Raw genomic sequence first — 115,343 nt, forward strand, 5'->3', positions numbered from 1 at the left:
GAAAGGTTCACGTACGGTTCTTAGAAGGGGGGAAGAGAGTAATCTCTTCTTCCTATTCGACTATGAATCGTAAGGTTCACGTATGGTTCTTATATGGATTCATTTCTAGTTTTACCATGAAACCGATACTCGGCATGCATGCTTCATATTTTGGACAATTCAAACATCACTAAAAGCATATTTATTTTTTAGTAATGGCAAAGTTGGGTTAAAATCTTGATTCCATGGAATCAAGGTATTATTTACATCTATTTCCTGGAAAAAAAGGGTTTATTTAAAAGGTGTGAATGATAGTATTTTATTTTCGCGATTTATATTTATCTCGTGTCTAAATTTTTCAATCTCCATTAATTGATGTTGGTAGTCAGCATAATTGATGCCATTGATGGAAATCATTTTTACTAATTCAATAATCTCATATAATGTTTCAACTCGATAACCGATCTTGTACGAGGAGAAGTAATAATCGAAAAAAGTGTTCCCAATAAATATTATTGGTATTCTATATGATATTGCATCAAAAAATGAGCCGCTAGCAGTATATTTATATGAATCCCTATTATAAAAAAAAATCAAATAATCAACATCTCTAACATACCTCTCGATTTCGTTTCGAGAAAGGCGTTTTCCCTTTGATACACAGTTGATACTTGTAATATGAATTTTATCAGAGAGATATGTTGATACTTTGCTGGATATCGGGAGAAAACTAGTTAAAAACCAGTTTATTGTTTTACGATCAATAATAGAGATAAAACATGAGATAAGTTTCTTGTATTTTAGGTTTATTATATTAGTATTCCCACAATTCTCCCCAATGATGCGGAATTCATATTCTACCGTTTGGTTGGTCTGCATTTGAAGGGCTTTGGCGACACATTTCATAAGATATGGATTTCCTTGGCCTATTGTAGCAAATACGATTCGATTATCTGTTTTTGTTTTTGGTTCTGTATTATCATAAATATACGGAAGATCAATGGCTGTAAATTTATCAAATGGCGGTTTTGAAATGTCTGAAATAGTATTTAGAATTGAAGGAGAAAGAACAATATACTGTATATTGTCATTGTCCTTTTGATCTAATGCATAACCAAATTGTTTAATTCGGTTTAATATGAATGAAGAATTTGGGTTCTTAATTTCTTCCAATACTCCATGTACAATAATCTTTATCTGAAAGTGATTGTAATGAACCTGCTTTAATAAATATTTGAGAATGAGGAGATTATATGAATAAACTGATAAAAAAATAATCTTATTAATCTTTTTTTCATTCGCATACCATAATAAACGATTGATTAGCATGTAATATGTAACTATTTTCGATAGTCTCAATAAATTTTTCTGGGGGATTATTACTGGAAAATAATCAATATTTTGGATATCTATGTTTGTATCTGACAATATCTTCTTAATGCAACTAATGTGGCTCAAATCAGCAAAAAAAGAAATTTTTTCATTTTTATTAGCTATGGAGATGCTATAAATTAAAGATGCATTAACAATATCATGAGCACTTCCGATACATTGGGGTTCTAATACAATGATCATTTAATATTATTTCCTTTTATGTGATGTGATCTGGGTTTTTCTCAATTTTGTGTTATTATATACATTTAGTCTAAAAAAAATTATTTAAAATTGGAAAGATAATCCATTCGACTCTCATTATAATTATGATTCATTATTTATTTAATAAAACTACGATAAAGATAAAAAACTTCATTATAATAATATATACATATTGATCCAGTGCCTTGTTATTCAAGTAATAAATTTGGTTTTATCATATTTAATGGGAGATATGTTTGAAAATGATAGATGACTCGACAATTACTGAATTTATGGAAAAAGTTAAAAAATTAGTTGAAGAGAGAAAAAACCGTGATGAAATAAATACCAAATGTAATATACCCAAAAGAAAAAAAAAGTTGAATTGTTCGAACTATAATATAAAAAATACAGATTTTAACTTAGTATCTAGTCCTAATATACTTTCTAAAATTGCCTGTAAGGTTCGAAAATTTATAAATACTGAAGTCCGTAATTATGTAGACCCCAGTTTAGATAATCAATCAAAAGTAAATTTCGAACTATGCAAATCAATTGTGGAATTGGAGGGAAGGGTTTGTTTTCTTGAAAATATTACTGATATGATAAATGTCAGAGAGAATCTTGGAAGTGATAAAAAAAATGCTCCAATTTCTGACGGTTTAATTGAGAATAACTTCAATTTATGTATTAGTACACAATCCTCCTTAATCAGGATAATAGAGAACACAATAGATTTGAATAATTCTCAACATCATATTGCAGAATATGGCCTTTCAGATGGTTTTATCTCGATATATCTTTCAAAAAATTATGACTCCGAAATATATGGGATAGATGATAGTATTGAATATATTACTAAATGTTATTGTACAAATGAGAATTTATGCGGTTCAGTAAAATATCTATTAGCGGATAATAATACCTTAAATCTTATTAAATCTGGATATTTTGATATCATTTTTTCCATTGGTGTTCTGAATAATCTTTCCAGGATTGAATCTTATAATCTCCTGAATACTTTATTACGTATATCTAAAAAGGTTCTTTTCTTAGTATCACTTGAGGGTGATCCATGTTCTTCATTTTCTGAAAGACGATTAAACTCTATTGAAGATTGGAATGAGGTTTTAAATGACCTTATCTGTTGTAAGGAATATCTAAGTTATGATGATGATAATACTCATATTATTGGAATAATTTCAAATATAGGTATCATATGAAAATTGGTATCGATCTTCTACCTTTATCCATAGATCCCAAAGGAAGGGGTATAACAACATATATTCGGCATCTCATATATCGTCTGATTATTGATCATGATGCTGAATACTTTTTGTATAACTACAAAAAAGGGTCTGTTCCAAAAATTATAGTTAACCGAAAAAATGTCACGTGTATTCCTGAGAACATTAACAGAGATTTATCATCATCTCTGGATCACTTTGTTTACACAAGTTTCCTGGCCTTAAGTCATCCGATTGTGAATCCCGGTGATTTAGCCTGCTTATATTCGATTATTGTTTATGATATTATCCCAGTTGCATTATGGGAAAAATATATATCTCATTTTTCAGATAAAGTAAAAAATGATTATTTTAAAAGGTTATATCAGATCAGATATTGCCAAAATATTTTTGTCATATCGTCTTCAGTGAAACGAGATCTTGTTGAATTGTTGGAAATTGATCCTTCAAAAATCACGACTATCTTTGCTGGATTGGATCCTGATATTAACTATTTTGTGGACAATGAGGTTGATTGCCTATTTAAGAAACTAAAGATTACACAAAATTACTTCTTATCTGTTCCCAGTATGGACACAAGAAAAAATGTAGAGGGGATGATAAAAGCTTATGCAAGATTGCCTAAAAGAATACAAAATGATTATCAATTTGTGTTAGCAAATGAAATTACCCCTGATTATGAAAGAAAAATAACTCACTTAATCCATGAAGAAGGTATTCCCCCAAGAAAAATTCTTTTTACAGATTATTTATCCCGTCATGATTTGTTTTTGTTATATCAACATGCTTCACTTTTCGTATTTGTTCCGCACTATGAAGGATTTGGATTACCTGTAATTGAAGCAATGGCTTTTGGAATTCCTTCAATTGTATCAGACAATTCCTGCTTACCGGAAATAGGCGGCGATGCTGTTTTATATGTGAATTCAAATAATTATCAGGAGATTGCAGAAACTATTGGTTACCTAATTGACGATAAATCTATGCAAAATTCCCTTATAACGAAAGGAAAACAACAACTGGGTAAATTTACTTGGGAGAACACAGCAGATCTTTTATTTAATGGTATAATTTCCTTAAATAAATTAGCAATCAAATTGAGAATTGGAATTATCACTCCATGGAATTCAGGATGTGGCATCTCCGAATATTCTTATCATCTGTCAAATTCTCTAAATCATGATGTGACTATTTTTGCAAACATTATTGGGAAAGATGAAAAAGTCCGTTGTGATGGCATTGATGTTAATAGGTGTTGGAAAATTGGTCTAAACAGTTATGAACAATTATCAAGGGCAATTTCTGAACATTTAATTGATATTGTTCACATACAGTATCACCCTGCATTGTTCTCTATGGAATTTCTCAGAAAATTTATAACCCACTTAAATAAAAATAAAATTAAGTCGGTTGTTACATTCCATCAAAATCTCCAAAATGCCACCGGAGGCATCGAATATATATATTCAGATATAAAAGAGCTTGAAAAAATAAATTGCATTATTGTATCAAACAGTTCTGAATTATCACGATTACGATCAGTGGGATTAAACAACTCATTTTTTGTTCCAAATGGAATTATTGGGAAAGAAAAAATTAAACAAGATCTTGGTTTTAGCAATAAGATTGTGATTTGTGCACTATTTACCAATTTGGATTTAATTAGATTGAATGATGAGTTTATCGCCCTATTAAAATCAATCGTTCCCTTGAAACGCTTTTTTCCAGAAATTATTTTGTTAGTTCTTCCTTGTATTGACAAAGAATTTGTTAGCATTAACTTGGAGGAACTACTTTATAAATATAATCTGTCTTATGATCTGAAATTTTCGGTTATATTAATAAATGAATTCCTTAATGATGAAGAAATTGCATTATCTTTGTTTATTTCTGATATTGTTATTCTTCAAAATCATAATTCTAATACTAATTATTTAAAATATTTAGAAATTGCATTAAAATTGAATTCTCCGCTCATTTTAACAAAAAATCTTATGTTGGGAGATTCTGAGAAAAATGTTAAATTCTGTCAACCTAGTTGCGAGTCATTTTATGAAGTTATTTTTTACATATTATTCAATCACTCATATAATGAGGCCTCTAAATCTTTATCACTAAAAAATGAGGTATATGATACATGGGATGATGTTGCAAGAAAATATGAAAAAATATATAATAATATTTGACTCTCAACTCTCCTGATCATTCGAAGTATACATCTCCCAGTATTTTCCTTTTTGTTTTAATAATTCGTCATGAGTTCCTTCTTCGGATATTTCTCCCTTATCAATTGTAAATATTTTATCAGCATTCTTTATCGTTGTTAATCGGTGTGCAATTACTAATGTTGTACATTCTTTAGAAACATGGTCTATCGCTTTTTGGACTGCTGCTTCTGAAATATTATCAAGTGCACTTGTTGCTTCATCAAGGATTAATAACTCAGGACGACGAATCATAGCTCTTGCGATAACAATTCTTTGCTTCTCTCCACCTGAAAGGCTGATCCCCTGATCTCCCACAAAAGTATCATACCCATGAGGAAGATCTGAAATAAAATTGTGAGCATGAGCTAGTTTTGCAGCCCTAATAATTTCAACATCGGAATATTTTTCTCCAAAACAAATATTTTCCTTAATAGTGTCATTAAATATGAAAGGTTCCTGACTGATATACCCAATTAAATTGCGATATGATCCAATTTCAAAACTTTTTAAATCCTCATTGTTGATATAAATGCATCCTGATTTTGGATCGAACAGTCGTAATAAAAGACTTGTAATTGTAGACTTACCGGATCCAGAAGGGCCTACTAAAGCAGTCATAGAACCTTTTTTAATTATCATATTTACCTTTTTAAGGATGGGGACATGATTATATGAAAAATTTACATCCTTAAGAATAATATCTGACGAAATATTATTGCAATTAATATTTCCATTTACGATTTTTTCATATTTTTTATCGTTCAATGCATTATAAACAGAAACAATATGTGGGAGGGAAGCACTCAATTGTAATCGATAATCCCCAATATTCATAAACTTAGGTAATACTTTCATAGTACCCGCTGCAAATGTACCAAGAACTGGGATTACTGATATAAATTTATCTGCATAATATACATATAATATTAATACTATCCCTCCAATTGCAATGTAGAACAGAGAATTAATTGCAAGTATTGGAATTCTCTGTATAAACATTAGTTCAGCAAATCGGTCCCAGTATATCTTTAATGCATCAGAATATTGCTCATTCCAGTGATCAGCTGCATGAAGAGCTTTGATTGGTTTTACACCAGATATGTATTCAGTAATTACCTTATTTTCTGACTGTCCGGAAAGAATTTGAAGAAAACCTAGTTTTTCGGAAATATTCTTTCCAATCATATTGAGAAGCACATAAAACAATCCACCTCCTATTAAAACTAAAAGCATTCCTTCAGGAGAAATAAGAAATAACATAAATATAACTAATAGAGAACTGACTAAATCAGTACATAAACAAAGCAATTTATCAAATGTTTGTTGTACATTACTTGGGCTAATATTAAAAAGGGTTATCAGATCGCCTTGTTTTGTGTCAATAAAAAAATTGTAATCATTATTATTAATTTTATGGAAAATGGCTTTTTTGATGTTAATAATCACTTCTTTTTGAAAAATGAATGCTATTTTCCAATAAACCAACTGTAAAAACAAGCTAGTTCCAGTTAAAAAAATAAATAAAAACCCTAAATGAACAAAAGGAGAACCTATTGGTATTAATGAACCAAATTTTTCAATAAAATGGTATATTTGGTTTGTATTTGCATCTATCTGAAATCCAACCGACAGCATTGGATATAGTAAAGAAATACTTAAAGCGTCAATTATTCCTATTATCATCGCAATGAGAAAAAGGAATACTAAAAAAAATTCATAGCCTCTTATAAAAAATCTTAATTTATGGAAATATTCAGGCAAACTAATCATATCTTGTTATTAAGTTCATTTTCTTTGGTATTAACTTCTCTCTGGCATATACTATACTTAACAAAAACCTTTTAATAAAACTTGAGTATCAGTCCAGGATTTTTTTTCGTATTATGGACCAATTTGTGAACCCTCTAGGAAATTCAGGCATCTACCGTTTCTTTCCTATTTGACATATCTAACTTTCTAGAATTTGGTGAGTGGATAAAACGATTATAACTGAAGTAAGATTATTTTATAGATAGCCATAGTGGAATTTAAATTTGGTTTACTTCCAATAGGATAAACTCATCGTCCATCTGTTCATTTTTAAGAAATAAATGTGCTTTTGTCATATTTCATATTGTAAAGCACTTATATTAGTTTTCTAGAAGTTCTACTGATATATTAGGGAACTAACCTGATCTTTCATGATAAATTAATATTTACTTATATCTTTTCCCTTTTTAAAATTATTTTTTTTCCATCACGAACAAGATTTTGACTCTCAAACGAGGGATCGTAATATCCGATTTCCCCCTTTTTTAAATATACAATCTTTTAGTGAAGCAAAAACGACTTATTGGAAAATTCGTGCATATGGTGGATATTATCACGTTTTAACATGATATAATCTTTATTGAACGGGTAAGCATCACCTTGAAGTTATGTTTTTATTATGAATTTGGATCAAGGAATATCACTTTATAGGGGACCCCTATTACGGTATCATTTTTTTCCGAACAGGATGGATGAAATATTTAGTTGAGACTGGTCCATCGAAATAATTGATTCTCCGTATAGATCTGAATGAGTACACGTTTCTACCAGGAAATGTGAGGACTGATTAGGGTCAGAGTAAGAATCAGTTGGAGAATTATTAATCTTCTGATATTCGGTAACACCGTAAATATTATCAGCCATTCCCAGTGGGCATTCTATAACTCCAATGATTATTATCATTGCACAGATTATACACTGAATCGGAGTGCGAGATACCATATTATTATCAATCAATTGGTTTGGATCATTTTATACCTGACTCTCTTTCCTGCTGAAATGAGAGGTGGGATATCATTTCGAATTATAAACTTGTAATATGGAATATTCTGATCTCCTCACTTTCTTACTATTAATTCTCCTTATCTGGATTTCTTACTCATATTACCGGTTGAAAACATCGATTGAAGAACGGGCACGAACTCTACATAATCGGTGGCGTGATCAGGATCTCTCCCTTTTTCAATCACAGGTGGAGCAACAGGCAGATGAAAAGATCAGAATCTGGAAGAATGACGAAGAGCGAAACATCCGTCAGGATGCGATTAAACGATCACGGGAAGTGATCCACGGAAAAGTGACCGAACACCTGATACCCTTTTTTTCCTCGTTCCGGTGGAACCCTGCAGATGCAAGATTCCTGGGATCACCAATTGATTTTGTCGTATTTGATGGCCTATCTGAAGGTGAGTTAAGAGAAATAGTCTTTGTAGAAGTCAAAAGTGGTGTACGACCGACCTTAACTCCTCGCGAACGATCGGTAGAAAGGTGTATAAAGAGAGGAGATATTGATTTCACAGTAATACATCATATAAACCAGAAATAATCTTTACATCGTGATATTCATGAGTCTTATGCCAACATTGTTCACAGCGCATGGAAATCCTATGAATGCTCTAGGTGGAACCACATTCTCCCGGTTTCTTGAAGGGTGGGCAGAAGATCTTCCCCGGCCACGTGCAATTTTGTGCATATCTGCTCACTGGGAAAGACATGGGCTTGCAGTCACTATGTCTGTGAATCCAGAAACAATCCATGACTTTTATGGATTTCCTAAAGAGCTTTATTTAATTACATATCCGGCAAAGGGAGAACCTGAAGTTGGTGAAGAAGTTATCGCACTGCTGGGTTCAGGAGGATACATTGTAGATCGTGATAGATCCCGGGGGCTGGATCATGGTACCTGGGCCCCTCTCCGGTTTCTATATCCTGATGCAGATATCCCGGTTCTGCAACTGAGCCTTCCAATGGAGTTACCATTATCTGAACTCTTCACCATTGGGGAACTGCTTTCGCCTCTCCGAGAGTTGGAGGTTCTGATTATGGGAAGTGGAAATCTGGTTCATAATCTCTCTCGGGTAGACTTTGAACACCGGGATGCACGGGTTTTGGAATGGGCACATAGTTTTGATGATGATGTAAAAGAATGGGTTTTGACTCGGGATCATCAAAAACTTGGAGAACCATGGATGAGTAGTCCGGTTGGGAGAATAAGTCACCCAACTCTTGAGCATTATGCTCCACTTCTGGTTGCTATGGGAGCCGGAGGTTCATCACCTGTTACTTTCCCATTCGAGGGGTTTGAACATGGAAGCATCAGTATGAGATCAATCAGGTTCGGGTAAAAACCTTATAACCAGCGTTTTAAACTTTTTTGTACCGTTTTTTGTCCGAACAATCCTTCATATATCTTCTTTCCCGCTGAAATGCCCAAATCGGCACTAACAGCATATACGCATCTCTCATGTACCGGGCATCGTCTACATCTGGGGCCAGGGCTACAATAACTCATTCCAAGAACATAGAGTGGCCGATCTAATATCCAGGGATCTTCAGCAGAGATCATCTTTCCGAGAATTCTTGCCTGGTATGAGGTAAGGCCGGTTCCTTCTCCACAAGCAATTCTTCCCAAGACCCGTGAATCTACCACGTCACCAACAATATCAAAGACTCCCTCAAGATAGTGTTCATCTTTTAATGCACCGGTTATGAGGCAGGCAGTCGATCGGGGGACATTAAGAACCTTAATTCGTCTGAATACTTCCTGTGGACTTGAAAGATAATCTGCCCAAATCTGCCTGGCATCACCGTGGTAGTACCGAACCATCAATGAAGCGATCTCATAGAGACGGGCGTGAATAGCTGGTTCTGGATGAAGATCATACTCCCAGTACTGATCTGCCCATCCCTCCGGGGAGTGGAGAAGAATGCTGCGCCAGAGATTTTCCGGATTTTCTAGAATTTCCTGGACAAAGTACTCAATATTGGCCCAAACATCAGTTTTTCCTGCATTTAGTTCCAGGATGCACGCACAGAGAAACCGGTTTGCATCCTGCATTGTCAGGGTATCGGGCTTGGTACCTGATAGCCATGGCCATTCACTTGTTGAGAAACGTGGTGAAGACCGACGAAGATGCAGGAATGTTTCTCTGCTTAACCGCATAAGTTCAGGAAGAAGGAGTTGAATTATTTCAGTTTTATCCTGCACACTGATCTCTCTGATGAGGCAGATCAGGCGGTCTTGCCCGTATGTGGCTGAATCAGGCCTTGTTTCTTTGATGAACCTGTCTTCAGATAGTTCTCTGTTGTTCATACCTGCAGCGCCGCCACGCACCGGGTAAGAACGGCACTCCCATGTATTGCGTTATCTGTCAGAGCAACAATAAAAAAGCGATGATATGGATGAATTACTGGCTTTTGTATTCTGACCCTGACTCCATACACTCCATTCTGGAAACTAATTTCCTTCTCGATATGAGCACAGACATCTGGTGAGATTTCATGTGATGAATTGCCAGTGCTCATCATAATAATCCCTTCTGAATTCTCTCCAAGATCTTTAATGAGTCCTTCTTCTGTATAATAATCATCAAATGAAGAGAGGATTGAGATCACATCTTTTATCTCTGGATTTCTGATAAGGGCAGGAACATCGAGATCTCCAATAACTACCTTCTGAAAGGGAATGCTTTTAAACCCTTCAATAACAGCATATTTGATTCCGGTGTTGGAGAGATGATCAAGAGCAGAGGAAAGAGAAATAGTCCTCTTGGTGATCATTGTCTTCTCACAGTCTATCCCAACAGCAATGGATGCTCCGGCATCATAGTGTAGAGATGTATCCTTTCCTGTAGGAAGATCACAGACATGATCACCTATATGCTTGATCGTCCCAACAGGGCCTAATGGAGCCAGGGCGTCAACCAAATCACGAATAAAGGTTGTTTTTCCTGATCCTGACCACCCGGCTATGTGAATAACTTTCATAATACTGCAGGTTTATTGTAGTCAGTTCAGTGGGGGATGATGTCCCTTCATTTCCATATGCTGTATATATACTTTTGTTGAAAAGGTAATCTGGGAAGATTTCTACCCTTTTAAACCTGGATATCTATTCTTCCTGAAGTACCATGACCGCTATCTGATTAAGGTGCAGGATATTCCTTCCTGTTATTCTTCAAGCTGATGGGCCGTGTTGTAGGCATCAACTGACTCTGAAGTGCGGCCGAGTTTTGCAAGAACACTCCCCTTTCCCTTCCATGCAATGGTGAAGGTTGGATCGAGTTCTATTGCACGGTTGTATGATTTAAGGGCATCTTCATAATTTCCAGCGTCTGCCTGGATATTTCCTTTGTTGTACCAGGGGAATGCATATGCCGGATCCAGTTCAATTGCCTTCTCATATGCACTAAGTGCTTCATCAGTCCGGTTGAGTGTTGCCAGATTGGTTCCTTTGTTAAACCAGGCCGCTGCATTTGTCGGGTCTAATTTGCTTACAGTTTCATAAGCTGATATTGCGTCGCTATTCTTCCCTAGTCGTGCGAGAGTGAGGCCGGTATAAAACCAGGCATCAACATTTGTTGGATCCAGAGTTGTTGCATTTGTAAATGAAACGAGTGCATCATCGTATTGTTTCTCGTCCCAGAATGCCTTTCCAGCAGTCCACATCTGCTTTGAATCACTTGTGTTATCCGCATTTGACAACACTGGTAAAATAAAGGCGCTGATAAGAATGAGAGCAAATATACCCGGAAGATTCCTCATACAGAGGGTCTGATTGGTGTGAGTATAAGGATTCCGATGATCAAAAAAGGATCATACCGGATCACTTGTATGGAAATTACGATGAAAGATAGTCTTCTATCAAAGCACGTGCGATACTGAGTTTTCCTGGAAGTTCGGGCATACTATCACGGGAGAACCACTGAGCGTCCTCAATCTCTATACCGTCGCATCTGATCTCTCCCGAAAGATATTGCGCAACATATCCCACCATCAACGAATCCGGAAATGGCCAGGGTTGGGAGTTACAATACTGGAGATCAGAAATGCGCAGTCCCACCTCTTCAAATACTTCACGATGAACTCCTGCTTCAAGAGATTCTCCAGGTTCGACGAACCCGGCAATCAGACTATACATCCCCTGAGGGAATTGTGGGGATCTTGCGAGCAGTATTCGGTTTTCATCTGTTATCCTGACAATTATTGCAGGAGAGAGACGGGGAAACGTCAGGAGGCCACAAGCAGGGCATTGTTTAGCCAACTCATCCTCTTTCATGGCGTTCCTTTCGCCACATCTTCCGCAGAACGCAGTCGTCTTATTAAACCGTACCAATTGTACTGCCCGCCCAAGAATTGCCAGGAGATCGAAAGGAATAGAGCCCTCTATGGTGCGCAAGGAAATGAGATCAAGTCCAGGTGAAAGAGAACTGCCATTTTCTATCTGGTAGACCCACCAGTTCTTCTCTGAGTTCCCCCCGACAAATAGTGGACCTGTGACTTGATGGGGGAGATCACTCGCATTTTCAATGCCCGGATCCTTCTCTGAAATTATCGGGAAATGATTAGAACAGAGGACATTGCCATCTGTATCCACAATTACTGAGTGGAATATACCCGTTTTTGATGGTGTGTGGGTATCCAGATCAGATATTATATAGGGTAGATGAATCATGAAAATCAACAGGACTAATTATTCAGGGTCATATATGTATTCATTGAATATTAGTACCTGGTTTGAATGGTGAAAGATTAGAAGTCAAATATCCCTGCGGAACAGGTATTATCATTAAATTTGTACAGGCACCAAAAACGGTAGTGTTGGATGAATCAGGGGATGATCAGAATAAACGCTCATAAGGTATGATATAGGATGGATCTTCCTCAAGTTGAAGTCCGGCAGATAAGACCCTGTTCGGTATGTGCTTTTTTTGTCCACGTGTCTGACTCACAGGAAGGTATCTGTACTCTAAATAAAGGAGAGCGAAGAGGAACTGAGTACCCTCGCTGGGAGCGGGATGATCCGGAACATCTGTTATCCTGGACTTGTTGGTATAATATCACACCAGAAGAGATTGAAGGCACTGAAGATCCGTGGGTTAAGAGTATTGTAAATGAGTCTCTCCGGTTTTTCAACTCAGCTCATACCCGCAGGGAAATTACCGGTGGAAGGAAAATGAGGAGTAGGAGAAAATGATTATACCTGTTGCCCTCTGTCTTTCATATATAGTGTAACCCTTTTCCCTCTTTTCCTGTTATTGTACTCTCATCTCAAATTCTTTGGATTGTGGATTTCAATGTCGTGTTTATCTGATTTCTCCTGTACATCATTCACACTCCGTGTTAGTTTAATCGCGAGCAACTGAATCTGATGACCATTATGAGAGGGCTATGGATCAATGCTGAAGGAAAATGGTGATGAAGAAAGATCCATGGTTGGCTTAAGGTCCTCCCACCACTAATCCTCACGTTTCGGAAATTTTTCGTCAGACTTATATCTGGATTAATGATAATATCTTACCTGCACTGTGGTCGGGATACGATAGCCTATGCAGACTAGCGGGTAGTTTGTAAATTAGGAATTCCTGATCGCATGGCGGAATGTGCATGCCGGCAGTGCCGGTTTCTGAAATTGTGGTTTCTTTCACCGTTTGAACTCGGGTGAAATATGAGTGAAAATACTGAAATAATGAAATATGTTCCGACTACCTGCCCATATTGTGGTGTGGGATGTGGTCTGAACCTGGTAGTTAACGACGGGAAGGTTGTTGGTGTCGAGGCATACCAGCGAACCCCTGTGAACGAGGGAAAACTCTGTCCGAAAGGCATGACCTGCTGGGAACATGTGCACAGCCCTGACCGCCTTACCACTCCTCTGATCAAGAAAGATGGTAAGCACGTTCCCGCAACTTGGGACGAGGCTCTTGATCTGGTAGCCAAGAAGCTGAAAGAGATAAGCGACAAACACGGCCCACGTGGTCTCGGGTTCCAGACCTCATGTAGAACAGTCAACGAAGACTGCTATATCTTCCAGAAATTTGCCCGGTGCGGATTCAAGACGAACAACGTCGATAACTGCGCTCGTATCTGTCATGGACCTTCCGTTGCTGGTCTTTCCCTTTCCTTCGGTTCTGGTGCTGCAACAAATGGGTTCAGGGATGTTTTGAACTCTGATCTGATCTTAATGTGGGGTTCAAATGCAATGGAGGCACACCCACTCGCAGGACGACGTGTTGCAGAGGCGAAGAAGAAGGGTATTCCAATTATCGTGGTAGACCCACGTAAGACCATGACTGCCCGAATCGCTGATACCTGGGTGCGGTTCAACCCCTCGACCCACATTGCCCTGATCAACTCGATGATGTACTGGATCATCAAGGAAGGCAAGTATGACAAGAAGTTTGTCGAAGAGCGGACTGAACACTTTGACGAACTCCAAAAAACCGTCGAGAACTACGCAGACTGCGAGGCAATCCATGGGGTTCCCCTGGAGACCGTCAAAGATCTCGCATTCAGGTATGCAGATGTCAAGAACGCGGTGATCATCTACTGCCTTGGTATCACTGAACTCACCACTGGTACTGACAACGTTAGATCCCTCGGGAACCTTGCGATGCTTTGTGGAAACATCGGACGAGAAGGTGTCGGTGTTAACCCACTTCGTGGACAGAATAATGTGCAGGGTGCCTGTGATATGGGTGCATACCCGAATGTCTACTCTGGGTACCAGAAATGTGAAGTCGCAGAGAACCGGGCAAAGATGGAAAAGGCCTGGGGAGTTACCGATCTTCCTGACTGGTACGGTGTCACCCTGACCGAGCAGATCAACCAGTGCGGTGAAGAGATCAAGGGTATGTATATCCTCGGTCTGAACCCGGCTGTTACCTACCCGAACTCAAACCACGTCAAAGCACAACTCCAGAAACTCGATTTCCTCGTTATCCAGGATATCTTCTACACTGAATCATGTCAGTATGCAGATGTCATTCTGCCTGGTGCCTGTTTTGCAGAGAAGGATGGAACCTTCACCAGTGCAGAACGCAGGGTAAACCGTGTTCGCAAAGCAGTAAACCCCCCGGGTGAAGCAAAAGAAGATATCTGGATCATTGCAGAACTGGCAAAACGGATGGGCCTTAAGAACTTCGACCTCCCGACTGGAAACGCCGTATGGGATGACATGCGTGCAGTAACTCCGTCCATGTTCGGCTGTCTCTACGAGCGGATGGAAAAACCCGAGTCCGTCATCTGGCCTTGTCCAACGCCAGAGCACCCGGGAACTCCGATTCTGCACCGCGAGAAATTTGCAACTCCGAATGGAAAGGGTCAGTTCTTCGGTCTTGAATACCGGCCCCCGGCAGAGGTTGCAGACGCTGAGTATCCGTTCACTCTCATGACCGGACGTCTTATCTTCCACTATCACTCCCGGTCACAGACAGGCCGTAGTGACATGCACCGTGAGGTTCCCGAATCCTATGCACAGATTAATGTTGAGGATGCAGAGCGCCTGAAGATTAAGGACGGCGAGCAGATCAAACTGAAAAGCCGCCGCGGTGAGACAATCACTCATGCACGGGTCTCTGATGAGGTAGCACCTGGTGTGGTTTACATGACCATGCACTTTGCAGATGGTGTCAACAATCTGACCAACACTGCGCTCGATCCGCTCTCAAAGATGCCTGAACTCAAACATTGTGCAATATCTATCGAAAAACTCGGAGGCAACTAAGATGGTAGCAAAAGGCGATATGCTGTATGCATGGGCAAAGGACTCCGAGGTCCAGAAGAAAGGTGAGTGCGGAGGAGCAGTAACCGCTCTCCTGAAGCATGCACTTGAGACCAAGATGGTTGACGGTGTGGTCGCTATCACCAAGGGTAAGGATCTGTACGATGCAGTCCCAACCGTGATCACCAATGCCGATGATGTCATCAAGTCTGCAGGTTCTCTACACTGCGGTACCCTTCTCATCCCCAAACTGATCAAGAAATATCTGAACGGGGCAAAGGACAAGAAGTACGCTGTCACCTGCAAGGGTTGTGACGCGATGGCTTTCTATGAACTTGCCAAGAGGAATCAGATCAACCTTGACAATATCCTCATGATTGGTGTCAACTGTGGAGGTTCAGTCAGTCCGGTTGCAGCCCGGAGGATGATCAGCGAGAAGTTCGAGGTTGACCCTGACACCGTTCACAAGGAAGAGATCGATAAGGGTCAGTTCATCATCGAGTTCGAAGGTGGCCACAAAGGCATCAAGATCGATGAACTCGAAGAAGAGGGCTATGGACGCCGGTCAAACTGTCAGCGCTGCAAAATGAAAGTCCCCCGCCAGGCTGATATCGCAGCAGGAAACTGGGGAGTCATTGGAGATAAGGCAGGAAAGGCAACGTTCCTTGAGGTCTGCTCTGAAAAGGGTGCAAACCTGATCGAGAGTGCCAAGTCAAAGGGGGCTCTTGAGACCGAAGCTGCAAACCCGAAGGGTATCGAGATCAGAGGAAAAGTCGAGAACGCAATGTTCAAGCTCGGAGACTCATGCAGAAAGCGTGACTTCGAAGGACTTGGCACCGGTAAGGACCGACTGAAGCTGATCATGACAGAATCTGCCAAGTGTGTCAAGTGTTACGCTTGCGTTGAGAACTGTCCGATCTGCTACTGTATCGAGTGTTCAACGAAAAAGCCCTGGTATGTTGCACCTGGTGTGCTCCCCACCAGCTTCATGTTCCACCTGATTCGGTTCGCCCACGTCTCTGATTCTTGTGTAAACTGTGGTCAGTGCGAAGAACTCTGCCCAATGGAGATTCCAAATGCATTGTTCATGCACTCACAACAGACCGAGATTGAGAAGATGTTTGGGCACGTCCCTGGACGCGATATGAGCCCGCCAATCCATGCACTTGCAGAAGAGAAGGCAGAGCGTGCACGTCTTGAGGCAACCGGCACTGACTCTATCTACATCAACATCTTTGATGAAGAGTAACCTACTCTTCCCAGTATACGACATTAACACTCCATCGCAACAGGAGGTGGGAAGGACCAATCCTTCCCTTTCCTGGGAAATGCCGTTGTCTCTTTTATACAGGTTTACTTTTCGTTGATTGGTTGTCAGGTACCAATGGTTTCTGGTAGTGAATTTTCTGATGAAGTGAAAAAAGGTTATATGAGTTCATAGTACCGCAGGCTTCCGCAGGCGGCACAGTGATCACCCTCAATGAGGTATTCAGGGACCGGTTCTCCACAGGTTTTACAAATTGCTGTGTTCCATTTCTTTTTTTGTGTAACCGGGATTCTGACCTTCTGTACAGAGATGATAGAGCGTTTTGCTGCCAATATCTCATCAAGAAGTGCCTTTGTCATGGTTTTCTTAGAGAATTCAGGGCTGTTTGCAAACCACTTCTCCAATGTTGGCCATGCATGAAGTTTTACCGGGTCGATGTAAAGCCTGATCCCTTCAGCAGAATCGGTTTCACTGGGTCTGTTTATGGTGAAAGCAAACCTTCCAACTGGGACAACCGTAAGCCTGTGATTACCTATAGTACAGTGGGCGATAACCTGGAGGGGATCAGGAGCACATTTCTGGGTCTCACAGACTGCATATAACTTCTCACCGGGTTTTGCGCCAAGTAGTTCAAAAGCGTAATCAACCATTCCGATGGCGATCAACAGGCCGGGTGCAGGATAGGTATGGAATGGGATGCAACTTTTGTAGTATTCCTGAAACCTGGGATCATACCCGAGTTCCTGGAGTTTTCGCAGAAGATCATTCTGCGTATACTCATCATGGTGATCCATCTATAGATAATAGCAAATTGATATCTAAAGTGTTTGGTAACCTAAAGCACTAACCAAGCCGGAGAAACTGGAATATCATGAATTTTTCTGGTAAAACAGAAAAATCCGGTAGATTACATATTATTGCTTCACGAAGAATGATTTGCCTACTCCACATCTTGGACAAACCCATGAGGAATCAATATTCTCAAACGGAGTTTTCTTTGGGATGTTATGGGCTTCATCTCCGAATTCTTCGTTGTACACATACCCGCATTTTGTGCAAACCCAAAGTGCCATGTCAGTAAATAGACATTCAACACATAAAAAGAAATATGTCCCTGTCCATCTTTGTGGCTTATTCGAAGTGTTATGGCCCTTTATAATGAATCAGTTATTCCTTTTCTCTCTTGTAAATAAATATCCGCAATGGTAGAAAAGAATGTGTGGATATTAGTAATAGAAAAATAAGACAAGTATATAGTTTAGTTTATGTCGGCATGCAACGATGAAATTTGTCAGATAATGATAATAAAGTCCAAGTTTGTTTCATTGGCAATAATTCTTGCCATAGCAGTATTTCTTGAATTTATAATCCATTATTCGCTGAAAATATCCATTGTGTATACCCATCTTTTTTATCTCATCATTATCCTTGCAGCGATCTGGTTTCAACGATATGCAGTATGGATTGCACTATTTTTCGGGGTTCTTCATATTACTGTCTCATATCTTGTGGGGGGATACATCCCCGTTGATTCCGTTTTCCGGGCATTCATGCTCTGTCTCGTCGCATTTATTGTGGGATCACTTGTCAGATGTATGACTCTGTATCGGGATGAAGAGGTCCGCCAAAACCATGAACTTGAAAAAACTCAGGAAGCTTTTCAAACTGCTAACAAAAAACTCAACATTCTCTCAAGTATTACCAGGCATGATATTCTGAATCAACTGACTGCTCTTCTAGGATATCAGGAGATCGCAAGAGAGATGTGTAGCAATCCAGATCTTCTTGAGATTCTGAAGAAAGAAGAGAATGCTGCACAGGCTATCAGAAAACAGATAGAATTTACAAAAAATTATCAGGATATCGGTGTTCGTGCCCCTATCTGGCATAATCTAAAAGAAAAATTTGAGACTCTTAAGAATTCATATGACAATGATTCGGTCACTCTTCATTCAAGGCTAAGCAATCACGATATATTTGCAGATCCTTTGTTCCCCCTTATCTGTCAGAATCTGTTGGATAATTCCATACGTCATGGAGAACACGTCAAGAATATCACCTTCTCATCAGAAGAGCGCAATAACGAGTTGATCTTCGTTTATGAGGATGATGGCATTGGTATTTCTGATGATATGAAAACAATGATATTTAAGAAGGGATATGGGAAGAATACCGGGATGGGTTTATTCCTCTCACAGGAGATATTAGCAATCACAGGACTTGTTATGAAGGAGACCGGAGAATCAGGGAAAGGAGTCCGATTTGTAATACATATCCCTGAAGGTTCATATCGTTTATCCAGGGAAAATCAAGAGAATAAATCCGGGATCTGAAGCCCAATCAAGGTACATGTAAACAGAAACAGTTTTTCCTGAGTTATCACAAACTGTTTTAAATTTCCCGAATAAAACCCTCATGTTGAGGGACTGTTATCATACGATCATTGTTCAGTTCTTTCAGATGTTCTTGACAATATCTTTTTATCCTCATCTACTGATCCCCTTTTCAGGACAAGTGATAGTATGAGGATTTTCATTGTTTATTACTCACTGTATGGCCATATCCATAAGATGGCACAGGCGGTTTCGGAAGGGGTCAGTGATGCTGGGTATAAGGCAGAACTCTTTCGGGTTCCTGAAACCCTATCCGATGAGATCATTGGGAAGATGGGTGCAACAGCGTTTCAGGAAGAGTTTAGGAAACTGCCTGAAATAACAGCGGCTGAACTGGCTGAAGCAGATGCAGTAATTTTTGGAACGCCGACAAGGTTTGGCAACATGATCGGCCAGATGCGACAGTTTTTTGATTCGACCGGAGGTATCTGGAACAGGGGTGCTCTGGCAGGAAAAGTCGGAAGTGTTTTCACCAGCAGCGGAACCCAGCATGGGGGTCAGGAATCAACGATCCTTTCGGTTCATATAACCCTTCTTCATCACGGGATGATTATTGCCGGACTGCCTTACACCTTTGCCGGCCAGACCATTATACAGGAACTAACCGGATGCTCTCCTTATGGGGCTTCAACTATAGCAGGGCCTTCAGGAGAGCGGTTTCCATCAGAAAATGAACTAGCCGGAGCACGATATCAGGGTAAGTATGTGGCGAAGATAGCAGAACAGTTGGCCGGAAAACAGAAAGATCTCTTATCGCTGCCGTAGGGGCAGGAAAGGATCACACCTTTTCGCAACACCAACACCCGAATACGCTTCGTATATACTCATGGCATGGTTTTCATGCATAAAATTGTAGATAAAAATGGGTAATACTACTCTTCGTCTTTATTTTTTGAACGTACCACAACTTCCCGGTGTACAATTACGAGCCCTGCAAGTGATCCCAGAATAATATTCAGATAAAACGTTACAAATCGCCAGAGTAATACAAAGAAACCCAGTGTTGCTGATGGGACTATAAGGGCATACAGGGATGAAGTCGATATTTCAGTGATTCCTGAAGATCCGGGCGTCAGGGGGATCATCATGACAATCGCGATGATGATCTGGAATAAGAACGAGAGTAAAATATGGGGTTCAAGTCCTAGTCCCATTAGGATTACTGAAGCTACCATAAATTCTGTCACCCAGAAGAGAGCGGTAATACCTCCTCCGGCGATCAACCCCCATGCTGCAGGTCCTGCAAATTTTGAAAAACTTTCAAAAAAATTATCGATCTCTTCATCTGCGTGTTCCAGTATCCGCGAAGTCGAGAATCGGGTGCCTGATAATTTTGCTGAGATCCATGTTATCAGCCGCATTATGAGGGATTTCATCCTGACTGGATAGCGAAGCATCAAAATCGGAATCAGGGCGACAGAGATTAAACAGACCCACGCGATAATTATCAGAATAATCATTGAAAGGCTGAAGGTACTCCAAATAGAGCCTGTAATTGTCATGATTCCGATTCCAAGGATTGTCAGAATGATACCGTCAAGGATCCGTTCGGTGATAACAACCGCTGTTGCATCCCCAACTTTTACTCCTACCCTGTACAGTTCATGTATTCTGACAGGTTCTCCTCCAGACTGTCCGGGGGTAATAGTCCCTGCGAAGAGACCTGCGAGCACCATGTTTACTGCATGTGGCAGTGGGACCCGGTATCCAAGGGCCCGGGAAAGCACCTGGATTCTCACTCCCCAGAATATGAGAGCAAGTATCCTAAATCCAATACTTAAGATAAGGAAATAAAAATTGAATGCGAGGATATAACTAATCGTTTCTTTGGTAAATGTTGTGGCAAACACAATTGCCAATACAACAAGGCTGAAAAGGATTGAAATCGCGAAAAGAGTTCTGGATGAAAATTTCATCAAATAATAATCTCCGGTAATACGTGTTATTCACATATATGATGAGCCAATATGAAATACATTCCATTTAATGGGAAAAAGGTATAATTATACTGTCTGATAATTTTCGAAAGAACGAAATATGTGTCATTATCATGATTTCAGTCGTTATCCCTGCATATAATGAAGAAAAGCGAATCGAAAGAAGTCTTTCTGCATTAACGAGCCAGACCGTACCTCGCGAGATGTATGAGATCATTGTTGTGGATGGGGGTTCTAATGATAATACCCGTGAGATAGCAGAAAAATATGCGGATAAGGTTTTCATTCAGACTTCTCCGCGGGTTGCCGGTGCACGAAATGACGGCTTTATCTGTTCTCAGTATGATCTGGTTGCAACTACGGATGCAGACAGTGTTGTCTCATCGAACTGGGTTGAAAGTATAATCAAGTCATTTTCTGATCCTGATGTAGCCCTTTCGTACGGCCCGGTTACCTCTATTGAACAAGAATCTGGGAATAAACGTTATGTCTACCTGTTTAATGCACTGATATGGTTCGGGGCTCATTCCAATCTTTATCATTACACCCTAGGATGCAATACGGCGTTTAGGAAGGAAGCACTCATAAAGGCCGGAATGTACCGGATTCTTGATGCCGGAGATGATCTAGAGATCGCAGTCAGAATGCGTAAGATGGGAGAGGTCAAATTCTCACCAGATATGAAAGTAGGTTTTGATTTTCGTCGGTATGAGCAGTTCGGGTTCTGGAGAACGATTTACGAGTGGTACTCAATTGTGCTTCAAGGTGGTATCTCTGATAAATATACTTATACCCGCCGTCAGTATGATAAATATTAGATTACACTCATTAATCTCTGATATTTGAAACCTCATTTCGAAACCCCTTGAAAACAGGTATATAATGGGAGAGGGGCTTTCCATCCTCAATAACTGAACTGCCATACTCTGAGGTATACTATGGGTGTAAAACTTTCAAATCTGCCACAATTACATATACTTAAGACTTCTGCCATAACGGTTGATGATAATGGAGATATTGTATGGGATAATGGGAAGAGGCCTGTTACCAGAAGTGATGCAATAAGCCAGATCATTGAACGACTAAAAAGAGATTTGAAGAATTGGGATCATGAAAAAATCTCTACCCTTTATACAACTTTGCTAGACATTGAGATCGCTGGGCATCCAGAACGGCTACAGGATCTGGTAAATCTGTCTGAGCTTCCTACAGAGCCGATACCAACAGGAATGGAAAAATATCCAATCTGGGCATTAGATAAAGAAGGTTCCTGTCTTGTGGGTTCAGGTCAGTTATCTATCAAGAAATTAACTGAAGTTCACAGATGGTTTGTTACCAGAAAACCCGGTTATTGCACTAAACCTGATATAAAAGGGTGTTATCTGTGTAATCTTGCAAATTCGAAGAAAGATTGCAGGAACAATCAAATATTTTTCCCTCTCTAAAAAAAAGATCTTATTGTTGCATCATGAGATCTCTTGTTCCTTAATCCTGGTGAAGAGGAACATTATACCCGGACAGGTGTACCGGGGTATAACACTTTCCGCTTTTTTATACTATTCCTGCGATAGCAGCCTGTATATTGTGTAATCCTGTGGAGATCACAACCACGGGATCAACGCCGAGTACCGGGAAGAGAAACATGAAATAGAGAATCGTTCCCAGAAAACTTCCCAGGTTTGCAACTGATGCAACCAGTACAACTTTGAACAAGGGAATCTGAAACAGTTCTCTTAGTGATGTTGCCTCATAGATCTTCCTGAAATCAGAGACCGGAGGTTTTCGTGCCTTTGCTTCCACATATGCTGCAATCCACCCGGCATGAAGAAGTGGATTTAGTGATGTCATCCAGGCAACACAGAAACAGGTGATCACTGAATAGGGATGGCCACGGACTGCCAGAGTTGCTCCTGCAGATAAAGCTCCATGAATCAGAACCCAGAAGATAAATGCATGAAGAAGAACATCCAGCCCAACTCCTGAACACGCAATCGAGGCGAGCAACAGAAAGAACAGGGCTGTTACACAACTTCCAATAATCAAAGTCCAGGGATATCGTTTTGGCTCTTTTACAAGTGATTCTTTAGATGGAAGTAATGAGGGATCCTGCAGATACCGGTTTATACCCTGCATATGACCGGCACCAACTACTGCAAGGATTCGATGATCACCTTCCTTTTTTAGATAAATCAGGTTATGTGCAATGTACGCGTCCCGCTCATCGATGAGTGCATGTGCCCCCTGGGGTGAGAATTTTTTAAATTCCCCCATAATGACTTCGAGCATGTCCTCATTTTTAAGTTTCTCAATCTCTTCAGCATCAATATTTTCAACTTCAGAAATTGAGAAGATAAGTGAACCAACCATCTTGATCTTCCCGATAAAACCAAGTGATTGCCAGAATCTAAGGAGGGTAATTTTTATATCACGATCTACCAGTTCCACCCTGAGCCCTCTCTGCTGGGCCTCGACCATCGCGGCTTTCATCTCGGCCCCGGGTTCTACCCCGACATCTAAACCGATCTTTCGCTGAATATAGGATAAAAGCCATTGAATAAGGAGTTGGTCAAAATTCTTGAGTTCCAGGACATCATCAACAGATGGAGTAGCACCCTCCTTGTTGATGGCCTTACTTCTTCCTTGATCCAGTTCTACAGCAACGATGTCTGGATGAAATTGTTCGATTGATTCTCTGACTTCATCGACGCTTTTTGCCGAGATATGGGCAGTCCCGACAATTTTAATCTCACCCATGTATACTCCATATAGGAACCAGAATAATAAAAGGGAAGTTGAGCGGGAAAAGGATTTTTGGACGTATACCCTGCAAAAAGATTGGATGTTTTATGTCCCTCTGCAACACGCATGCATGCAGGAACTTTTTTTTGGAAAAACAGAAGAGGTTCTCATGTGAGTCTTCGCTATCAGTAAGACCTCTATTATAACAGGGAGTTACGTGGCCGTGCGATCACATCTAATCACTGCGTGATTGAGGCATGTTATCACAGAATGACTTGTTTTGTGCATTCTCTCCGGTATTTGGTTCTACGTGGATAGTAATACATGCACGGGGGAATTCAAGTTTTATATCCTCCTCAAGGTGATCAGTCAGATCATGCGATTGTTCTACTGATACTAGTTTATCAACAACAAGATGGAATTCGATAAATATTTCCGGTCCGGCTCTTCTTGTTCGTAGTCCATGATAACTGACATAATCCGATTCATGATCACAGATAATCCCTGTGATTCTCTGTACTTCATCGTCTGTAAGGCGGTAATCAGTCAGATCTTTATATGACTTCATGGTGAGTTCATATGCTGCTCTTATAATGACAAGGGCAACACAAATAGCGACGATTGAATCAAGAATTTTTATTCCGGTAAGCTGAATCAAAACCAGACCGACCATGACACCAACAGATGTATAAACATCTGTCCGCAGGTGCCAGGCATCACTTTCCAGGGCTATTGACTCTGTCTTTTTTGCAATCTTCATGAGCCGCGATGAAACAAAGGCGTTTGAAAGTGCTGATATTCCCATTACTGCAATACCGGCCATCATAAGCGTCGAATTCAGTGGTTCTGAAGTTGGTTCAATTATTTTTTGAGTAGCCTCATAAATGATCAGGGCTGCTGCAACGAAGATGAGAATAGCCTCGAAAAGACCTGAGATGGATTCATATTTACCATGGCCATATGAGTGCTCATCGTCAGGAGCCTCTGCAGATTTTCTAACTGAAATATAAGCTACAACAGAAGCAAGGAGATCCATACCCGAATGTATTGCCTCTGATATCATACTGATCGAACCAAGAGCTAATCCGACGATCAGTTTTAAAATAACAAGAAATGTGTTGGAAATTATCGAAAGCAGAGCTGTTTTTTCTTTTTCCTGATTTAATGATTGATAGATATCTGCCATATATTATCGAAAGGACTTAGAGAATAGGGAGAGAAAGAAGATAAGAGTATTTAAAATCATACAAATCAATGTTTTTTAAGTTTTGGGTAATAATTCAACAGATTCAAGATTATCAAATCAGAGTGATATTTTTTAGATCGATCGAAAATGATGTGTTAATAATCTAAAATTTCCAGATGAAGTATTAATAATTCAAAGTGAAAACCTGATGATTCTTGAATATTGCAGACAATAGAGTTCCATCTGGTTTTGGTTTAAGTGTACCTAAATTAGATAATATGGGTACTATATTGTCCCAAATTTTCCGGTGCATGGCATAATAGTCACTGAACTCCTGGGAATTTTTTTTTCAAGGGTGTTTTTAATCCGGTTGATTGTATCCTGAATCTCTGAAAACTTCTTCTCTCCATTGAATTCAAGGAAGAGTTCAATATAGATATTATTTCCACTTCTCCGGGATCTGACTCCATGAAATGCTTCATATTCGTCAAAATATTCAGCCAGAGCACGAACTACTTCCAATTGTAACTCTTCATCAATTGTTTTATCAAGCAGATCAGGAAGAGAGGAAGAGATGGTGCGGTACCCTGAAAACAGGAATGATCCAATAACAATAAACGAAGCTACCGGATCAATGTATATTGCCCATTCATATTCTGCCAGTAACATCACAAGTAATAGTGCAATGAGGACTGTAAGGTCAGTAAGAGCCTTTGTTTTAAAGAGCCTGACCTGTGATTCCATCACCGGTGAATACTCTTTTTTTGCAATATGGGATTTTTCTCTCCATAACCAGGTGTTTACACAAACACCGATAAACATCATACAGATAGCTAATAAAGTTCCTTCTTCATGAAGTAGGGAAGGATTGAGGAGCTTGTAACTTGTGATAGCGAAGACCAGGACAAGTGAGAGAAACATCACTGCACCGGTTATGATACCTGTCAGGGTCTCAAACTTGCCCATCCCATAATCGTATACATCCCCTCCACCTTTTGTAATCTTTCGCATGGCAATCCAGGCAAAAAAGGTTGAGAGGATCTCATTGCCACTTTTTATTACATCTGCATACAGGGTTACTGATCCTGAAAAGATTGCCAATAATATATCAGGTATCCAGAAGACGATGTCAATGATCAAACTTTTAAATATGACTTTTTCACGGGTCTGGTATGAATGAGTATCAGAAATGGTTTTTTCTTCTTCAGTCACTATATGTGGCATTGTCCTTTATACATGTGTGAAAAATCTACAAATATCATGCTAAGATCATAAGTAATTACTTTGTCAAATCAGTAAGATAATTTGAGTTATTGATAAATAAAGTCCAAAAAAGCATATGAACCTGAAAACCATAAAAATATGAATACATGGTGAAGAAAGTAGCCTCAACTTCAAATCCGGATATGGATGTATACCGGTGCAACCCGTGCCGGTATTATTATTATCCGGAGTTAGGTGATCCTACACAGAATATCCCGCCGGGAACACCGTTCACCAAGCTACCTGACACGTGGCGGTGCCCTCCATGCAAGGAACCCAAGTCTGCATTCGTGAAGGTTGAACGTCCAAAAAGCCGCCAGATATAACTCATGATTAATTCATGAAGGCAGCCAGAGGCTGCTTGATATTTCTTTCCTGCTGGATATGATAATTGTTTAACTTCTAGGGATTTAATAAAGACATTTCGCTAACGGACTCCTCTGGTTGAGCATATATGTACCCATGAAATCAACAATCTTCTCAAGCCATGCCGATTCCATGGACGATGTATCAGACGGAGACCCGTTGGGCTGATCAGTTTGTGTTAGTTAAATCTGAACCCAATCAGGCAAAAAGGGTCAATTCTGATACAGAAACAGTTCCCCTGGAAGAGGCAGTCCGTATCGTTCGTTCGATAGCCCATAAGACCGGGACCGAGACGATTCCGGTTGATGAAGCGGATGGTAGGACATTAAGTGAATCCATCTTTGCCCCTGATGATATTCCTGGATTTGATCGGGCCACAGTGAATGGTTATGCTATTATCTCATCTGATACAATCGATGCACAGATCAGGCCCATAAATCTTACAATTGTCGGTTCAATAACGAAAGGTCTCTCAAAAAATCACGAGCTCTCACCCGGTCAGGCATTCTCTATCCAGACTGGTGGAAAACTACCTGCAGGCGCAGATTCTGTAATTCTTGAAGAAGACAGCATTGTGCAGGGGGATGTAATATCGATTCAGCATCCTGTTCCTCCTGATGTTCATATCATCAGGAGGGATGAAGATTTTAAAAAGGGTGAGCCAGTATATCCCGCAGGATGGATCCTTCGGCCTCAGGATATTGCAGTCCTGGTGTCTATCGGTAGAATTCGTGTAAAGGTTAGGAAAAAACCGATAATTGGGATCATCTCAACAGGCAGGGAACTGGTTCCTTCTGAATCCATACCGAAGTCTGGAGAAGTCAGGGAGGTCAATTCGTACCTGGTTACTGCCTTCTGCAAACGGCAGGGTGCAATTCCTGTCAGGTATGGAATCATCAGGGACGATGCAGAAGAACTCACGAGACTGATAGAACAGGCTTCGCAGGAATGCGATGCAATCATCGTGAGTGGGGGAAGTTCAAGGGATGAGCATGATATAACGGCTCAGGTTATCCATAAACTCGGAAAAGTGTATACCGAGGGAATCTCTTTTGCACCTGAGAAACGGACCACCATCGGGCAGATTGATTCGGTCCTCGTAATAGGACTCCCAGGCCATCCGTCTGCCACCTTCATGGTACTGACCCTTGTCGTGATTCATCTCCTTCAGGCGATGAAAGGTTCTCCAAACCAGCAGGTTTACAGAAAGTATGTCCGGCTTACTGATACCCTGCATGCCAGTAAAGATAGTGACCGGTATATCAGGGTCACTATCACAGATGATAAGGCAACACCGGTCTTTGGAAAATCCGGTCTTATTCATATGCTTTCACAAAGCGATGGTATTGTGAAGATCCCGGCTGGAAGCAAAGGGTATAATGTCGGCGACCGGGTCGAAGTGATGATCTGGTAGGGATTGGAACTGGTTATATCCCCGCAGGTAAAAAAATAGATATGTACTCTGAACTCGGGTATAGGTATTTGAACCGGATATTTTTCCCTGTCTTATGTTCCTGGACTGGTTTAACGGCTGATGCTGCCATAAGAGCACAGCGCCGGATAATATATGTCTAAATCAGAAAATTCAGGTCCAAATGCTTCATCAGAGTATTATTTTGATGTAGTACCGATCGAGGAAGCGGTGCGGATCGTCAGGAGTATATCGCATCAGACCGGGACTGAAACAATACCGATCGATGATGGAGATGGAAGAACACTGAGTGAACCTGTTGTCGCTCTTACGGATATTCCCGGGTTTGAGCGGTCATGGCGTGATGGATATGCAGTCATCACCGATGACATTCATTCTGCCTCCGAATCTTCACCAATTAACCTCTCCTGCCTTGGAGCTGTACGGATGGGAACACCTTCCGATCTCACAGTCACTCCCGGGACCTGTATGTATATTCCAACCGGGGGTCAGATCCCGGCAGGTGCCGATGCTGTTGTGATGGTTGAGTACACTGAACGTTTAGGAAACACCATCCTCATAAAAAAGCCTACAATCGTAGGTGAAAATATCATCCGGCGTGATGAGGACTTCAAGGCGTCTGATCTTATTTATCCAGTCGGCTGGATTCTTCGTCCACAGGACATCGGGGTCCTGGCATCGATTGGGAAGACTCAGATTACCGTCAGAAAAAAACCGGTTATCGGGATCATCTCAACAGGTGTGGAACTTGTTCCTGCTGAAGCAATACCCCGGCCTGGTGAGGTCAGAGAGGTGAATTCATACCTCATCACGGTCTTTTCACGTAGACAGGGTGCAATACCTGTCCGTTATGGAATCATCAGGGATAATCCGGACGAGCTTCGTGAAACCATCTCCCGGGCTACACGGGAATGTGATGCCGTTGTGGTAAGTGGAGGAAGTTCCAAGGATCGTAATGACATCACTGCCAAAACCATTGGAGAACTTGGCGAAGTCTTTGTGCATGGTATCTCCATCGCACCCGGAAAACCGACTATTATCGGAAAGATTCAGGATGTTCCTGTCATCGGTCTTCCCGGCCATCCTGCCTCTACATTCATGGTCCTCTCCCTGGTTGTCATTCACCTTCTTCAGGCACTCAAGGGTTCGCCCTGTCAGAAGACATACAAACAGAAGATACGGATGGCAACAAGTGTTCAGTCAGAACAGGGGCGAGAGCATTATCTTCGTGTCAGGATAGAAGGAGATTATGCCACCCCGGTGCTGGGCAAGTCGGGTCTTATGAATACGCTGGCCTGGAGTGATGGAATTATCCGGATTCCTGCAGGAGATGAAGGATATGAGGCTGGTGACGAGGTTGAGGTGATGCTCTGGTGAAAAGGTATCTGAGTAAGATACCCCTGCCTGAAGCAATAACCATCCTGACAAAAACGTTTCCTCAACCTGATCAGCGTGAATTTATTCCCGCAGAAGAGGCGAATGGCAGAGTTCTTGCCTCACCTGTATATGCCCAGGCCACTATCCCTGCTGCAAGACTGGCTTCAATGGATGGGATTGCCGTCAGATGTCAGGAGACATTTGAAGCCAGGGATCAGAATCCGATCCTGCTCATGAATGTCATTAGCATTAGTACCGGTCAGGTAGTCCCTACCGGGTATGATGCTGTCATTGCATCAGAAGAGATCGGATTTGCCGGAGATGACAGGTATGAGATTCGGCGTCCCGCAAGGATGGGTCAGAATATCAGGGAGCCCGGTGAGGAGGTAAAAGCTGGGCGTCTTATCCTCCATCCAGGTCACCGGATCGAACCATCTGATCTTGGTGCACTTATCACCTATGGCATCAGGGAAGTTGAGGCCAGATCCCTTGTTGTAGGACTCATCCCTACAGGTGATGAACTAGTTCAGGGAGACCAGGAGCCAAAGCCGGGTCAGGTCAGGGAAAGCAACACTGCTGTCATTGCGGCATCTCTTGTCCAGGCTGGAATTACAGCGGTACGATACCCGATCACTCCCGATGAACCGGATTTAATCAGGAATGTAATCAGTATTGCTGCGCAGTCCTGTGATCTGGTTCTTATCTCAGCAGGTTCGTCAGGAGGTAGCCGCGATCATACCCGTGAGGTCATTGAAGAACTTGGAAGCATACTCTTTCACGGGGTTGCGATGCGGCCAGGTAAGACAATTCTCTGTGGAAATGTTGAAAGTACTCCGGTAATTGGTCTTCCCGGCCAGCCGATGGCTTCACTTACGGCGTGGCGTGAGATCGTAATTCCTCTTCTTCGCAGCTGGGAGTTTGACCTGCAGCAGATTCATGAATCTTCGGCGGTTACTGCTGAACCTATTCCCAGCGACGGCGGAATTGATGAGTTCATACCGGTATCAATAGTCAGAATACTTGGAGAGGATTATGTGTTCCCTCGGCCAAGGGGTGCAGCAGGTCAGATGCAGGCCGTTCGCTCCAATGCAGTTCTTCACATTCCAGCCGTAAAAGAAGGATACCGGGAAGGTGCTACTGTCACAGTACGACTGACCCGGCAGCACCGGGATGAGCAGGGTATTCTTATTGCAGGAATATCGGATACCCTGACTGATCTTCTCCAGGCTACGTTTATCTCCCATACCTATCATCTTATCATACGCCCTCTCTCTGCAATTGGGGCCGCTGCAGCCCTGTGTAAAGGAATGTGTCATGGTATCTTTATTTCCGGGTCTGCTACAGGTAAGGATAGCGATATCTCAAGGCTTCTTCAATCCGGATGCAGGGATCAGGTACGATCAATGCCGGTAGGATGCAGGGGCGGCGAACTGATCATGTTGCTCTTCAGGGACACCCCCCCGGTCCTCGGTGAAATCTCACCACTCATAGATTTCCTCTCTTCAGAAACCTGGAGGAAAGTAGTGGGGCTCCCGGAACAGGGCTGTACAGTTGAACCCTTGACATCAGAACCAGGGAATGAATATAGTGAACAGACAACAGGTCATACACAGAGGATCAGATCATGAAGGGGATTGAATTTATTGAGGCAACCCGGTACGGGGATGAACAGATAACAACTGATGAGATGAAAGGGCTTGAGCAGCCGGAAATTGAAGAAGGGCCTGTTGGAGATACCATACCCCTGCCTGACCCTGATCCCGAGGTAATTGGTGAACTTGATCTCTCAGAAGCGATTGAACTTCGGGAAAGTCGTCGGGATTACACCGATGAAGTACTGACACTTCCCGAACTCTCGTATCTCCTCTGGTGTACTGCAGGAGTAAAATGGGCATTTCCCGGTGGGGCATTCAGAACCGTGCCTTCTGCGGGGTGTTGCCATGCCATTGATACCTACCTTGCGATAAACAGGGTTGAAGGAATTAAACCCGGGCTGTACCGGTATATCGCAATGGAGCATGCTCTTGAGACACTCCCGGCATATCCGGATATTAGTGAGGACATGGGCACTGTCTGCTTTGACCAGCCCTGTGTAAAACAGGCAGCAGTAATCTTTATCTGGGCTGCTGATGCATACCGCATGACCTGGAAGTATGGAGAGCGGGGATACCGTAACATTTTCCTTGACGCCGGTCATATCTGTCAAAATCTCTATCTGACAGTTCAGCCGGTTGGATGCGGGTGCTGCGCTATCGGTGCTTTCAAGGATCAGAATCTCAATGATATGCTCAATCTTGATGGGATTGATCGGTTTGTGCTCTATCTTGCAACAGTAGGAAAAGTAGATCAGTCTGAAGAGGAAGAATCACCCTCTGCAGATTTTGGTGCTTGAACAGGAAAAAGTGATTACCGGGTAGTTAATACCCAGTTATAATCTCTTCTTCAGGAAGGGAGGCAACCACGTCTTCCTTGAATTTGTCAAATCCGATATCATCAAGTTGATCCGGGAGCAATGAGTCACCCCAGGCTCTTCGGTAAATCCAGTAGATGATCTTCTCAATGCAAAGATCCACAGTCTCCGGGCTTTTTACAGTGACAAAATGTTTGCCTATCTTGGGATGGCGACCACGTTTTCCTCCGACTGTGATGTGATATGCAGGAGGATCAGACTTGATGATATGGAACGGACAGCAGGCGATACACATACCACAATGAACGCATCGGTTCTCATCAAGATTAATCACACCGTTCCTGATGACGATAGCATTCTCTCTGCAATAATGAGTGCAGGTTCCACAACCCGTGCATGTACCTGGAATCCGGTATGGTCTGACCACTCCGGTTATCCCGATCTCATTTAGTTTTTCACTCATGCAGGAGTTTGGGCAGGCTGATATCGCAATTCGTGCCTTGACAGGCATATCCCTGCCAAAATGTTTTTTATCAAGGGCAAGTGCCAGAGAGATTGAGTCGAGCTGTGCATACTTGCACCGCTCAATCCCCGGACATGCCGTGACATTTACAATCTCTGACTTCTCGGCACCGAGGGGTGTCTCGTTCTTCTCAAGTGCAGCGACGATCTTCTCAAGATCCTCATATTTAACATGGATGAGTTCTGCAGTCTGTCGTGTGGTTAAGTGGATACCTGCTTTGAATTTGTCTGCAATCTTGCATATTCCGGACATTTGCTTGTTTGAGATTATTCCGGCAGGGATCCGGATACGGACGGTAAACAGTTCGCCGTCCATCTCCTGGATGATCCCCCCCTTTTCGTGGAGGGCAATTTTCCGCATGCTTTACTATGTGAATAGAGGATGAATGAATCTGTCGGGCCAGATGAATTATTGACTGAAGTGGTGTTTCCGCTCGACAGGTGATAATGAAGGAATCATGCCTCATTGAAACATGCAGTCTAATAATTGTTTGATTGCCCAACCAGTCAGTTCCACATTTTATTAATACTCGATTATCAGTGGTTTTCGACAGGCGCACTGGTAAATATGTAATCACGGCAGATGTAACATGGCCGGGTTATCAGGTTGGATCATCATGAATCGTCTGTTTTATTTCAATATTTATTATGGAATTGTCATATTGCTCTTCATTTGTGCTGTTGTCACTGTTTCTGCAGACAGTCTGAATTATCGAGAGAAGAGTGCAGACTCTGGAAAGAGCCTGCAGGTCTTGCCCCAGTATGCTGAAGATCGGATCATTGTCAGGTACAAGCCGGATGCCAGGGGACCTGATGATACTCTGAACTCATTCATGGAAAACACGAACAAAAAGGTAGGAGGTACAGTGATGGCAGACTTTTCTTCAATGGGAATATCTGGAATGCAGATCATCAGACCTCCTGACAGTCAGAGCGCTGAAGAAGCCATATCAGAGTATGCACAGCAACCCGATGTGCTCTATGCAGAGGCTGATCACCTCATCTCCTTATCACCAGATGAGTCTGCTGATTCGGTAAGCAGTTCTGTGAGCAATTCTGGCTCATCATCAGTGACTCCTGATGATCCGGGATATTCTCTCCAGTGGGGTCTTCATAACACTGGACAGTCCCCATTTTATGGAACAGTAGGTGCGGACATTGATGCTCCTGTTGCCTGGAATACCACAACAGGATCATCAGTTGTCATAGCCGTTGTGGATACCGGGGTTGACTATACGCATGAAGACCTTGCGGCTAATATCTGGACCAATTCCGGCGAGATTGCTGGGAATGGAATTGATGATGATGGTAATGGCTACATCGATGATGTGCGGGGCTGGAACTTTTATAGCAACACCAATGATCCCATGGATGATAACGGACATGGAACTCATTGTGCCGGTATCATTGCAGCGGTGGGAAACAACAATGTCGGCGTGGCCGGGGTGAACTGGAAGGCAAAGACCATGCCTCTCAAGTTCCTGAATTCAACAGGAAGTGGCTATACATCAGATGCGATATCTGCAATCCTGTATGCAGACAAGATGGGAGCGAAAGTAATTTCAAACTCATGGGGAGGATCCGGTGTATCACGATCTCTAAAAGAAGCAATAGATGCTTCTTCAGCAGTAGTTGTTTGTGCAGCAGGAAATGATGCTGAAGATATCGAAACAACTCCCCTCTATCCCGCATCTTATAATAGTTCAAATATCATCGCGGTCGCAGCCACAGATTATAATGACAACCTTGCTACTTTCTCCAATTATGGCGCCATATCTGTAGATATTGCTGCCCCTGGCGTTAAGATAAGAAGTACATACAAAGATGACCTGTATGCATATCTTTCAGGGACGTCGATGGCTACACCCTATGTCTCCGGAGTTGCGGCCCTTATATCTGCTGTCAACTCTTCACTCTCCAACACTGAAATAAAGGCAAAAATCCTGAATAGCGCAGATGCAATCAGTTCGCTGAAGGGCAAAGTTGTAAGTAATGGAAGGCTAAATGCTGCAAATGCAGTAGAAGCAGCTTCTGGTGGCGGGAGTACGGACCCCGTAGATAACGACGATCTGATTGTTTCATTCACCGCAGCTCCACGATCTGGAAACTCGCCACTTCCAGTTCAGTTTATGGATACATCATCGGCAGAAGTGACCGGGTGGAACTGGAATTTTGGCGATGGGAGTTATTCAATACTAAAAAACCCCCGGCATGTGTATCAGAACAAGGGTAAATATGCAGTGACACTAAAGATCACCAGTGGAAGTAGGAGTGGGTTACTGAAAAAAACCGGATATATTACTGTTCAATAACTTTTTTCTCATACAGAATAACTCATTTCGAATCCCGCAAAGTGAGAGGAGCCGGTTGTGATGAGACAAGTTCGATCAATGACCGCTGGATAAAGATGTTGTCATCCGGCCCCTCTCATCCCTCATGTACTGGATCAGATCGATGAAAACCGGTTACCCCGAGGGATATTGAGGAAACCAGTTGATTTGCGGGATTTGTGTGGTTGGTTTTCCATCTGCCTACCGTTGGATATCTGGTGGAGACAGGCGGAATGGCATGTTCTGTCTTCAAGAATCTCTGAAGGATGATTCTCAACTAATCGCCGAAGGAGCTCTTTCCGTCTGGAAAGAGTGGTGCAGACACTCGTTAGGTTTGACCGTATGAGCAGTTTACAACCAGATTGGAGTTTTCATATTACATGAATGCCCTGTTCTCCAGCTTATAGAAGTCCTGTAACATACCCTGATATGCACAGAACTTCTTACTCCGGCAAAGAAGTATTGGATATTATTGCATAAAAAGACTTTGACATTTATGTAAAATAAGCTATATTGTGTAAACATTTCCTGTGACAATTACACTCTGGCAGAATCTTCCCGTCATATGGGAGTTAAAGAACTATGCTATTTGGAGTAGTAATGTTTGAGAATACAATGATAAGAATTTAACTTAAAGAGGGAGTATATCTTAACTGAAAATATGAGCACTATCGATATCCTCTTACAGAAAGCCAAGGAATTTCACGGAGAAATCTGTCCAGGAATTGTTATGGGAACCAGGATGACCATAGCTGGGATGCGGGAACTTGACATGGACCCCCTTTTGAAAACTCAGGATCTTATTGTCTATGTTGAGATTGACCGGTGTGCAACCGATGCAATTCAGGCGATTACCGGGGTGTCCCTGGGTCACCGTTCTTTAAAATTTATGAACTATGGAAAATTTGCAGCTACATTCATTAATACTCAAACCGGAAAGGCGGTCCGGGTTTCCGCTCTTCCTAAAAACTCTGACCAGCCTAAAGATATGAAAGAGGTTGCAAAGATGATCTGTAATGCTCCTGAAGAAGAGATATTTAAAATTCAAAAAGTTCATGTAGATATCCCAAAAGAAGATCTGCCAGGATTTCCAACACACAAAGATGTCTGTAGCCGGTGTGGTGAGGGGATTATGGATAGTAAAGAGATTATTATCGAAGGAAAAGCGGTTTGTAAAAATTGTGCCCAGGGATCGTATTACACGATCATCTGATCATAATCAATCCTTTTTCCACCAGATCATTGCCCTTGGAGAGACACTGCTCATCGTGTACTGACCATCCTGATACAGCAATTTCTTCTCCAGATATTCTCTGAGTACAGTGTATTGCTCTTGAGTTTCAAGGTTGAGGCCCGCTCCCTGATCGCTGACTGCTTCATCCAGTGATGCAAACCTCTGCTGATGAATTTCTTTAGTTACCTCTACATTAGCATAAATGCCCATCTGGTGAAGCAGGTTAAATACGATATTTGGTTTCTGGTATTTTTTGAATGGAATTCCATATAGGGCCTCCCAGATATCCCCGTAATTCTTCTGCCATGGAGAGAGCATATCTGCAAACCAGAAGATATAAACAAAACCGCAGGAGATCTGATCCATCTTCTGGAGACCTTCCCGAAGGTCAGGAAACCCAAGGGAGTAGGATGCAATAACAACATCATACGGCCCTTTAAGATCCCTGGAAGTATCCACATCTTCCCACTTCTTGGGGACGATAACTACGTTTTTCAGATTATCCTCAGCAATATTTGCAACAAGACACTCTCGCATAAACACAGACGGTTCAACGGCCGTAACCTCTTTGACAAGCCCAGCCAGGGGAATTGTGAGAGTCCCTGGTCCTGAACCCACATCCAGCACCCGTGAATCAGGAGAAATATTCATTGCGTTTATTCGTGCACGGGAAGCCTGCCAATCATTCTCCCTTGCTGTTTTGTTGAACCGGTCACATCGTTCTTTTTCAGACCACCGGTCTGCACAGCTGATAAATATTTTTTTACCCTTCTCTCCCTCTTCAGGTTTTTTCCAGGCTTCGTTCCAGTCTATTGTGGTAACATCTATCATAATATATACATCCAGGGTGTCATGCTACGGTCAGCAATAACCGCAGTCGTTCGTGATATTTCAGAGTTGTTGCATACAACTATAATCAGGATTGTTAAATAAGATATGCAAATAATTACATGAATGTAATCTAAAATTACTTTGATCAAGACAAATATTCGCGTATTTTATTTTTACATTCCATGAAGATACAGGTACCATGACAAAAGCACCAAAGCCTGATCAGATCCTGAACGATACCATTGCACTGCTTCGGGACAGACTGCCTGAACCCCTGGAATCGATTACAATTGAGAGTGTTGTAGTCGGGGTTTTTTTCACCGGAGTGAAACTAAGCAATGGATACGGAGGAATCTGTTTCACACCAGTTGATCTCATCCCTGAATCCGTCTGCTGCACCATAGCCGCAAGTGCAATGCCCTATTGCGGAAATATGCAGGGTGTATCACTAGACAAGGTTCTGGATCATATCTCATCTCCTGCACCTCTGGTCAGAGCCGTGCTCATTAGTATCGTCAACGCCCTCTCTGCCTGGTATTTTGACATATGTCCCAAAGGAACCTATTGCATTGAGGATGATACTGATGCTTTTGATATTGTCGATGAAATCGATCCTAAAAAACCTGTTGTGGTTGTAGGGGCACTCTGGCCCGTGATTCACCGACTCAAGCAACGGGGAGCTTCCTACCGGATCTTTGAACTCAACCGGAATGCACTTCGCGATGATGAACTTCCATTCTTTGTTCCTCCAGAAATGCAGGATGCTGCTCTTGCAGAGGCAGGATGCGTAGTGATGACAGGAGCGACAATGGTAACCGGGACTACTGAAGATCTCCTCTCCCGGATCCCCAAAGGAGTTCAGGTTATCATAGGGGGACCAACCATTAGCATGATTCCCGATCTTTTCTTTGAGATGGGGGTGACTGCTATCGGAGGAGATATTGTAACTGATCCAGACAGTCTGCTTACAACTATCATGCAGGGCGGATCAGGGTACCATTTCTTTGGAAAATCTGCCCGAAAAATCCTGATCAGGAAGGCCTGTTGAATTAACAGCCCAGTGGTATGACACAACCAGACGAGAGAAGACGATATCAGCCCTTAGTTTTTCATCCTGGGATGCTTGACAGGATTGAACAGATTGAAGAATATGCGTCGCGTCTTCTCCCGTTCATTCCCCGTGGTCTGCCTGTATATCAGTCACATGGAGTCAAACACTCACTTTCAATCATCCACACAATCAATTGCCTGACAGAAGTACCAGATCTCCAGATTAATCAGGCAGAGGTTTTTCTGCTTTATCTTGCGGCATGGCTTCATGACCTTGGGTATCTTCATCCTCTCTCAATCTATGATCGTGGAATGCATACTGAACTCTCGCTGGATATGATAGATCGGGACCCTACAATTCAACGTCACATCCAGTCATCAGAACTATCTCTCCTTGGAATAATCATCAGATATCATGATACCCATACTGACCTTACAGCAATACGGGAGAGATCATCGAATGTCCGCATTTCGCTTATAACTGCACTCTTTCGTATCGCTGACGCCATCGATATCGGAACTGACCGCTGTCCTCCCGAAGTATTTGAACTCATTAGTGATGGTCTGAACGAGCACAGTAGAAGGCATTGGCAGGCTCATCAGAATGTAATCGGTATCAGAATATCATATCCGGTAATAATTATCATGGTTCGTGATCCTGAAAACCCCTTTTTCAGGAGGAGAGTTATCGCTCATCTTCAGGAGGATTGCATGACCGCTAACATGATCCTGAAAAGATTCAATCTTTCACCTGTGACAATCGAATGTAGGAAAGAGGAGGGGACCATATAATATGGGCTTATCTTATTACGCTGAAAAAAAATGGAATTTCGGGTTGTAAGGGCATTTTTGGCAGGGTAATTAAACTGACCCTGACTGGATAAACTGCCGGATGTCAGTTTTTATCAAATTTTAAACTTTGCCATCTCACCTGATACATTTTCGACGATTCCAACTACACCTGACATGATCTGTCCGATTTCATCAATTGAGGCACTTGCCTCTTGAGATGCTGCTGCAGCATCACCCGCCTCCTGTGAGGTGTTCTGGATCAGGTTGGCAACTTCCTGAATGCTTGCGGTCACTTCCTCTACCGATGCTGCCTGCTCCTCTGATGCAGAAGCCACTTCAACTGTATTGTTGTTTATCTCACCGATAGTATCTGCAATCCTGTTAAAGGCAGTAAGGGTCTCTTCCAAAGCATTGCTTCCCTCCATTACGGCAGTTGTGGATTTTTCCATCGCTTCTGTTGCCTGCTTTGCCCGGGCCTGAAGTTTTGTAATGATATCATCTATGGTCTCTGCTGATTTGCGTGAATCGAGAGCGAGGGATTTTACTTCAGAAGCTACAACTGCAAATCCTCTCCCTGCATCCCCGGCCCGTGCTGCCTCTATGGCTGCATTAAGAGCAAGGAGATTGGTCTGGCTGGCGATATCAGATATTAATCTGACGATCTTTCCGATCTCATCCATCTCTGAGTTGATTCCAGAAACAATCGAATCGACCTCCTCAGTTGAGAGTGTGATATCACCCATGGCTTTTTCAGACCGGTGAGCGAGAGTAATACCACCTTTTGCCAATTCGTTTGCCTGATTTGAAGAGACTGAAACTGATTCGGCCTTCCTTGATACTGCCCCGACAGTTTCATTGAGATCCTCCATCGCACGAAGCACCTGTGAGATTCCATCACCTCCTTGTTCTGAGTTTTGACTGACTTTTCCTGTATTGGTTGCAATCTGCTGTGCTCCGGTTATGACCTCTTCTATACTCACATTCGCCTGTTCGGCTCGTGTTGCCAGATCAGAGATATTCTTATTAATGAGAGATACTGCCTCTGAAACTTTTATACCAATATTGTTCAGTGCATTACGGAATTGTATCCATTCGCCTTTTACCTCTATCTTCTGATCAAACCGTATTGCAAAGTTATAATTTGCATATGCTTCAGCGATCTTCATCGATTCATAGACCGGAGCGGTTATTGAATCAAGGGTCTGGTTCATACCCTCTATGATAGTACGGTAATCCCCTTCATGAATTGAAGGATCGGACCTGTACTGGATATTTCCAGCTATCGCTGCCTTTGCAATGGCATCGGAATCAGAAACCAGACTTGTTATTGCCTGACGTGCTGTCTCTACTGCCTGTCCAATTTTAACAAACTGCTCCCTTGCCTGTGCAGAATGTTCATCTGCTTCCAGGATCTCCACACTAAATGTTGTATTTCCATTGGCAAGCGACCTGATATTCTGCTGTACCAGTTCAACCGATCGTTCTAGATATGAGAGGAGCGATCTGATCTCTGTCATATCAGAAAATATTTCGATAAACCGAATTACATCTCCTTTTTGATTCGTAATTGGAATGTAGACATAGTCCAGATTTTTGACTCCTTTTGGAGAATCTACAACCATTCTTCCTCGTGCAGCTTTTTTGGTTTCTAGTGCCTCTCTGATAGTTGGACCTACCCGCTCAGTGACATTGATGTCGCTGAGTTTCATTTTGAGACTCTCTTCATGGGTGTATCCCAATATCTTCTCGAATGCCGGATTGTTGTCTCTAATATGCTGATCTGTATCCACCATCAGGATTGCATTCGGATTTTCTTGGATAAACGTCTGGATCTCATCGATATATGCAACCTGTTCGGATATGTCGATGTACATTGCTACTACGTTGACAACATTACCATTTACATCAATAATGGGAATATACGTAAAATCAAGTGTCTTCACTGCCCATCCAAAGTCCACAACCAGTCTTCCTTTCCCCGGCTTCTTTAAGGTGAGAACATCACCAAAAGACTGTCCTTCACGTTTGGTGATATTAAACTCCTGTATTTTCATAGAGAGTAACTGTTTTTCAGGTAACTTACACAGATCCAGGAAAGATGGATTAACTGCAAGAATATTTCCCTGAGTATCCATAGTAATTATTGAAGCCGGATTTTCTTTAACCAGGGCATCAGATTCGTTGATCCTTTGGACAAGTTCGGTAAGATCAGCAAAGATATCATAAATTATAATAAGATTTCCTTCAGAATCAAAGACCGGAATATACGAATATTCCATATTTTTGATACCGGTGGGGAAATCTACTACAACCGTGCCTGATACAATTGATTTTGATTTCACAGCATCTTCGACTGTCAGACCTTCCCTTTTGATAGTTTTAAAATCAGCCAGGGTTTTACCAATCCAGTCTTCCCATCTATATCCTGATATCTTGGTAAAAGCTGGGTTAACTTCAGCAATTGTCAGATCTGGATTTAGTTTAAGAAGAGCATAGGGGTTCTGGTTTATAAGGGCCTTATTTTCTTCAATCCGTACCTGCTTGGACATATCAATAACGGTAGTCAGCAGGCATTGTTCTCCATTGTAGAGAATTGGTTTAAGAGTAACCCTTGCAGGAAATTGCTTCATCTTCAGGGTCATATGTTCCCAGTAAAATGAAACTGAACCTGTCGAAAATGCTTTATTTATAAGTCTCTCAACCTCAAAGGCAGTATCAGATCCGTTTTTTTGTTTTAAGGGTGACAATATACTCGGTTGTTTTCCGATGATCTCATTCCGGTCTGAAGCATCAAATATCCGGAGTGTTTCTTTGTTACAATCGATAAAAACCCCCTGCTTCCCTATAATAAGGGTCCCTATGGGTATTGAATCGATAATTGTCTGGAGCGACTGGGTATCTACAGCACTGATCACTGATTGATATTGTTCGGTCATGGTATCCTCCCTAAACCTGCCGATAAAGCAGAAGTACATCTTACTTTTTAATTACCCGTCCAAAGATTCGTTTTAATTGAGTTCAAGATACCAATAGGTACATCCCCACCACGCGGTAATCATGAAACAGGTAAGTCATGTAGGAAGTAAACTGCCCGTATATATATAATTATCTCGTATCTCCTGTATTTGTACTTCTCATTGTAATATCAGATGATGAAGAACGCAGAAAAACCCTGGTGTAATTATATCATCATCTGAACTCAGTGGCGTTTGGTCTGAGAGACCTGTATAAACTGAAAAAATGAAACGAATCATCTCTCTATGTCTGTACCTGCTTCCGATTTGAATCATAATAACTTCGTTAATTTGTTTTGATAGGTACATATTATTGATATTTAAATAATGTTTGTTTCTTTAGAAAAAGTAATAATTAGGCTTATTTTTAAAAATAAATCAAATTTTTAAAAATTTAAGTTCATGTTCGATTGGAAAATATTAACAAAATCTAAAACTTATATTATATTGTTAACAAATGGATGGTTAAAAGTATGAATTTGAGGAAAATTATAGTATGTATCCTCATGCTCATGGTGTTGAGCATACCCGTCTCTGTCTGGGCTGAAGCAAATCAGACACAAACAATTACTGATATGGCTGGCCGGACTGTTACAATCCCGGCACATATCGAAGGTGTTCTTGGAACTTCTCCACCAACAACCATGCTCATTTACATGATCGCACCCGACAAGCTGCTTGGATGGAACTCTAATAATACCGGATTCCTTCCTGCAAAGTATCTGAATTTGCCCGCTGTTGGAGGATGGTTTGGTGGGAAGGAAGGGAATTATGAATCGTTCCTTGCAATGCACCCCGATATCATTCTTGAAGGGTACAATCAGCAGGGTGATATGAAGTCCACTGTTGATGCACGACAGGATAAGTTCGGATCTCTTCCGGTTGTTGGTGTAGAGAACAGTGTTGACGCTTTGAGTTACGAAAAACCGATTAAGTTCATGGGTGATCTGCTTGGAGAATCAGCTCAGGCAGATAAGATGATTACCTTCTATAACTCTGTATTAGACCAGGTTCAAAGCAAGGTTTCAGCAATTCCAGAATCTAAAAAAGTTACTGTTTATCAGGCGGCCGGAAATGATGGACTAACCACTGAAGTCAAAGGTTCTCCTCATTCCCAGTTAATTGACATAGCAGGTGGGATTAACGTTGTTGATGAGCCCCTTACTGATGCTTTTGGCGAGATCAAAGTATCAATGGAACAGGTGATGACCTGGAATCCAGACGTGATCATTGTAGAGGATGCAAACCTGTACAAGAAGATGTTCACAGATCCGTCCTGGTCCCAGATTAAAGCGGTCAAGGATAAACGCGTATATCTTACTCCAAAAACCCCGTTCAGCTGGTATGACCACCCACCGGGTGTAAACCGGATCATTGGTATTCCGTGGACTGCCAAAATGCTGTATCCGGATGAATTCAAGGATCTGGACCTGAATCAGTTGATTAAAGATTTCCACTTGATCTTCCTGCACTTTGATATCACTGATGACCAGATTAAAAGTGCTCTGAATCCCGTTGCATCGTGATGGAGCAGAATCATCAAAAGGGGTTAAATCCCCTTTCTTCTAAGGGTCAGGCATGTGGTGAAGATTTTCATCGAATCGATGAAGTCATATCTGGATTCCGGCGGTATCGTGTTCTCACCTGGGCACTGGAATCTGGTATAGCCGATATTCTGTATGCTGTTGGTCCCCATGATCCAGATGTCCTGATACAAAAACTCGGATATCAGAGTTCTTTTGGAAAATCCTTTTTAGAAGCACTCGTAGAGATTGGCATTCTGGAAAAGAAAGAGAACAAAGTAGGATTGTGCTCAAAACTTGCTCCATATCTGGTATCAGAGAGCCCACTATATCAGGGAGATTCTATCAGGTCTTCATCTGAGGGTATATGGGGACAGAGTGAGGATTTCTTTAAAGAGAATTCCGAGTCTCAAAAGCCAGCCAGCCAGATGAGTCCAGATTTTCTTAAAGTGGTCTGTCAGCATAGTATGAGGGGAGAGATTCAGGAAATTACACGAATCTTAAGTAATATCCCGGAATTTCAATCTTCACACACACTTCTTGACATTGGGGGAGGACATGGTATGTATTCCATCTCATTTTGTCAAAAGAACCCGGGTTTGTCTGCAGTTATTCTTGATAAACAGTCTATCACTCCATTTACCCTGGAGATGGTTAAGCGGTACCAGATGGTGGACCGAATCTCAATCGAGACAGGGGACATGAATGTTGATATCCCAGGATCCGGGTATGATATGGTATTTGCATCTCATATTCTGTACCGGGCTGATGATCTTCATCTATTGCTCAAACGTATTGCGGCGAAGATAAAAACAAGAGGTCTTTTTATCTCAAACCACAAGTTTGAAGATGACTGGATCATCCCCAGAGAAGATGCCCTTAAAGCCATGGATACGGTTTTCATCAAAGGTCATCATCACATGGTGACGAGGGATGAGTTTAAAAATGTATTAGGATCATCTGGATTATCCGGGATCCAGTCTTTCAACATACGTACATGTACCGGGTTTTCCACACTAACCATTGCAACTAAAAATATGTAGGAGAATTCTTTGAATGAATGTCTCTTATCTTTTTTTAAATGTGATGGCTCATGTAGATATTTTTAATAATTTATTGGTATTATTAAGCCTAAGAAATACCAATTAATGATCTGATAAAAAAATGGCACTTACAAAAAATTGTTTAGTTAACCTAATTTTGCATATAAAAATCTGATATCGTTATACAAATAAATACTATTTGTCTGATTATTGTATCCCTATTTTTAATTACAAATCAGGAATCAAATCAAAAAAGGAAATTAAGAGAAAAGATTTTTAACAAAACCCACAATTTTTGCAGAGTCCTGCATGTTCCTGACATTCTTTAAAGTACTGATCAAGTATTGACTCTGTAGAACACTCACATCCTGTCCTGTATCTGACTGGAATACATACCTTTCTACCAGCTACTTCAATAAATTCAACTCTAACATCTACATGATACGTAGCTTTAAGATCTTCACTAGTAATGACCTCTTCAGCCGGGCCGATCTTCGAAAAAGAACCTTCTCGCATGATACCAACCATATCAGATACTATGAAGGCATGGTCCGGAAAATGGGAGGTCATAATTATTGAAATTCCCCTGTCGCGGAGCCGTTCAATCAGGGAAAGAACCTGCATCTGATTGCCAAAATCAAGGTGGGAAGTCGGTTCATCTAAAAGAAGAATTTCAGGCTCCTGGGCAAGAGCTCGTGCGATGAGAGCCAGTTGATGCTCACCTCCACTGATTTCATTCACAGGTTTATCTATTAAATGAAATACTCCCACTTCCTGGATTGCATCAATTGCAATTTTTATATCCTCATCTTTGGGAGACGAAAATGCAGAAATAAATGGAGCCCTTCCCATTACAACATAATCAATTACAGTATATGGAAATGAAACATCCCATCGTTGAGGAACAAATGCAATTTTCTTGGCAAGTTCCTGTCGTTCCATCTCTCTGATATCTATATTTTCAATCTGAACAGATCCATTATTTAGATCTAAAAGGTTGATGAGACACCGTAAAAGAGTGGATTTTCCTGTTCCATTAGGACCCAGAATACAAAATAATTCTCCGGGCTTCAAGGTAAAGGAAACATTTGAAAATACAGTACGTTGTTTATTCCAATTGAACTGGAGATTATGTGCACTAAATGTTATACCCATCCTGTTTTCCTCCTCCAAAGTAAGAACGCGAAGAATGGAGCACCTATAAGAGCAGTAAGGATTCCTAACGGAATTTCTGTGCTTATTAGCGTTCGTGAGATATCATCCATAACCAAGAGATATGACGCTCCCATGACTATTGTCATTGGCAGCAACTTGGAATAATCAGGACCCGTAATCATCCTTGCCAGATGAGGAACTACAAGTCCGACCCATCCAATAATTCCACTGATACATACTGCAGCTGCAGTAAGAAGAGTGGCACATAAGACGATTATTCTGGTAATCTGTTTGATGTCGATTCCAAGAGTTCTCGCTTCATCAGGACCTAGAGAAAGAAGATTTATTCTCCAGCGAATGAGCATCAGAATAAGTCCTCCGAGAAACATTGCCGGGGCTATCGACATAATATCGATATATCGTGCAGATGAAAGACTTCCCATAAGCCAAAAAACAATAGTTGGTAGTTTTTCATAAGGGTCTGCAACATACTTTGTTATTGAGAGCAGTGCACTAAAAAATGATGAAACAATCACTCCTGATAATACTAATACAAGAACCTGTCCGGTTTTATATAACCGGCTGAGAAGATATGTTGTGATGACTGCTGTAATTCCACCAATAAATGCAGAAACCTGTATATAATAGGTTGATAGTGATAACAAAATTGCACACGCTGCTCCAAACCCTGCACCCGAGGATACTCCCAGAATGTCTGGTGAAACGAGTGGATTTTTAAAGAGACCCTGATATGATGCACCAGCCATGGAAAGGGATGCACCTACAAGAACTGCTGCAATAATCCGAGGTAATCTGACCTGAAAAATAATTGTCTCTTCTGCACTCGACCATGTGTGTTCCATGGGAATAATTGGGGAGAAAAGGATTTTAAGAACATTTCCAGGTTCTACTTCAAATCTACCAATGAATAAGGACCAGATTATGATAAAAAAAGGGAGAATATAAAGAATTACTATTAGAGGAAGTACTAGCCTTCTTTTTTTTGTAATCTTATTAATCTCTTCGTTGCTCACATTATTCCTGATTGATTCCCTGGAGGAAGGTTCTGTATCAATCGGATGATTATCATTTGAATTATCCATTTTTACTCCTAGTTACAAATATGTATAATAAATCCGGATATCTGCGATGTATTTAAATACTGTACAATTGTGCATGTCTCTATATTATTCATTGCGTTTAGTTAAACCATTTAATTTAATTTAGATCAATTTCAAAAAAACGGACTGTAGCCTTATTTTTAAGATATTACTAAATTTTTAATCGAGTTACTCGAAGGTTATAAAAAATCTCATATACCTTGTTCTATACCGTTTTCTATGAAATCTGGCACAATTTTAATACATCATGAGTTGCAGAATTTTTCCTGTATTATTTAATTAAAAAATTAGATGGCAAAATCAGGTCTGAGAAGCCTCACTTCGACTTCATCTCCTGCCTGAAGATCTTTTGATCCAACCTTTTTATGAAGAACTGCATCCGCCCTGACACCCATCATTTGACCAAATCTTCTTTCAACCGGGGATATCAGGGTTTTTCCATTATTCTTGGTGACAGTTACCATCATGAAAAAATCAAACCCAGCAAATGATGACACCGGTTGGGTAATTTCTCCTTTGATATATGTATCAGGTGGAATTGGGACTCCCCATTGTTTCAGCAGGGGATAAACTAATTGATACAATGCGGTAAGAGAGGCAATAGATGGTCCTGGCATACCAAACACCGGCTTATTATTAACACTGGCCAGTGAAACCGGCTTTCCGGGACCCATTCCAACGCCATGAAACAGAAGAGATCCACTCCTTTTCAAGGCTTCAACAGCATAATCTTTAGATCCAGCTGAAGAGCCACCAAAGAGCAGAATCATATCACAATCTTTACATAACTGCTGGATCTCCTGTGCCATGCCTTCAGGTTCATCAGAAACAATTGGAGCGAGAACCGGAGTAATCCCAAACTGTTTCAGATAGGCAGATATCATATATGAATTACTGTCAATTATCTGGCCGGGCAGGGGATTTTTATTTGGTGGAACAATTTCATCGCCTGAAGCAATATGGCCTATTTTCCAGTTTTTTACGTGTACTTCCCTGATTCCATATGTGAGAAGAGCACCGATATCATAGGGTATGACATAATGGCCGATATCCATCACAATATCGCCTTTTCCGATATCAACTCCTTTTGGAACCGTATTTTGAAATGCGGCCATGGGGGTATGTATCTGATATTTTCCATTTGAAATTTCTGTGACTTCTTCAATTGGTATAACTGCGTCATACCCATCAGGCATGGGAGTTCCTGTATTTACCCGGGGGGCTTCAAGTTCAATAAGGTTGGTTTCACTTGCTCCAATGGTCATTTCGCTTTTTACAGCGATACCATCAGGTCCACCAAGAAGGAGTGGTGGATTGGTACGATTTGAGTGGACAGGATTTGTTAAAATACGGCCTGCTGCATCTGTCGTCGGAATACAGATAGTTGAGTCGCATGAAGGAAACGACTCCAACACAATTTTTTGTGCTTCTGCGAGAGAAATCATTTTTGATTGAACACTACTGCTGGGAATATTCATCACCTGGATTTAGCAGATTACCCCTGCTCTCCAGTACTATGGGGAATGAGGGTGTATTAATTTATCTTTAACAAATGGAAATATTAATTACATAATATTTCCAATATCTAGTGTCCAGTATGGAAGATAATCTTTCAAGTAGTCATTCCTATGATTACTAACGGAATAACTTCATGGTTGTTTACCTGAACATTATCTACAAATCTGGATATCAGGGACTTGGCGAGATCCGATCCAAACGATCACTCCATTCCCTTATTCATTCTTCTTTAAACCTTTGAAATCTGTTAAATGTAAGAACCAATAATTACTATAATGTTAGGTTCTTTTTATATCGTGTAGACTTATTTTTTAGCCTGTTTTGAACTATATTGACTTATGGTGTTAATAATTAGGTTCATTAAAATCAATGTAATTTCAGAATGATTAAGATATTTTTAATTATTCTGTTGATAAATATATGATATCCGGATTCCCGGATACTGAAACCTGAAGTGAATATATTTTATCCACTATACGGGATGGGTTAAGAAAATGAATCAACATAAAATGCAATTCTGGATCAATGTTGCATTGATTGCAACACTCGTGGTGAGTTGCACTGTTTGTATAGCAACAGCAGCAGACTCCACAAAAACGATCACTGACATGGCTGGCCGTCAATTAACAGTTCCTGATCCGATCAATTTAGCTATAGGAACAGCTCCGCCGGTTACTGTAATGACGTATATCATCGCTCCAGATAAATTAGTCGGTTTTAATTCTAACTATAACAGTTCGAAATATCTCCCTGACAAGTATAAGAATCTTCCAAATGTCGGCGGAACTCAGGGCCAAACAAAATTGAATGCTGAGAGTTTCTTTAAGTTTAATCCTGATGTGATATTAAACGGGCAGGTAATTTCAAAATTTAAGGATGCAAACGATATTGAAGATATTCAGACTCAATTGAATCCGATTCCGGTGATTGTTGTTGGGGATGTCACTAATCTCAGTAATTTTGCTCCGGGAATGACATTTTTAGGACAGTTGTATAACAATCCTTCAAAAGCAGAGGAGTTCAATACATTTTATCAGAATATTTACGATAAAGTAACTAAAACAACTGCATCCATCCCTGAATCAGAGAGAAAGAAGGTGTATTATGCAGAAGGACCTGAAGGCCTGATGACAGATCCCGCAGAGTCTAATCATGCACAACCTCTGAATGTTTGCAATGGAATTAATGTTGCAAACATTGAATGGACAAATATGGTTGGGAGAACCCCGGTTTCCATTGAGCAGATCATGTCGTGGAATCCTGATGTTATAATTGCAGCTGATAAACAGTTCTATAATAAAGTCTACTCAGATCCGAACTGGAAAGAAATTAAGGCAGTAAAAGATAAGCAGGTATATCTGGTTCCAAGTGATCCATTCAACTGGTATGATCGATCTCCGGGCGTTAATACTGTAATGGGAATTCCATGGACTGCAAAAGTTTTGTATCCAGACAAATTCACTGATATGGATCTGAAGGCCCTTACAAAGGAGTTTTACACAAAGTTCTATCACTATGATATGACTGATAAGGAAGCAGAAGACCTCCTATCCGCTTCAGGGTTAAAGGTTTAATCAGGTAACTGATTTAAAATGATGAGAATGGTATGAAACTAAAAAATTTACTCCTTATTTTTATCCTCCTACTCCTTTTAGTTCAAGTATTACCTGTAACAGGATTACAAGCATCTAACGCAGAAAATAGGACTATTACGGATATGGTTGGGAGAAGTATAGAGATTCCAACCCAAATCAATCATGTTTTAAGTACTGCACCACCTACTACCATGACTATCTACATGCTTGCCCCCGATACATTGCTGGGATTAAATTCTGCATCCAATACTACAAAGTTCATGGATCAAAAATATCGGGATCTTCCAAATGTTGGTGGATGGTATGGGACATCGACTGGTAACTATGAAACTTTCATTTCATTAAAACCTGACGTGGTTATTGAGCCAGACCTTGGGACAGGAGATCTCTCTAAAACAATCCTTGAGCGACAGGAAAAATTTAGTGAAATTCCAGTAATTGGAATCATGGACGCGAGAAACATTACCGGATATGATCCGTCAATCCAGTTTCTGGGATCCTTATTGAATAAAGAGTCTGAATCAAAATCCCTTCTAGAATTTTATCACCGTGTCCTTTCGCTGGTACAGAATAAGGCTTCTTCAATCCCTGATGATAAGAAAGTAACGGTATACTATGCTGAAGGACCAAAAGGCCTTAAAACAGATCCCGTTGGTTCATCCCATTCAGAACTTATTGAATTAGTTGGGGGAAAGAACATTGCGGATTGTAATATAACCCCTGGAATGGGTATGACTGAGGTATCCATGGAACAGGTACTGTCATGGAATCCAGATGTTATCATCGTCGGCGATCCCGGATTTTACAAGTCGGTGTATTCTGATCCAATCTGGGCAAACATAAAAGCGGTTCAGAATAAGCGGGTATATTTAGTACCACAAGCACCATTCCCCTGGTTTGACAGGCCACCTGGAGTAAACAGAATTATTGGTATTCCATGGGTAGCAAAGATTTTGTATCCGGATGTATATTCAGATATTGATATTACATCATTGGCAAAAGAATTCTATTCAAAGTTTTATCATTATGACCTATCAGATAGTGATCTAACCAGTATTCTTAACCCATAATGGGTTTTAAGAATTGGATAGATTCGAAATCTTTTTTTATATTGACAAGATTGCTTGATAGTACTTAACCCAAAAAGAAGAATTAAGATGATTTAATCATCTCTATAAATGATTCAACCCGGTTATGGGACTGCTCCAGTGACTCCATTCGTGTCAGTTCACCAACTTCAATACTAATTGCAGGAAGACCGGTCTCTTCTTTGATGTAATCAGTTATCATTCCGGCTATGGCACTCTGATAATTGCATCCCCAGTTGAACATGAATACAACACCATCTGCCCGGGATGCTTTTACCTGTTCTACGGTCCATTTTGCCCGTTCTTCTGTTGATCGCTCGTATGGAAGGGAGGCATATGAAACCGCAAGGTTCTCATACGGATCGCCAGTCTCTTTTACATTCATACAGATAGAACTCCAGACATCATCGCTACCAACAAGTACACCGCCTTTTCGGTCAACAAAGTTGGCATTAGGCATAACACACGATCCACAGACAAAGAGCCGTGCCGGATCATCAACAAGCCCAAAGCCTTTGACCCCATTGTTGACTCTGGTTTGCAGTTCATCTCTGGTTTCTTTGAGAACCTGGTTGGCTACTGGAAAATCAAAAGCGCCCATCATCCCGAGATGAGCAAATCCGCCATCAACGCTGTTTGTCGGGGGTACTTTCCCGCTCCACCATACCTGTTCACATTCCCGGACGAGAGATCGTGCTTTGTTTTGAATCTTTATTTCTTTACGGATATCGTCATCAGTGACTTCTTTTCCGGTTACCTTTTCTAATTGATGGACAAGGGAATGAAGTTCTTCCTTTATGTATTCAACTCTCCATTCTCCTTCTTCAAAATTACTTGGATAATCGATTAATATCGTTGGAATACTACTGGATTCACTTCGATATGCCTCAACTGCATATGCCATATCTGAGCAGCGTGAACAGAGACAGGGTGCTATTGCTGATATTGGAAGATCACGGGTTTTCAACAGACCAACGTTTGCGATAAGATTGCAGCACTCAAAAGAGAGATTCTGCCGTGCTTCTTCGAGAAGAGATGCCCCGGTGAGATTTGCATTTTTATACGCTCTCCCCTCCTGAGTATTCATGATCCACCCTCTTAAAAACATCGGACCAACTGAAATGCATCCCGCTGCCTGGTATAAGTCTGAAGTAATTCCTCCCTGTACGAGGATCAACGGTGTTTTATTTCTGACAAATTTCCGAAGTCTATCGATTCCGGTCATACCCAGGTAGTTTCTTCTGATTCCGCTGATAAGGGAAACATCCCCTGATAACTGATGACCAAATGCCGGGTTAGTTGAAAAAGCAAATGGAAAACGTTTGGGTCCGGTTACTGTCATAAAGTGCCATATCTGTTCAGCTGTAACCGTAGTTCCATCAGAAAAATTTAAATCCTCAGTTTCAAGAACCAATGGTTTAATCTCATCCGGGTATGTGAACGGTGGGTAATCAACTCTCATGCTCGTACCTCCGGACTATTTTGTCCTTTCAGAATCTCGAAGAATGCTTCAACTCTTGTCCTGATTGCTTCAACGTCAGAACCTGAGTATTCGGTATGAATTTCAAGTAAAGGCACTCCAACATTTTTAAGACGGTTTTTCAGCCCTGTTGTTTTAAAGGTTGCTGAATCACAGTAGCGTATTGTATGATAAATGACCCCATTTGCCTTGGTTTCAAGGACTGCAGACATCAGATGCTCAAACCTGGTATCATTATCCATTTCTAAACAGGGAAGAGTATAGTGGGGTATCCGGTTCAAATACGCATCAGCAATACTGGAAACAGAAGGATGTTCTATGTGCATATTCAGGGAAGGGTTCAGACCTGTCCAGAGATCATCCCGTACGATTGTTCCATTCATCTGCTCAATCAGATCTACCAGTTTCTCATCTCCTGGAGCGATAGCACTTCCTGAAAGAATAATCCTGATATCCTGACTTTTCTTACCGGAACTCTTTGGAGATGATTCAATTTCACTTAGTAACTCCTGTAAAAGGGAGAAGTAAATCCGTTTGTCAAGATAGTATCCTGCGTGAACAACCTCATTGGCTTCTTTCCAGTTGAGAGGGCAATCAGCAGCCAGAAGAGATTGAAACATCTTTTTGGTACTATCTCTGATGTTTTGAAAGAGATCTATCGACTCTGCCAAATTTAACGTATCAATTTTTCTGCCCGCAATAACCTCGAGATTCCGGGTAAAATGCTCTATCTCACCCCTGAAATATTTTTGAGCAGCGACTGAATGCGGATTTCTAGGAACACCAAGAAATAATGTTTTTTTCTTAAAATAGTACTTTGATACCTCACCTAGCCGGTAGATCTGCATGCAGGCATTGTCAAAAGCAACAACATCAGCAGCTCGGATATATGGGTCAGTGTTTTCTGCAAACATACCCATAGATCCACGAATAAAGGCACAATTCTGTGAGGATATGTATCGTGCCCCGAGTTCAACTAATCGTTCATCTCCTCCTTTGCCTAACCGGACAGGGATCATTCCAAGGGCATGAATTATCTCTTCTGGTATGAAATAACCAAACCATCCGATGACAATTTTCCCGTTATTTCTTTCAGATTCTAACGCACTTGGTCGTTGCTTTACTGCATCACGAATTTTCTTAAGTGCTGGTAAGGTCATGATGCATCACGTGAAACTTTTTTTTCTGCAATTCTTGCTGCCCCAAGAGCCCCGATAATCTGTGGATCAAAGTTCGGGACAATGATCGGTTTATTAAAGGCATCTGCCAGAGCTCTCCTCATTCCTTCATTCTTGGCTACCCCTCCGGAGAATAAAATAGCATCTTCAACACCGACTCTGATAGTCATCCCGGTAATGCGGTGTGCGATAGCATGATGAACTCCCCGAAGAATATTTTCCGGCTTTTCCCCTCTCGCGAGCAATGAAACGACTTCAGATTCTGCGAATACGGTGCAGGTACTGCTAATTGGGACGATATCTTCTGCCTTTAATGCCATAGGGCCAAGATTCTCAAGTTTTACCCTAAATACTGATGCGATGACTTCAAGAAACCGGCCAGTGCCTGCTGCACATTTATCATTCATGATAAAATCCGATACATTACCTGAATTATCAATCCTGATAACTTTACAGTCCTGTCCTCCCATATCTATCACCGTCCTGGTTGCCTGATTGATAGAATACGCTCCTTTTGCATGGCAGGTTATTTCTGTGACTGTTTCATCGGCATAGGGTGCTGATATCCTCCCATAACCGGTTGCCACAGTATATGTTGGTTTTTTCCCTGCACAGCCAATTGACTCCATGGCTTTCTCAAGTGCTTCCAAACCACTTTTTTCTGGAAAGATACCAGTTGGAATTATACATGATCCGATAACGGCTCCATCTGAAATTAATACTGATTTTGTCGTGAGGGAGCCTATATCTACACCTGCTGCTACTTTTTGATTTATATTATCATCTTCTGTCATTGTTGTCAGGAATTATAATTGCTTTAAAGATATTCATCAGATAATCGCATCTAACCTAGTAATTTAGATAAAATATCCAAATTAATTTTGAATTAACCTTCTAACGTCTGCATGTTCTTCATCTCTTTGTGAGTAATAGTGAAAATGACGGTACCAATATTTGATCCATGTTTGGTTTATTCAAAAAAATACAACCGTATTGATCTACATAAAAGTACTTTCAACTTGTTTAATTTGATTTTTAGATAAATAAATATTATCAATTTATATTTTTAAAATATCTACTTAATGTTGAGAACTGGATTCAATATTGAATCGCGATAATTAATTATGGCCCTTCAAAGGACCTAAAAAAGAAAAATGGTATTAAGTGGTTTTTGCTTTTTTAACCGGATTTATCATAGAATTAAAATCCTCATCACTTAAGTCATAGTTGAAGAACTTCTTATAGAATTTTTGTGCTTCACTCTTCAGAGTATCTACAGAGACAAGATCTGGGTAGAATTTATTTGCTTCCCATAGGAGAAACAGATTATTCTCTGAACCAGGTTTATCCCAATAGAATACTCCTGTTGGTACCTGATATATATGTCCTTCCTTTTTAGCCCTGACTGAATCCCATGCTGTACTGTTCATTATATCATTGTAACTGTTACCGCCAGTTGCAGACACCAGAATGATATCAGGATCCATCTTCAGTATCTGTTCCATATCAGTTTCAAGGAAGTATCCGGGCATATTGTCAGTAACACATATTCCTCCAGCCTTCTCTATAAGTCCACGGTTGAATGTGTCTGCACCCATGACGGTGATTGGATCACTCTTAGTCAGCAATAAAACCTTCTTCTTTTTATCCTGGGAGACGGTTGAAACTTTACTGTCGATCATCTGGATGGTTTCATTCAGAGTCTGGAGAAGTTCATCTCCTTTCTTTTCAGTTCCAGTGATCTTTGCAATACTTTTAATGGTCTCAACCATCTCGTCAAATGAATCAAGGTTTACAATAAAGAGATTTACACCAGCATCCCGAATTGCCTGTCCATTTTTAATATTAGTCCATCCAAATACAATATCTGCATTTTGCTTTACAAGATCCTCCACGTTAGCCTCCCCATTCTGAACCTGAAGCGGATCTATCTTCGCATAATCCGGTTGCAATTTTATCTGAAGTGGGGTTTTGAAACAAAGACCCTGAATGAGTTTGTCACCAATTCCTAAAGCACATAGGAGAGAAGGTACGTTACATGCCCCTTGTATTACAACAATTGTATTAACACTTTGAGGAATGGAAGCAGTATTACCATATCCGTCTATGATTTTATCTGAACCAGATGTTGAAGAATCTGCAGCCCATACTGGCGTTATTGCCAAAAGTATGAGCATAAGTGCTGATAATAACACTATTAACCGACGATGAATAGTTTGGTTCTTAGTCTGAATGCCAAAGCCCATAATAGGTATAATATGGACCAATAAATAACAATTGTTATTTATTATAGTATTTAATTAAGATAATATCTGTTCTAATATTCTTTGATCTAATTGGATATTATATATTAGTTTTAATTAGTGAAGAGTAGATATACAATTTGGTTACCCATCGTTCGATTTACAATCGTGAATAACAGAGTATAAATATCAATTATTTTAACAAAATGTAACTGTTAATTGCTACATTTATCAAATAGTACCTATCGGATGGATGGTCCCATCTGGTGTGGCTATCATGAAAGGAATATCGTTTGTAAAATATTTCGCAATATTATCCATTATTGGATTGATATGTATTGCCCCGGTTTTTGCTGAATCAGCCGGAACTCATACAGTAACTGATATGAGTGGCACAGAGATTTCCGTCCCTACAGATATTCAGAGTATACTTATTGCCTGTCAAGGGGGAGTCGCCCAGGAAATTGTCATAATGGGAGATCCTAAAAAAGTCGTAGGAATGTCAGCGATGAACCTTTTCCCGATGTTTACCAAGATGTTCCCTGAACTTAAGAACCTGCCAGATGCAGGAAGCTTTGATGATCTAAATATGGAGACCATTTTAAAATTAAAACCTGATGTTGTTATTAATAGTGTAACAGCAAAGAAAGGCAATCCTAAGATTACAGAGAATGGAATCCCGGTATTTCAGGCATTAACCGGGAAAGCTACTGCTGACACAATCTATAATGAATTCAGGGCTTTTGGAGATCTTCTCAACAACAAGGCAAAATCTGAAGAATTAATTGCTTACTGGGATGAGAAAAAGAAATTTATTAATGACAGGTTGAAATCACTTCCTGATGATAAGCGAAAGACAGTCTTTTATGCTTCCAACAAGGATTTAGGAACTGATACAAGTTGGGGTGTTTCATATGTCGCTACATCAGGCGGAATAAATGTAGCCAAGGATCTTGGCGATGCAAAAGTAAATCCAGAGAAACTTGCAGAATGGAACCCTGATGTGATTATTGTTCAGGGAAGTACTGATGGTAAGTATCCGGATAAGGATATAATAAATAATCCGCAGTTATCTGGATTATCTGCTATTAAGAATGGGCAGGTGTATAATGTTCCTAATGGAGGGTTCTGGTGGTGCCGTCCATCCCCTGAGAGTCCTCTTGGTTTCCTCTGGCTTGCAAAAACGCTGTATCCTGACACTTTCGCAGATGTTGATATGAAAAAGGAGATGAAGACATTCTTCAAGACCTTCTACCGGTATGATCTGTCAGATGATGAGGCTGATGCCATACTATCAGTAAATAAATAGGCGGGTTGTTGAAACGACCACCCAATCATCTGCATCTCCTTTTTCTCTAAAGATTACGGATGGATTTTCTCCTGCTAATCATATCATCCTGGTATAAACCTAGATGATCCTGATATATATCCAGAACATGGGAATGAAGTAGTCATGAAAGATAATATAATCCAAAATGAGGATAATTTCCTCTCAAAAACTGGTCCTGATGAAAAATTATATGAAAAGGGTTCAATTCTGGAAGAAACAAAAAACCGGTTAATTAGTCGATATGGGGACAGTCTTGCTAATCTGACGCTTGAACGTGTTGTTATCGGGATTTTCTACACCGGGGTAAAACTCTCTAATGGAGCATCAGGAATCTGTTTTACACCGATAAAAGAGATACCTGAGTCTGTTTGTTGTCCTTCATCAGCAAAGGCAATGCCCCGGGCCGGAAGACTGAAAGGGATGTCTGTTGCTGATACCTTTGATTACCTGTCTCAACAAGCACCCATCAAGCGTGCTATTGCAATAGCGACATTAAACGCTTTATCTGAAGATATCTGGAGCAGTAACCCAAAAGAAGGTTCAGAATTATATTCAATTGTAGAAGGGGATGATATTTTTGCTGATATCAATCTGGAAACGATCAAAAAGGCAGTTGTTGTCGGAGCATTGATCCCGGTTATCAAACAATTAAAAGAACACAAAGTGCCATACCGGATTGCCGAACTTGATATAAGAACCCTTAAATCAGAAGAATTGCCTTTTTTCGTGAATCAAAGTGATTTTCCTCATGAGGTTTCCACTGCTGATCTGGTGATAATATCAGGAACAACTCTCATTAATGATACCCTTGAGAGTATTCTTCAGTTGTGCAACCCGGATGCGTATGTTATTATTATCGGCCCGACTGCAACAATGCTTCCAGAGAGTTTTTTTGCCAGAAATATCTCCATGCTTGCTGGTAACCGGGTTGTGGAACCAGATGAGATCCTGGATGTTCTTGTTGAAGGGGGTTCAGGATATCACTTTTATGGACAATCATCACTGAAGGTTATCATTAAGAAGCAGAAAAATTAAGATCCTATTTTTTTATCATGGGTAAGATGGCACACAAACATTCCTCTTTACCTCTTCAATATAATGAACTCCTATGGTGATCTGATAGGTCTCTTCAAGTGAGTGATCTGTTACAACTGTTTCTGCATCTCCAACATGAGTTATAACCCCGTTTTGCATGATTCCAACTTTGCATGAGAGCAGGAAGGTATGATCAGGATAATGAGAAGACATGATGATTGAGATGGTTCGCTCTTTAGATAATTTATCAAGAATGTGAAGAATTCGTACCTGATTTCCAAAATCAAGGTGATTTGTTGGTTCATCAAGAACCAGGAGTGAGGGTTCCTGGGCGAGGGCACGGGCAATCATAGCGAGTTGACATTCTCCTCCACTGATTCTGTTGACAGGGGCATCCACAAGATGCTCAATTCCAACACCTTTCAAAGCTTCAATTGCAATTTCTGTATCCCTTTTTCCGGGCCTGGAATATGCGGATATATGTGGTGTTCTTCCAAGTAAGACCAGTTGAAGGACACTAAACGGAAAGACCATATGATGAGCCTGGGGTACATACCCTATCATTTTTGCCAGATCTGAACGATTCCACTGCTTCAGGTTCTTCCCATGTAACGATATTTCCCCTGATTTTAGAGGTAAGATTCGTGCACAACATTTTAAAAGTGTTGATTTTCCGATACCATTTGGTCCGAGAATGCAGAGAATCTCTCCTTTTTCAACAGAAAAAGATACATTATGAAATATTTGTCGATCAGTACTGTATCCAAATCCTGCATCTACTACTTCAAACATTATGTCCACCCAACATCCCGTTTTGCCATAATGTAAGCAAAAAATGGGACACCAACAATTGCTGTGAGAATTCCTAGTGGGATTTCTGCACTTGTAGCGTTTCTGGCAATATTGTCTATGAGTATAAGGTACGCGGCTCCCAGAAAAAACGAAGCGGGAATTAACCGGGCATTGTCAGGGCCGATGAGCATCCTACCAAGATGAGGTATAACCAAACCTATCCATCCGATTATTCCACAGATGGATACTGAATATGCTGTAATTAATGTTGAGATAAATATGAGGATATATTTCATTCGGGTAGTATCAATTCCCAAAGAGCCTGCTTCTTCATCACCTAAGGAAAATGCGTTTAATCTCCATCCAATTACCATACAATAGACTACACCCGGGAGAATGAATGGAATGGCGAGGAAAATATCTGACATTGATACTGCACTGAGAGATCCCATGAGCCAGTAGGTAATCGCAGGTAATTTTGCGGTTGGATCTGCTACGTATTTGACCAGTGAGATAAGGGAAGTGAACAGTGATCCCATTATTATCCCTGATAAGACCAGGACAAGGATTGATTCCCCTTTATATATTTTAGCAAGAGTTACTGCAAATCCAACAGATGCAAGACCAAAAAAGAATGCTGATCCTTCAATCATCAGTACCGGGAGTGAACACAATATTGCAATAGCTGCTCCAAAGCCTGCACCTGAAGAAACCCCAAGAATGTCAGGGGATACCATGGGATTTCGAAAAAGACTCTGGTAAACTGCACCGGCAACAGACAAGCCTCCTCCTATAAGGAATGCTCCGATTATCCTTGGGATTCGGATGTTAAATATCACATTTGCCTGTGCATCTGTCCAGGTCTGTTGAGTGTGAAGGAATGGTGATAATAAAATTTTAAAAATGGTGATTGGATCCAGAAAATATTGACCAAAAAACATTGAAAACCCTGCGAGAATAAATGGGGATAAAACTATGAGTCCTATCTCCAAAGAAATGGGAAAATGGCTTATTTTTTTGAAGAGAGGAACTGCCATTATTTAGTTAATTTATTTTAACTAGTATTATAATTAGTTATTGAAATATACCTATATTTTCTTATTACATGATTTTTTTATGTGGAATAAAATAACAATTGTGTATTACTTAATTCAATTAGTAAGATATAAGATGTAAACAATTTAAATAAGTTTGTAATTAGAAAAAATTGCGACCTATAAGAGCGATAATGTATGTCGAATAAATGGTTTTATTCTCTTCTGGTTGGACTGCTCCTATGTACAGCAGTAAACGGTTTAGTTTATGCAGATAATACCCGGACTATCACAGATATGACTGGTCGGACTGTTGTTGTCCCATCAGAAATCAAAAACGTTCTGTGCGACTGGATGCAGACTGTGGTTGTTGTGTATGGGGTTGCTCCTGATAAGCTTGAGGCCTGGCCTTCAGCCATGGCACAGACAAATGACACGAAAGAGTATTTCCCTGATACATATGAGTCTCTCCCTCTGGTTCCCGGGTGGAAAGGAGGAAATGGAGACGGCGGTAATTATGAAACATTCATTTCAAAGAAGCCTGATGTTGTCATTGTAAGTTATTACCCAAAGAGTCCAGATGACACATCGGCATTCTCTCTCGTATCAGAGCGACAACAAAAACTTGGTTCAATCCCTGTTGTAGCGTTATCAGATACCATGAACATCACCAACTCACCTGCTCTTATACAGTTTATGGGAGATCTTCTTGGTGAGCAGGATCAAGCCAAGGATCTGATTGGATTCTATAATCGCGTTGTTGATATGGTAACGAAAAAAGTAGCATCAATCCCTGAAGATAAAAAAGTAAAAGTTTATTATTGTATTGACAAAGATGGCCTGAGCACTTCAGGCAGACTATATTCTGATCTCATTGAGTTATGTGGTGGAATAAATGTTGCAACATATGGAAACCTGAGCGAATCTGGTGTTTCAGCGGGTTCTGTCCCCCAAGTATCAGTAGAACAGGTGCTAAACTGGAATCCTGATGTGATATTTGCTGAAGACCAGAGTTTTTGTTCAAAGGTGGGAACTGATCCAGCATGGAAGGATGTAAAGGCGGTAAAGGATGGCAGAGTGTATCATGTTCCCAAAACGGGATTTTCATGGTTCTGCTGCCCTCCCAGTATCAATAGAATCATCGGGATACCCTGGGCTGCGAAAATGATGTATCCGGACCTCTTTAAAGACATGGACCTGGAAGGGCTTATTAAAGAATTTCATACGCTCTTCTATCACAAATCAATTTCAGATGATCAGGTTAAGAAAATCCTGAATTCTTAATTTTTATTTTAGTTAATCTGAATTTTGTATAAATTTCAGTAAATTCGGTCCGGGTTTAGGTTTTCCCTTCTTATGTTAAAGTGTTTTTCAAAAAACAATAAGAAAAGGTGAGGATTCCACTCCGGTATGAGATTAGAAGATCCAATGATTGAAGGAATACTTTTAGGAGTGATATCGTATCCTGCAATAAGTAAGAGGGCTTATCATTAAAATTTGCGAGTGGAAAACCTCCCCTATGATTATTTATCATACTATTTTAAAACATATTGCCTTTATTTTTTTAATTATTAAATAAAAACATATATCTTTAAAGGGATCAAATTTATTTTATTCTTATGCAGAAGAAATTCCTGTTGGTTTTTTTGATTCTTGCAATATGCACAGTATTATGTACTATAGCATATGCGGAATCAGGTGCCAAAGAAAAGACAGTCACAGATATGGAGGGTAGAACTGTCTCTATTCCTGTTCCCCTTCAGCATGTGATCACTGTGGGCTCTGTTCCAGTACAAAATAGTTTCCTGTTTGCCCTTGGAGAGGGTAATACAATTAGTAATGATCTCCCTGAATCTTTTAAAAAGCAGGGTCGATGGAAATATCAGTATGTTTTCGCTCCGAACCTTCAGGGCGAACCATCGATTCAAACGACTAATAATCAGCCAAATGTAGAGGAGATTGTCAAATTAAATCCCGATGTTGTATTTACCATGGACAAGCCGACAGTAGATCTTCTGGAAAAAAGTAATATTCCTGTTGTCTATCTCTCCTGGGTAAATGATGATGATGTTAAAAAATTGATGACATTACTTGGTGAGGCATATAACAAGCAGGATGAGGCAAGTAAGTACCTGAAATACTTTGATGATACAGTAAACAAAGTATCATCTGTGGCCGCTACTATTCCAGATAGTGATCGCAAAAAAGTACTCTACCTGGCATATAGTTCAATGTCAGTCCCGCATAAGATCGGTGACTGGTGGATAGAGAAAGGTGGAGGAATTAGTGTTAGTAATGCGACACGGGAAACAGAATCTCTAAAGATTGATGCTGAACAGATTAACACGTGGAATCCTGATATCATCATCGTTTCAACACCAGACGAAATTGATGCGATACAAAAAGATCCAAAACTTGCTGATGTTACTGCCATAAAAAACAAGGCTGTATATATTGCACCAATGGGTGCTCATACCTGGGCTAACCGTGGTATTGAGACTCCGCTAACAGTAATGTGGGCAGCCAAAACAATGTATCCTGATAAATTCAAGGATTTTGATCTCGAAAAAGTGACTCATGATTTCTATAAAGAATTCTTTGGTGTTGATTGCACTCCTGACCAAATAAAAGATATTTTGAGTGGAAAAGCTAAAATTTAATTTCTCTTTTTTTATTAGTTGATATAGGCCTTAAAATGAAGGCTTATTGGTTGGCTACCTCATTTTATCCGGGCCAAATAAAAATGTATATCTTATTATATGAATAATGTTTATTTGTAAATTAATTTTTATGTTGTGATTGATGTATGAAATTTAACAATTCTATCCATCTTTTAAGTTCACTAACTTTAGCATTTCTTGTACTGGCAGTTGTTGTTATTTCATCTGCAAGTGCCAGTACGGTTGAAGTGCCGAAAGATGTAAACAAAATTGGTTGTTTATTCGGACCTTCATACGAAAAAGTCGTTATTTTAGGTGCAGAAGATAAAATAACAATGGCTTCTGATTCGCACCAGACTCTTTGGCCCTGGTCAAATATTGTTTATAAAGACCTTAATAAGATACCTGTTATAATTAAAAATGCACAAACTCCAAATATTGAAGATCTCGTCAAAAACAAACCTGATGTAATCTTTTTCTGGAATACTCCTGAAACAGTGCAAAAAATAGAAGATGCCGGAATTCCTGTTGTCCCAGCTCCGGATACGAAGAAATTTGAAGACGTTAAAACATCTTTAGATTCATATGCACAGGTACTAGGTCCTGATGCAAAGGCGATCTCGAAAGATTATGCTGATTACTTTGATAAAAAATTAGCATACGTGAAATCAAACATTGGAGATATCCCCTCAGACCAGCGACCATCGGTATATTTTGCAATTCGAAAACCTCTTCAGACTGCTGGTGCCAACTCAGATATATCTGAAATGATCTCTCTTGCCGGAGGAAAAAGTGTCACTGATGGTTTAGATGCGGGATTTGGGACCGATATTACGGTAGAGCAGTTGCTGAAATGGAATCCTGATTATATAATCATTGACCATTGTGGTGCCTCTAATCTTGGATCGAAACCTGCAGATCAAACGTTACAAGAGATGGTAAATGATACACGCTTTTCGGATCTTTCTGCAATGAAGAATCAGCATGTATATATTAGTCCAACTGGAGTATTTTTCTGGGATGCAGGCCAACAACAGATTCTTCAATTGATGTGGCTGGCAAAACTCCTTCATCCTGATAAGTTCCAGGATCTCAATATGAATAATGAAGTGAAAGAATTTTATAGTAAATTCTACCATTATGAATTAACTGACGATCAGGCTGATAGGATTCTCAAATTACTTCCCCCTGTTAAATCTGGTGGAACATAACCTCTTGAAAATCCTTATTTTTGGAATTTTTTTACGAATTTATATATTTTGTTGATACGTATGAGTGAAATTAACTGGGAAACAAAAGAAAGTGCAGAGTGGTATAATCAGAATTGTACCCACCAGTTTAGGAAAGGTGAGGTTCTCATAGACATGCTCCATATCCAGGAAGGTGATACCATTTTGGATCTGGGATGTGGAACCGGCCAACAGGCCCTGAATGTTACTGATAAAATTGGAAGCTCAGGAAGATTAATCTGTGTTGATCCTTCATCTGAACGAATTGAAATTGCCAAAAGTAAGTTTGAAAAAAGATCTGAGAATATTAGATTTTTTGTTGGACAAGCTGAAGATCTCTCGTATATATCAGACAACTCGATAAATCATGCTTACTTTTGTTCTTCATTTCACTGGGTGGATGATAAACAGAAGGCTCTACAGGAAGTTATGAGAGTATTAAAGCCAGGAGGGACTCTCGGAATGACAACTCCTGATAAAGATATTCCTGGAGGCATGCGACCAATTCTTGATGCTGTCCTTAAGAAATATGGCATATCAGATGTTCAGAATACGCGTCGGTTACTAAAAAAGGTCACATCAGAAGAGCTTCAGGTCCTCCTCCATAATGCAGGTTTTAAGGATATTACTATTGATCAGATAGTGATACCAAAAGAGGAGAATACTCCCGGAGATTTTATGAACAGGTTTGCAAAGGGAGGAAGGCTGGAAAGAATTCTCAAAGATGTGCCTGACGATGTAAAAGAGGACGTTAAACAGGATATTCTGAAAGAGTTACAGTCAAATGAGAAAATGCAATTGAACCATGAACATCATGTTTCATTGTTTACGATTGCAGCCAAACCCCAGAAATGAGATGGTTCATATGGATGATATACACCAAAAAAATACCCAGTACTGGAGAAATTACTGGGATGAGATAACTTCGAAGACTATTCGATACGGCCCAATGAATGCAACATTCTGGGATTCTATGTCAAAGCGGTTTGTCAGAAATAGAACTCCGGAAAGAGAGTCTGATCGTTTTAATGGATTCTTCAACCTGATTAAAACAACCGGACTGGATATTGATGGTGCATATGTTCTTGATATTGGGGCAGGAACTGGTTCCCTTTCAATACCTCTTGCAAAAATGGGTGCTAAGGTTACCTCACTTGACTTTTCTGAAGGGATGCTCAATAATCTCAAACAGCGTGCTGAAACAGAGAATGTTAAAATTGATAATATAATTCAGAGATCATGGGATGAGGTGGACCTTGATGCAGAGGGTTTTAGAGAGAAGTTTGATCTTGTCATTGCCTCTATGACCCCGGCTGTACATAATCCACAGACATTTGATCGTATGATGGGAGCCTCAAAAAAGCTCTGTTATTATAGTGGCTGGGTAAATAGAAGATGGGACAATGCGTATTATGATCTCTACCGGGAACTGTTTAATTCAGAGTTTCAGACAGGTAATCATGGTATATACATTCCATTCATGTACCTGTACCTCCAGGGGTATCATCCTGAGATCATACTAAAGAAAGATACATGGAGAAATGAATCAACGGTTGATGAAATGGCTGATACCATTGCATCTCATTTTTATAGCACCAGTACAATTGAACCTGACATAAAAAGTAAAATCAAGGGTTATCTGATTCACAACGGAGAGAATGGGAAGTACTGCGAAACATCCTGTTCCACATCAGCTATGATGGTCTGGGATAAGTTAAAAAAATAATTTTTTATATAGTCGGGATGAGGAGACAGGGGCCTCTGCTTAGAGGACCAGATAAACCTCGTCATCTGATTCATCTGATATATCATACCCATAGAACATGTTGAAGAACTTCTTTGTTTCAGTTATTACTCTCCTGTCAACCCTTTTTTGCTATCAGAATCATCCGTTTCGATTCGCTGTCCAGCAGTTTACCCTTCCAGTCACTATAGATATTCACCACTACAAGTCCCTCATTTTTAAAAATCCTGATGATCTCATTTGGGTTATAGAGCCGGAGAAAGAACGGAGTATCTCTCCGTTTCCCATCCCTCATAATGATACGAGAATTATAGAGCCTTCCAGTTACCGTGTCAAAACGGTTTCTGTCTATCATCAGGTCTGAATTCTTCTCCCTTACTGCAAACCGTGGATAATCCTTTAAAAAAACATCCCGGTTCAGAATATCAAGGCATACCATACCACCGGGGCGGAGGGAAGAAGCAATATTCCTGATCACGAGCTCATTCTCCTCGTCTGAAAAATATCCAAACGAACTGAACAGATGAATAACACAATCATAGGCTTCAGGTTCACAGTATTTCCTGGAATCAAAGCAGAGATATTTTACCCGGACACCTCTCTTATCTGCATCATCCCGGCCAATTGAGAGAAATTCCTGGCTTTGGTCGATACCTGTGACATCATGCCCGAATTCTGCAAGCCGGTTGGCATGTCTTCCGTGTCCACAGGCGAGATCAAGGATCTTTTTATTAGATTCAAGGCAGAGTTTCTGTATGAGAAATGCGACTTCCTCATCGGTATACTCATCTTTTATCATATCTCCGTAAAAATAGAGATAATCCTCTGCATCAAAGACTGATGCAGGATCGCAGCTCTGATTTGTCTTATCCTGAGCATCCGGGCAGTTCATGTAGATCCACACACTTTAGCTTCAGAAACAAATGTTTCCAGTCTGTTTTTTTCTTCTTCGAGTGAATAATTGATGATATCTGGATGAAGAATATTAGCCACATCCATCAGGCTGATAAGCCAGCCGAGATCGCCTGACGTAAATTCACTATTCATTGTAAACACATTTCTTTCAACAGTTGCCTTGCATGAGATACCAAGGTCTCTACAGGTTGTGAGAAACTCATCAATTGGCGGGGCGAAATGTCCGGATATCAGAATAATATCCGGATTAAGGTTGTTGAGTTCTTTAGCTGTGTACTCTGCATGAGACCTCTCATGGAAATTTCCCTGTATATTCAGACTCATCCCTCCTGCCATCTCCACGAGGGTGTTTCCCAGTTTTGTTGCATACATAGGTGAGAGAGGATGACAGAATACAGCATATACCCGGGGTTTATTTGCGTTTTGCACCTTTTCTGCGATCTCATTTGCGATTTTGGTTGCATACGTGATAAGTTTCTCACCAGTCTCCTGCCTGCCAGAGAGATCTGAGAGATACCTGGTCATGGCTGTGAACGTCTCAAGAGAATCATGCTGCTGCTGCAGGTCTGCGAGATATCCATTACCGATGACGAGGTTACAGAGATTATCAATTTCTGCCTCATCAGTGATACCAAGAACATTCAAAAATGATGCGATAAATTTGGCACCCATAATCGAGCGGTATCCACCAAGAACCGGAGCGTCGTCAGTAGGAATTGGTATGATATCCCCTTTGTGGAAATATGTGTACCCACAGGAACAGATCCCGTCTGGCTGCATTGAAAGGATACGTGCAGCCATCGGACCAAAAAACACCCTGTGAATGATTGTTTTCCCACAGTTCGGGCATCGGGAATCAAGTTCGCTCGTTGCAGGTGTATTAAAGAGATAGACATGGTCCACTATCTTCCGAAGTGTTTTACATATGGCTTCTGCCTGAGTCTTGTCTGGTTGAAAATGATTGAGATCTTCTGTAACAGCAAAAAATCTCATAACCTGAAATGGAATTGAGGGAGAGATCTGTTTGATCCTCTTTGCAGCCCCGCAGATTTCATCTTCCCTTCCAACGAGATACATGGTAGAGACCTCGATAAATACACCTGCATCATACAGGATTTGGAGATTTCGAAAGACAGGTTCTGCTGATACAGCCCCGCACTCCCGGTATCTCTCATCAGAAGATCCTTTCAGTCCGATATTAACAAAATCAAGATACGGAATCATCTGTCTCAAGGTCTCTTCGGTCATATATCCGTTACTTGAGCACCCGACTAAAAATCCCTCTTTCTTTGCAGTCTTTGCGAGTCGCAGGAAGGTGGGAAGTGAGACTGTTGGTTCATTAAGACAGAACGTAATACCCCTGCAGGAGCTCTCCCTTGCAATTGAAAGAATATCCTCCGGGGTATGTGGTGTTAAGACCTTTTGGAGTGTTCCTTTACGGGTTGTCTGAAATTCTGAAATGCATCCGTCACAGGCAAAGTTACATCCTATAGTGCTTACCAGCAGGAAGATGCTATTTGGGTAAAAGTGAAGCATCGGAATAGACTCACTTGAAACCGGGTAAATATTGAGATACGCATCAGGATAATTCTCAGTGATAACTCCTGCTTCGTTCCGGTACATTCTGCAGTACCCGGAGATTCCTTCTGCGATATCACAATACCGCTCACAATAATTGCAGATCATTGTTTTTTCCGTGGGTATCAGGTTCGGGTTCGTGCCTTTCTGCCTGATAACAGAGGACAGAACCGTTGGTTGTATACTCTATCTGCTTTATTATATGATAATAATAACAATTCATTTTTGTTTTAACATGAAAAAGAAAAAACTCACCCATAATTTGTGATATATTTTCACGATATCACGGGCAACGTAATGGAGAAAATCAATATTTCCATAGACATTGAACCTTGATACTGTGATCCCTACAAAATCTCAACCGGTGTATATCATAACCGGTGCCCAGGCCGAAGGTAAGACAACATTCCTCACGCAGATACTGGACCAGCTCCGGGCTGAAGGAGTGAAGATGCAGGGATTTGTTGCACCCGGTTATTTTCAGGACGGGATGAGATCCGGGTTTTCAATTATCAATCTAGAAACCGGTGAATCAGAAGAACTCTGTTCAACAACACCTGAAGAGGGAGCAGAGCAGCATGCCCGTTATTATTTCAGACAGAAAGCAATTACATTCGGGAATCGGGCCATTCTTGACATCAGGTCTGATACTACCGATCTTCTTGTCATCGATGAGGTAGGACGGTTTGATGTGCAGGGTGCCCTTTGGGGTGGATCTATCACCCGGTTGGTTGAGCATCACCATCCCCCGATGATATGGACCGTCAGGCGTGATTTTCTTGGAATAGTCACCGAGCGGTGGCAGATCAAACCGGTGATTAGAGATATCGGATCAATCAGTTGTGATGAGGTAACAGAAGAAATAATGGGTGATATCAGGATATACAGATCTGCTGCGAAACAACTGGATTAAGACCAGTTTCGTCTTGCATGCTCAAGTTTTCCTCCCTTCATAATCATAACTATCTCTGCAATGATTGAGAGAGCTATCTCAGGAGGAAGATTTTTGCCGATTTTCAGTCCTATAGGGGCATACAACCGGTCATCAATACGAGTTCCACGTGATTTCAGATTCTGGATCAGGGTGGTACATTTGCCGATGCTGCCAATCATCCCAATGTACGGAACATCCTTGTTTTTCAGGAGCTGTTCCAGAACCTCCTCATCATGTTCATGCCCATAGGTCAGGATCACACAGTAACTCCTGCCATACAGGTGAATATTCTGTTCAATCTCATTAAATGGAGCACAGATAACCTCTTTAGATCCTGGAAACCGTTTCAAATCGGCAAACTCTGCCCTATCATCATACACCCGGTACGAAATTGAAAGGACTTCACAGAGTTTTCCAATATGCTGACCAATATGACCTCCTCCAAAGACTACGATCTCAGGTTCTGTCACTATTGGTTCAATAAATACTGTCAGGGATCCGCCACAGACTCCAAGGGCTGTATCAGCGTCATCTGCTCTCCACTCATCACCATCACCCTTTGAAACAAATCGTTTCGAGATACAAATCTCTTTTTTGATCGCCTCTTTTGCGATCTCGATACAGGAGAACTCAACACCTCCTCCTCCCACTGAACCTGCGATTTCACCCGTATTGCTGACAACCATATTAGATCCAATTTTACGGGGAGTTGATCCTGATGATTCGATGATTGTCACTAATGCACAGGGAACACCTGCTGCATGCCATTCAGATATTTTCTGGAGCCACATCGTATATCCTCTACTTATCTACTCTGTCCGGTCAGTTCTTTGAGACGAGCACTAAATTTTCTACTATCCTGGACCAGGTTGACCTTTTCAAGTGCCCCGGGTGGAGAGTATGCAATACTCCCTCCCCCGAGTTCAGCATACCTTGCCATCAGGGTCCAGTCACTGACCAAGGTTACTCCAAGGAGATCGAGCCCACAATCAAAGAGAACCGGACTTGGCGGAACGGTCGGGCCCATCATAACACGGATTTTTGCTTTGGGTGTTCGTCTGATTACTTCAGCAAGTGTCTCATTAACCACGGTCAATCCGCTCATAAGTACAATTTGAGCCTCAGCAAGTACCTCTTCGGCATCATTCCAGTGGATGTCACCAGGTCGTGGGAAGAGCTCAACGATATTCACCGGTCTCCCCATTCCACGCCATTCTGCAGCTTCTTTAAAGTACCCGATAAAGCAGGTTGGAGCCCGTGCTGCAGCAGCTTCAATCATCATAACGGCATTTCCAGACATTATGCTGGTCTGAACCGGAAGTAACGACTTGAGGCAGGCCATTCCAACAGCACGGCGAAGTGTCTCTTTGCAGGAGAGTAATTCGAGTGCTGAATCGAGAGCAGGTTTTCCGAGCCAGTCACCCATCCAGGAGTCCATTCCCGGTTTGTCCTCAAGGCCCGGCATACCATGGAATATTGTTGAAAGTGACCATCTACTGGTTTTTACAAGGACCCAGTTGGTATAAATCCTGATGTCTTGTATCACCTGTCCCTGATCTGCAGAATTAGCTATCGTACGGATGAGATGATCGTAATCAGGAATAATCATTTAGGATATTAGTTTATGGTTCATCCTAAATAAATATTTTAATTTAATTGAGATTAAAAGAAATTTTTTAGTACGTAAATTAGTCTATCGATGTTGTAGTACTTCTTTCGTCTATTCTTCTAACAAGACTGTTTGTATATGGTGTGAAGAATCGTAACCAGAATTCTCGTGCTTGTGGATTAATACTCTCAAAATCAACCCCTACACTGTCGTATCCTTCACGTTGCATCTGGGAGAGGATATAAGACAATAACTGTGACGCAATACCTTGTCCTCGATACTCTGGAAGGAGGTAAGCCCCACATATATTTACCATACTATTATGTCTTGAAATGAAATTTTCCCCTGAACCACCAACTTTCATATATCCAATAATGGTTCCATCTTTGAACGCACAGAAATATCTGAACAATCCTTCTTTTACATCTTTAACGATTTCAGCCTGGTTTCTATGTTTGATCGGCATGAAAATCGGACTTTGATGCATGTGTAAGATTAGGGCATTATTCAATGGTACTATATCTTCGACTTTTTCTGTAGTTATCTCATAATATGAACACTCTTTGAGACATGGTGTTGAAATTGGATCAAATGATCTAATTGCATCAATACAACGCATCCCAAAACCGTTTTGGAAAAAGCTCGTTATTCCCCCATTATCATGAGCATAAAGTGCTATAGAATGGCTAAATATCTCTTTTTTCACCCATATTTTCGCAGCATAAGAATAAAGAAGCGAATATATTTTCTTTCGATCCGACTGTATTGCCCCATGCCCATGGAGTGGAGAAAATACTCCTTTTACATCTCCGAATTGATTATCAATAGGTCCAAAACCGCAGAGGAAACCTATAAGATCTCCATCATCAATTGCTGCAACGCCAAGGCCATTCTTCAAAAAAATCTCTGGGACAAAAAATTCTGACAAAACAGGGATTTCAGGAACAAATTCACGTTCCTCTCGATAATTATCAGCAACTATACTACAGGCTTGGGTCACATGATCTGATTGAAAGGGAATTATTTCTATTGTACCAGACTCCAATAAATTGTGGGAATATTCATTTTAGCATTATACGTAATATTTATCAAAACAGCCGATTTGGTATTCTTTTTGTAGATCTCCCTTGTTGATCGACTGTGTAATCCTTTCACGAACCGTTATCCTGATAAGGTACTTTTTCCTCATAAACCGGTCTTCGTTTCAGGATATATGATGCACATGCTCCAGGAATGCATAAAACTCCGGTAATTATTACAACCACTGCAGATGCCCATGTAAGAAGTCCGAGATTAGCCTGCAATATCGGCCCAAAATATCCTGCAGAATGAAGAACACCTGTCATCAACATTGCAGCTAACGTAACCCCGCAGGCACTGCCTAAACATCCAGCAGTTGTAGAGACACTGGATGCCAGAGCCATCTGTTCTTTTGGGAGAGCATTCATTACATCAATGCTCTTCTGACTTTGAAAGAAACTAACTCCAATACTGCGAAATACCATCAAAATCAGGATTAACCCTATGTTTATCGCAACAAATGCATAACCGGTACACAAACTCGTAAGAGATACTATCAGAAGCCCGGATCCGGCCAGGTATCTCCAGTTATATCGGTCGATTATCCATCCTGTAGTACTCGAGGCAAATATCTGAACAATTGGGGTTATCATAAGAATAATACCAATCTCAAAGGAGTTCATCCCGGTAACACCCTCAAAATAAAATGGTATTAGTGTAATAAGTGAAAAGTTAGAGATTCCAAGGAGCAGACTACTTACAACCGGCACCATATATCTCCCGTTCTTGAATATCATCAGATCTATGAGCGGTTTTTTGCACCTGCTTTCATGAAACAGGAATATTGCAATTGACAATAGGAATGAGCCAATAGAAAGAAAAATAAAATACGAGTCATGAGTTCCAGATTGCACTGCTCCAAATATTACAAAGAACAGGATGATGAGTGAACTCAGGCTTACCGCTCCTATCCAATCAAAATATGGGTCTTGAGTTATTTTCTCTGGAATTTTCAGGAACTTCAGATTAGCGATAAAGAGGACAATTCCAATAGGGACATTGACGAAAAAGATATATTTCCAGCCTAAAACATCATTAATAATACCTCCAAATGCCGGTCCCACGAGAGAGAAGATGGAAAAAATAGATCCGCTAAACCCAAGTGCTCTTCCGATCTCGCCTGATGGAAATACTCTGAATATGATGACACTACTGATTCCTGCAACCATTGAGGAACCTAATCCCTGGACAATACGAAAGAGTATCAATTGATTGAGATCTTCAGAGAGACCACAGCATAGTGAGCTTAATGTGAAGACAACCGATCCAATCGTAAATAGTTTGCAGACCCCCAAAAACTCAGACAATTTTCCACATATGATAAACAGACTGGTCATTGTTATCAGATACGCTGTTACAACCCATTGTGAGTCAGCGAGGGTTGAATGAAAAACAGTGGTAATTGTAGGGAGAGCAATATTGACCATACTACTGTCAAGACTGGCCATAATTGAATCAATTAAAACGATAACTAATATGATATACCGGTGTTGATATGCAAAATCTGATACTGAAATGTGAGATGAAGGTGATAGATTCATAGTAACCTAAAGGAGAGAGTGATCAATAATGCTAAGTAATATTGATATGTTAGTAATTTAATGGATCGATTTTATTTCAGATATGGTGAAAACATTTTCCACAATCGCTCAGTATTGATAAAAATAGAAAAATCTGAAAAATCCAAAAAAAGGAAATTGGGTTATTCGTTTACCGAGATGATATAATCTGTTTCACAGATTATGATATTCTATTAGGTATTTGTGAGTTTTTAGATTAGGGATTACTTCTTTCGCATCAGAATTGCCCACAACATATCCATTCCAAATAGATCACTGTCTTTCAAATTCTGCATGTTTCTCAGTTCAACGATTTCAAAGTGATCTTGTAAAATTTTTCTGATTTTCTGCTCTGAATAACCCATTCCTCCATGCATGGATCTGTCTTTGTACACATCATAATCTGAGATATCTGCTCCTCCGGTCTGGTTGAAACAGGTCATTCCGAAATACCCATCAGATTTTAAAAGATCTGAAATAATGGCGATATACTGGATCCTTCGATGTGGTTTAATATGATGAAAGCACCCGCTGTCATATATATAATCATAGAGGGTGGGGGCTTGATAGTCAAAGATGGAATTACGTATGAAATTTACCTTCACATGGTGTTCTTTTGCATTCTGTTCTGCCCAGTTGATGGATGTGCTGGAAAAGTCTATCGCATCTACGATAAAGCCGCATTTAGCAAGATAAATCGCATTCCTACCCATTCCACACCCGATATCAAGTATCCTTCCCCTGGTAAAGATATTCTGCTCAATATATGAATGTAAATTTTCATCGGGAATACATCGAAAAAAAGGCACAGGTTTGGTTTTATCAGCGTAAAAAGCATCCCACCAGTCAGCATCAGGTTTCTTGAGCAGATCATCCAGCATAAGAAAGATATCTTCATTTGATCTTATGATGAGAGAATCTGATATAGAGTCCATAATATCGAAAAAATTTTAATTAAAGATTAATATTAAGTGCTTTTCTCATTGAATCAGCATTCATGCCAGAGGTAATCCTTCCTCCATACAGAAGTCTGATTGCATCTTTATCTAATTCCGATAGTGTTGCAGATGAGTTTGCTTTGGAATAGAAGAAACTGTCAGGTTCTTTTGTTGTCTCCCCATGGATACCCATATTCCAGTAAAGGGCTTTCAGAATATAGTACCTCCGATCCTGTCCTTCAAGTCCATTCCAAAGATATACATATTCAGGTCCGATAATCCCAACCAGAGTCCCATTTTGGTCTTTGAGTAATTCCTCTTTTGTTGACTTGTATTTGTCCTTTTTGTACGTATCAAGGGATTCCCGCGATGTAAGAGTAATCCGGTAATACCGATATGGAACATTGGCATAGTTATCTTTTAGATCACCTTTGAGAACAGATTCATCCTCGAATTGTGCTGTTGTGGAAAGATCATTGAATTCTCGTGCATATGCAAGGGATGTATTGATGTCGTCTGAAATGTATCCTTCATTAAACCAGATCATATAATCCGGTTCTGACACCAGAAGGGTATTGTTGGAACTATCTTTTCCATATACGATTGAGATCAAATGCTCTGTAATTTTATCCTTGTAATCAAAATTATCCCTGTTTTTTAGCAGGTATTCGTCGGTGTGAAGATTTCCGTTTAGGTAAAGCGTATTTGGTGTTGAAACGCCCACCATAAGCCCGGCTCCGATTTTTAAGACCCTGTCTAAACTATTGGAATTGGTCTTGACCTTATCAATAATTGCAGGAGAAACAAGTTTTACTTCATAAATTGGATTTGATTCTTTTTCTATCGTTACATTAGGAATAATATAATCTTTTGATTCTCCAGAATTTAGATCAGGTCCGCTATTGTCCTTATTAGGTTGCTCTCCTACACAACACCCTGTCAATGTCATGAGCAGTAACAGGATACTGATGTACCATAATATCAGGGTGAGTTTTCTGTTCATATATGCAATATCACTTTGATACATATTATTCCATTTCAAATCGTAATGCTTATTATATCTATATCCTTTAGTCATCAATTTCATTTAATATGAAAAATAACCAACTAACAGGGGATATTTTTGATTTTAATTGCATTAGGTACAATCAATTATTGTTTCTAATCTATTATAAAAGTACACTAAAAAGCATTTGCAAGAATACGAATCTATAAATACGATCGCCAGTTTTTATTGCGCTATTTCATAATGCTGAAATAATAGTATAAATAATAAAGATAGTATGAGGATTGTTTCAGTTTCAATACTGATTATTATTCTACTCTGCTTGGTCCTGATTGCAGGATGTACTGCCCTGGTTGGTGTAAATGAGCTAAATACATCTCATAATCAAACCGTGAATAGTAGTCATTCTGAAGGAAATACTAGTGCGAAAGAGGCAGTAAGTACAATCAAACCTGTAGAGACACAGAAAAAGACAGTATCCCGTTCTACTACTCTCGATGCAAATGCTGGTGAAACATATTATAATATCAGGATTGTCCCGGCATCAGAACTTGAGAAACTTGAGAAAGAGATGGGTTCAGATGAATACTTAGTAAAGAATGACAAGGATTACGTTCTTGGAATTGTTTCATCAAAAGGTCTGACCCTGAGAGGAGATCTGATGCAGATCGAGAGTCAGAATGTTAGTGTTGGAAAAGATTTTGACAAAGAAGATGTCGTGCTTCACTTGCTTGATATTGCATTCGGTCTTGATAATGCAAAACTGAAATTGTTTAAATCAAATAAAAAATATCAGTTCTGGCTTGACGGGTATTATACTCAGTCAGAAGTTGACTATGTTAAAAGTCTGGCTACACTCTTTAATTCAATATCTGGAACTACCGAGTTCGAAGATGAAGATGTTGCTCTTGGATTCCTGAATTCAAATTATGCAGAGATTCCATACAATTATTATAATATAAAAATATTCACCGAAAAGATGTTGCAACAATATTATGATGATAAGAAAAAGGATTCAGATCATCTGCTTAAAAATCAGAAAGGAGAATTGATCGGGATTGTCAATGATGATTATGTATATCTCTTAAATACCTTAAGCGAGGAAGATCAGAGATATTACATTTTGAAAGGACTTCTCTACAGTATGGGTCTGCATGGGACATCATATAAGAATAAAGAAAGTTTCTTCTACAGAACTGAGGGTTTAAACCGAAATCTGACTGATCTCGACAAGGAAGCAATTAAGATCCTGTATGGTGGCGGACTTAAGGCTGGAGATTCTTTAGAAACAACAAGAAAGATGTTTGGTCTTTCAACCTAACTTATTTCCTCGTTTTTCGAATTATTCTTTATTCACGATTCCTGTATAAACCTCCCGTATTGCTGATAACACTTTGAATCCCTTTTCGGTGATAACATAATCACCCCGTTCATGTCTCTGGATAATCATCCCAGCTTCCTGGAGTTTTTTTATGTGAAAAAGTAGATTTCCCCCTCTCAATTTGGTTAGCTGGGAGAGATCTGAAAATGTCTTGGTCTCTGCTGATACTGCCTGAAGGATTTGAAATCGTGGGGTACTTGCAATTGGTTCTATTATTCCTGAAACAATCTTCTCTTCCGGGTAATCCAACAGAGGAAGAGTTGATTTCTGTTGTTTTAGAATCCCCAGTGAAGACATCAGGTCCAGTTGCTTCTCAAAAAGACGCCTGACTTCGTTAAAACAGATATCACATCGTTCAGATGGTCCTTTTTTACGCATCTCATCTAAGTGGGTCCGGTAAGATCGGACAAGATCATCGGTAATTTCTCCATCATTGATATGGTTTGATGTGATGGTAAGAAAATTAAGGAGGACCTTAAAGCAGGTATCATGCATTTCACAATCATGCACCATGTTACTGGAGAGGCATTCCTTTGCACGTTCAACATGGTTTTTTGATAGAATTTCCCCATACTCATGTTTAAGATCTGCCATTATTGATTGGAGATGGACCTGATTTGTGCGTTCAAAAAATTTCTTCAGATCTCCCCTGATTTGTTGGATTTCATGCATGAGTGCATCCGGGGTCACTGACTGTTCTGTTTGGTCCATTGTTTTTTCTTATCAATTATAGGGGATATATCATTATAACTGTTAGAGTCATTCAAATGTAGCAAAAAGCGTCTTAGTTATTATTATGACGCTCAAGTATATTATGACAACACTCAAAGGTATGTATGGTGAGGCACATGCCGATCTGGAATTGTACAGGAACAGAAGTAAGCAAAGAAAAGGCTGAAGAGTCTATCGCACATCTGAAAAACGCCTGCTTTGGATGCAGTACCCATAGTAACGACTGCTCGATTGCCAAAGCTGTTGGCGATATATCATCCATGATCAAGGAGTGATTATTCATGTCATCTGTGAAAGAACAGATTCATGCCCAGATAACCGGGGCATTATCCGGTGCTGTCTTTCCCATAGACACACCTGATAAACTGATTGCGGCATTTCCTGCCGGAGCTGACACAACCTGTCAGGTTGGCGATGTTAAAATGACAGCCGGTGAAGCAGGAACCCTCCTGAAAGGGAGTGATTTTCCGTTCACCAGTGCCAAGCAGGTTGCAGATATTATCGTAGAACGTGCAGGACTGTAAGTCTTGATCAGTTTTTATATCCCTTTTTTCGTTTATAGGTCCGTGGAATATAGTGTGTAATTTTCACGAATTATAGCCTGATCCATCTCAACATCCCTGATAACTGACTTAAATGATCCATTGAAGTTGCTGCAAGAACAAGAGGATTTACTGATATCGTCCCATCTTCATTCTCCTCAATGGAGGACACAATTAATGAAGCAAACTCCATTGAAGATGTTGCAAGTGCAAGATACCGGCGAACCATCATAAGAGCGATTACGGCATTTACAACAGTTGTGCACCCGAAAACCCCACTGATAACCTCCCAGGTCATACTCTCCCGCCATGTTGTACGATATCATTGATCGTCATGTTCCCTGAAACAAACCCGATAGATCTCAATGAATTATTTCCAGAATCCTGTAATCCAAAACTCATCAATCCGGATCCATTTACATACAACGATCCTGACAGATCCGGTCTGATGCTTTTTGAGACCGAATAACTTCCCTTGTTTAGGATCCCTGTGGAGAAGAGTTCTGAATTATCATTTTGTTTCTGGGTTTGCTGAATAAAGGCACATGCAAGCCAGTCAGGAATGATAGAGTTTCTTCCTGTGGCGTAATCATATACAAGAACAGGACCCGAACTCTTCACTGAAAGATCTGTATCCAGTCCCTCTCCTTCTCCAACCGACAAAGCCACTTCAGAGGTATCTATTGCCATTGCCCGGGATGTAAATGATCCATTCATATCAGAACCTGAAGTGGTAAGTATTACCGATCCATCAGTCTGTATCGAAGTTGCGAGATAATCGGCACCTGCGAAACCTGCTACAATAAGACAAAAAATCCCAATAAGGCATTCTCTCTTCATATTCCCCCCGGATATGAAAAAAGAGATTATGCCAGGATGGCAACCGTGTCAGCCCAGGTTTCAATTCCGGTTCTGATGGCATCATTCTCGTAACTGGAGAGAGTGACGCTGTCCCTCTTAAACGAGACTGAATAGAGTTCCCCGTTACTGGCATGGGCTTTTATAGTGCAGCTGAAAGAGTCCTCTGATGAATCACGTGAAGCAGTCACACCGGCTCCCATACCGGCGGTGATTGCTGCAGATCCAGTGATTTGGGTCACTGCAGTATTCACTGCCTCCATAGTCGGTCCCCGGATTGGAATGCTCCCGACAGTCTTTGCTTCTGCATTTTCATACACAATGGTGGCTGCGTATGCTTCCTTTGTTTTTTCAACTGCCGGCTTTGCAACCCCGGCGGACTCGTACGTTGTACATCCCCATGGATTATTTTCCAGGACATCCTGGATTAGTGCATGGAACGTGGCATAGTCTGCTATAGGTGTAGCAAGTTTCCGCATAGCTGACTTTACTACGCTCTTTTGTGTAAAATCTCCCATTTCTTTCCCCCATGTCGCCTGTTATGCGACACTATCTGGTATGTGGTGTATATATATAAGGCTGAAAAGAACTGGTTAATCAAGCGTTAAAAGGGCGCAGAACTAAAAAAACTCTATCTAGAAGAGCACGCCTATGTACAATCTTTAAAATCTAAAAATATTCGAGTATTTTTTAGAATATACCAGTAATTTGGTATGTTAGCAACATTTGGTTATCTTATAGTGGTGGGATTAATTAAATTTTTTCACTGTATTCAACTGTTAAGTCAAATACATTTCAAAAGCTTTAGGAAGATGAGGCGATTAAAGTGTTTCACTGTTATCGGAATGACGTGTCAATCCATAACAGGAGGTTGATCATATGAAAACTGGAAGAAGCACAGTGAAGTACCCCCCAGCAGATGAACAAGCTTGGTGGCAGATCATAGAGGGGGATGGGGTAGTATTGCCGTTTGTCTGGTTAAGTATATCGTTTATCAACGGTTGTGGATTGCTGTACGATATAATCATTCAGGGAATAAAAATTTCTTCTGATTATGCTTATCCGGTGGTTCAATGAGGAGTACCAATTCGAATTACTGGACGAGACGAACTGCTGAGTATAGTGCACGAGATTATCTTGTAGATCATGGGTATACGGTTATCAGGGTCGCAGAGAGTCACACTCATGAGCCTGTTGGAATCAATCTGATTGCCTGGAAAAAAGATGGAAATGTCCTCTTTATTTGTGCCAGATCCATCCGGAGAGGATCAATAAAGACTGATATTGAGGCTTTATCAAAACTTGTACAATCATCCCGATATCCTGGATCTGTTGAGTACTGGGTGAGATACAAGGCAGGATGGAGGCGGTACCTGGTTGATGCAGGTGGAGCGATACCTCTCCCGGTGTTATTATGAGAACTCACCGTGGTCAGTTTCTGTCTCTGTGCCATCTCTCTGTAGTGCGTCGCTCTTTCATGAATCCTTCCATAGATTGTAATCAGGGGGGAATATGATATGGCTCCTGATGGTCAATACGACGAGATCCTGGCAACTCTGAATTGTCTGTTCACATCCGGCCAGGTCATAGAAATCAGGATTCTCAGCGAAGATGGTGTATCATCGGGGTACTTTGATAATTTTGAGAAAGCCGCTTTGGCTATGTGTTCACAGGATCGTGACCCAAGAGGGCATGGAATCTATGTAACCCTTAATGAAATCACCCGGGATCTCCTGGCCCGGCGAGCAAACCGGATCAAGTATCGCATCGGCAGACAGGATCAGACAACGTCAGACTCTGATATTATCCATCGCAGATGGTTACCGATAGATATTGATCCAGTACGAAAATCCGGGATATCCTCTTCTAATGCTGAGCATGACGAGGCACTTTTGCGAGCCGAAGAGATCAGAAAATTTCTCCAGGAGAAGGGATGGAAAAAGCCCATTCTTGCAGACTCTGGAAATGGTGCACATCTCTTGTATGCCATCGATCTCCCAAGCGATGAAGTTGGCAGAGACCTGATCAGATCAGTTCTCATTGTGCTTGATCAGAAATTTTCTGATGAAATGTGCAGGGTTGATACCGCGAACTTCAATGCTTCCAGAATTTGGAAAGTGTATGGAACTACCTCGCGTAAAGGAGACAATCTGCCTGATCGCCCTCATCGGCGTGCCAGAATTATAGCATACAGCGGTGAAAGGCAGATTGTGACTGCCTCAGAACTCGTTTCACTGATTACTGAATGCTCGAAAAGTGAAGAAAACATAGATTCAGGACATTTAAACAGACAACAACGTTATAATGCACCTACACAGCCATCTGCGACGAATTCTCATGCTGTGAGTTTTGGAGAGAGTTCTGTACATGATCTTGGGTCATGGCTCACAACGCATGGTCTGTCCTATACATCAAAGCCATACCAGGGAGGTATTCTCTTTTCCCTTCATTCCTGCCCTTTTTCTGATACCCATCAGGATGGTGCGTTTGCCATACAATTTGAGAACGGGGCTATATTTGCCGGATGTCACCATGATTCCTGCGGCAGCGGCAGACAGCGATGGCATGAACTTCGCAAAAAATTTGAACCTGCCAGATATGATTTCGAGACAAGAATCGCTGAACGACGTCGTGCACGAATCAAAGCCAAACTGATTGCAGAAGGGAGAATTGATCCTTATGATGAGATCAGTGATGGACCGGCTGTAGAAAACAGGAATAAGGGATCCGGTTCTGGTATAGAGAAACAGAAACCTGGTGATACAGATTTGGATTTGGTTCAGCAGCGTGCACAGAATATACTCGCCACTGGAAATCCGCTAGCTTTTATCCTTGAAACCTTTGGGTCGTTGCATGAAGGGGATCAAAGAGTTGCTGAATGTCTGATTCATTCGCTGGTCTCCCGGTCTGTCATAAACAGTAAAGGGCTGCACGTCTCGATCACTGGTGAGTCAGGAAAAGGCAAATCTCATGCCATAGATATGATGAAATCCCTGATTCCACCTGCATTAAGGCTTGAAGGCAGAATGAGTGACAAAGCCCTCTTTTACATGGATGATCTGATGCCTGGAACAGTGATCACCCTCGATGATGTGAATCTTTCTGATCAGATGCAGGAGATCCTCAAGGGTGTAACAACTTCATTTCAAAAGCCATTCCCGTATAGGACGGTAAGTAAAGATAGAAAACCTCAAATCTGTACGATTCCGGAGCGATGCGTCTGGTGGATCGCAAAAGTTGAAGGAGCTGGTGATGATCAGGTCTTTAACCGGATGCTCACCTGCTGGATAGATGACAGCGAGATGCAGGATGAAAAGGTTCTTGACCGGACACTTGCAGCTGCCGGACAACTCCCGGGCACTCCTACACAGGAATCAGAAGAGGTCAGGGTCTGCAGGAAGATCTGGGGTGAGATTGAGCAGATCTGGGTCGTTATTCCTTTTGCAACACGAATCCGATTCCAGTCATCAGAGAACCGAAGAAATCCTGATATGTTGCTCGATCTGATCAGAACAAATGCAGCCCTCTGTCAAAAGCAGAGGGAACAGATTGTTGTAAATGGTATCAATTGTATTATTGCATCTGATTGTGATTTTACTGAAGCTTCTCGACTTTTTATGAGTTTGAACAGTGATGGTGGAGGTCAGGCGTATAAACTTACAAAACGTGAGACTTCTCTTCTCTCACTGATTGCATCACTCAATAGGTATGAAGTGACAGTAGCCGAACTTCAACGTGAAACAGGCTGGACAAATTCTACAATCAACAAGTTACTCCATGGATACCGGTCATATGGGAAGTCGTACTCAGGTCTTCTTGAGAAGTGTCCTGCTATCTCGTATCTTGACCGGACTGAATCTCGGGGTGATGGTGGATGCACCACATATCGCAGGTCAAAAGCCTACATCTGGGATTGTGATCTGTATACTGCCTGGAAAAAGGGTGGTTTGATATGGCTTGCCAGGGATGATACCGGAGACGATCAGAATCCTCCAGATGATAATGATGGATCCGGGGGAGAGGGTGATACAGGCAGTGAAGATACTGCCATGTGTACTTCAGAGGATCCAGGTTCTTCACAGGGAGATTCTGATCAGACATTAGAAGTTGATACACGAAATGAAACTGACAATCCCGATGTAAACAAACAGGGCACCATACCTGGTGCAGGTGTCGGTATTGCTTCTCTTTCATCAGGGATGTTTGTATCAACTGGTGAGTTTCCTGTTCGCACGTCCTGCTGTGTATGTGGTAAACGGCCATCACAGTACAGGGGGCGTGTCAAAAAGAATAGAGAATCTGATCCCTTGAAACCTGATCTCATGATCTGTAATTCATGTTATCAAAGGGTGGTCTCACGAGAAGCTGCAGAGATAATCGCACTTCCCGGGATTATCGATACAAGTAGTATGGCGAGTATTCAGAATGTGTCACAAAAATGTGATCTCTGTTCTTTAAAGCCAGCTGTATGGGTAGATCCTCATTCCAGAACTCACCTCTGTGACTCTTGTTATCAGCGTGAAGTAAAGCGGAGTGCTGATGATGCGCAATTGACCGGTACTACTCCTCCATGAATATTATTTGGGTGGATGGTTGGGAGTATGGGTGGTATGCGACAGGTGAATTATGAGCCGACCAGACCCTACAAGATGCAGGGCAATTTGTTGCCCGCATCTTCAATGGCAATATTACCGTACAGCACCCCCCTCGCAAAAACAGCAGCGACGGCTTATCTGTATGATACTCAACAAACAGCCAAGCCACATGTACTTCTGTCCGATGAGGGAGCAATCTGGATCGCTGATGGGTGAGAGGAGATGAACACATTTGTAGAACAGATCAAACATGCTTCCCCGTATGAACTGTGTGGAAGAATGATAATGGATGGGGATCAGATACTGATATTTATTGATGAGATTGGAAGATTTAGTCTTCAGATCAAAGATGTATCTTTAGCAATCCTTGGTTTTGGCTCAGGGAATATCTCTGGTCCTGTGCCCGGGGTCTTCAGAATTTCTGAAAGTGGCAGGGGGCTATATCTTGAAATTGGCGGAGTGCTTTATACAACACCGGTCTCACGTGTTCGGGCAGTTCTATCTGGTGTTCATCGAAAGGCTCCTGTGATGCGATTTACTGGGTCATAAGACCTGTCTTTAGGATGGGTCTAACCAATCCTTCTTTTTTTCGATGAAACGTTTTAGATGCATCTATGATGATGTGATGGGTTTTGTATGCAATATGTATTCACCTGAAACCTGATTCCCTGCTGATGGTTCTCTTGTTCTTGCAAGGGGAATTGGGCGGGAGAAAAAAGACAACACATGGCAAGAGCGGGGGTCAAAGATTCAAATTTAAGAAAGTATAGAGGATATTCTAAGTAATAATAAAATATTTATTATTATTATCTATAGAGAGCGGGAATGAGAGTGATGAGAGGAGAGATCATATGTGTATTCTCATATATGTGTGAGTATAAAATCACCGCTCTCCCGCTGTCAGTGATGAGGTTATAAGATAATTAACTGAATTATCGAATAGACGAAAGATATGATGAGGATTGATCCCGCTTGTTTATCCGGGTCTCCGACCAGCTGTTGATATTCAGGAAGTAAGAATTATATAAAAATCCACACAGGAAGAGTAAATCTGGTAAAATATAACGATAATGTCACTATGATCGATTATTCGTATATATTTTAAGATCCTTGTCTCATTAAGACAAGGATTTGTTGATGGAGTATCAGCTTAACTCAAATGGGATAAAATACCCCATTTTGTTTAGCATGCTTTACAAAATAATGTATCTCTATTTCCTTAAATATTCAGGATAAGGTATGAGTCAGATAGTTCCACCTTATTTTTCTTATCTCATGAATCGCATGAAAATTACAACAAAATGATGAACTGACTCGTATTAGGACACCACAAATTTTCAAGGTTTCGGGTGTGAACTACAAAGCGGTTCATGTGGTTTTTACCAGGGTACTATGGTTTCGTCCATAGAGGAGATATATTGAAAGCCCAATTACAAGCCAAACAATACATCGTATATATGAGGGTGTGTGGAGGTTTAGGAAAAGAAAAAGACAGATGAGGATACTTGCAAGAGGAAGATACGGGGCCGGGGGAGATTTGAATGGCCGGTAAATGTCTGGACTTGTTCTGCGGAGGATGATGACTGAACATGATACAAACATGAAGGCAAACAACACCCCGGTATGAGCAAGTTCTGCTGCTTCAAGGAGTGGGAGAAATCCTGCAAGAATTGCAGAGCTGGGAAATATGATCCGATGTTTTAAGGAGATAATTAAGTCCCGCAGTTTTCTGTGGGTTCCATTTTATAGGCCCGGTCTTTAGCCCCCGGATCCGGCCCATAGTTGATACGATTCGATCACTGGATCTTGTTTATGTCAACTCCATGCATTACTTCATATGAAAGGCTATTAACCTGTTTGAGACGGCAATGCCGAAAAAAGTATTCTTAATAGCGAGTGAATGACATATGTGTTATGAGAATTTTATTGTATGAACAGTTGACAAATAGCGATGACTTGTTGGAACACATCTCACATCCAATACCGCTATGAACTAGGTGAAACTATGCGAAAACCAGTATCGGGACTTCTCTTCCGCTAAATCCTTTCATCCGATCCCATTATAATAATCCATTATGTCCAACTTCTCCTTTACCACTCCGGAAAGCAGACAACGCTGGGAGACCAACGCCGATCATTGGGACGCCCGTATGGGTGACAAGTCTAATCTGTTCCATCGCACCATTGTCCGTCCGCATACTGAAGAATTGCTTAAGGTCCAGTGTGGCGATCTCGTGCTTGATATTGCCTGTGGAACCGGGAATTTTTCAGAACGACTCGCAGAGTTGGGGGCAAAGGTCGTAGCTTTCGATTTCTCTAAAAAAATGATTGGGCATGCCCGGAGACGGCGTTCGTCCCATACAGAAAAGATTGAATTCTACGAATGCGATGCAACAGATTATGATCAGTTAATTGCCCTCAAAAAAGACAGACCATTTGACAAGGCGGTTGCAAACATGGCGGTCATGGACATCGCCGATATTGGACCGCTCTTTAAGGCTGTTTCTGAAATGTTAAAACCTGGCGGAGTTTTTGTTTTTTCAACACATCATCCCTGTTTTATAAAACCTAGCGGGAAATACTTTACTTCATGCGTCCATGAAGGCGAGGGTCTTGTCGGTCAGCCAGTGAAACAACTTTATTATCACCGACCTTTACAGGAAATTCTCGGAAATGGTTTTTCATCGTGTTTTGTCATGGATGGATTTTTTGAGGAGCCAGATGATGATCCGGAGTTTCCGGTCATTATAATTGTACGGATGAGAAAAACGTGAAATTAATCATTGCGTTGAAATTGTTTGATACCACTGGGTGATTAGACAAAGTTTAGAGGAATATAACGGATCATCTTTTCAGGTCCTCACCACGAAGCAGCCCAAATAGTAACAAATGAGAAGGTAAGGTGAAACATGCCAGAATTTGAATGGGGGCCCGATGTTGTGAAACTCCGGGAATAGATTTATTCGCTCATCTCTTTTACAGAGAAAGCCTCAATCCTTGATATTGGGTGTGGCTCTGGGAATGATCTTATCCGCTTCGGGAAGCGGTGTGGTGCAGAGGCGAGACTTGTCGGAATCTGCCATCAAATCAGTTGAAAAAGCCCCCTAAAAATTTTATTCGTTATAATAGCAGGTACATAGAAAAATCTTGTATTTATGGGATATTATATCTCAAAACCATCCTCTGAAAATCTGTAAAATTACATACTCATTTACTCCCTATAAGTTATTTCAATTAACCTAGTATTTAAATCAAATATTATTTATACATTATATGTTAGATATTATCACCTCGATAATGATCGTTGAACTTGTTATCCCTAAGTTTCCAAAATAACCCCTTGGGTTGATTATTGGAGAATAAAATGTCTCAAAGAAATTTAAAAGCAAATAACACTTTAATGCTCATTGCATTCGTACTTATTACGTTTACAATTTCCGTGAGTATTGTATCAGCAGCAGGTGGAACACATACAATTACTGATATGACCGGTAATACTGTAACAGTTCCTGATGATATTAATAAAGTCGTCACATTCAATGCAATCCCTGTATTAAACAGTTACATCATTGCTCTTGGAAAAGGTGACACTATTATGAATAGCCTCTCCTCAATGGCAAACACACCATACACGAAATATCAGACTATTTTAGCACCACAGATAGAAAGTGGAGTAGATTTAGGAAAAGCTGCTCCTAATGCTGAGCAGGTCATGGCCATGAATCCTGATGTAGTCATAACGTCTGAAAAATCCACTGTAGATGCGTTAAACAAAACGACCATCCCGGTTGTCTTTGTCCCAAGTACAATGGGGGATAATGCGCAGAATGAAAAAGTGATGACAGTTCTGGGTAAGGTATTTAACCAGGAATCTAAAGCTGATGAATACAATACGTTTAGTGATGAGGTTGCTGCCAACTTAAAGTCAAAACTTGGGACGATTTCTGATGATCAGAAACCAAAAGTTCTGAACATGTGGGCACCAACACTCGCGGTATTTAATTCCAGTGGATGGGTTGTTCCTGCTGGTGGTAAGGATGCTTTTGATTCATCCAGTATTAAGGGTGGGTATGGTGGCGTTACAGTCAGATACCAGGGAAATGTTGAAGAAGTCCAAAAATGGAATCCAGATGTTATTGTTGTAAGAGACCCAACTGACATTCCGTATCTAAAAGGAAATTCACAGTTCAGCAACATCAATGCAGTAAAGAATGATAAGATATATGTCTGTCCTGCCGGGCTCATGACGTGGGTAGGAGGAGCAGAAGTTCCACTCATGGCAGAATGGATAGCAACCAAGTTACATCCGGACAAAGTTTCTGAATCTGATCTGGTAAAAGACACCAAAGAATTATACAAGAAGTTCTTTGCATATGATTTAACAGACGCTCAGGCAAAGAACATAATTAATGGAACCCCCTAATTGGGTTATTCATTCATTTTTAATCTGTTTTTTCAAGTTGATAGTGTGATAATTGTTGAAATAAATTGCACATTGAATATTTCCCCCTTGTTTTTCCTGAACAAAAGACACAAGGATGAGATAATGAACAGGCGATTGCTACCCGAATAGAACCTGGAGACCAGAACAAATCCATTCTCTGTGGCCATTTCTAATCTTTGAAACATATTTTACTAAAGTGTTCAAAAGAGGAGATTAAAATTGTTTGAGAAACTACTAGAAAAAGCAAGATCTGGTGAGATTACAAAAGAACTTGCTCTAGAGATCCTTACTAAATCTAAAAAACCTGAAAACGCCCTAAAACTTTTTGAAATGGCATCGAAGGTTCGTAATGAAGTCATAGGGCCAAACCTATTGTGGGCTGGAGGAGGAATTCGTGCAACTGTACCATGTAAGATAGAGCCCAGATGTAAGTATTGTTCATTTTATTTGCGAGGTGAATTTAAACTCGAAACCATCATTTCATGTGTAAAAATTATGGAAGAAATAGGAATGAGAGAGATTCATCTGGTTGGAGGAGCGAATCTCCAGGGATATGATGAAGAAGTTCTGGAATTAATCAAGGCAATCAGATCAGTTTCAAATATAGCAATAGGATTAAATTTTGGTTGTTCATTATCAGAAGATACCATTCGTCTTCTCAAAGGAATGAATATCTTTGGTATCACAATCGCTATTGAAACAATAAATGAAGAACTCTTTAAAGCATCAAAACCTGGTGATAGCCTCAAACTGAAAAAAGAAATGTTTACAATCTGTGAACGGGTAGGTATGCCAATTCATGCTATGCTTTTTGTTGGATTGGGAGGAACTCTTGAAGATAGGATAAATCTAATTTATTTTGTAAAGCAATTTTCTCACCTCTCAACACTTTCATTCTCCAGATTCTTTCCTTTTTCAGGAACACCATTTCAAGATCATCAACGATGTTCACCATGGGATGTTGCAACAACTATCGCTGTTGCACGACTGGTGTTACCAAAAATTAATCTATCAATAGCAGCAGGCAATACTGTTGATGACATACCTCTTTGGTATATTGCCGGAGGTGGGAATCAAATTCAAGGGGTTTATACCACAGAGAAGAATTTTCCACTCGGACCAGGAGAAATTATGGTACCTGTTGATGAGGATCATATAATTATAAACCGCATGCCAATAGTGCAGCATTATCTTGAGGATATGGATGTTTCAATCAGGTAATGAGCAATAATATTTTAATGTCTCATCGCAGATTAAAAATTCAGAAAAATAAAATTACAGTGAGCTCCCTGGCACAAAATACAATTTCAAAGTATTTTATAAAGGAAAAAAATAATCGATATAAGAGAATTAATACCTGATATCAGTTATTCCAACTTCTGCAAGCATTGCTCCTGCCACTGGTATGGTATTACAATACTCCATTCTGTTTTCATACTTCACAGCAGTGTGAAGGAACCAGGGTTTTTTGTATGAAGGAACCCGAGATATGTGGATGCCTCCTATCCTGTTTCCACCTCCGGCATTCACCCAAACCGGAATGTCATCATAACTCCATCCTGCTGCAGGTCCAATATCGATATTTCGCAAAACCAACCGCATAATTGCAATTATTCTTGCTCCCTCGGTCGTAGAACAACGGGGGTGGTTCTCAAGTGGAGTTCCCTTATTTGGGAAGAAACGACTCACATATACACTTTCGAGGTTTTCATACTGCTTTACATGGAATATGAAATCTGCATAATCCTGATATCTGGATGGCTCTATATTTAGCCCTGCTAACATACCAGTCCCAAGACCAAATCCTAAATCGCTGATCTGTTGTGCAAGGGCCTTTTTCTTTTCAAGACTGTCCCCTGCTTTGAATTTAGAAAATAACTTGGGATTAATAACCTCAAAAGACGAACCAACTTTAGTAACTCCAAGATCCTTCAAAGCCACTAAGGAGGCAAGAGAAAGACCTGCCCCAACATTTACAGTAATCTCGGATTTAGATATCTTTCTAATCTCCTCAACTATTGAAACCACATCACTTCCATCACTCGTGAGGGTTGTACCTCCACTTAAATGAAAATTGGTTATTCCATGTTCATCCAGATATCTGACTCCCGTCAGGATTTCATCAATTGTTAATGCGGTTGATGGTTTTACCCAATATGGACAGTATGCACAAAGAGGATCAAGGGTACAGGGGAGGATTGTAGCGATTCCCCCACTCCACTGAAAACTTCTTCCCTTCTCACTGTCTCTCACATGGGCTGCAGTAATAAATAATTGTTGAGCTTTTGCGAAATTCTCTGTTTCCTTAAAAAGAAAAACTGCTTCATCAGATGTAATTTCATCTGATTCAGCCTGCTTTAAAATTGATTCGAATGAGAAGTTCATACTCATTCTCATGAATTTTTCATGGCTATCTGGTCATCAGTAAGATCAGAGACTTTGTAGAATTTTTGGAAGAAATTCCTCGTTTCCTTTGGAATATCAAATGGCATCTGATCCGGGTATAACGTTTCAGTTACCCACATAAGACCGATAATTGATGTAATTCCGTCAGGGAATTCATATTTAGGTACGCAATATACCCGGTCATTTTTCATGGCTGTAGTATCTTTCCATACCGGGTCATTCATAATGTCATTTGTTACATTGGTATTTTGAGCGATGATAACATCTGGATTCCATTTGATGATGTCTTCTACAGACACCTCAATTCCTTCGTTTGTCTTATCACCACTCAAGGTTACTGCATCTGCATATGGAATACCGCCAGCATCTCTCACAATTGAGGACATAATTGTTGCAGATCCTGGAACCGTCTTAGAGGTTGCTCCTGTATAGAATACCCTTAGTTTTTTATCGTCTGGTATCTTTGAACTTGCATCTTTTACCCGGTTTATGGTATCTTTCCAATAATCAGCGAGTTCATTCCCTTCTTTTTCATTTCCAACAACCTTACCCATAAATCTGAATGATGGCTCATAATCTTCAATTGTATCTTTTTTGACCGTAACCACCGGAATGTTGAAAGTGTCCTGTTCTTTATCAACATTTGGATCCTTTGTCATTGAAACAATTACATCTGGCTTAAGTGAGATCACCTGTTCATTATTTAGACCCTTAAAATAAACTCCTGTAACTGGTAAACTTCCGAATAATTTCTGGCCTTCTTTTGACATAAGATAGGTTCTTGATTTTGAAACCATGTCTATGCTGGCTAGTTTTTCGGGAGCTAATCGCCATGCCATATATGTCGGGATAGGATGAAGGCAGGATATATTTGTGATTGGATTGGGGATTGTAACATCTCTTCCGGCTAGATCAGTAACGATTTGCGTCCCTGTCTGACCTGATGATGTTGATGCAGCAAACGCACTGGGAATACTCAGTAATCCTAGAATTAAGAGTACTGCAATCAAAGACTTACATGACTGATTGAAATTAAAATACCTCATGTCTACCTCTTGTAGTATGAATCAACATGACAATCTGATAAGATGTGAATACAAATGCTACAACATATCCCTCAATAACCATTTAAACATTCGAATTTATCCTGAAAGAATAATATTAAGATAAGGTATTAAACTAAAGTTTATCTTACTATAGGCAATCAGGTTTGAATTCGAATTAATTAATTAGTGAGGATGCAATATCTTTGAGTATTCTGATGTCAGATCAGATCTCCTATATTATCATTATATTATGTTGTAATAACTACTTTTGTAATTGAGTTTAGTTTTTTATTTATTATATTGATTAATTTTAAATATGATAGTTTATTATTTACTCTTCTTTATATGTACAACATAACTTAATAATATGATTAAATGGGATTCCAATTCAAATATTATATGACAATCCAAGACAGGATTTCGAAAAATAAAACACAATTATACAAACTCCCTGCCTGGTAAATGAGACAGGGAGTAAATTTGTAGTTGTACTGCAAGAAATATTTTTTTTAGAGTGTGAGGTGGAGCACACCTCATATTATATTGTACATTAGTTAATTTATATAATTCGTTTAATTCAATTAGTTTATAATAACCTATCCCTTTTGTTTGATTGCAATTTCATAAAAAACACCTATGAGGCGCTGCCTCATGCTTGACTAATGAAAATCCACGATATGAGGTTTGTTTTGAATTTCATATGCATTTTCATGCAAAATCTCTACTCGGTAAGAATTTATCTAGCCATGCTCTGATCCTGTTTGGAAAATATCCCTAAAATTACATAATAATCCAAAATTAGACAATAATTTCCATTATAACGATGCTATTTTGCATAGCATAATCTTATATATTTGCATGTTGTTTTAGTTGTGCTATACCTCGTAGCAGGTCTGTGAAAAAAATGAAGATTAGCGCAAGAAACGCCCTGAAAGGAACCATCAAATCAATCACAAAGGGTCCGGTCAACGCAGAGGTAGTCATTGATATTGGAGGCGGAGTCCTCGTAACTGCCATAATTACGGTACATGCTGTAGAGAACCTCGCCTTAAAGGAAGGAAAGGAAGCCTACGCAGTAGTCAAGGCTAGTGAAGTAATGGTAGCCGTAGAGTAAATGGAAAACCACTTGGACACATAAACTCAGCTACCTATTATAATATTATGTTGAATTTAATTAATTCAATATAATATCTATCCTTGATACTATCTCCTGTTCTGTGACTTTTTAAAAAAAGAAATGACTGCTTGGTAACTCTTTGAGTCAGAAACAACGAACCAGGAACAATAAATAAGGAACGATTATTATGATTCTGCAGGGACCATAAATCCCCCGTGTGGAACTGTTATCTCAAACCTGACTCCAATTCCCGGTATTCCTGTCTCCTCTATTGTAATAGAGGTAATTCCCAGAATCTCTCTTACCAAAAATAGGCCATATCCTGTGTTTTCTCCAAATCCTCTTTTAAAAATCTTACTTTTATTTTCAAAATTGACTCCCCCTCCATCATCTTCGTAGATAATTACTGCACATTTTTCTGATATCTTAGATGAGACGGTTATGGAGGTGATATCTTTTCCATGCCTTAACGAATTATCGATAAGATTAAAAAATACTTTTTCGAGTAACATATCTGCATATATTACAATATTTGCATCAATATGGCAGCTCACTGTTGGGGGAACGTTTCTGGTTTTCCATGCTTTTTGTACAACATCTGAAACTTTGTACCACCCGGGTTCTGCAATTCCAAGATCCTGGTACACCGATGTGAAACTTATAAGTTGTTTGATCATCGTGGTTGCATCTTTTACCCGGTCAAATGCTGTCATTGTTTGAGACTGATTATTACACGTATTTGCAATGTCCTCGATGTAGAATGATATGATCATAATTTGATTGAGTATATCATGCCTGGTAATTGAAGTCAAAAGCCCTAGTTTCTTACCCGCTTCAGTCAGGGCATTTTTTGATTTAATTATTTCGCTGATATCTCTCATCACAATTAATCTGCATTCCAATCGGTTAATAGAGTCAAAAACAGGATACATGTCAATAGCATAATAATATGAATTGTTTTCATACAGGTGATTGATTGTTGTATGTATCGGAGTCAAACCTGTTAGATCAGTTTTTAAATCTGATAAAAATGTTGAGATTGTATCAAATTTACCCCCGATTATTGATAAATTTTCCAGATGTAACATTGTAATTGCTTCATTGTTCATCTCCAGAACCCGGTTTACAGTATCCAGGACGATGATTCCATCATGCAGATGCTCAAATATTTTTCTGTGTGGAAAATGAACAAGGTCGAAAAACTGGTATTGGAATATTTCAAATAGTAGGATTATCCCTGCAAATGCCAAAACGATAGGAGTAATATCAAAATCCGGGTATAGTCTAGGCATAAAGTGATAATACAGATATCCTGCCATAAGTGAAAATAAAATACACACAAACAAAAAAGACTGAATAAAAAAAACACGGGGTGAGTTATATAGTATATATAAGAAAACCACCAGGCAGAATGCTATGGAGAGCAGGATGTATGATGAGAGAACATTGTACATGAACCCTGGTGTTATTGAGATAATGGTGAGGCCATCTATCGTAAGGGCATCTACTGCCTGATAGTACCAATGGTGTAATTCATTGGTAAAATATGACACAAAGGTGAGAACCGGAACTAGGAAGATTAATGCACAGGTTTTCCTATTTACAAGATGATTAAATCCACCAAACTTCAGTGCAAATAATATCACACATCCTGGTATCCAGGGAATTGCAAGGTATTCTATTTTTAGATAAAGGATATGAAGGTCTGGATCAATTGCAGTTACTTCAAGACCATAAAAAAAAGACCACCAGGCGATTAGGAACATGTAAAAGGAAAAAATACCTGACCCACGAACATCCCTGCGGTTCCAGGTAATAATTGAAATGATTCCTGAAATTATTGCGGATAAAAACATCAGGTAGAAAAAAGGATAATTCTGAAACTGCATGGAGTTCTCAACTTAGTGACAAAATGTTATTATTAAAGCTATCAGAAGAAAAACCTGTATGTCAAATGGTATTGAAATCATCCCGCAGGTTTGATACATACGCTATTGTCCGATTGTTTGTATACTAGTCAATTAAATTGTACCTTTTTATCTTTTCGTGCAAATTTAAGCGTATTTACAAGTGTTTATACCTCTTGAGGACTCAATATCCGTAGTTACTTGATATAAAGTTTTGTGTGGAGTATGTGTGAAAAAGAATGAAACACGATTGATTCATGAGAACAAACCTGGACACGTTTCTTATTGCACCAACATGTCCTGAAAAAGGATTAGAAGTCGATTGAAAATTTGTCTTTGAATATGATTAATCGACAGCGATCATTACTTCGCTTGCCTTGACAACTGCGTAGGCTTCCTTTCCTTCCTTTAAGGCGAGGTTCTCCACTGCATGTGCTGTAATCATGGCTGTCACAAGTTTTCCTGCTCCGATGTCGATTACAACTTCTGCGTTGACCGGTCCCTTGGTGATGGATTTAATTGTTCCCTTGAGTGCATTGCGAGCGCTGATTTTCATGTTTTTATACCTCCATTCTGCTTTGAGTAAAGCAGTTACTACAGCATCTATCTCTATCTGTTTAATACTTGTGGTTATCCAGATAGTTTAATGATTAATGAGAATCAATTATAGTTTGATATATTTGATTCTCCGTTAAAGAAAAAAATGGAAATTAATATATTTCACAAAAAGAATTGTGTAATATACACACTATACACATGAAACGACGATACAACATCACTCTCACCCCTGAAATGGATGAGAAATTGAACCATTATGCATATGTTACCAGGAAGAGCAGAAGTTCTCTTATTGAGGAAGCTCTTGATCAATACCTGGCTGGTAAAGATGATGGTTCGCGCTCTTCACACGATGATGTATCAGTTCTCAAAGAGAGGATGGAACTACTTGAAGCGAAAATTCAGAGAATTGAAACCAGAGATTGTTTACGTCAGGAACCGGTTCAATCCCGCACTCAGAATTTTCAGGAAAAAAATTCTCCTGTAATATCACAAACCCCACAATGCCAAAATCCGGATAAAATGCGGCAAAATCTCCCACTCGAGACAGAGGTACAGTCTGTTATTTCACTTGATCCAGATGGATGGTACACTCAGACACTGGTGAGTGAATTCCTTGATCAATCTGTTCTCCCAAGTACGCGGAAAAGCATCGTTTCACTTGCCGTTGCCCGGGGTGAAATGGAGACGAATGGTAAAAAACGAAAAGGGTGTAGGATAAAGGGTTCATCAGCAATCAGGTGGATTATTTCGATGAGAAAAAAAGACAAGCCGCCAGTTTTTTTCCTGGGATCTCACTGATATGCATGAATCCAGGAAGGTTCAGAAAAATTTGGTTCTACCATCCTGACATCTACCTCCTGCCCCTGAATGAATGTGTCAGATCCTGCTTTCTTGTGGAGAATGGCATCTGCTTGAATCCCCATCATATGTCCGAATACCCATGGTACCGGGGTTATCAGGGTTTTGTCATTTTCAGATCTCACCCTGACAAGTCTGAAAATATCAAACCCTTCTATTGAAGGTACTGGATTCGTTAATATTCCCTTTATGTACGTTGGTGAAGGTATCGGCACGCACCACTCGGAGAGAAGCGGAAAAATCAGTTCATAAAGAACTGCCATGGTTGAGATTGATGGTCCGGGCATTCCAAAGACCGGTTTATTATTCACCTGTGCTAATGTCACTGGTTTACCAGGTCCCATCGCAACACCATGAAACAGAAGCGTTCCACTCTGTTCCATTGCGTCTACTGTATAATCTTTTGAACCTGCGGAAGAACCACCAAAGATCAGGACCATATCACACTCTGAAATCATGGTTTTGATTCCGGCTGAAATGGCATCAGGATCATCATTCAATACAGGATATAGGACCGGTGTAACTCCAAACTGTCTGAGAGCTGATGCAATCATGTATGAGTTACTATCTACTATCTGACCTGGTTTTGGTTCTGTATATGGGGAAATTATCTCATCGCCTGTTGCAACGACTCCAACCTTCCAGGTCTTTACCGATACATCAAGAATCCCGTATGAGAGCATTGCACCAACATCAAAGGCTCTGATTACATGACCACAATCAAAGAGCAGATCGCCTTTTTTGATGTCCACTCCTTTTGCTATGGTGTTCTGATGAGATGAGACCGGTTTATAAATCAGAGATCTGGTGTCTGTAACTGCTGTTATCTCTTCCACTGCTATAACTGCATCATATCCTTCAGGAAGGGGCATCCCGGTGTTTACCCGTGGTGCCTCAACCTCTACCGGATTATTCTCGCTAGCGTTAGATGTTTCACCACTACGTACTGCGATTCCATCAGGTCCAGAAAGAATAAGGGGAGGATTAGTTCGTTGTGAGTAGACCGGTTCAGCGATGACATATCCGCACGAATCTGCAGTTGGCATACTGGTTCTGTTATTTGGCGACTTAAACGAGGATAGAATGAGACTTTTTGCCTCATCAAAGGATAATAACTGTGAGTTGATACATATTCGTGGTATTGCAATCACCTAAGGATTGATTAAAAATCAGCGTCTTACGATTAATAGATTTCATTTGTTCCACAGATCAGATCAGTCACACTGATTTGATGGCATAGGCGATAACACAAGTAATTGGAGAGGTTCTGTTTCTTTTTTTTTGTTGATACCTATTGATAAATGATGAATTTCAATCGAAAAAAAGATATTTGATTTTAGTCGTTATGCCTGCTGAATTCCTTTTATCAGAGTCAGAATCGGAGGATATGCTTCGGTAATGGGTGTTCCCATTAGTCCATTCGTTAAGATTTTTGAATCTTCTGGAATTTCAGCAATAATATTCTCTGGATTTTCAAGACTACTCCGGATTTTTGAACTGATTTCTGGAGTAACTCTATTGAGAACATAGTAAAATGGCATATCAAGTTCTTTGATCATTGAAGTTATTGTATGGGCAAGACCCACAGATTCAAACGAGGGGTCAACTACCATAAGAACACAATCTGCTTCAGCATCAATTCCTCTGCCAAAATGTTCAATTCCTGCCTCAGTATCGATGATGACTACATCATTCTTTTCCAGGGTGAGTGATTTGAGGAATTGTCTTGATAACATCCCCATTGGACAGGCACATCCCTCCCCTGAATGAGTGATCTTTCCTATTGATACCAATGAAACAGATCCATTTTTAGAAATATATTCTTCCGGTATTGTATCAATTGAGAGAGGCCAGTCAAACAGCTGATTTGTTGCACAATCCGGCTTTTTTGATGGCATCTTCTCTTTAATACCTTGTTTTCCTCCGAAATAGTGGAGTAAATCTTTTGGAACTTTTGTGCCAAGCAACCTATGAAGTCCGCCGTTCGATTCGTCTGTGTCGACAATGAGAACATTGTGATTGGTTCTGGCATATTCATGAGCGAGCAGCGAAGTGATGGTGCTTTTTCCACTTCCACCTTTTCCACAGATTATTAGTTTCATATTCAGGTATCCTTATGTACTAAGGTTATTTGTTTTTCTTTCTTTTAATTATATCATTTTGTTATTTATTGTTTAAATTTAAAAATGAATGTAATATTCTCTTGAATCAGATAGGTGAAAAAAAGTTCTGGTATTCATATCATGTTCATTGGTATGGAACAATGGTGCCTAACTCCATTTTGAATATTTTGTCACACATAAATTGAAGAACCTCTTCATCATGAGAAATAAAAAGATATGAAATATTTCTCTTCTCTTTAATTCTTTTGAGCAGATGGAGTATTTGTGCCTGTACTGAGAGATCCAATGCCGACGTTGGTTCATCAAGAATAATGAGGTCAGGATTGACAAGAAGGATTCTGGCAAGTGCAAGCCTTTGAGCCTGTCCTCCTGAAATCTCATGAGGAAAGCGTGAAAGAATCTCTTCATGTAATCCGATATCTTCTAAAACTGAAGTGATACCTCCATCAGGAAGTGTTACGCCGGGAAGTTTGAGAACTTGTAAGAAGGAGTTTTTTAGGGTTTTTACCGGATTAAAAGTACCTCCAGGATCCTGAAATAAAATCTGTATCTTTCTTCTGATTGAGTAATCACGTGTCCACATGGTATATGTGAGAGGTCTGTCTCTGTAATGAATTGAGCCACTGTCAGATCTATCAAGGCCTGATAAAATTCTCCCAAATGTGCTTTTTCCAGAACCTGACGGGCCGATGAGGCCAACAACCTCTCCTTGATGAATTGTGAGTGAACATTTGGATAATACCTTCTGCCTGGTCCCCGAATATCCAGAAGAATAGGATTTTGAGATATCTTTTGCTGTTATTAACACAGATGACATCGTACCTCACGTGTATCTGTCAGAGTAATTTCAGGGCATTGGTGGGTGCATACCTCTGTTACACAATCACACCGGTTTGCAAACCGGCAACCCGGGGGAAGAGATGAAAGAGGTGGGGCAGATCCTTCTATCGGAATAAATCCGTTCCTTGGAAGACTTTTTAATAACCCTTTCGTGTATGGATGGAGTGGAGAGGACAATACCTCATCTGCAGGTCCTGCCTCGACTATCTGTCCTGCATACATCACGATCAGGGTATCTGCAATACGCTCTGCAAGTGGTATATCATGAGTAATGAGGAGAAGGGACTGATTTTGCACTTTTATCCCCATGAGACAGGATTCAATATCTACTAACCGCTCTTTATCAAGTCCCTTTGTTGGTTCATCAGCGATGATAACCTCGGGCATAAGCCCTAGCACAACCGCTGTTGCAGCCCTCTGATTCATTCCGCCAGAATTCTGGCATGGGTATTGCATCATTGCCTGATCTGGTTCAGGAAAGCCTACTCTTTTCAGAGTTTTCAGAATATGATCCCGCATGGCTCCTGGAATTGAGATGTTATGAGATTGAAGTGGTTCTTTCATCTGCCGTTCTATTGTATAGATCGGGTTTAAGGATCGGTCCGGATTCTGATATATAATTCCGATTCTTTTTCCCCGTATTTCCTTTAATCTGGACTCTGAACATGTAATCAACTCCTGTGAATCAAATCGGATTGATCCGGTTATTTCTGTGCTATCTGAAAATAATTTTAAAATAGCATGTGCAGCAACCGATTTTCCACATCCTGATTCTCCAATTACTGCGGTACATTCTCCGGCATACAAGGAACATGAGAAGTCATGAAGTGCTCTCATTACTTCGTTTTTATTTCTGAATGTCACAGATAGATTACTAATCTGTAATACCGGTTTGTTATGACTCATTCAAATGCACTTTCACGCTCTGGTTGTTCATGTATCATTCCGATTCTGACAAATGAGATGATTACAAGGCTTATACAAAGAGCTGGAGGAATGACCCACCACCACATTTCTCTGACAAATCCGCCGTGAGTAAAGGCGTCAGAAATAATTTTTCCCCAACTTTCCATTGTGGGATCAGATAACCCAAGGAATGACAGTGATGCTTCTGATATCATTGCTCCGGCTACAATGAGCATTCCTTTAGGAAGTATTATCGGATAGATTACAGGAATAATCTCCCTGAGCATTACATGATGAGGAGAAAATCCAAGACACCTTGCAGAAAGAACAAATCCTGATGAACTTAATTGAAGAGTTTTTGCCCTGACAAGTCGTGCAGTGCTTTCCCAGGAAAAAAGACCGAGAATACAGATCAAAATCCAGATGTTAGGTCTGAAGAATGCTGCTATTACTATAATTACCGGAATTTTTGGAATTATTAATACAATATCGGTGATCCCCATCAGGATATCATCGACTCTGCCTTTAACATATCCTGATATTACACCCACCCAAATTCCAATCAGCATTGAGAGTCCTCCTGCACAAAAACCGATGATTAATGAAATCCTGGTTCCATATACAAGCAGGGAAAAAACATCATGTCCTACATCATCGGTTCCAAGAATGTGATCTGAACCTGGAGAAAGATATGGAATAAATCTCTTCTCCGGGTTATATGGGGCGATATACTGGGGGATTAACGCAGCAATGATGAAGACCAATAGGATGAGTACAGAGAGAATGAGAGGTTTGCTTATGTTCAGATTTTGGGGCTCTGTAGTCATTCTTTTTTTCAATCCTCCCGTGCTCTCGGGTCAACCATAAGGATAATGATATCAGCAATGATGTTGGCAATGATTACAAGAAGGGAAATTATAAGAAATGAACTGGTCAGAATTGGGTAATCCCGGAGCTGAATAGCATCATAGATCAAGCTTCCCATACCATTTAACGAGAAAACAATCTCAATAAAGAGGGCTCCTGATATAAGAAAACCAAAATCAAGTGCAAAGAGAGTAATAAGAGGAATTACAGCATTTCTTCTCACATGTCTCCTGAGGATCTCGGAGTCTGTTATCCCAAGGGCTTTTGCAAATTGAGGGTAGAGCAGATTCTTTTCAGTGATGGTTGTTCCCCGCATGATGAGAAGGTTTCGTGATGCATAAAACAGGGTTAGCACGATAACCGGTAATGCAATATGATGAGCGATACTGGTGATTGTAAAGGTATCATAGAGTCCTTTAAACGGAAACCATCCCAGATGGTAGACGAATATGACCAGGAAGAAGAGGCCGAGCAGGTATGGCGGAGTTGAGGATATCATCAGGGCTAATCCTGAAAAGAATTTTGCGAGTAACGTCTCAGATCTCCAACCAGAAAATGCTCCAATTATAATCCCTAATATGCTTCCCAGTATTACTGCAATCCCGACATAGAGCAGAGTCCACCCTACCCGACTTATGAGAAGATCAAGGACCTGTGCATGCATATGGTACGAATATCCTAAATCTAATCTGGAGAGATGTGAGCAGTATGTTAAAAATTGCTCATATAATGGTTTATCAAGACCATAATTTGCATGTAACTCAGCAATGACCGACTGGGTCAATATTACGTCTTCTCCAACCAGATTGATGACCGGATCTCCGGGCATGAGTCTTGGAATTAAAAAGACGATCAGAAGTACTACAATAAAAGAACAGAGATATCTGAGAAATTTCCTCCGTAAAAAGAGACTAAAAAAAGAGGCAATGTTCATAAAAAAGGGAATGCGTTTAGGCTACCGGTTTAGCACCGGAGAAGGTAAATTCATTCATAATTCCAAACATTGGATTTGAATACCATCCGGTTATTCCCTTGTTATACGGTGTGACATCATTTTTCCAGTATAATGCGATTCCTGGTAAGTTTTCTGCATAATACTGCTGGACTTCTTTTGCAGACTGTGCAATCTTGGTCTGATCGGTGGTACTTAATAAATCGTCACAGAGTTCCAGGAATTTTGGATCGCTGACTGTGTGAAGTTGACCTCCTCCAAACATCCTGCTCTCAAAGTATGCAGTAGCCCATCCTGCTTCCTTGATCATACCAAATGGAGTTGTCCGGGTCAGGGTGATATCATAGTTGAATTTATCTTTCTGATCAGTCCAGGTTTGCTGATCTACAACATGTATCTCAGCTCCAACCCCTATTTTTTCAAGATATTCTTTTACAAGATCGCCTTCCCGGGCAAACTGGTCTCTAATCAGGAAATCAAGTTTTATATCTTTTCCATCTTTCCCTTCTATGATTCCGTTTCCATCTGAATCCTTGTATCCGGCATCAGCGAGGATCTTTTTGGCATCGTTCACATTATACTGGAGTTCATCTGTTTCTACATAATCATTCATCGCTGGTGGGATGAACCCTGAATTCGGAGCCTTTCCGTGACCAAGGGTAGAGATACTTACCAGTTCTGGATAATTCAATGCCTTACTGACTGCAGTCCTGAATGTAAGATCAGACATCGGTTCCTTATTCAGGTTAAAGCCAAGGAATGTCAGGCCACTTGATGGTTTTTCAAGGATATCGAAGTTACCTGTTGATTTTAGCGAATCAATGCTTGCATATGGGAATGAGGTAGCATACTTCCAGTATGTGTCTACTGCACCACTTTGAAGAGCTTTTGATGCTGCATCTTCATTCTTGAACCACGAGACTTCAATAGAGTCATAGTATGGTTGTTTGCCTTTCCAGTATGGATTTTTCTTAAAGATCAATTTGGCTGAACTGAGATCTATGCTGTCAATATAGAATGGTCCTGATCCAACATACGATCCCTTTGGATCTGCATATTCCAGAGGTTTGTCGATAGATTCCCAGATATGCTTTGGCAGTATTTCACGAGTTGCAAAATCCTGTGCCAGATTTGTGTATGGTTTATTAAGAGTATAAATAACCTTATTTCCCTCTACTTTGGCATCTTTTACTAACTCTTTAAGCCATTTGGCTGTGACATCTGTTTCATATACTTCCATTGAGAAGATTACATCTTCGCCAGTGATCGGTTTTCCATCACTCCAGAAAATATTATCTGCGAGAGTAAATGTCCAGACTGTATTATCCGGTGAAGCCTCATACGAAGAAGCCAGAGCACCAATGACTTTTCCATTTTCATCAAACTGAGTTAAAGGGAGATTTGAGGCTTCGCTGATCTGTTCAAGATTATAGTCACTTAAGAGAGACAGGGATTTAATCTGATCAGTGGTACCGATTTTTAAAACCTTATCCTCAGCGAGGACTGATCCCATGGATCCAAGCATGAGGATGAGTAATATTCCTAAAATTATTGACCTAACATTTGTCATAGTTTTGAGTTCACAGGGATAAATTTTGTACGGTAAATATTTATTGATTGTTATTTGCATTCAATTGTAATACTTATTTTATTGAATTATTAAATGTATTAGTATTAATGTATCTTTTTTAAAAACTACGAATTGAATAAGAGTACATAAATCTAGAATAATTTGTATATATTAAAAAATGGGTTAATGTTAGATATTAGTTGTTCATATATTACAATACATTTAATACTGGAATTTTAATACATATACATTTTATTATTAAAACTTATTTTTTATAACAAAACTGATTAATTGAAATAATATGATCAATAAAAAAATAATGTATGGGAAAGGACAAACCAAAGAATAGGAAAACAAATTATTATCCGATACTAAGTATTCTCGCAATTCTTGCGATAGTCTTTTTGACTGTCACCCCTATTAGTGCTGCAGAAACACAATCAGGGGATACCAGAACAGTTGTAGATGCAATGGGCAATACCGTTGTCATACCTAAAACTGTTGATAAAATAGTTGCTTTATATGGTGCTTGCAGTGCTCCGTATGTTTTATCGGGCCTTGGTGCTGGAGATAAACTTATTGGTGGGTTATGTTTTAAAACACCGATGCAGGTTAAAGTTCAGCCTGAATATGATAACCTAGAAACATATAAGGTTCAGGAGTATGAGGGTAACATCGAAGAACTCCTTAAACTAAAACCTGACGTAGTATTTGGTTGGTATACTCTTAAAAATGAAAAAGAGATGCGGGATGCAGGTATACCTCTTGTTATGTTAAAGTCGACTAATTTAAGCGATGAAATGAAAAATATTCAGATCATCTCCGAGATTACTAATACTCAGGATACTGCAAAGCAGTTGATTGATTACTTTAATGATACCGTTAAGAAGGTAGGAGATAAGGTATCAACAATACCTGAAACTGATCGAAAGAAAGTTTTGGTCCTTTCAAAAGTTAATCCAATTAAAGCAATGGGTGCAGATGCCAGAGATGGGGATTTAATAAGAAAAGCAGGAGGATCATTTGTAACTGATAAAATGCCCGGGTTTACCGTTGACCTTAACATGGAAGAGATCCTTAAACTTGATCCTGATTACATTATCGTTTCACCAACAGGAAAGACCAATTATGATGATATTATGAATAATACTTCTGCATGGGATTCTGTTAGGGCAAAGAAAGAAGGGCATGTATATCAGGCACCAATAGGAGTATTTTATTGGGATAAATCTCAGATTGAACCGAATCTCTACCTTCTTTGGCTAACGAACCTGTTATATCCAGATATCATTAGTAATGAAACATTAAAGGATGAAGCAAAAGATTATTACAAGAAATTCTTTGCATATGATCTAACTGATGAAGATTATAATGCCATTATGACTCATAGCAGATGATGATATCTTTGAGAAGAGAATCAAAAATTCCCTTTTTATGAATTGTTAACTATTTGTTACTTTTGCTGCGATATGCAATGTTGTATATCCGGTATTTGCCTTTATCTTGATTACATCTTTTATAACAAAGCCCGTAGACTGAATTAATGTATTGTACTCATTCTCTGGTATCATCTGGTGATACATTCTTCTGGTGGCAGTTTCAAGAGCAGACAACAGATTTGTATCTGATAGAACCCAGTCATCATCAAATTTATGATTTGAGATAAATATACCTCCAATATTTATCTTCTGGTAAATTCGGTTTATAAATGAGGCAGGATCTTTCATTCCGTAGATAATGTGGGAAGCAAAAACTAGATCATACCCGCATCCTGGAAGATCAGTATTCATATCTCCTGAAACAACAGAGATACGATCTGCCATCATGTAATGGTTAATCATCGCCTGTGTGAACTGGATTATTGAAGGCCTGTCTAAAATTACTCCTGAAAGATTTGGATTTTGCTGACAGAATGAAATAGAATACATACCATGCCCTCCTCCAATGTCCAGAAGTCTCCGTGCATTTAAGAATTCTTTCTTTTGTGATAATACCCTTGATACATCCTGTAATTCTCCTCTCATACTACGCTGTGAGAGTACCCGAAGAAAATCCGGATTAATTTTGTCCTCTGATATATCGTGTTTAATTCCAACCGAGAAAAAATCGGCTTCATTTCCCCAAATTGCTTCTGATATGTACTTTATTGTATCTCCTTGATACAAGGGGCTATTTGATATGAGATAACGGGAAATGCCCTGGGATAACCAGACCGTCTTTTCTGATCTTTCCAAAATCTTACTCTCTACCAGAGCTTCAATCCATAGATGAGCGGGCTCTGGATGATATCCTAGTTTTTGAATCAGAAGATCTGATTCCATTGGTCCCTCGTCGGTTAGTACGTCGGCAATACCTGACTGAACAGCCCAGAGTAATACTCGATACTGCCTAAGCCCATCGACAATATCTTCAATCCGTTGATATGATTGATCGAAAGTCTGGTCCATAAGAGAGGGAAGATGATTGTCTTTTAAGATTGTATCAATTTTCATAATCTTTAAGTCTTTATTTAAACAGTTGTGATTTAGTTTTTGAACCTTTAACATTTAAATTGGTTGTGGGTGTTTTAATACATTGTTCGTTTTATGTTTGCAATCTATGTTTGATTTTTAAAATAAATCATTAATTGAGATGTAAAATTCGGGTGAACTTATTTAATTAAAAAATGATCTTTATTTAATAGTAATATCTAATATATTATATCAACATTCAGTTGATTTTATTAATTTTATGTGGTGAATACTTTTGAGAAATAAAATATTTCACATTTTAATCGTAATCCTTGTGGTAATCTCAGGATTCGGTACGACATTTGCCTTAGCAGACAATACCAAGACAGTCACTGATATGACCGGACGAGTAGTCACGGTTCCGTCTGAAATTAGTACCGTTCTTTGTAACTGGCTGCCGGCAATGATGGTCGTTTATATGGTTGCACCAGATAAACTGGGGGCATGGAATTCAATGCCCGGGGCTGGATATTTCCCTGATAAATATGCCAATCTCCCGGTAATCGGACGAGTCAGTGATGAAACATTACAATCAATGAAACCTGATGTGGTTATTATAGGTTCAGCGATTGGTATTGGTGGGGAAGTAAAACGTTCAACTATTGATGATGAGCAGAAGAAACTTGACCCAATACCGGTTGTCGCTATATCTGAAACTTCGAATATCCTGAATGAGAGTATGTTTGTCCAGCCTGTTCAGTATGTGGGCAAATTCCTTGGAGAAGAGAAACAGGCTGAGGATATGGTAGCATTTTATAAAAAAGTGGTATCGCAGGTAAAAGAAGGGGCAGCCAAAATCCCTGAAGATAAAAAGGTCAAAGTTTACTATGCAGAAGGTGCAAAGGGAGTTCAAACAGATCCAAAAGGGTCAAATCATGCAGCTCTTATTGATATCGCTGGCGGTATAAATGTTGCAGATTTCGCAATTCCAACAGGACAGGGGATGACTGAAGTCTCAATGGAGCAGATCATTTCATGGAACCCGGATGTCATTCTGGCTTCTGATCCACAGTTCTATGCCTCAGTAAAAAGCGACCCAACCTGGCAGGGAATAAATGCTGTGAAAAACGGAAGAGTATACTTCATCCCATCCACTGCGTACAGTTGGTTTGACCGCCCAACCGGAATGAATCAGATTATAGGTATTCCCTGGACTGCAAAAACGCTATATCCGGAATATTTCAAAGATATGGATCTTGAAAGTCTGGTCAAAGAGTATCACAAGATATTTTATCATATCTCACTCGATGATGATCAAATCAAGAAAATATTAAATCCCTAATCTTTTTTTGTGTTTGTATCGTAAAAGGGAATACGAATTATTGTATAATCAACATATTCTGGAATAATCCAGACTATTTACACCATTGTGTATAGTGCTTATGAATAGGATAGCAAGAATAGCCTTAGCTTCAGTTATTGTATTTAATATCTGAAGGAAAAAAATGTAATTGATATCCGGAATCCCAACTTCGGCACCTTTAATCCGATGACAATACCGGTGATAGGAAAGTCCATTGATAATTCCTGATATTGAATAGTTATTTCGTTCCTTTTTTATTTATAACCTGATTTAACCCGTCTTCAGAATGTATCTGTATTGTTTCCGGAAAAAGTTATCATTATTGAAGAGTCGCCTTATAATCGGTTTAAATTTATTTGACTCTTAATAATACATTATTTTTAATTGATATATTTATTTAAGTAATTATTTCTATATGATTTATGTATACCCTATAATTTTATATTAAAATTCTATCAAGCGTGAGGAGACTGGACATAAAGAGGAAATATGATATCACAAATTGCAGTAATGCATACCTATGACGGAATAACAACTACACTTACAGATCCTGGTGTTATTACAATCTATTCCAAGGAGTCATCATATTGGATACCAGTCAGGGTTATGCCTTTTTATCTTGACCAAAATAAGGGTATGATTCAGATTCGTGAGGAAGCAAGAAGACTCGTATCATTCCTTGGAGATTGTAAAATTTTTGTTGCAAAGGCTATAAAAGGTATCGTATTTTATGAACTGGAAAAGGCCCATTTTGATGTATGGGAGATTTCAGGAAGGCCTCATGAATTTCTAGATCAGGTCTTGGATGAGGAAGAGAAGGATATATTGCAACAATCAAAGAAAACAGATATTCCATCTCCTGTTGAGATCTCCCCAGGACAGTATTATCTGTCTCTTATAGAGATGCATACAATAAGACCTGATGTAAGTAGTAAGCAGATACTTCTAAAGTTTATACAAACCGGTGCATATCAAAAACTTGAGGTGGTGTGTTCTCATGTTCCACCGTGGATCACTCATGAGTTGAAATCCGGATGTTTTTCCATGCAGGCCGAAAATTTCGGACCAGAAGAGGTACGATTGGTACTAACGAAGGATATGTAATATCCGCCTTAATCTATATCCTTTTATTTTCTCTGACTTTTTATCACTTACAATTAAAATTAATACTTAAAAATATTAATTTTAAGTAAATATTATACATTATATCACCAAATTATAAAAAAGAAATATTATGAAATTAATTACCGTAGCGGGGCCTCCGTCTTCGGGAAAAACCTCTGTAATTATCAAAACAATAATTGCCCTTGGTTTACCGGAAAAGAGTGTAGGTGTTGTAAAATTTGACTCACTTACCTCTTTTGATCACCAGCGTTATAATGAAAATAAAATCCCGAATCAAACAACATTTTCTGGAAAAATATGCCCTGATCATCATTTTGTTAGTAACATCGAAGGGGCAGTTGAATGGGGAATGAAGAAAAATTTCTCGATTCTCGTATCAGAAAGTGCAGGTCTATGTAACAGATGCTCCCCGCATGTGTATGGTATTCTCTCGATTTGTGTCATAGATAACCTCTCCGGTGTTAATACTCCGAGAAAAATAGGTCCGATGCTGAAGTATGCTGACATTGTTGTAGTCACCAAAGGAGATATTGTTTCCCAGGCAGAACGCGAGGTCTTTGCCTTTAATATTCGAGAGGTCAATGCGAAAGCAACTGTATTATTTGTAAACGGGATAACCGGGCAGGGGGCGTTTATTCTTTCTCGATATTGGCAGGATGCACTTGATATCAAAACGCTTCGTGAACGAAAGATCAGGTTTACCATGCCTGCTGCAATTTGTTCATATTGTACCGGTGAGATCCATATCGGAGAGAGATACCAGATGGGAATGGTTAAACGGATGGTGTTTGACGACGCATGAGTGATTCTGATTTTGAAACTGAGATCTCAACGGTACCTATTGGTGATATTCTTCGCCGGTATCCTCTGGCAGTAGATTATCTGGCAAATATACGGCTTGACAGGGTTGATGAAACAAAAACATTTCCTGAAATATTACAAACTGTTGATGAAGATATCCTGGCAGAATTCGGGCTTGATCGTGGAGAAGTTATATCCCATTTTCGTGCGTTTCTTGAGGCATTTTCCAGAAAAAGTGATACAATTGAAACGATCTCTTCAATAACAATTCTTGGTGGAAATAATAAACTGGGAATGCCTGAAACAGTGGAACTGACGATAACAGCCGGGGAGGTTGTAAGTATTGTAGGTCCTACCGGGGCGGGTAAAAGCCGGCTGCTTGAGGATATTGAATGTCTTGCTCAAAGGGATACTCCAACGACAAGGCAGATACTTATCAATGGAGCGGTTCCTGATTTTACGAAGAGATTTTCCACAGGAGGAAAACTGGTAGCCCAGCTCTCGCAGAACATGAATTTTGTCATGGATTTAACTGTTCAGGAATTTCTCGAGATGCATGCTAAGAGCCGGATGATATCAGGATCCTCTGAGATCGTGGAAAAATGTTTTGCAGTAGCCAATTCCCTTGCAGGTGAGAAATTCACATTAGACACGAAAGTTACACAGTTATCAGGTGGTCAGTCACGATCGCTGATGATCGCCGACACCGCTCTATTAAGTTCATCCCCGATTATCCTCATTGATGAACTTGAAAATGCGGGAATTGACAGGCGGGAAGCAATCAAACTCCTCGTGGGCAATGAAAAGATAGTCCTCATGTCGACACACGATCCTCTTCTGGCCCTTCGTGCTGATAAACGAATTGTCATCAAAAATGGCGGTATTGCAAAAGTTATTGAAACAGCACCTGATGAGGAACTGACACTCCTGAAGATTGAAGCAATTGATTCCATCCTTCTTGATATCCGCAATCAGCTTCGTGGAGGAGGAGTTATTGCAAATGAGAGCATTCCCGAATTTATGGAGAATTAAATTATGATGAAATTATATGATGAATTAGTTGAAGGAATTCCAGATGATATTGTAGTAGATGATGTCATAGTTGGTGGAGGAGCGACATATGTTGAGGCAGATGGCGGTGTGGGCCTCTCAACATTCAGGGATTATTACAGTCAACGTGCTCCAACATTGACTGGAAATCTTATCGGAATGCCACTAAAAAAAGTTGCTGAATGCGTAAAATCCTGGAATTTCAGGGAAGCAGCAGTTGGTCATGCAGCACTTAACGCCTACTATAACAACCCAACTACTGCTAAAAAGGCAGGAATTGATATTGCAGCATCGAAGAATGTCAATGATCAAATCAAAGGGCGACTTAAAGATCCATTTATCAAATATCAGAATCTTGTAAAAGACAAGAAAGTCTGCGTTGTTGGGTATTCCCGGCTGCTTAATGAATTATTTGCTCCTGTTTGTGAGATGAGTGTTATTGAATGGGATGCACCATTGAGAAGTTATTCTGATACTGGGTATCCGCTTTCAGCATGTGAATACCTGCTGCCAGAGTGCGATTATGCATTTTTGACCGCATGTGCAATATCAGAAAAGAATATGCCCAGGCTTCTTGAGTTATCCAAGAATGCCACCGGAGTAATTATTACTGGTATGACTTCGACCCTGTCTTCAGTATTCTTTGATTATGGTGTGACTGATATTTCAGGCCATGTTGTTATCGACCCTGAAAGAGTCAAGCAGATTCATAAAGGATCTGAAAATGGATACTGTCTCTGTCAGGCTCCGGAAGCAATTACCAGGGTAGAATATCTTAAACCCGGAATGTAGGGAGATTGGTTCAGGCCTGGGATCTCCCATATCAGATGAAATAGTGTCTGAAATCATGTTTCGATAGGACCATGGCTGGTATCGGCCCGAATGGTCTTTTTTTAGATGATACACATTAAATCTGAAAAAAGGCTCATCATCAGACTTTCAGGATCTCCTCTCAAGTGCAAGATTTGCTGATATTTCAATTGATCCAAAGGATATCCCAAGAAATCCTCCTTCTTCAGAGGATTTATTAAATCGATTTAAATCTGGATGTAAATTCCATTCTGTTTAAAAGATCTACCTGAAGATGTAAGAGAATAGATCAAACAGGATATCATGGATGAGATCATATATCGAAAAGAGAGAAAAACTGAAAAAGACACCAATATTTCATTATTTACAGTTACAGTTTAACCAAAAAATATCATGGGATAAGAAAAATGGATGAAGTAACACAAAAAAATAGTCAGTTATGGGCAGATTTCTGGCTTGAGTCAACTAAGCACAATAAAAATCGTGGTTCTTTTCAATCAACCTTCTGGGATGCCATGTCTTCCAGGTTTGCAAAGAACAGATCGCCTGAGAAAGAAGAAGACCGGGTAAAAACAGTCTTCGATCTGATAAGAACAACCGGCCTGGAATTAAACGGAGCAGAGGTTCTTGATATTGGAGCCGGAACTGGTTCGTTCTCGATTCCACTCGCAAAACTAGGAGCCAGAGTAACTGCCATAGATTTTTCAGAAGGTATGCTCAAAAATTTGAAGATGAGGGCAGATAAAGAGAACGTTCCTGTTCGCATCATGAAAAAATCCTGGGATGAGATTGATCTTGATAAGGAGGGTTTTCGCAACAGTTTTGACCTGGTTATTGGTTCAATGACTCCAGCTGTCAGTGATCCCCTGACATTTGATCTCATGATGAATGCATCAAGAAGGGTATGTTATTACAGCGGATGGGTAAACCGAAAATGGGATAAGGCCTATTATGATCTTCATAAAATGCTTTTCAATTCAGAGTATCTTGAAGGAGTCCATGGAATTTATCTTCCCTTTATGTACCTGTATCTCCAGGGATATCATCCGGAAATTGTGATTTCTCAGGACAGCTGGAAAAATGAGACAACAATAGATGAGATGACAGACGTTATTGCATCGCATTTTTTAGGTTCTCAAATTGATGATCCGCAGGTCAAAACTACTATTCGGAAATATCTTGTTCAACATGGAACTGATGGCAAGTACTATGAGGAGTCTGTAACAACATATGCCATGATGGTTTGGGATAAACAGAAGAAGATAGATTCAGCAGAGTGTAAAATATAATCTATAACATTGAGTGAATTTGAATATGGACCAAGATCAAACTGAAATTATCCAATATTGGACCGAATGCTGGACATCATCTCTGCTGACTCTGGATTCAATTTCAGACGACATTCAGGCTGATATCTGGAATAAACGATCACATAATTTTGGAAAAGATGGTGATGAAGACAGGCAGAAGAAAAAGAATAAAGAGTTTTTTGATATTTTAGAAGAAGCCGGTTTCACGCCAAAAGGGGCCACAGTACTTGATATCGGATGCGGGCCGGGATCTCTTTCGCTTCCGTTAGCTCAGGCTGGTGCTCATGTTACTGCACTGGATATCTCGCATGGAATGCTTGAGCGACTCAGTGAGACTGCTGAACAAAAGGGCCTGTCTATTAAAACCATAGAGACATCATGGTGGACGGTTGATATTGACAAACTGGGTTTGCGCAATTCTTTTGATCTGGTAATTGCATCAAAAACACCCAGTATCAGAGATGTTGAATCATTTAACCGCATGGTTGCCTGTTCTCGTGATTATTGTTATTTTAGTGGGTTTATCCGCAAAGATCCGCCAAAAATCCCAGCAGAAGTGTATGTTCAGATCCTGAAAGAAGTGCCTGAAATGAACTCCTTTGCTTCTGCATTTATCTACCCGTTTATGTACCTTTATTCACTTGGTATTCATCCAATTGTAAGGTTTGCTCATAGAAACATGAAATATGAGGAACCCTGGTCAGAGGCAGCAGAAAAGACTATTGACTCCCTGAAGACGAGAAGGGATTTGTCAGAAGATATGAAACACCAGATACAAGAATATTATAAAAAGATGTCTAAAAATGGAATGTCAAATTCTGATTATGAGATGTTTAGTGGTTCTATGGTCTGGCAGATTCAAAAATAATCTGGATTATTTTTTCAGATGATTTCAGTTAGCAAATGTTGTGTCTTTTTTATCTTTCAATACTATGAAAGATTATTGCAACTTTATTATCAACTACATATTGTCCTGCTCTGAATTTCAACTCGGCATATTGATACTTATTGAAGTTTATATTTATCTTTAGAGTTTGTACAGTGAAACAGGTCTTCAAATATTATGATGATTTATTAACTGTTCCTTTACATTGAGGTGATTTGCATTCCACGTACATTTGATCATTCAAAACTTATGCCAATGTCACAGGCAGTAACAATGATGCTCGAGACATTTCCAAAGCTTGGTTCACAGGAGACGATTAAAGCAATAGATATTCCCGGCAGAATTCTAGCGTCACCAGTTTATTCAAACAGAACGAACCCCCCTCATCTTTTATCAGGACCTGACGGGATAGCAGTCGTGAGCTCACAAACAACCGGAGCCACAAAGGAAACACCAGTAGAAGTGAATGCTCCAAGAGTAAATACCGGATTGCCTCTCCCTGATGGCTTTGATGCTGTCGTTCCAATGGAAGAGGTTATACACATTTCAAAAGGCCGATATCGAATCCATATTCAGGTAACACCATATCAAAATACAATCCCGGCAGGTTCAGATGTTGAAAAAGGAGATCTGGTCATGGAGGCTGGACATCTTTTCATCCCTTATGATATTGGTGCCCTCCTTACCTACGGAATCAGGGAAGTCAGTGTAAAAAGCTGGAAAATCGGGATTATTGCCACCGGAGATGAGATTGTCCCACCTGATAAAAACCCGTTGTTTGGTCAGATTGTGGATAGTAATTCCTATGTTATTGCTGCTTATCTCAAACAATTTGGAATCACGCCGGTAATTGCTCCGGTCATTCCCGATGATTTGGATGCAATATCAGAAGAACTATTACGTTTAAGTGAAACCTGTGATATGGTTCTGCTTTTTGGTGGTTCATCTGCAGGTTCAAAGGATTTCACTGCTGATGCCTTAAACAATTCAGGAATTCTTCTGTTTCATGGAGTATCGATGGCACCGGGAAAACCGGTATCATTAGCGAATGTTAACGGAAATCCGGTATTTGGGATGCCTGGCCCTTCGATTGGGGCTTTGATCATTTTATACAAACTTGTATATCCCTTGCTTAGACAGTGGGGTGCACCAATTCCGGAAGGTACGTTTGTCAATGGTGAATTAACTGCTCCTGTATCATCATATGGAGGATTTGATATGTTTCTCTTAGTCTCAGCCCATCAGCATGAAGGAAAGATGTTGATAACTCCGGTTGAACGGAGATTTGGCCAGATGATGGGAGTCAGGGCTAATGCAATTATTCATATTCCGAGTGGTACTCCAACCATTGAATCCGGAACCAATGTTCAGGTTCTTATGATTAGATCGGAATCATCGTGATGAATATTTAGCATTGGATATTATAATGTCATGATTGTCAATGTAAGATCTAATTGGATCTGTTCCGGATAATAAAAAACAGAAAGTACTATACATATAGGCTACATCCCTTGCTGTATTCAACTCCAGTGGATGGGTTGTTCCGGCAGGTGGACTGGATGCCTTTGATGGATCAAATATCAAAGGCGGGTTTAGCGGGGTTAGTGTCCGGTATGAGGGAAATATTGAAGAGATCCAGAAATAGAATCCTGATATAATCGTTGTGAAAGATGCAAGTGATATTCCATACCGTAAAGAAAATTTACAGTTCAGCAATATAATACAGTAAAGAATAATAAGATTTAAGTCTGTCCTGCTGGGCTGGCGACCTGAACATCAGATACAGAATTACCTCTATTATCTGAATGGGCTGCAACAAAGTTACATCCTGATAACGTCTCTGAATCAGATCTTATTCAAGATACACAGGATTTATAAATTAAGTTCTTTGGTTATAAATTATCTGAAGAACAACCTAAAGGTATTATTAACAGAACACCGTAATTTGGACTTTTTCCGTCCCCTTTTTTAACAGTATCTTTCTAATTCTTGTGTTAATTTTTTTGAGGTGTAGAGAATCTTCAATAATCCGGAATATTACCTCCTTTACCCATTATTATACCACTGAGGTTTCAGACATTCAGTACGATAGAGGATAGTAAACCTACAGATAAAACCGTTTGTGCAAATTCTCATCTTTGCTTATTCATTTCTGGGGATAGTTGCTCACCCTGATGAATAATGGTATTATACCAGAAAAAAAAGGATTAATATCCGAAATCTTTAGCATTCTCCGGAAGTTCATGGTTCATAATCCTGGTGAGCTGATCATCACTAAGATCGTAGTTGAAGAATTTTGAATAAAACTCTTTTACTTCCTTACTCATATCCAGATCCTTGAAGAGTTCGGGATGGAAAATCTGAGCCATCCATTCAAGTTGCAATATTCCCTGCTGACCTGCATCCCAGAAGAAAGCACCCATTGGACAGATATATACCTGCTTATTCTTCACAGCGTTGATATTCTGAAACTCAGGTTTTGACATAAATTCTTCTTTTACAGCCTGGGCATTAGGAGTGTTCGATGTTGAACTGGCGCTTGGGTCAGGCAGATCTGGTGCATGATCAATAATAATAATATCCGGATTCCAGGCAACGAGTTGTTCAGGATTTATTGTTGCAGTTGCATTCACAATATCCTTAGCTACGTAATCTCCTCCTGCTTTGGTGACTGTATCACCCATCACTGAGTTTATTGATCTTGTCCGAAGTGGTATACCACTGGTAACATAGACCTTTGGTTTGTCTTTATCTGCTATTGATGATGTTTTTGA

Annotated in this window: 104 protein-coding genes (1 of these 104 running past the window's edge); 54 read left to right on the top strand and 50 right to left on the bottom strand. The window is 40.2% G+C overall.

The features are described 5' to 3' along the window. Positions 1-270: 270 nt before the first annotated feature. Positions 271-1,554 carry a hypothetical protein gene (locus tag DK846_RS10165; protein ID WP_109968843.1) on the bottom strand — a complete coding sequence of 428 codons (1,284 nt, stop codon included), beginning with the start codon at positions 1,552-1,554 and terminating at the stop codon, positions 271-273. A gap of 263 nt (positions 1,555-1,817) precedes the next feature. Here DK846_RS10165 and DK846_RS10170 point away from each other — a divergent pair, with 263 nt between their 5' ends. Continuing rightward, complete coding sequence (locus DK846_RS10170) at positions 1,818-2,777, top strand: class I SAM-dependent methyltransferase (protein WP_109968844.1); 960 nt, start codon at positions 1,818-1,820, stop codon at positions 2,775-2,777. Continuing rightward, on the top strand, positions 2,774-4,987 hold the full coding sequence (locus DK846_RS10175; RefSeq protein ID WP_109968845.1) for a glycosyltransferase: 2,214 nt from the start codon (positions 2,774-2,776) through the stop codon (positions 4,985-4,987). The genes DK846_RS10170 and DK846_RS10175 overlap by 4 nt, the downstream gene beginning before the upstream one ends. A gap of 3 nt (positions 4,988-4,990) precedes the next feature. On the opposite strand, the gene DK846_RS10180 is transcribed toward DK846_RS10175, so the two are convergent. Continuing rightward, positions 4,991-6,778, bottom strand: a complete 1,788-nt coding sequence (locus tag DK846_RS10180) for an ABC transporter ATP-binding protein (RefSeq protein WP_109968846.1) — start codon at positions 6,776-6,778, stop codon at positions 4,991-4,993. Positions 6,779-7,856: 1,078 nt separating this feature from the next. On the opposite strand from DK846_RS10180, the gene DK846_RS10190 reads away from it, so the two are divergent. Continuing rightward, a complete protein-coding gene (locus tag DK846_RS10190) occupies positions 7,857-8,363 on the top strand; it encodes a Holliday junction resolvase-like protein (RefSeq protein ID WP_109968848.1) in 507 nt (168 codons plus the stop codon). Positions 8,364-8,382: 19 nt separating this feature from the next. After that, positions 8,383-9,162, top strand: a complete 780-nt coding sequence (locus DK846_RS10195; RefSeq protein ID WP_109968849.1) for a dioxygenase family protein — start codon at positions 8,383-8,385, stop codon at positions 9,160-9,162. A 5-nt stretch (positions 9,163-9,167) separates the two neighbouring features. Here DK846_RS10195 and DK846_RS10200 read toward each other — a convergent pair whose 3' ends face one another. The 4 genes from DK846_RS10200 to nudC all read right to left on the bottom strand — a co-directional run bounded on the left by DK846_RS10200 (position 9,168) and on the right by nudC (position 12,413). After that, complete coding sequence (locus tag DK846_RS10200) at positions 9,168-10,130, bottom strand: hypothetical protein (RefSeq protein ID WP_109968850.1); 963 nt, start codon at positions 10,128-10,130, stop codon at positions 9,168-9,170. Next, complete coding sequence (gene mobB / locus DK846_RS10205; RefSeq protein WP_109968851.1) at positions 10,127-10,804, bottom strand: molybdopterin-guanine dinucleotide biosynthesis protein B; 678 nt, start codon at positions 10,802-10,804, stop codon at positions 10,127-10,129. The genes DK846_RS10200 and mobB overlap by 4 nt, the downstream gene beginning before the upstream one ends. 183 nt (positions 10,805-10,987) lie before the next feature. Beyond that, on the bottom strand, positions 10,988-11,581 hold the full coding sequence (locus tag DK846_RS10210) for a tetratricopeptide repeat protein (protein ID WP_109968852.1): 594 nt from the start codon (positions 11,579-11,581) through the stop codon (positions 10,988-10,990). A gap of 76 nt (positions 11,582-11,657) precedes the next feature. Further along, a complete protein-coding gene (gene nudC / locus DK846_RS10215; RefSeq protein ID WP_245926522.1) occupies positions 11,658-12,413 on the bottom strand; it encodes an NAD(+) diphosphatase in 756 nt (251 codons plus the stop codon). Between the two features lie 276 nt (positions 12,414-12,689). Between nudC and DK846_RS10220 the strand changes: the two genes are divergently transcribed. The 3 genes from DK846_RS10220 to DK846_RS10230 all read left to right on the top strand — a co-directional run bounded on the left by DK846_RS10220 (position 12,690) and on the right by DK846_RS10230 (position 16,788). Further along, positions 12,690-13,013: a hypothetical protein gene (locus tag DK846_RS10220; RefSeq protein WP_109968854.1), complete on the top strand. Its 324-nt coding sequence runs from the start codon at positions 12,690-12,692 to the stop codon at positions 13,011-13,013. 471 nt (positions 13,014-13,484) lie between these two features. Next, positions 13,485-15,542 carry a formate dehydrogenase subunit alpha gene (fdhF, locus tag DK846_RS10225; protein ID WP_109968855.1) on the top strand — a complete coding sequence of 686 codons (2,058 nt, stop codon included), beginning with the start codon at positions 13,485-13,487 and terminating at the stop codon, positions 15,540-15,542. 1 nt (position 15,543) lies between these two features. Next, a complete protein-coding gene (locus DK846_RS10230; RefSeq protein ID WP_109968856.1) occupies positions 15,544-16,788 on the top strand; it encodes a Coenzyme F420 hydrogenase/dehydrogenase, beta subunit C-terminal domain in 1,245 nt (414 codons plus the stop codon). A 176-nt stretch (positions 16,789-16,964) separates the two neighbouring features. On the opposite strand, the gene DK846_RS10235 is transcribed toward DK846_RS10230, so the two are convergent. Together DK846_RS10235 and DK846_RS10240 are read right to left on the bottom strand one after the other, a co-directional pair. After that, positions 16,965-17,600, bottom strand: a complete 636-nt coding sequence (locus DK846_RS10235; RefSeq protein ID WP_109968857.1) for an FmdE family protein — start codon at positions 17,598-17,600, stop codon at positions 16,965-16,967. Between the two features lie 120 nt (positions 17,601-17,720). Next, the gene (locus DK846_RS10240) at positions 17,721-17,879 is read right to left on the bottom strand and encodes a rubredoxin (protein WP_109968858.1); all 159 of its coding nucleotides are present in this window, start codon (positions 17,877-17,879) and stop codon (positions 17,721-17,723) included. 225 nt (positions 17,880-18,104) lie between these two features. Between DK846_RS10240 and DK846_RS10245 the strand changes: the two genes are divergently transcribed. Both DK846_RS10245 and wrbA read left to right on the top strand, forming a co-directional pair. After that, positions 18,105-19,139, top strand: coding sequence for a sensor histidine kinase (locus DK846_RS10245; protein ID WP_181391721.1), 1,035 nt, complete (start codon positions 18,105-18,107; stop codon positions 19,137-19,139). A gap of 189 nt (positions 19,140-19,328) precedes the next feature. Further along, a complete protein-coding gene (wrbA, locus tag DK846_RS10250; protein ID WP_109968860.1) occupies positions 19,329-19,964 on the top strand; it encodes an NAD(P)H:quinone oxidoreductase in 636 nt (211 codons plus the stop codon). Between the two features lie 107 nt (positions 19,965-20,071). Here wrbA and DK846_RS10255 read toward each other — a convergent pair whose 3' ends face one another. Continuing rightward, positions 20,072-21,115: a lysylphosphatidylglycerol synthase transmembrane domain-containing protein gene (locus tag DK846_RS10255; RefSeq protein ID WP_109968861.1), complete on the bottom strand. Its 1,044-nt coding sequence runs from the start codon at positions 21,113-21,115 to the stop codon at positions 20,072-20,074. Between the two features lie 134 nt (positions 21,116-21,249). Between DK846_RS10255 and DK846_RS10260 the strand changes: the two genes are divergently transcribed. Then, entirely contained in the window at positions 21,250-21,954 is a 705-nt protein-coding gene (locus tag DK846_RS10260) for a glycosyltransferase (protein WP_109968862.1), read from the top strand. A 120-nt stretch (positions 21,955-22,074) separates the two neighbouring features. Then, entirely contained in the window at positions 22,075-22,581 is a 507-nt protein-coding gene (locus DK846_RS10265; RefSeq protein ID WP_109968863.1) for a hypothetical protein, read from the top strand. A gap of 106 nt (positions 22,582-22,687) precedes the next feature. Here the strand turns inward: DK846_RS10265 and DK846_RS10270 are convergent, their stop codons facing one another. The 3 genes from DK846_RS10270 to DK846_RS10280 form a co-directional block, all read right to left on the bottom strand. Continuing rightward, positions 22,688-23,890 carry a TraB/GumN family protein gene (locus DK846_RS10270; protein WP_109968864.1) on the bottom strand — a complete coding sequence of 401 codons (1,203 nt, stop codon included), beginning with the start codon at positions 23,888-23,890 and terminating at the stop codon, positions 22,688-22,690. Between the two features lie 220 nt (positions 23,891-24,110). Further along, a complete protein-coding gene (locus tag DK846_RS10275; RefSeq protein ID WP_109968865.1) occupies positions 24,111-25,061 on the bottom strand; it encodes a cation diffusion facilitator family transporter in 951 nt (316 codons plus the stop codon). A gap of 285 nt (positions 25,062-25,346) precedes the next feature. Then, positions 25,347-26,285: a cation diffusion facilitator family transporter gene (locus DK846_RS10280; protein WP_109968866.1), complete on the bottom strand. Its 939-nt coding sequence runs from the start codon at positions 26,283-26,285 to the stop codon at positions 25,347-25,349. 182 nt (positions 26,286-26,467) lie between these two features. Between DK846_RS10280 and DK846_RS10285 the strand changes: the two genes are divergently transcribed. The 5 genes from DK846_RS10285 (at position 26,468) to DK846_RS10305 (ending at position 31,891) form a co-directional block, all read left to right on the top strand. Beyond that, positions 26,468-26,650, top strand: coding sequence for a rubredoxin (locus tag DK846_RS10285; RefSeq protein ID WP_109969333.1), 183 nt, complete (start codon positions 26,468-26,470; stop codon positions 26,648-26,650). A 179-nt stretch (positions 26,651-26,829) separates the two neighbouring features. Beyond that, positions 26,830-28,104, top strand: coding sequence for a molybdopterin molybdotransferase MoeA (locus DK846_RS10290; RefSeq protein ID WP_181391722.1), 1,275 nt, complete (start codon positions 26,830-26,832; stop codon positions 28,102-28,104). Between the two features lie 153 nt (positions 28,105-28,257). After that, positions 28,258-29,499: a molybdopterin molybdotransferase MoeA gene (locus tag DK846_RS10295; protein WP_109968868.1), complete on the top strand. Its 1,242-nt coding sequence runs from the start codon at positions 28,258-28,260 to the stop codon at positions 29,497-29,499. Next, positions 29,496-31,127, top strand: coding sequence for a molybdenum cofactor synthesis domain-containing protein (locus DK846_RS10300; RefSeq protein ID WP_109968869.1), 1,632 nt, complete (start codon positions 29,496-29,498; stop codon positions 31,125-31,127). Before DK846_RS10295 ends, DK846_RS10300 begins: the two co-directional genes overlap by 4 nt. Beyond that, positions 31,124-31,891, top strand: a complete 768-nt coding sequence (locus DK846_RS10305; protein WP_109968870.1) for a SagB/ThcOx family dehydrogenase — start codon at positions 31,124-31,126, stop codon at positions 31,889-31,891. The genes DK846_RS10300 and DK846_RS10305 overlap by 4 nt, the downstream gene beginning before the upstream one ends. A gap of 25 nt (positions 31,892-31,916) precedes the next feature. Here the strand turns inward: DK846_RS10305 and DK846_RS10310 are convergent, their stop codons facing one another. Next, positions 31,917-32,792, bottom strand: a complete 876-nt coding sequence (locus tag DK846_RS10310; RefSeq protein WP_109968871.1) for a 4Fe-4S dicluster domain-containing protein — start codon at positions 32,790-32,792, stop codon at positions 31,917-31,919. Positions 32,793-33,021: 229 nt separating this feature from the next. Between DK846_RS10310 and DK846_RS10315 the strand changes: the two genes are divergently transcribed. Both DK846_RS10315 and DK846_RS10320 read left to right on the top strand, forming a co-directional pair. Then, complete coding sequence (locus DK846_RS10315) at positions 33,022-34,743, top strand: S8 family serine peptidase (protein ID WP_109968872.1); 1,722 nt, start codon at positions 33,022-33,024, stop codon at positions 34,741-34,743. Between the two features lie 679 nt (positions 34,744-35,422). Beyond that, the gene (locus DK846_RS10320) at positions 35,423-35,974 is read left to right on the top strand and encodes an FmdE family protein (protein ID WP_109968873.1); all 552 of its coding nucleotides are present in this window, start codon (positions 35,423-35,425) and stop codon (positions 35,972-35,974) included. A 6-nt stretch (positions 35,975-35,980) separates the two neighbouring features. Here DK846_RS10320 and DK846_RS10325 read toward each other — a convergent pair whose 3' ends face one another. Then, positions 35,981-36,826, bottom strand: a complete 846-nt coding sequence (locus DK846_RS10325; protein ID WP_109968874.1) for a class I SAM-dependent methyltransferase — start codon at positions 36,824-36,826, stop codon at positions 35,981-35,983. Positions 36,827-37,025: 199 nt separating this feature from the next. Between DK846_RS10325 and DK846_RS10330 the strand changes: the two genes are divergently transcribed. Together DK846_RS10330 and DK846_RS10335 are read left to right on the top strand one after the other, a co-directional pair. Continuing rightward, positions 37,026-37,874: a DUF364 domain-containing protein gene (locus tag DK846_RS10330; RefSeq protein ID WP_109968875.1), complete on the top strand. Its 849-nt coding sequence runs from the start codon at positions 37,026-37,028 to the stop codon at positions 37,872-37,874. 17 nt (positions 37,875-37,891) lie between these two features. After that, entirely contained in the window at positions 37,892-38,668 is a 777-nt protein-coding gene (locus DK846_RS10335; RefSeq protein WP_146201198.1) for an HD domain-containing protein, read from the top strand. A 113-nt stretch (positions 38,669-38,781) separates the two neighbouring features. Here DK846_RS10335 and DK846_RS10340 read toward each other — a convergent pair whose 3' ends face one another. Further along, the gene (locus DK846_RS10340) at positions 38,782-41,604 is read right to left on the bottom strand and encodes a methyl-accepting chemotaxis protein (RefSeq protein ID WP_181391723.1); all 2,823 of its coding nucleotides are present in this window, start codon (positions 41,602-41,604) and stop codon (positions 38,782-38,784) included. A 551-nt stretch (positions 41,605-42,155) separates the two neighbouring features. On the opposite strand from DK846_RS10340, the gene DK846_RS10345 reads away from it, so the two are divergent. Both DK846_RS10345 and DK846_RS10350 read left to right on the top strand, forming a co-directional pair. Continuing rightward, positions 42,156-43,208, top strand: coding sequence for an ABC transporter substrate-binding protein (locus DK846_RS10345; RefSeq protein ID WP_109968878.1), 1,053 nt, complete (start codon positions 42,156-42,158; stop codon positions 43,206-43,208). Next, on the top strand, positions 43,208-44,248 hold the full coding sequence (locus tag DK846_RS10350; protein WP_109968879.1) for a methyltransferase domain-containing protein: 1,041 nt from the start codon (positions 43,208-43,210) through the stop codon (positions 44,246-44,248). The genes DK846_RS10345 and DK846_RS10350 overlap by 1 nt, the downstream gene beginning before the upstream one ends. Positions 44,249-44,524: 276 nt before the next feature. Here the strand turns inward: DK846_RS10350 and DK846_RS10355 are convergent, their stop codons facing one another. The 3 genes from DK846_RS10355 to DK846_RS10365 all read right to left on the bottom strand — a co-directional run bounded on the left by DK846_RS10355 (position 44,525) and on the right by DK846_RS10365 (position 48,002). Beyond that, on the bottom strand, positions 44,525-45,403 hold the full coding sequence (locus DK846_RS10355) for an ABC transporter ATP-binding protein (RefSeq protein WP_109968880.1): 879 nt from the start codon (positions 45,401-45,403) through the stop codon (positions 44,525-44,527). Next, positions 45,394-46,506: a FecCD family ABC transporter permease gene (locus tag DK846_RS10360; protein ID WP_109968881.1), complete on the bottom strand. Its 1,113-nt coding sequence runs from the start codon at positions 46,504-46,506 to the stop codon at positions 45,394-45,396. Before DK846_RS10360 ends, DK846_RS10355 begins: the two co-directional genes overlap by 10 nt. A gap of 305 nt (positions 46,507-46,811) precedes the next feature. After that, positions 46,812-48,002, bottom strand: a complete 1,191-nt coding sequence (locus DK846_RS10365; RefSeq protein ID WP_109968882.1) for a molybdopterin-binding protein — start codon at positions 48,000-48,002, stop codon at positions 46,812-46,814. 534 nt (positions 48,003-48,536) lie between these two features. Between DK846_RS10365 and DK846_RS10370 the strand changes: the two genes are divergently transcribed. Together DK846_RS10370 and DK846_RS10375 are read left to right on the top strand one after the other, a co-directional pair. Further along, positions 48,537-49,616 (top strand): ABC transporter substrate-binding protein, encoded by a 1,080-nt coding sequence (locus tag DK846_RS10370; RefSeq protein ID WP_109968883.1) that lies wholly within the window; start codon positions 48,537-48,539, stop codon positions 49,614-49,616. A gap of 32 nt (positions 49,617-49,648) precedes the next feature. Beyond that, positions 49,649-50,707 carry an ABC transporter substrate-binding protein gene (locus DK846_RS10375; protein WP_109968884.1) on the top strand — a complete coding sequence of 353 codons (1,059 nt, stop codon included), beginning with the start codon at positions 49,649-49,651 and terminating at the stop codon, positions 50,705-50,707. Positions 50,708-50,789: 82 nt separating this feature from the next. Here DK846_RS10375 and DK846_RS10380 read toward each other — a convergent pair whose 3' ends face one another. From DK846_RS10380 to DK846_RS10395, 4 genes are all read right to left on the bottom strand, one after another. Beyond that, the gene (locus DK846_RS10380) at positions 50,790-52,187 is read right to left on the bottom strand and encodes a 2-hydroxyacyl-CoA dehydratase subunit D (protein WP_109968885.1); all 1,398 of its coding nucleotides are present in this window, start codon (positions 52,185-52,187) and stop codon (positions 50,790-50,792) included. After that, positions 52,184-53,365, bottom strand: coding sequence for a 2-hydroxyacyl-CoA dehydratase subunit D (locus tag DK846_RS10385; RefSeq protein WP_109968886.1), 1,182 nt, complete (start codon positions 53,363-53,365; stop codon positions 52,184-52,186). The genes DK846_RS10380 and DK846_RS10385 overlap by 4 nt, the downstream gene beginning before the upstream one ends. Then, entirely contained in the window at positions 53,362-54,177 is an 816-nt protein-coding gene (locus tag DK846_RS10390) for an acyl-CoA dehydratase activase (RefSeq protein ID WP_109968887.1), read from the bottom strand. Before DK846_RS10390 ends, DK846_RS10385 begins: the two co-directional genes overlap by 4 nt. Before the next feature lie 366 nt (positions 54,178-54,543). Continuing rightward, positions 54,544-55,578, bottom strand: coding sequence for an ABC transporter substrate-binding protein (locus DK846_RS10395; protein WP_181391724.1), 1,035 nt, complete (start codon positions 55,576-55,578; stop codon positions 54,544-54,546). A gap of 325 nt (positions 55,579-55,903) precedes the next feature. Here DK846_RS10395 and DK846_RS10400 point away from each other — a divergent pair, with 325 nt between their 5' ends. After that, positions 55,904-56,935: an ABC transporter substrate-binding protein gene (locus tag DK846_RS10400; RefSeq protein ID WP_181391725.1), complete on the top strand. Its 1,032-nt coding sequence runs from the start codon at positions 55,904-55,906 to the stop codon at positions 56,933-56,935. Positions 56,936-57,079: 144 nt separating this feature from the next. Then, positions 57,080-57,991 carry a DUF364 domain-containing protein gene (locus DK846_RS10405; protein WP_109968890.1) on the top strand — a complete coding sequence of 304 codons (912 nt, stop codon included), beginning with the start codon at positions 57,080-57,082 and terminating at the stop codon, positions 57,989-57,991. Positions 57,992-58,006: 15 nt separating this feature from the next. On the opposite strand, the gene DK846_RS10410 is transcribed toward DK846_RS10405, so the two are convergent. Both DK846_RS10410 and DK846_RS10415 read right to left on the bottom strand, forming a co-directional pair. Further along, on the bottom strand, positions 58,007-58,783 hold the full coding sequence (locus tag DK846_RS10410; RefSeq protein ID WP_109968891.1) for an ABC transporter ATP-binding protein: 777 nt from the start codon (positions 58,781-58,783) through the stop codon (positions 58,007-58,009). Further along, positions 58,783-59,820: a FecCD family ABC transporter permease gene (locus tag DK846_RS10415; RefSeq protein WP_109968892.1), complete on the bottom strand. Its 1,038-nt coding sequence runs from the start codon at positions 59,818-59,820 to the stop codon at positions 58,783-58,785. Before DK846_RS10415 ends, DK846_RS10410 begins: the two co-directional genes overlap by 1 nt. A gap of 195 nt (positions 59,821-60,015) precedes the next feature. On the opposite strand from DK846_RS10415, the gene DK846_RS10420 reads away from it, so the two are divergent. The 5 genes from DK846_RS10420 (at position 60,016) to DK846_RS10440 (ending at position 65,432) form a co-directional block, all read left to right on the top strand. Next, entirely contained in the window at positions 60,016-61,101 is a 1,086-nt protein-coding gene (locus DK846_RS10420; RefSeq protein WP_109968893.1) for an ABC transporter substrate-binding protein, read from the top strand. A 335-nt stretch (positions 61,102-61,436) separates the two neighbouring features. Beyond that, complete coding sequence (locus tag DK846_RS10425; protein WP_109968894.1) at positions 61,437-62,477, top strand: ABC transporter substrate-binding protein; 1,041 nt, start codon at positions 61,437-61,439, stop codon at positions 62,475-62,477. A 146-nt stretch (positions 62,478-62,623) separates the two neighbouring features. After that, on the top strand, positions 62,624-63,688 hold the full coding sequence (locus tag DK846_RS10430) for an ABC transporter substrate-binding protein (protein ID WP_109968895.1): 1,065 nt from the start codon (positions 62,624-62,626) through the stop codon (positions 63,686-63,688). A gap of 60 nt (positions 63,689-63,748) precedes the next feature. Then, positions 63,749-64,561, top strand: a complete 813-nt coding sequence (locus DK846_RS10435; RefSeq protein ID WP_109968896.1) for a class I SAM-dependent methyltransferase — start codon at positions 63,749-63,751, stop codon at positions 64,559-64,561. A gap of 10 nt (positions 64,562-64,571) precedes the next feature. Then, on the top strand, positions 64,572-65,432 hold the full coding sequence (locus tag DK846_RS10440) for a class I SAM-dependent methyltransferase (protein WP_181391726.1): 861 nt from the start codon (positions 64,572-64,574) through the stop codon (positions 65,430-65,432). 136 nt (positions 65,433-65,568) lie between these two features. Here the strand turns inward: DK846_RS10440 and DK846_RS10445 are convergent, their stop codons facing one another. After that, positions 65,569-66,342 (bottom strand): class I SAM-dependent methyltransferase, encoded by a 774-nt coding sequence (locus DK846_RS10445; protein ID WP_109968898.1) that lies wholly within the window; start codon positions 66,340-66,342, stop codon positions 65,569-65,571. Then, positions 66,339-68,051: a radical SAM protein gene (locus tag DK846_RS10450; protein WP_109968899.1), complete on the bottom strand. Its 1,713-nt coding sequence runs from the start codon at positions 68,049-68,051 to the stop codon at positions 66,339-66,341. The genes DK846_RS10445 and DK846_RS10450 overlap by 4 nt, the downstream gene beginning before the upstream one ends. A gap of 217 nt (positions 68,052-68,268) precedes the next feature. On the opposite strand from DK846_RS10450, the gene DK846_RS10455 reads away from it, so the two are divergent. After that, positions 68,269-68,856: a nucleoside-triphosphatase gene (locus tag DK846_RS10455; RefSeq protein ID WP_109968900.1), complete on the top strand. Its 588-nt coding sequence runs from the start codon at positions 68,269-68,271 to the stop codon at positions 68,854-68,856. Here DK846_RS10455 and DK846_RS10460 read toward each other — a convergent pair. From DK846_RS10460 to DK846_RS10485, 6 genes are all read right to left on the bottom strand, one after another. Beyond that, complete coding sequence (locus DK846_RS10460) at positions 68,853-69,668, bottom strand: XdhC family protein (RefSeq protein WP_109968901.1); 816 nt, start codon at positions 69,666-69,668, stop codon at positions 68,853-68,855. The two genes, DK846_RS10455 and DK846_RS10460, sit on opposite strands and share 4 nt — an antisense overlap. Before the next feature lie 14 nt (positions 69,669-69,682). Continuing rightward, complete coding sequence (locus DK846_RS10465; protein WP_109968902.1) at positions 69,683-70,486, bottom strand: Rossmann-like domain-containing protein; 804 nt, start codon at positions 70,484-70,486, stop codon at positions 69,683-69,685. Between the two features lie 79 nt (positions 70,487-70,565). Continuing rightward, complete coding sequence (locus DK846_RS10470; protein ID WP_109968903.1) at positions 70,566-71,486, bottom strand: GNAT family N-acetyltransferase; 921 nt, start codon at positions 71,484-71,486, stop codon at positions 70,566-70,568. A gap of 151 nt (positions 71,487-71,637) precedes the next feature. Further along, on the bottom strand, positions 71,638-73,107 hold the full coding sequence (locus DK846_RS10475) for an MFS transporter (protein WP_109968904.1): 1,470 nt from the start codon (positions 73,105-73,107) through the stop codon (positions 71,638-71,640). A gap of 242 nt (positions 73,108-73,349) precedes the next feature. Next, on the bottom strand, positions 73,350-74,060 hold the full coding sequence (locus DK846_RS10480; protein ID WP_109968905.1) for a class I SAM-dependent methyltransferase: 711 nt from the start codon (positions 74,058-74,060) through the stop codon (positions 73,350-73,352). 19 nt (positions 74,061-74,079) lie between these two features. After that, positions 74,080-75,066: a hypothetical protein gene (locus tag DK846_RS10485; RefSeq protein WP_146201199.1), complete on the bottom strand. Its 987-nt coding sequence runs from the start codon at positions 75,064-75,066 to the stop codon at positions 74,080-74,082. Between the two features lie 280 nt (positions 75,067-75,346). Between DK846_RS10485 and DK846_RS10490 the strand changes: the two genes are divergently transcribed. Then, on the top strand, positions 75,347-76,390 hold the full coding sequence (locus tag DK846_RS10490) for a hypothetical protein (protein ID WP_109968907.1): 1,044 nt from the start codon (positions 75,347-75,349) through the stop codon (positions 76,388-76,390). A gap of 21 nt (positions 76,391-76,411) precedes the next feature. On the opposite strand, the gene DK846_RS10495 is transcribed toward DK846_RS10490, so the two are convergent. Beyond that, complete coding sequence (locus tag DK846_RS10495) at positions 76,412-77,161, bottom strand: winged helix-turn-helix domain-containing protein (RefSeq protein ID WP_109968908.1); 750 nt, start codon at positions 77,159-77,161, stop codon at positions 76,412-76,414. 137 nt (positions 77,162-77,298) lie between these two features. On the opposite strand from DK846_RS10495, the gene DK846_RS17665 reads away from it, so the two are divergent. Beyond that, positions 77,299-77,457 carry a hypothetical protein gene (locus DK846_RS17665; protein ID WP_181391727.1) on the top strand — a complete coding sequence of 53 codons (159 nt, stop codon included), beginning with the start codon at positions 77,299-77,301 and terminating at the stop codon, positions 77,455-77,457. A gap of 6 nt (positions 77,458-77,463) precedes the next feature. Continuing rightward, positions 77,464-77,706 carry an MTH865 family protein gene (locus tag DK846_RS10500; protein ID WP_109968909.1) on the top strand — a complete coding sequence of 81 codons (243 nt, stop codon included), beginning with the start codon at positions 77,464-77,466 and terminating at the stop codon, positions 77,704-77,706. A 70-nt stretch (positions 77,707-77,776) separates the two neighbouring features. Here DK846_RS10500 and DK846_RS10505 read toward each other — a convergent pair whose 3' ends face one another. The 3 genes from DK846_RS10505 to DK846_RS10515 are packed head-to-tail and all read right to left on the bottom strand — an operon-like array spanning position 77,777 to position 79,100. Beyond that, the gene (locus tag DK846_RS10505; RefSeq protein ID WP_109968910.1) at positions 77,777-78,022 is read right to left on the bottom strand and encodes a hypothetical protein; all 246 of its coding nucleotides are present in this window, start codon (positions 78,020-78,022) and stop codon (positions 77,777-77,779) included. Continuing rightward, on the bottom strand, positions 78,019-78,564 hold the full coding sequence (locus tag DK846_RS10510) for a hypothetical protein (RefSeq protein ID WP_109968911.1): 546 nt from the start codon (positions 78,562-78,564) through the stop codon (positions 78,019-78,021). Before DK846_RS10510 ends, DK846_RS10505 begins: the two co-directional genes overlap by 4 nt. Positions 78,565-78,590: 26 nt before the next feature. Continuing rightward, entirely contained in the window at positions 78,591-79,100 is a 510-nt protein-coding gene (locus tag DK846_RS10515; RefSeq protein ID WP_109968912.1) for a hypothetical protein, read from the bottom strand. A gap of 361 nt (positions 79,101-79,461) precedes the next feature. Between DK846_RS10515 and DK846_RS10520 the strand changes: the two genes are divergently transcribed. The 5 genes from DK846_RS10520 (at position 79,462) to DK846_RS10540 (ending at position 83,726) form a co-directional block, all read left to right on the top strand. Beyond that, positions 79,462-79,659 carry a hypothetical protein gene (locus DK846_RS10520; protein WP_109968913.1) on the top strand — a complete coding sequence of 66 codons (198 nt, stop codon included), beginning with the start codon at positions 79,462-79,464 and terminating at the stop codon, positions 79,657-79,659. Continuing rightward, on the top strand, positions 79,656-80,000 hold the full coding sequence (locus DK846_RS10525; protein WP_109968914.1) for a PDDEXK family nuclease: 345 nt from the start codon (positions 79,656-79,658) through the stop codon (positions 79,998-80,000). The genes DK846_RS10520 and DK846_RS10525 overlap by 4 nt, the downstream gene beginning before the upstream one ends. A 99-nt stretch (positions 80,001-80,099) precedes the next feature. Beyond that, positions 80,100-83,156, top strand: coding sequence for a hypothetical protein (locus tag DK846_RS10530; protein WP_109968915.1), 3,057 nt, complete (start codon positions 80,100-80,102; stop codon positions 83,154-83,156). 36 nt (positions 83,157-83,192) lie between these two features. Continuing rightward, entirely contained in the window at positions 83,193-83,393 is a 201-nt protein-coding gene (locus tag DK846_RS10535) for a hypothetical protein (protein ID WP_146201200.1), read from the top strand. 6 nt (positions 83,394-83,399) lie between these two features. Beyond that, entirely contained in the window at positions 83,400-83,726 is a 327-nt protein-coding gene (locus tag DK846_RS10540) for a hypothetical protein (RefSeq protein ID WP_109968917.1), read from the top strand. 819 nt (positions 83,727-84,545) lie between these two features. Here DK846_RS10540 and DK846_RS10545 read toward each other — a convergent pair. Further along, positions 84,546-84,779 carry an amino acid permease C-terminal domain-containing protein gene (locus DK846_RS10545; protein WP_109968918.1) on the bottom strand — a complete coding sequence of 78 codons (234 nt, stop codon included), beginning with the start codon at positions 84,777-84,779 and terminating at the stop codon, positions 84,546-84,548. Positions 84,780-85,252: 473 nt separating this feature from the next. Here DK846_RS10545 and DK846_RS10550 point away from each other — a divergent pair, with 473 nt between their 5' ends. The 3 genes from DK846_RS10550 to DK846_RS10560 all read left to right on the top strand — a co-directional run bounded on the left by DK846_RS10550 (position 85,253) and on the right by DK846_RS10560 (position 88,842). After that, a complete protein-coding gene (locus tag DK846_RS10550) occupies positions 85,253-85,951 on the top strand; it encodes a class I SAM-dependent methyltransferase (RefSeq protein WP_109968919.1) in 699 nt (232 codons plus the stop codon). Between the two features lie 590 nt (positions 85,952-86,541). Beyond that, positions 86,542-87,600, top strand: a complete 1,059-nt coding sequence (locus DK846_RS10555) for an ABC transporter substrate-binding protein (protein WP_109968920.1) — start codon at positions 86,542-86,544, stop codon at positions 87,598-87,600. 240 nt (positions 87,601-87,840) lie between these two features. Beyond that, the gene (locus tag DK846_RS10560) at positions 87,841-88,842 is read left to right on the top strand and encodes a radical SAM protein (protein WP_109968921.1); all 1,002 of its coding nucleotides are present in this window, start codon (positions 87,841-87,843) and stop codon (positions 88,840-88,842) included. Between the two features lie 129 nt (positions 88,843-88,971). Here the strand turns inward: DK846_RS10560 and DK846_RS10565 are convergent, their stop codons facing one another. Continuing rightward, a complete protein-coding gene (locus DK846_RS10565) occupies positions 88,972-90,006 on the bottom strand; it encodes a radical SAM protein (RefSeq protein ID WP_109969334.1) in 1,035 nt (344 codons plus the stop codon). Between the two features lie 8 nt (positions 90,007-90,014). Beyond that, the gene (locus DK846_RS10570; protein WP_109968922.1) at positions 90,015-91,073 is read right to left on the bottom strand and encodes an ABC transporter substrate-binding protein; all 1,059 of its coding nucleotides are present in this window, start codon (positions 91,071-91,073) and stop codon (positions 90,015-90,017) included. Positions 91,074-91,977: 904 nt separating this feature from the next. Here DK846_RS10570 and DK846_RS10575 point away from each other — a divergent pair. Next, entirely contained in the window at positions 91,978-92,187 is a 210-nt protein-coding gene (locus tag DK846_RS10575) for a TOBE domain-containing protein (protein ID WP_109968923.1), read from the top strand. 188 nt (positions 92,188-92,375) lie between these two features. On the opposite strand, the gene DK846_RS10580 is transcribed toward DK846_RS10575, so the two are convergent. Further along, entirely contained in the window at positions 92,376-94,079 is a 1,704-nt protein-coding gene (locus DK846_RS10580; protein ID WP_109968924.1) for a histidine kinase N-terminal 7TM domain-containing protein, read from the bottom strand. Positions 94,080-94,443: 364 nt separating this feature from the next. Further along, on the bottom strand, positions 94,444-94,653 hold the full coding sequence (locus DK846_RS10585; RefSeq protein ID WP_109968925.1) for a TOBE domain-containing protein: 210 nt from the start codon (positions 94,651-94,653) through the stop codon (positions 94,444-94,446). A 200-nt stretch (positions 94,654-94,853) separates the two neighbouring features. Between DK846_RS10585 and DK846_RS10590 the strand changes: the two genes are divergently transcribed. Continuing rightward, positions 94,854-95,456, top strand: a complete 603-nt coding sequence (locus tag DK846_RS10590) for a CopG family ribbon-helix-helix protein (protein WP_109968926.1) — start codon at positions 94,854-94,856, stop codon at positions 95,454-95,456. Here DK846_RS10590 and DK846_RS10595 read toward each other — a convergent pair. From DK846_RS10595 to DK846_RS10625, 7 genes are all read right to left on the bottom strand, one after another. Then, the gene (locus DK846_RS10595) at positions 95,450-96,667 is read right to left on the bottom strand and encodes a molybdopterin molybdotransferase MoeA (RefSeq protein WP_245926524.1); all 1,218 of its coding nucleotides are present in this window, start codon (positions 96,665-96,667) and stop codon (positions 95,450-95,452) included. The genes DK846_RS10590 and DK846_RS10595 overlap by 7 nt on opposite strands. A 192-nt stretch (positions 96,668-96,859) precedes the next feature. After that, entirely contained in the window at positions 96,860-97,618 is a 759-nt protein-coding gene (locus DK846_RS10600; RefSeq protein WP_109968927.1) for an ATP-binding protein, read from the bottom strand. A gap of 145 nt (positions 97,619-97,763) precedes the next feature. Then, positions 97,764-98,456 (bottom strand): ABC transporter ATP-binding protein, encoded by a 693-nt coding sequence (locus DK846_RS10605; RefSeq protein ID WP_109968928.1) that lies wholly within the window; start codon positions 98,454-98,456, stop codon positions 97,764-97,766. Further along, the gene (locus tag DK846_RS10610; RefSeq protein ID WP_181391728.1) at positions 98,441-99,316 is read right to left on the bottom strand and encodes an ABC transporter ATP-binding protein; all 876 of its coding nucleotides are present in this window, start codon (positions 99,314-99,316) and stop codon (positions 98,441-98,443) included. Before DK846_RS10610 ends, DK846_RS10605 begins: the two co-directional genes overlap by 16 nt. 65 nt (positions 99,317-99,381) lie before the next feature. Further along, the gene (locus DK846_RS10615) at positions 99,382-100,212 is read right to left on the bottom strand and encodes an ABC transporter permease (protein WP_109968930.1); all 831 of its coding nucleotides are present in this window, start codon (positions 100,210-100,212) and stop codon (positions 99,382-99,384) included. A gap of 8 nt (positions 100,213-100,220) precedes the next feature. Beyond that, the gene (locus DK846_RS10620) at positions 100,221-101,186 is read right to left on the bottom strand and encodes an ABC transporter permease (protein WP_109968931.1); all 966 of its coding nucleotides are present in this window, start codon (positions 101,184-101,186) and stop codon (positions 100,221-100,223) included. Positions 101,187-101,202: 16 nt separating this feature from the next. Further along, the gene (locus DK846_RS10625) at positions 101,203-102,774 is read right to left on the bottom strand and encodes an ABC transporter substrate-binding protein (protein WP_109968932.1); all 1,572 of its coding nucleotides are present in this window, start codon (positions 102,772-102,774) and stop codon (positions 101,203-101,205) included. 323 nt (positions 102,775-103,097) lie between these two features. Between DK846_RS10625 and DK846_RS10630 the strand changes: the two genes are divergently transcribed. Next, the gene (locus DK846_RS10630; protein ID WP_109968933.1) at positions 103,098-104,171 is read left to right on the top strand and encodes an ABC transporter substrate-binding protein; all 1,074 of its coding nucleotides are present in this window, start codon (positions 103,098-103,100) and stop codon (positions 104,169-104,171) included. Positions 104,172-104,216: 45 nt separating this feature from the next. On the opposite strand, the gene DK846_RS10635 is transcribed toward DK846_RS10630, so the two are convergent. Next, complete coding sequence (locus DK846_RS10635; RefSeq protein WP_181391729.1) at positions 104,217-105,266, bottom strand: class I SAM-dependent methyltransferase; 1,050 nt, start codon at positions 105,264-105,266, stop codon at positions 104,217-104,219. Positions 105,267-105,519: 253 nt separating this feature from the next. Here DK846_RS10635 and DK846_RS10640 point away from each other — a divergent pair, with 253 nt between their 5' ends. The 8 genes from DK846_RS10640 to DK846_RS10675 all read left to right on the top strand — a co-directional run bounded on the left by DK846_RS10640 (position 105,520) and on the right by DK846_RS10675 (position 113,970). After that, the gene (locus DK846_RS10640) at positions 105,520-106,566 is read left to right on the top strand and encodes an ABC transporter substrate-binding protein (RefSeq protein ID WP_181391730.1); all 1,047 of its coding nucleotides are present in this window, start codon (positions 105,520-105,522) and stop codon (positions 106,564-106,566) included. A gap of 510 nt (positions 106,567-107,076) precedes the next feature. Beyond that, the gene (locus DK846_RS10645; protein ID WP_109968936.1) at positions 107,077-107,691 is read left to right on the top strand and encodes a Fe-only nitrogenase accessory AnfO family protein; all 615 of its coding nucleotides are present in this window, start codon (positions 107,077-107,079) and stop codon (positions 107,689-107,691) included. Positions 107,692-107,821: 130 nt separating this feature from the next. Continuing rightward, positions 107,822-108,514, top strand: a complete 693-nt coding sequence (locus tag DK846_RS10650) for a GTP-binding protein (RefSeq protein WP_109968937.1) — start codon at positions 107,822-107,824, stop codon at positions 108,512-108,514. Further along, positions 108,511-109,545: an ATP-binding cassette domain-containing protein gene (locus tag DK846_RS10655; protein ID WP_109968938.1), complete on the top strand. Its 1,035-nt coding sequence runs from the start codon at positions 108,511-108,513 to the stop codon at positions 109,543-109,545. The genes DK846_RS10650 and DK846_RS10655 overlap by 4 nt, the downstream gene beginning before the upstream one ends. A gap of 3 nt (positions 109,546-109,548) precedes the next feature. Then, on the top strand, positions 109,549-110,355 hold the full coding sequence (locus DK846_RS10660; protein ID WP_109968939.1) for a Rossmann-like domain-containing protein: 807 nt from the start codon (positions 109,549-109,551) through the stop codon (positions 110,353-110,355). 425 nt (positions 110,356-110,780) lie between these two features. Beyond that, positions 110,781-111,662, top strand: a complete 882-nt coding sequence (locus DK846_RS10665; RefSeq protein WP_109968940.1) for a class I SAM-dependent methyltransferase — start codon at positions 110,781-110,783, stop codon at positions 111,660-111,662. A 25-nt stretch (positions 111,663-111,687) separates the two neighbouring features. After that, on the top strand, positions 111,688-112,551 hold the full coding sequence (locus DK846_RS10670; protein WP_109968941.1) for a class I SAM-dependent methyltransferase: 864 nt from the start codon (positions 111,688-111,690) through the stop codon (positions 112,549-112,551). A 267-nt stretch (positions 112,552-112,818) separates the two neighbouring features. After that, positions 112,819-113,970, top strand: a complete 1,152-nt coding sequence (locus DK846_RS10675; RefSeq protein ID WP_245926525.1) for a molybdopterin molybdotransferase MoeA — start codon at positions 112,819-112,821, stop codon at positions 113,968-113,970. 806 nt (positions 113,971-114,776) lie between these two features. Here DK846_RS10675 and DK846_RS10685 read toward each other — a convergent pair. Then, positions 114,777-115,343, bottom strand: the 3' portion of a protein-coding gene (locus DK846_RS10685; protein WP_181391731.1) for an ABC transporter substrate-binding protein. 441 nt of this gene lie beyond the right edge of the window; the window shows 567 of its 1,008 coding nt (coding positions 442-1,008); the start codon falls outside the window, past its right edge — the gene reads right to left on this strand; it ends in the stop codon at positions 114,777-114,779.

The organism is Methanospirillum lacunae, assembly GCF_003173355.1.
Classification (GTDB): Archaea; Halobacteriota; Methanomicrobia; order Methanomicrobiales; family Methanospirillaceae; genus Methanospirillum; species Methanospirillum lacunae.

Bases quoted from the DNA above. Each gene is read 5' to 3' on its own strand.
- DK846_RS10165 (WP_109968843.1), bottom strand. From the start codon at position 1,554: ATGATCATTGTATTAGAACCCCAATGTATCGGAAGTGCTCATGATATT.
- DK846_RS10170 (WP_109968844.1), top strand. From the start codon at position 1,818: ATGATAGATGACTCGACAATTACTGAATTTATGGAAAAAGTTAAAAAA.
- DK846_RS10175 (WP_109968845.1), top strand. From the start codon at position 2,774: ATGAAAATTGGTATCGATCTTCTACCTTTATCCATAGATCCCAAAGGA.
- DK846_RS10180 (WP_109968846.1), bottom strand. From the start codon at position 6,778: ATGATTAGTTTGCCTGAATATTTCCATAAATTAAGATTTTTTATAAGA.
- DK846_RS10190 (WP_109968848.1), top strand. From the start codon at position 7,857: ATGGAATATTCTGATCTCCTCACTTTCTTACTATTAATTCTCCTTATC.
- DK846_RS10195 (WP_109968849.1), top strand. From the start codon at position 8,383: ATGAGTCTTATGCCAACATTGTTCACAGCGCATGGAAATCCTATGAAT.
- DK846_RS10200 (WP_109968850.1), bottom strand. From the start codon at position 10,130: ATGAACAACAGAGAACTATCTGAAGACAGGTTCATCAAAGAAACAAGG.
- mobB (WP_109968851.1), bottom strand. From the start codon at position 10,804: ATGAAAGTTATTCACATAGCCGGGTGGTCAGGATCAGGAAAAACAACC.
- DK846_RS10210 (WP_109968852.1), bottom strand. From the start codon at position 11,581: ATGAGGAATCTTCCGGGTATATTTGCTCTCATTCTTATCAGCGCCTTT.
- DK846_RS10220 (WP_109968854.1), top strand. From the start codon at position 12,690: ATGGATCTTCCTCAAGTTGAAGTCCGGCAGATAAGACCCTGTTCGGTA.
- fdhF (WP_109968855.1), top strand. From the start codon at position 13,485: ATGAGTGAAAATACTGAAATAATGAAATATGTTCCGACTACCTGCCCA.
- DK846_RS10230 (WP_109968856.1), top strand. From the start codon at position 15,544: ATGGTAGCAAAAGGCGATATGCTGTATGCATGGGCAAAGGACTCCGAG.
- DK846_RS10235 (WP_109968857.1), bottom strand. From the start codon at position 17,600: ATGGATCACCATGATGAGTATACGCAGAATGATCTTCTGCGAAAACTC.
- DK846_RS10240 (WP_109968858.1), bottom strand. From the start codon at position 17,879: ATGGCACTTTGGGTTTGCACAAAATGCGGGTATGTGTACAACGAAGAA.
- DK846_RS10245 (WP_181391721.1), top strand. From the start codon at position 18,105: ATGATAATAAAGTCCAAGTTTGTTTCATTGGCAATAATTCTTGCCATA.
- wrbA (WP_109968860.1), top strand. From the start codon at position 19,329: ATGAGGATTTTCATTGTTTATTACTCACTGTATGGCCATATCCATAAG.
- DK846_RS10255 (WP_109968861.1), bottom strand. From the start codon at position 21,115: ATGAAATTTTCATCCAGAACTCTTTTCGCGATTTCAATCCTTTTCAGC.
- DK846_RS10260 (WP_109968862.1), top strand. From the start codon at position 21,250: ATGATTTCAGTCGTTATCCCTGCATATAATGAAGAAAAGCGAATCGAA.
- DK846_RS10265 (WP_109968863.1), top strand. From the start codon at position 22,075: ATGGGTGTAAAACTTTCAAATCTGCCACAATTACATATACTTAAGACT.
- DK846_RS10270 (WP_109968864.1), bottom strand. From the start codon at position 23,890: ATGGGTGAGATTAAAATTGTCGGGACTGCCCATATCTCGGCAAAAAGC.
- DK846_RS10275 (WP_109968865.1), bottom strand. From the start codon at position 25,061: ATGGCAGATATCTATCAATCATTAAATCAGGAAAAAGAAAAAACAGCT.
- DK846_RS10280 (WP_109968866.1), bottom strand. From the start codon at position 26,285: ATGCCACATATAGTGACTGAAGAAGAAAAAACCATTTCTGATACTCAT.
- DK846_RS10285 (WP_109969333.1), top strand. From the start codon at position 26,468: ATGGATGTATACCGGTGCAACCCGTGCCGGTATTATTATTATCCGGAG.
- DK846_RS10290 (WP_181391722.1), top strand. From the start codon at position 26,830: ATGTATCAGACGGAGACCCGTTGGGCTGATCAGTTTGTGTTAGTTAAA.
- DK846_RS10295 (WP_109968868.1), top strand. From the start codon at position 28,258: ATGTCTAAATCAGAAAATTCAGGTCCAAATGCTTCATCAGAGTATTAT.
- DK846_RS10305 (WP_109968870.1), top strand. From the start codon at position 31,124: ATGAAGGGGATTGAATTTATTGAGGCAACCCGGTACGGGGATGAACAG.
- DK846_RS10310 (WP_109968871.1), bottom strand. From the start codon at position 32,792: ATGCGGAAAATTGCCCTCCACGAAAAGGGGGGGATCATCCAGGAGATG.
- DK846_RS10315 (WP_109968872.1), top strand. From the start codon at position 33,022: ATGGCCGGGTTATCAGGTTGGATCATCATGAATCGTCTGTTTTATTTC.
- DK846_RS10320 (WP_109968873.1), top strand. From the start codon at position 35,423: ATGAGCACTATCGATATCCTCTTACAGAAAGCCAAGGAATTTCACGGA.
- DK846_RS10325 (WP_109968874.1), bottom strand. From the start codon at position 36,826: ATGATAGATGTTACCACAATAGACTGGAACGAAGCCTGGAAAAAACCT.
- DK846_RS10330 (WP_109968875.1), top strand. From the start codon at position 37,026: ATGACAAAAGCACCAAAGCCTGATCAGATCCTGAACGATACCATTGCA.
- DK846_RS10335 (WP_146201198.1), top strand. From the start codon at position 37,892: ATGACACAACCAGACGAGAGAAGACGATATCAGCCCTTAGTTTTTCAT.
- DK846_RS10340 (WP_181391723.1), bottom strand. From the start codon at position 41,604: ATGACCGAACAATATCAATCAGTGATCAGTGCTGTAGATACCCAGTCG.
- DK846_RS10345 (WP_109968878.1), top strand. From the start codon at position 42,156: ATGAATTTGAGGAAAATTATAGTATGTATCCTCATGCTCATGGTGTTG.
- DK846_RS10350 (WP_109968879.1), top strand. From the start codon at position 43,208: ATGGAGCAGAATCATCAAAAGGGGTTAAATCCCCTTTCTTCTAAGGGT.
- DK846_RS10355 (WP_109968880.1), bottom strand. From the start codon at position 45,403: ATGGGTATAACATTTAGTGCACATAATCTCCAGTTCAATTGGAATAAA.
- DK846_RS10360 (WP_109968881.1), bottom strand. From the start codon at position 46,506: ATGGATAATTCAAATGATAATCATCCGATTGATACAGAACCTTCCTCC.
- DK846_RS10365 (WP_109968882.1), bottom strand. From the start codon at position 48,002: ATGAATATTCCCAGCAGTAGTGTTCAATCAAAAATGATTTCTCTCGCA.
- DK846_RS10370 (WP_109968883.1), top strand. From the start codon at position 48,537: ATGAATCAACATAAAATGCAATTCTGGATCAATGTTGCATTGATTGCA.
- DK846_RS10375 (WP_109968884.1), top strand. From the start codon at position 49,649: ATGAAACTAAAAAATTTACTCCTTATTTTTATCCTCCTACTCCTTTTA.
- DK846_RS10380 (WP_109968885.1), bottom strand. From the start codon at position 52,187: ATGAGAGTTGATTACCCACCGTTCACATACCCGGATGAGATTAAACCA.
- DK846_RS10385 (WP_109968886.1), bottom strand. From the start codon at position 53,365: ATGACCTTACCAGCACTTAAGAAAATTCGTGATGCAGTAAAGCAACGA.
- DK846_RS10390 (WP_109968887.1), bottom strand. From the start codon at position 54,177: ATGACAGAAGATGATAATATAAATCAAAAAGTAGCAGCAGGTGTAGAT.
- DK846_RS10400 (WP_181391725.1), top strand. From the start codon at position 55,904: ATGAAAGGAATATCGTTTGTAAAATATTTCGCAATATTATCCATTATT.
- DK846_RS10405 (WP_109968890.1), top strand. From the start codon at position 57,080: ATGAAAGATAATATAATCCAAAATGAGGATAATTTCCTCTCAAAAACT.
- DK846_RS10410 (WP_109968891.1), bottom strand. From the start codon at position 58,783: ATGTTTGAAGTAGTAGATGCAGGATTTGGATACAGTACTGATCGACAA.
- DK846_RS10415 (WP_109968892.1), bottom strand. From the start codon at position 59,820: ATGGCAGTTCCTCTCTTCAAAAAAATAAGCCATTTTCCCATTTCTTTG.
- DK846_RS10420 (WP_109968893.1), top strand. From the start codon at position 60,016: ATGTCGAATAAATGGTTTTATTCTCTTCTGGTTGGACTGCTCCTATGT.
- DK846_RS10425 (WP_109968894.1), top strand. From the start codon at position 61,437: ATGCAGAAGAAATTCCTGTTGGTTTTTTTGATTCTTGCAATATGCACA.
- DK846_RS10430 (WP_109968895.1), top strand. From the start codon at position 62,624: ATGAAATTTAACAATTCTATCCATCTTTTAAGTTCACTAACTTTAGCA.
- DK846_RS10435 (WP_109968896.1), top strand. From the start codon at position 63,749: ATGAGTGAAATTAACTGGGAAACAAAAGAAAGTGCAGAGTGGTATAAT.
- DK846_RS10440 (WP_181391726.1), top strand. From the start codon at position 64,572: ATGGATGATATACACCAAAAAAATACCCAGTACTGGAGAAATTACTGG.
- DK846_RS10445 (WP_109968898.1), bottom strand. From the start codon at position 66,342: ATGAACTGCCCGGATGCTCAGGATAAGACAAATCAGAGCTGCGATCCT.
- DK846_RS10450 (WP_109968899.1), bottom strand. From the start codon at position 68,051: ATGATCTGCAATTATTGTGAGCGGTATTGTGATATCGCAGAAGGAATC.
- DK846_RS10460 (WP_109968901.1), bottom strand. From the start codon at position 69,668: ATGTGGCTCCAGAAAATATCTGAATGGCATGCAGCAGGTGTTCCCTGT.
- DK846_RS10465 (WP_109968902.1), bottom strand. From the start codon at position 70,486: ATGATTATTCCTGATTACGATCATCTCATCCGTACGATAGCTAATTCT.
- DK846_RS10475 (WP_109968904.1), bottom strand. From the start codon at position 73,107: ATGAATCTATCACCTTCATCTCACATTTCAGTATCAGATTTTGCATAT.
- DK846_RS10480 (WP_109968905.1), bottom strand. From the start codon at position 74,060: ATGGACTCTATATCAGATTCTCTCATCATAAGATCAAATGAAGATATC.
- DK846_RS10485 (WP_146201199.1), bottom strand. From the start codon at position 75,066: ATGAACAGAAAACTCACCCTGATATTATGGTACATCAGTATCCTGTTA.
- DK846_RS10490 (WP_109968907.1), top strand. From the start codon at position 75,347: ATGAGGATTGTTTCAGTTTCAATACTGATTATTATTCTACTCTGCTTG.
- DK846_RS10495 (WP_109968908.1), bottom strand. From the start codon at position 77,161: ATGGACCAAACAGAACAGTCAGTGACCCCGGATGCACTCATGCATGAA.
- DK846_RS17665 (WP_181391727.1), top strand. From the start codon at position 77,299: ATGCCGATCTGGAATTGTACAGGAACAGAAGTAAGCAAAGAAAAGGCT.
- DK846_RS10500 (WP_109968909.1), top strand. From the start codon at position 77,464: ATGTCATCTGTGAAAGAACAGATTCATGCCCAGATAACCGGGGCATTA.
- DK846_RS10505 (WP_109968910.1), bottom strand. From the start codon at position 78,022: ATGACCTGGGAGGTTATCAGTGGGGTTTTCGGGTGCACAACTGTTGTA.
- DK846_RS10510 (WP_109968911.1), bottom strand. From the start codon at position 78,564: ATGAAGAGAGAATGCCTTATTGGGATTTTTTGTCTTATTGTAGCAGGT.
- DK846_RS10515 (WP_109968912.1), bottom strand. From the start codon at position 79,100: ATGGGAGATTTTACACAAAAGAGCGTAGTAAAGTCAGCTATGCGGAAA.
- DK846_RS10520 (WP_109968913.1), top strand. From the start codon at position 79,462: ATGAAAACTGGAAGAAGCACAGTGAAGTACCCCCCAGCAGATGAACAA.
- DK846_RS10525 (WP_109968914.1), top strand. From the start codon at position 79,656: ATGAGGAGTACCAATTCGAATTACTGGACGAGACGAACTGCTGAGTAT.
- DK846_RS10530 (WP_109968915.1), top strand. From the start codon at position 80,100: ATGGCTCCTGATGGTCAATACGACGAGATCCTGGCAACTCTGAATTGT.
- DK846_RS10535 (WP_146201200.1), top strand. From the start codon at position 83,193: ATGCGACAGGTGAATTATGAGCCGACCAGACCCTACAAGATGCAGGGC.
- DK846_RS10540 (WP_109968917.1), top strand. From the start codon at position 83,400: ATGAACACATTTGTAGAACAGATCAAACATGCTTCCCCGTATGAACTG.
- DK846_RS10545 (WP_109968918.1), bottom strand. From the start codon at position 84,779: ATGTTTGTATCATGTTCAGTCATCATCCTCCGCAGAACAAGTCCAGAC.
- DK846_RS10550 (WP_109968919.1), top strand. From the start codon at position 85,253: ATGTCCAACTTCTCCTTTACCACTCCGGAAAGCAGACAACGCTGGGAG.
- DK846_RS10555 (WP_109968920.1), top strand. From the start codon at position 86,542: ATGTCTCAAAGAAATTTAAAAGCAAATAACACTTTAATGCTCATTGCA.
- DK846_RS10565 (WP_109969334.1), bottom strand. From the start codon at position 90,006: ATGAACTTCTCATTCGAATCAATTTTAAAGCAGGCTGAATCAGATGAA.
- DK846_RS10570 (WP_109968922.1), bottom strand. From the start codon at position 91,073: ATGAGGTATTTTAATTTCAATCAGTCATGTAAGTCTTTGATTGCAGTA.
- DK846_RS10575 (WP_109968923.1), top strand. From the start codon at position 91,978: ATGAAGATTAGCGCAAGAAACGCCCTGAAAGGAACCATCAAATCAATC.
- DK846_RS10580 (WP_109968924.1), bottom strand. From the start codon at position 94,079: ATGCAGTTTCAGAATTATCCTTTTTTCTACCTGATGTTTTTATCCGCA.
- DK846_RS10585 (WP_109968925.1), bottom strand. From the start codon at position 94,653: ATGAAAATCAGCGCTCGCAATGCACTCAAGGGAACAATTAAATCCATC.
- DK846_RS10590 (WP_109968926.1), top strand. From the start codon at position 94,854: ATGAAACGACGATACAACATCACTCTCACCCCTGAAATGGATGAGAAA.
- DK846_RS10600 (WP_109968927.1), bottom strand. From the start codon at position 97,618: ATGAAACTAATAATCTGTGGAAAAGGTGGAAGTGGAAAAAGCACCATC.
- DK846_RS10605 (WP_109968928.1), bottom strand. From the start codon at position 98,456: ATGTCATCTGTGTTAATAACAGCAAAAGATATCTCAAAATCCTATTCT.
- DK846_RS10610 (WP_181391728.1), bottom strand. From the start codon at position 99,316: ATGAGAGCACTTCATGACTTCTCATGTTCCTTGTATGCCGGAGAATGT.
- DK846_RS10615 (WP_109968930.1), bottom strand. From the start codon at position 100,212: ATGACTACAGAGCCCCAAAATCTGAACATAAGCAAACCTCTCATTCTC.
- DK846_RS10620 (WP_109968931.1), bottom strand. From the start codon at position 101,186: ATGAACATTGCCTCTTTTTTTAGTCTCTTTTTACGGAGGAAATTTCTC.
- DK846_RS10625 (WP_109968932.1), bottom strand. From the start codon at position 102,774: ATGACAAATGTTAGGTCAATAATTTTAGGAATATTACTCATCCTCATG.
- DK846_RS10630 (WP_109968933.1), top strand. From the start codon at position 103,098: ATGGGAAAGGACAAACCAAAGAATAGGAAAACAAATTATTATCCGATA.
- DK846_RS10635 (WP_181391729.1), bottom strand. From the start codon at position 105,266: ATGAAAATTGATACAATCTTAAAAGACAATCATCTTCCCTCTCTTATG.
- DK846_RS10645 (WP_109968936.1), top strand. From the start codon at position 107,077: ATGATATCACAAATTGCAGTAATGCATACCTATGACGGAATAACAACT.
- DK846_RS10650 (WP_109968937.1), top strand. From the start codon at position 107,822: ATGAAATTAATTACCGTAGCGGGGCCTCCGTCTTCGGGAAAAACCTCT.
- DK846_RS10655 (WP_109968938.1), top strand. From the start codon at position 108,511: ATGAGTGATTCTGATTTTGAAACTGAGATCTCAACGGTACCTATTGGT.
- DK846_RS10660 (WP_109968939.1), top strand. From the start codon at position 109,549: ATGATGAAATTATATGATGAATTAGTTGAAGGAATTCCAGATGATATT.
- DK846_RS10665 (WP_109968940.1), top strand. From the start codon at position 110,781: ATGGATGAAGTAACACAAAAAAATAGTCAGTTATGGGCAGATTTCTGG.
- DK846_RS10670 (WP_109968941.1), top strand. From the start codon at position 111,688: ATGGACCAAGATCAAACTGAAATTATCCAATATTGGACCGAATGCTGG.
- DK846_RS10675 (WP_245926525.1), top strand. From the start codon at position 112,819: ATGCCAATGTCACAGGCAGTAACAATGATGCTCGAGACATTTCCAAAG.